The 110898-nt window shown below is 64.0% G+C and carries 111 protein-coding genes and 1 tRNA gene (1 of these 112 only partly in view); 66 read left to right on the top strand and 46 right to left on the bottom strand.

Annotated elements, in window-relative coordinates; all coding sequences use genetic code 11:
* The 9 genes from P9230_RS19985 to P9230_RS19945 all read left to right on the top strand — a co-directional run.
* Positions 1 to 404, top strand: the 3' portion of a protein-coding gene (locus tag P9230_RS19985) for a hypothetical protein (protein WP_208721118.1). It extends 406 nt beyond the left edge of the window; 404 of the gene's 810 nt are visible here — the last part of the coding sequence; its start codon lies off the left edge, out of view; it ends in the stop codon at positions 402 to 404.
* On the top strand, positions 404 to 949 hold the full coding sequence (locus P9230_RS19980; protein WP_278120599.1) for a phage baseplate assembly protein V: 546 nt from the start codon (positions 404 to 406) through the stop codon (positions 947 to 949). The genes P9230_RS19985 and P9230_RS19980 overlap by 1 nt, the downstream gene beginning before the upstream one ends.
* 9 nt (positions 950 to 958) lie before the next feature.
* On the top strand, positions 959 to 1138 hold the full coding sequence (locus P9230_RS19975) for a hypothetical protein (RefSeq protein WP_278120598.1): 180 nt from the start codon (positions 959 to 961) through the stop codon (positions 1136 to 1138).
* Positions 1135 to 1530 carry a GPW/gp25 family protein gene (locus P9230_RS19970; protein WP_278120597.1) on the top strand — a complete coding sequence of 132 codons (396 nt, stop codon included), beginning with the start codon at positions 1135 to 1137 and terminating at the stop codon, positions 1528 to 1530. Before P9230_RS19975 ends, P9230_RS19970 begins: the two co-directional genes overlap by 4 nt.
* 104 nt (positions 1531 to 1634) lie before the next feature.
* On the top strand, positions 1635 to 2498 hold the full coding sequence (locus P9230_RS19965) for a baseplate J/gp47 family protein (RefSeq protein ID WP_278120596.1): 864 nt from the start codon (positions 1635 to 1637) through the stop codon (positions 2496 to 2498).
* The gene (locus P9230_RS19960; RefSeq protein WP_278120595.1) at positions 2495 to 3622 is read left to right on the top strand and encodes a phage tail protein; all 1128 of its coding nucleotides are present in this window, start codon (positions 2495 to 2497) and stop codon (positions 3620 to 3622) included. The genes P9230_RS19965 and P9230_RS19960 overlap by 4 nt, the downstream gene beginning before the upstream one ends.
* A 6-nt stretch (positions 3623 to 3628) precedes the next feature.
* Positions 3629 to 6871, top strand: coding sequence for a DUF4815 domain-containing protein (locus tag P9230_RS19955; RefSeq protein WP_278120594.1), 3243 nt, complete (start codon positions 3629 to 3631; stop codon positions 6869 to 6871).
* Between the two features lie 19 nt (positions 6872 to 6890).
* On the top strand, positions 6891 to 8024 hold the full coding sequence (locus P9230_RS19950; protein ID WP_278120593.1) for a hypothetical protein: 1134 nt from the start codon (positions 6891 to 6893) through the stop codon (positions 8022 to 8024).
* On the top strand, positions 8024 to 8560 hold the full coding sequence (locus tag P9230_RS19945; protein ID WP_127217222.1) for a DUF4376 domain-containing protein: 537 nt from the start codon (positions 8024 to 8026) through the stop codon (positions 8558 to 8560). Before P9230_RS19950 ends, P9230_RS19945 begins: the two co-directional genes overlap by 1 nt.
* Position 8561: 1 nt before the next feature.
* On the opposite strand, the gene P9230_RS19940 is transcribed toward P9230_RS19945, so the two are convergent.
* A complete protein-coding gene (locus P9230_RS19940) occupies positions 8562 to 8780 on the bottom strand; it encodes a hypothetical protein (protein ID WP_067327977.1) in 219 nt (72 codons plus the stop codon).
* Positions 8781 to 8888: 108 nt separating this feature from the next.
* Between P9230_RS19940 and P9230_RS19935 the strand changes: the two genes are divergently transcribed.
* The 4 genes from P9230_RS19935 to P9230_RS19920 all read left to right on the top strand — a co-directional run bounded on the left by P9230_RS19935 (position 8889) and on the right by P9230_RS19920 (position 13348).
* The gene (locus P9230_RS19935) at positions 8889 to 10421 is read left to right on the top strand and encodes a phage tail protein (protein ID WP_278120592.1); all 1533 of its coding nucleotides are present in this window, start codon (positions 8889 to 8891) and stop codon (positions 10419 to 10421) included.
* 61 nt (positions 10422 to 10482) lie between these two features.
* Positions 10483 to 11016 (top strand): phage major tail tube protein, encoded by a 534-nt coding sequence (locus P9230_RS19930; RefSeq protein ID WP_095781599.1) that lies wholly within the window; start codon positions 10483 to 10485, stop codon positions 11014 to 11016.
* Between the two features lie 29 nt (positions 11017 to 11045).
* Positions 11046 to 11396: a phage tail assembly protein gene (locus P9230_RS19925; protein WP_278120591.1), complete on the top strand. Its 351-nt coding sequence runs from the start codon at positions 11046 to 11048 to the stop codon at positions 11394 to 11396.
* The gene (locus P9230_RS19920; protein WP_278120590.1) at positions 11396 to 13348 is read left to right on the top strand and encodes a phage tail tape measure protein; all 1953 of its coding nucleotides are present in this window, start codon (positions 11396 to 11398) and stop codon (positions 13346 to 13348) included. The genes P9230_RS19925 and P9230_RS19920 overlap by 1 nt, the downstream gene beginning before the upstream one ends.
* Before the next feature lie 8 nt (positions 13349 to 13356).
* Here the strand turns inward: P9230_RS19920 and P9230_RS19915 are convergent, their stop codons facing one another.
* Complete coding sequence (locus P9230_RS19915; RefSeq protein WP_278120589.1) at positions 13357 to 13599, bottom strand: hypothetical protein; 243 nt, start codon at positions 13597 to 13599, stop codon at positions 13357 to 13359.
* A 224-nt stretch (positions 13600 to 13823) separates the two neighbouring features.
* On the opposite strand from P9230_RS19915, the gene P9230_RS19910 reads away from it, so the two are divergent.
* The 4 genes from P9230_RS19910 (at position 13824) to P9230_RS19895 (ending at position 16073) form a co-directional block, all read left to right on the top strand.
* Complete coding sequence (locus P9230_RS19910; protein WP_278120588.1) at positions 13824 to 14243, top strand: phage tail protein; 420 nt, start codon at positions 13824 to 13826, stop codon at positions 14241 to 14243.
* A gap of 81 nt (positions 14244 to 14324) precedes the next feature.
* Positions 14325 to 14714 (top strand): response regulator, encoded by a 390-nt coding sequence (locus tag P9230_RS19905; protein ID WP_278120587.1) that lies wholly within the window; start codon positions 14325 to 14327, stop codon positions 14712 to 14714.
* Between the two features lie 29 nt (positions 14715 to 14743).
* Positions 14744 to 14974 (top strand): tail protein X, encoded by a 231-nt coding sequence (locus P9230_RS19900; protein WP_278055122.1) that lies wholly within the window; start codon positions 14744 to 14746, stop codon positions 14972 to 14974.
* 82 nt (positions 14975 to 15056) lie between these two features.
* Entirely contained in the window at positions 15057 to 16073 is a 1017-nt protein-coding gene (locus P9230_RS19895) for a contractile injection system protein, VgrG/Pvc8 family (RefSeq protein ID WP_278120586.1), read from the top strand.
* Here the strand turns inward: P9230_RS19895 and P9230_RS19890 are convergent.
* Positions 16070 to 16315, bottom strand: coding sequence for a hypothetical protein (locus P9230_RS19890; RefSeq protein WP_278112184.1), 246 nt, complete (start codon positions 16313 to 16315; stop codon positions 16070 to 16072). The genes P9230_RS19895 and P9230_RS19890 overlap by 4 nt on opposite strands.
* Before the next feature lie 72 nt (positions 16316 to 16387).
* On the opposite strand from P9230_RS19890, the gene P9230_RS19885 reads away from it, so the two are divergent.
* The 7 genes from P9230_RS19885 to P9230_RS19855 all read left to right on the top strand — a co-directional run bounded on the left by P9230_RS19885 (position 16388) and on the right by P9230_RS19855 (position 20352).
* Positions 16388 to 17239, top strand: a complete 852-nt coding sequence (locus P9230_RS19885; RefSeq protein ID WP_278120585.1) for a glycoside hydrolase family 108 protein — start codon at positions 16388 to 16390, stop codon at positions 17237 to 17239.
* 284 nt (positions 17240 to 17523) lie between these two features.
* Positions 17524 to 17793: a hypothetical protein gene (locus P9230_RS19880; RefSeq protein WP_278120584.1), complete on the top strand. Its 270-nt coding sequence runs from the start codon at positions 17524 to 17526 to the stop codon at positions 17791 to 17793.
* Between the two features lie 25 nt (positions 17794 to 17818).
* The gene (locus P9230_RS19875) at positions 17819 to 18229 is read left to right on the top strand and encodes a hypothetical protein (protein ID WP_278086587.1); all 411 of its coding nucleotides are present in this window, start codon (positions 17819 to 17821) and stop codon (positions 18227 to 18229) included.
* 175 nt (positions 18230 to 18404) lie between these two features.
* Complete coding sequence (locus P9230_RS19870) at positions 18405 to 18608, top strand: hypothetical protein (protein ID WP_278056265.1); 204 nt, start codon at positions 18405 to 18407, stop codon at positions 18606 to 18608.
* Positions 18609 to 18862: 254 nt separating this feature from the next.
* On the top strand, positions 18863 to 19321 hold the full coding sequence (locus P9230_RS19865) for a hypothetical protein (RefSeq protein WP_278120583.1): 459 nt from the start codon (positions 18863 to 18865) through the stop codon (positions 19319 to 19321).
* The gene (locus tag P9230_RS19860; RefSeq protein ID WP_278120582.1) at positions 19318 to 19920 is read left to right on the top strand and encodes a hypothetical protein; all 603 of its coding nucleotides are present in this window, start codon (positions 19318 to 19320) and stop codon (positions 19918 to 19920) included. Before P9230_RS19865 ends, P9230_RS19860 begins: the two co-directional genes overlap by 4 nt.
* A 51-nt stretch (positions 19921 to 19971) precedes the next feature.
* Positions 19972 to 20352: a cytochrome c family protein gene (locus tag P9230_RS19855; RefSeq protein ID WP_278120581.1), complete on the top strand. Its 381-nt coding sequence runs from the start codon at positions 19972 to 19974 to the stop codon at positions 20350 to 20352.
* Between the two features lie 906 nt (positions 20353 to 21258).
* Here P9230_RS19855 and P9230_RS19850 read toward each other — a convergent pair.
* Together P9230_RS19850 and P9230_RS19845 are read right to left on the bottom strand one after the other, a co-directional pair.
* Entirely contained in the window at positions 21259 to 21612 is a 354-nt protein-coding gene (locus P9230_RS19850) for a helix-turn-helix transcriptional regulator (protein WP_278120580.1), read from the bottom strand.
* 233 nt (positions 21613 to 21845) lie between these two features.
* Positions 21846 to 23048: a pilus assembly protein TadG-related protein gene (locus P9230_RS19845; RefSeq protein WP_278120799.1), complete on the bottom strand. Its 1203-nt coding sequence runs from the start codon at positions 23046 to 23048 to the stop codon at positions 21846 to 21848.
* Positions 23049 to 23442: 394 nt separating this feature from the next.
* Between P9230_RS19845 and P9230_RS19840 the strand changes: the two genes are divergently transcribed.
* On the top strand, positions 23443 to 23664 hold the full coding sequence (locus tag P9230_RS19840; protein WP_278120579.1) for a hypothetical protein: 222 nt from the start codon (positions 23443 to 23445) through the stop codon (positions 23662 to 23664).
* 450 nt (positions 23665 to 24114) lie between these two features.
* Here the strand turns inward: P9230_RS19840 and P9230_RS19835 are convergent, their stop codons facing one another.
* The 3 genes from P9230_RS19835 to P9230_RS19825 form a co-directional block, all read right to left on the bottom strand.
* Positions 24115 to 24480, bottom strand: a complete 366-nt coding sequence (locus P9230_RS19835; RefSeq protein WP_278120578.1) for a hypothetical protein — start codon at positions 24478 to 24480, stop codon at positions 24115 to 24117.
* A gap of 402 nt (positions 24481 to 24882) precedes the next feature.
* Complete coding sequence (locus tag P9230_RS19830) at positions 24883 to 25107, bottom strand: hypothetical protein (protein ID WP_278120577.1); 225 nt, start codon at positions 25105 to 25107, stop codon at positions 24883 to 24885.
* 90 nt (positions 25108 to 25197) lie between these two features.
* Entirely contained in the window at positions 25198 to 27732 is a 2535-nt protein-coding gene (locus P9230_RS19825) for an RTX toxin (protein WP_278120576.1), read from the bottom strand.
* 760 nt (positions 27733 to 28492) lie between these two features.
* Here P9230_RS19825 and P9230_RS19820 point away from each other — a divergent pair.
* The gene (locus P9230_RS19820; RefSeq protein WP_278120575.1) at positions 28493 to 28831 is read left to right on the top strand and encodes a hypothetical protein; all 339 of its coding nucleotides are present in this window, start codon (positions 28493 to 28495) and stop codon (positions 28829 to 28831) included.
* A gap of 49 nt (positions 28832 to 28880) precedes the next feature.
* Here P9230_RS19820 and P9230_RS19815 read toward each other — a convergent pair whose 3' ends face one another.
* The 3 genes from P9230_RS19815 to P9230_RS19805 are packed head-to-tail and all read right to left on the bottom strand — an operon-like array spanning position 28881 to position 30257.
* Positions 28881 to 29381 (bottom strand): Hsp20/alpha crystallin family protein, encoded by a 501-nt coding sequence (locus P9230_RS19815; RefSeq protein WP_278120574.1) that lies wholly within the window; start codon positions 29379 to 29381, stop codon positions 28881 to 28883.
* Between the two features lie 27 nt (positions 29382 to 29408).
* Positions 29409 to 29813 (bottom strand): Hsp20/alpha crystallin family protein, encoded by a 405-nt coding sequence (locus tag P9230_RS19810; protein ID WP_278120573.1) that lies wholly within the window; start codon positions 29811 to 29813, stop codon positions 29409 to 29411.
* A gap of 12 nt (positions 29814 to 29825) precedes the next feature.
* Complete coding sequence (locus P9230_RS19805) at positions 29826 to 30257, bottom strand: Hsp20/alpha crystallin family protein (protein WP_278120572.1); 432 nt, start codon at positions 30255 to 30257, stop codon at positions 29826 to 29828.
* 556 nt (positions 30258 to 30813) lie between these two features.
* On the opposite strand from P9230_RS19805, the gene P9230_RS19800 reads away from it, so the two are divergent.
* Together P9230_RS19800 and P9230_RS19795 are read left to right on the top strand one after the other, a co-directional pair.
* Positions 30814 to 31134: a hypothetical protein gene (locus tag P9230_RS19800; protein ID WP_278056283.1), complete on the top strand. Its 321-nt coding sequence runs from the start codon at positions 30814 to 30816 to the stop codon at positions 31132 to 31134.
* Complete coding sequence (locus P9230_RS19795) at positions 31131 to 31316, top strand: hypothetical protein (RefSeq protein ID WP_127335513.1); 186 nt, start codon at positions 31131 to 31133, stop codon at positions 31314 to 31316. Before P9230_RS19800 ends, P9230_RS19795 begins: the two co-directional genes overlap by 4 nt.
* A gap of 99 nt (positions 31317 to 31415) precedes the next feature.
* On the opposite strand, the gene P9230_RS19790 is transcribed toward P9230_RS19795, so the two are convergent.
* Positions 31416 to 31492: transfer RNA gene (locus tag P9230_RS19790), tRNA-Pro, on the bottom strand.
* A gap of 200 nt (positions 31493 to 31692) precedes the next feature.
* Here P9230_RS19790 and P9230_RS19785 point away from each other — a divergent pair.
* On the top strand, positions 31693 to 33213 hold the full coding sequence (locus P9230_RS19785) for a phosphomannomutase/phosphoglucomutase (protein WP_127324443.1): 1521 nt from the start codon (positions 31693 to 31695) through the stop codon (positions 33211 to 33213).
* 10 nt (positions 33214 to 33223) lie between these two features.
* Positions 33224 to 35461: an AGE family epimerase/isomerase gene (locus tag P9230_RS19780; protein WP_278120571.1), complete on the top strand. Its 2238-nt coding sequence runs from the start codon at positions 33224 to 33226 to the stop codon at positions 35459 to 35461.
* An 89-nt stretch (positions 35462 to 35550) separates the two neighbouring features.
* Here the strand turns inward: P9230_RS19780 and betB are convergent, their stop codons facing one another.
* From betB to betI, 5 genes are read right to left on the bottom strand one after another with little or no spacing between them, the layout of a single operon-like run.
* On the bottom strand, positions 35551 to 37014 hold the full coding sequence (gene betB / locus P9230_RS19775) for a betaine-aldehyde dehydrogenase (protein WP_278120570.1): 1464 nt from the start codon (positions 37012 to 37014) through the stop codon (positions 35551 to 35553).
* 54 nt (positions 37015 to 37068) lie between these two features.
* Positions 37069 to 38721, bottom strand: coding sequence for a choline dehydrogenase (betA, locus tag P9230_RS19770; RefSeq protein WP_278056288.1), 1653 nt, complete (start codon positions 38719 to 38721; stop codon positions 37069 to 37071).
* The gene (locus P9230_RS19765) at positions 38714 to 39718 is read right to left on the bottom strand and encodes a threonine/serine dehydratase (protein ID WP_278120567.1); all 1005 of its coding nucleotides are present in this window, start codon (positions 39716 to 39718) and stop codon (positions 38714 to 38716) included. The genes betA and P9230_RS19765 overlap by 8 nt, the downstream gene beginning before the upstream one ends.
* Entirely contained in the window at positions 39715 to 41244 is a 1530-nt protein-coding gene (gene betC, locus P9230_RS19760) for a choline-sulfatase (protein ID WP_127240181.1), read from the bottom strand. Before betC ends, P9230_RS19765 begins: the two co-directional genes overlap by 4 nt.
* Positions 41241 to 41831 (bottom strand): transcriptional regulator BetI, encoded by a 591-nt coding sequence (gene betI / locus P9230_RS19755; protein WP_067320854.1) that lies wholly within the window; start codon positions 41829 to 41831, stop codon positions 41241 to 41243. Before betI ends, betC begins: the two co-directional genes overlap by 4 nt.
* Positions 41832 to 42019: 188 nt before the next feature.
* On the opposite strand from betI, the gene P9230_RS19750 reads away from it, so the two are divergent.
* Together P9230_RS19750 and P9230_RS19745 are read left to right on the top strand one after the other, a co-directional pair.
* The gene (locus P9230_RS19750) at positions 42020 to 43186 is read left to right on the top strand and encodes an acetyl-CoA acetyltransferase (RefSeq protein WP_278120566.1); all 1167 of its coding nucleotides are present in this window, start codon (positions 42020 to 42022) and stop codon (positions 43184 to 43186) included.
* A gap of 49 nt (positions 43187 to 43235) precedes the next feature.
* The gene (locus P9230_RS19745) at positions 43236 to 44240 is read left to right on the top strand and encodes an asparaginase (RefSeq protein WP_127240180.1); all 1005 of its coding nucleotides are present in this window, start codon (positions 43236 to 43238) and stop codon (positions 44238 to 44240) included.
* On the opposite strand, the gene P9230_RS19740 is transcribed toward P9230_RS19745, so the two are convergent.
* Positions 44237 to 45613 (bottom strand): TIGR03808 family TAT-translocated repetitive protein, encoded by a 1377-nt coding sequence (locus P9230_RS19740; protein ID WP_067321235.1) that lies wholly within the window; start codon positions 45611 to 45613, stop codon positions 44237 to 44239. The two genes, P9230_RS19745 and P9230_RS19740, sit on opposite strands and share 4 nt — an antisense overlap.
* Positions 45614 to 45719: 106 nt before the next feature.
* On the opposite strand from P9230_RS19740, the gene greA reads away from it, so the two are divergent.
* Positions 45720 to 46202, top strand: a complete 483-nt coding sequence (gene greA, locus P9230_RS19735; protein WP_066997710.1) for a transcription elongation factor GreA — start codon at positions 45720 to 45722, stop codon at positions 46200 to 46202.
* Here the strand turns inward: greA and P9230_RS19730 are convergent.
* From P9230_RS19730 to P9230_RS19715, 4 genes are all read right to left on the bottom strand, one after another.
* Positions 46199 to 46585: a type II toxin-antitoxin system death-on-curing family toxin gene (locus tag P9230_RS19730; protein ID WP_278120563.1), complete on the bottom strand. Its 387-nt coding sequence runs from the start codon at positions 46583 to 46585 to the stop codon at positions 46199 to 46201. The genes greA and P9230_RS19730 overlap by 4 nt on opposite strands.
* On the bottom strand, positions 46582 to 46812 hold the full coding sequence (locus P9230_RS19725) for an AbrB/MazE/SpoVT family DNA-binding domain-containing protein (protein WP_278120561.1): 231 nt from the start codon (positions 46810 to 46812) through the stop codon (positions 46582 to 46584). Before P9230_RS19725 ends, P9230_RS19730 begins: the two co-directional genes overlap by 4 nt.
* Before the next feature lie 206 nt (positions 46813 to 47018).
* Entirely contained in the window at positions 47019 to 49142 is a 2124-nt protein-coding gene (gene scpA / locus P9230_RS19720) for a methylmalonyl-CoA mutase (RefSeq protein WP_278120559.1), read from the bottom strand.
* On the bottom strand, positions 49139 to 50581 hold the full coding sequence (locus P9230_RS19715; protein ID WP_278086608.1) for a methylmalonyl-CoA mutase family protein: 1443 nt from the start codon (positions 50579 to 50581) through the stop codon (positions 49139 to 49141). The genes scpA and P9230_RS19715 overlap by 4 nt, the downstream gene beginning before the upstream one ends.
* A 268-nt stretch (positions 50582 to 50849) precedes the next feature.
* Between P9230_RS19715 and P9230_RS19710 the strand changes: the two genes are divergently transcribed.
* Positions 50850 to 52373, top strand: coding sequence for a helicase HerA-like C-terminal domain-containing protein (locus P9230_RS19710; RefSeq protein WP_095800180.1), 1524 nt, complete (start codon positions 50850 to 50852; stop codon positions 52371 to 52373).
* 21 nt (positions 52374 to 52394) lie between these two features.
* On the opposite strand, the gene P9230_RS19705 is transcribed toward P9230_RS19710, so the two are convergent.
* Complete coding sequence (locus P9230_RS19705; protein ID WP_127241929.1) at positions 52395 to 53045, bottom strand: LysE family translocator; 651 nt, start codon at positions 53043 to 53045, stop codon at positions 52395 to 52397.
* 34 nt (positions 53046 to 53079) lie between these two features.
* On the bottom strand, positions 53080 to 53703 hold the full coding sequence (locus tag P9230_RS19700; RefSeq protein ID WP_127241930.1) for an FMN-binding negative transcriptional regulator: 624 nt from the start codon (positions 53701 to 53703) through the stop codon (positions 53080 to 53082).
* Positions 53704 to 53780: 77 nt separating this feature from the next.
* Here P9230_RS19700 and P9230_RS19695 point away from each other — a divergent pair, with 77 nt between their 5' ends.
* A complete protein-coding gene (locus P9230_RS19695; protein ID WP_278120556.1) occupies positions 53781 to 55208 on the top strand; it encodes a PLP-dependent aminotransferase family protein in 1428 nt (475 codons plus the stop codon).
* A gap of 11 nt (positions 55209 to 55219) precedes the next feature.
* Here the strand turns inward: P9230_RS19695 and P9230_RS19690 are convergent, their stop codons facing one another.
* The gene (locus P9230_RS19690) at positions 55220 to 56035 is read right to left on the bottom strand and encodes a L,D-transpeptidase (RefSeq protein ID WP_278120555.1); all 816 of its coding nucleotides are present in this window, start codon (positions 56033 to 56035) and stop codon (positions 55220 to 55222) included.
* A gap of 171 nt (positions 56036 to 56206) precedes the next feature.
* A complete protein-coding gene (locus P9230_RS19685; protein ID WP_067320889.1) occupies positions 56207 to 56869 on the bottom strand; it encodes a haloacid dehalogenase type II in 663 nt (220 codons plus the stop codon).
* Between the two features lie 251 nt (positions 56870 to 57120).
* Between P9230_RS19685 and P9230_RS19680 the strand changes: the two genes are divergently transcribed.
* The 5 genes from P9230_RS19680 to P9230_RS19660 all read left to right on the top strand — a co-directional run bounded on the left by P9230_RS19680 (position 57121) and on the right by P9230_RS19660 (position 62986).
* Positions 57121 to 57999 carry a branched-chain amino acid aminotransferase gene (locus P9230_RS19680; protein WP_127246277.1) on the top strand — a complete coding sequence of 293 codons (879 nt, stop codon included), beginning with the start codon at positions 57121 to 57123 and terminating at the stop codon, positions 57997 to 57999.
* A 106-nt stretch (positions 58000 to 58105) separates the two neighbouring features.
* On the top strand, positions 58106 to 58708 hold the full coding sequence (locus tag P9230_RS19675; protein ID WP_066997682.1) for a superoxide dismutase: 603 nt from the start codon (positions 58106 to 58108) through the stop codon (positions 58706 to 58708).
* A 160-nt stretch (positions 58709 to 58868) separates the two neighbouring features.
* The gene (locus tag P9230_RS19670) at positions 58869 to 59306 is read left to right on the top strand and encodes a cytochrome c (protein ID WP_067320896.1); all 438 of its coding nucleotides are present in this window, start codon (positions 58869 to 58871) and stop codon (positions 59304 to 59306) included.
* Positions 59307 to 59315: 9 nt separating this feature from the next.
* A complete protein-coding gene (locus tag P9230_RS19665; RefSeq protein ID WP_067320899.1) occupies positions 59316 to 60260 on the top strand; it encodes a cytochrome c in 945 nt (314 codons plus the stop codon).
* Positions 60261 to 60391: 131 nt separating this feature from the next.
* Complete coding sequence (locus tag P9230_RS19660; RefSeq protein WP_278120554.1) at positions 60392 to 62986, top strand: AMP-binding protein; 2595 nt, start codon at positions 60392 to 60394, stop codon at positions 62984 to 62986.
* 25 nt (positions 62987 to 63011) lie between these two features.
* On the opposite strand, the gene P9230_RS19655 is transcribed toward P9230_RS19660, so the two are convergent.
* Both P9230_RS19655 and P9230_RS19650 read right to left on the bottom strand, forming a co-directional pair.
* Positions 63012 to 63401, bottom strand: a complete 390-nt coding sequence (locus P9230_RS19655) for an SET domain-containing protein-lysine N-methyltransferase (protein WP_066998147.1) — start codon at positions 63399 to 63401, stop codon at positions 63012 to 63014.
* Between the two features lie 100 nt (positions 63402 to 63501).
* A complete protein-coding gene (locus P9230_RS19650) occupies positions 63502 to 65601 on the bottom strand; it encodes a S9 family peptidase (protein ID WP_278120552.1) in 2100 nt (699 codons plus the stop codon).
* A gap of 120 nt (positions 65602 to 65721) precedes the next feature.
* Here P9230_RS19650 and P9230_RS19645 point away from each other — a divergent pair, with 120 nt between their 5' ends.
* Entirely contained in the window at positions 65722 to 66090 is a 369-nt protein-coding gene (locus P9230_RS19645) for a hypothetical protein (RefSeq protein ID WP_095800171.1), read from the top strand.
* A gap of 411 nt (positions 66091 to 66501) precedes the next feature.
* A complete protein-coding gene (locus P9230_RS19640; protein WP_067320912.1) occupies positions 66502 to 66930 on the top strand; it encodes a MucR family transcriptional regulator in 429 nt (142 codons plus the stop codon).
* Between the two features lie 131 nt (positions 66931 to 67061).
* On the opposite strand, the gene P9230_RS19635 is transcribed toward P9230_RS19640, so the two are convergent.
* Both P9230_RS19635 and P9230_RS19630 read right to left on the bottom strand, forming a co-directional pair.
* Positions 67062 to 67490, bottom strand: coding sequence for a SufE family protein (locus P9230_RS19635; RefSeq protein ID WP_066997661.1), 429 nt, complete (start codon positions 67488 to 67490; stop codon positions 67062 to 67064).
* Positions 67491 to 67601: 111 nt separating this feature from the next.
* A complete protein-coding gene (locus tag P9230_RS19630) occupies positions 67602 to 67994 on the bottom strand; it encodes a DUF5330 domain-containing protein (protein ID WP_067320915.1) in 393 nt (130 codons plus the stop codon).
* Between the two features lie 532 nt (positions 67995 to 68526).
* On the opposite strand from P9230_RS19630, the gene P9230_RS19625 reads away from it, so the two are divergent.
* Both P9230_RS19625 and P9230_RS19620 read left to right on the top strand, forming a co-directional pair.
* Positions 68527 to 70269: a PAS domain-containing sensor histidine kinase gene (locus P9230_RS19625; RefSeq protein WP_278120549.1), complete on the top strand. Its 1743-nt coding sequence runs from the start codon at positions 68527 to 68529 to the stop codon at positions 70267 to 70269.
* A complete protein-coding gene (locus tag P9230_RS19620; RefSeq protein WP_278055052.1) occupies positions 70244 to 71026 on the top strand; it encodes a peptidoglycan-binding protein in 783 nt (260 codons plus the stop codon). The genes P9230_RS19625 and P9230_RS19620 overlap by 26 nt, the downstream gene beginning before the upstream one ends.
* A 25-nt stretch (positions 71027 to 71051) precedes the next feature.
* Here P9230_RS19620 and P9230_RS19615 read toward each other — a convergent pair whose 3' ends face one another.
* Entirely contained in the window at positions 71052 to 71342 is a 291-nt protein-coding gene (locus tag P9230_RS19615) for a type II toxin-antitoxin system RelE/ParE family toxin (RefSeq protein ID WP_095800167.1), read from the bottom strand.
* Complete coding sequence (locus P9230_RS19610) at positions 71335 to 71610, bottom strand: type II toxin-antitoxin system ParD family antitoxin (RefSeq protein ID WP_095800166.1); 276 nt, start codon at positions 71608 to 71610, stop codon at positions 71335 to 71337. Before P9230_RS19610 ends, P9230_RS19615 begins: the two co-directional genes overlap by 8 nt.
* A 136-nt stretch (positions 71611 to 71746) precedes the next feature.
* Between P9230_RS19610 and P9230_RS19605 the strand changes: the two genes are divergently transcribed.
* Positions 71747 to 72094, top strand: a complete 348-nt coding sequence (locus P9230_RS19605) for a DUF1491 family protein (RefSeq protein ID WP_067320924.1) — start codon at positions 71747 to 71749, stop codon at positions 72092 to 72094.
* A 63-nt stretch (positions 72095 to 72157) separates the two neighbouring features.
* On the opposite strand, the gene P9230_RS19600 is transcribed toward P9230_RS19605, so the two are convergent.
* Positions 72158 to 73153 (bottom strand): DUF2336 domain-containing protein, encoded by a 996-nt coding sequence (locus P9230_RS19600; RefSeq protein WP_095823724.1) that lies wholly within the window; start codon positions 73151 to 73153, stop codon positions 72158 to 72160.
* A 187-nt stretch (positions 73154 to 73340) separates the two neighbouring features.
* On the opposite strand from P9230_RS19600, the gene P9230_RS19595 reads away from it, so the two are divergent.
* Positions 73341 to 73529 (top strand): hypothetical protein, encoded by a 189-nt coding sequence (locus tag P9230_RS19595; protein WP_127241678.1) that lies wholly within the window; start codon positions 73341 to 73343, stop codon positions 73527 to 73529.
* A 9-nt stretch (positions 73530 to 73538) separates the two neighbouring features.
* Here P9230_RS19595 and P9230_RS19590 read toward each other — a convergent pair whose 3' ends face one another.
* Positions 73539 to 74087, bottom strand: coding sequence for a DUF1254 domain-containing protein (locus P9230_RS19590; protein WP_127241679.1), 549 nt, complete (start codon positions 74085 to 74087; stop codon positions 73539 to 73541).
* The gene (locus tag P9230_RS19585; RefSeq protein ID WP_278120547.1) at positions 74080 to 74664 is read right to left on the bottom strand and encodes a DUF1214 domain-containing protein; all 585 of its coding nucleotides are present in this window, start codon (positions 74662 to 74664) and stop codon (positions 74080 to 74082) included. Before P9230_RS19585 ends, P9230_RS19590 begins: the two co-directional genes overlap by 8 nt.
* 271 nt (positions 74665 to 74935) lie before the next feature.
* Here P9230_RS19585 and P9230_RS19580 point away from each other — a divergent pair, with 271 nt between their 5' ends.
* A complete protein-coding gene (locus P9230_RS19580) occupies positions 74936 to 76129 on the top strand; it encodes a DUF930 domain-containing protein (RefSeq protein ID WP_278120545.1) in 1194 nt (397 codons plus the stop codon).
* A 57-nt stretch (positions 76130 to 76186) separates the two neighbouring features.
* Here P9230_RS19580 and P9230_RS19575 read toward each other — a convergent pair whose 3' ends face one another.
* The gene (locus tag P9230_RS19575; RefSeq protein ID WP_095827184.1) at positions 76187 to 78343 is read right to left on the bottom strand and encodes a penicillin-binding protein 1A; all 2157 of its coding nucleotides are present in this window, start codon (positions 78341 to 78343) and stop codon (positions 76187 to 76189) included.
* Positions 78344 to 78511: 168 nt separating this feature from the next.
* A complete protein-coding gene (locus P9230_RS19570) occupies positions 78512 to 79150 on the bottom strand; it encodes a TetR/AcrR family transcriptional regulator (RefSeq protein ID WP_067320941.1) in 639 nt (212 codons plus the stop codon).
* 113 nt (positions 79151 to 79263) lie between these two features.
* Between P9230_RS19570 and P9230_RS19565 the strand changes: the two genes are divergently transcribed.
* Together P9230_RS19565 and P9230_RS19560 are read left to right on the top strand one after the other, a co-directional pair.
* On the top strand, positions 79264 to 81675 hold the full coding sequence (locus P9230_RS19565; RefSeq protein WP_278120543.1) for an FAD-dependent oxidoreductase: 2412 nt from the start codon (positions 79264 to 79266) through the stop codon (positions 81673 to 81675).
* Between the two features lie 12 nt (positions 81676 to 81687).
* Positions 81688 to 83241 carry a trimethylamine methyltransferase family protein gene (locus P9230_RS19560; RefSeq protein ID WP_278120541.1) on the top strand — a complete coding sequence of 518 codons (1554 nt, stop codon included), beginning with the start codon at positions 81688 to 81690 and terminating at the stop codon, positions 83239 to 83241.
* 2 nt (positions 83242 to 83243) lie between these two features.
* Here P9230_RS19560 and P9230_RS19555 read toward each other — a convergent pair whose 3' ends face one another.
* On the bottom strand, positions 83244 to 83876 hold the full coding sequence (locus tag P9230_RS19555) for an NAD(P)H-binding protein (protein WP_278120539.1): 633 nt from the start codon (positions 83874 to 83876) through the stop codon (positions 83244 to 83246).
* 33 nt (positions 83877 to 83909) lie between these two features.
* On the bottom strand, positions 83910 to 84068 hold the full coding sequence (locus P9230_RS19550; protein WP_278120537.1) for a hypothetical protein: 159 nt from the start codon (positions 84066 to 84068) through the stop codon (positions 83910 to 83912).
* 22 nt (positions 84069 to 84090) lie between these two features.
* Between P9230_RS19550 and P9230_RS19545 the strand changes: the two genes are divergently transcribed.
* Both P9230_RS19545 and P9230_RS19540 read left to right on the top strand, forming a co-directional pair.
* Positions 84091 to 84240 (top strand): hypothetical protein, encoded by a 150-nt coding sequence (locus tag P9230_RS19545; RefSeq protein WP_176477603.1) that lies wholly within the window; start codon positions 84091 to 84093, stop codon positions 84238 to 84240.
* Between the two features lie 94 nt (positions 84241 to 84334).
* A complete protein-coding gene (locus P9230_RS19540) occupies positions 84335 to 84742 on the top strand; it encodes a DUF3168 domain-containing protein (protein ID WP_095800157.1) in 408 nt (135 codons plus the stop codon).
* Positions 84743 to 84857: 115 nt separating this feature from the next.
* Here P9230_RS19540 and P9230_RS19535 read toward each other — a convergent pair whose 3' ends face one another.
* Positions 84858 to 85244, bottom strand: a complete 387-nt coding sequence (locus P9230_RS19535; RefSeq protein WP_278120535.1) for an ester cyclase — start codon at positions 85242 to 85244, stop codon at positions 84858 to 84860.
* Positions 85245 to 85476: 232 nt separating this feature from the next.
* On the opposite strand from P9230_RS19535, the gene P9230_RS19530 reads away from it, so the two are divergent.
* The 13 genes from P9230_RS19530 to P9230_RS19470 all read left to right on the top strand — a co-directional run bounded on the left by P9230_RS19530 (position 85477) and on the right by P9230_RS19470 (position 99930).
* Positions 85477 to 85776, top strand: coding sequence for a hypothetical protein (locus P9230_RS19530; RefSeq protein WP_095800155.1), 300 nt, complete (start codon positions 85477 to 85479; stop codon positions 85774 to 85776).
* Between the two features lie 81 nt (positions 85777 to 85857).
* Positions 85858 to 86523 carry a response regulator transcription factor gene (locus tag P9230_RS19525; protein WP_067320964.1) on the top strand — a complete coding sequence of 222 codons (666 nt, stop codon included), beginning with the start codon at positions 85858 to 85860 and terminating at the stop codon, positions 86521 to 86523.
* Positions 86524 to 86545: 22 nt separating this feature from the next.
* Positions 86546 to 87934: an ATP-binding protein gene (locus P9230_RS19520; protein ID WP_278120533.1), complete on the top strand. Its 1389-nt coding sequence runs from the start codon at positions 86546 to 86548 to the stop codon at positions 87932 to 87934.
* Positions 87934 to 88101 (top strand): hypothetical protein, encoded by a 168-nt coding sequence (locus tag P9230_RS19515; RefSeq protein WP_176477602.1) that lies wholly within the window; start codon positions 87934 to 87936, stop codon positions 88099 to 88101. Before P9230_RS19520 ends, P9230_RS19515 begins: the two co-directional genes overlap by 1 nt.
* Positions 88098 to 88535, top strand: a complete 438-nt coding sequence (locus P9230_RS19510) for a hypothetical protein (protein WP_095800154.1) — start codon at positions 88098 to 88100, stop codon at positions 88533 to 88535. The genes P9230_RS19515 and P9230_RS19510 overlap by 4 nt, the downstream gene beginning before the upstream one ends.
* A 116-nt stretch (positions 88536 to 88651) precedes the next feature.
* Complete coding sequence (gene ccmI / locus P9230_RS19505) at positions 88652 to 89788, top strand: c-type cytochrome biogenesis protein CcmI (protein ID WP_278120530.1); 1137 nt, start codon at positions 88652 to 88654, stop codon at positions 89786 to 89788.
* Between the two features lie 3 nt (positions 89789 to 89791).
* The gene (gene ccmE, locus P9230_RS19500; RefSeq protein WP_095823712.1) at positions 89792 to 90235 is read left to right on the top strand and encodes a cytochrome c maturation protein CcmE; all 444 of its coding nucleotides are present in this window, start codon (positions 89792 to 89794) and stop codon (positions 90233 to 90235) included.
* Complete coding sequence (locus P9230_RS19495; protein ID WP_278120527.1) at positions 90235 to 92226, top strand: heme lyase CcmF/NrfE family subunit; 1992 nt, start codon at positions 90235 to 90237, stop codon at positions 92224 to 92226. The genes ccmE and P9230_RS19495 overlap by 1 nt, the downstream gene beginning before the upstream one ends.
* A complete protein-coding gene (locus P9230_RS19490; RefSeq protein WP_278120525.1) occupies positions 92223 to 92684 on the top strand; it encodes a cytochrome c-type biogenesis protein in 462 nt (153 codons plus the stop codon). Before P9230_RS19495 ends, P9230_RS19490 begins: the two co-directional genes overlap by 4 nt.
* A 120-nt stretch (positions 92685 to 92804) precedes the next feature.
* Positions 92805 to 94349, top strand: a complete 1545-nt coding sequence (locus P9230_RS19485) for a Do family serine endopeptidase (protein WP_095823709.1) — start codon at positions 92805 to 92807, stop codon at positions 94347 to 94349.
* 356 nt (positions 94350 to 94705) lie between these two features.
* On the top strand, positions 94706 to 95380 hold the full coding sequence (locus P9230_RS19480; protein WP_066997584.1) for a response regulator transcription factor: 675 nt from the start codon (positions 94706 to 94708) through the stop codon (positions 95378 to 95380).
* A gap of 96 nt (positions 95381 to 95476) precedes the next feature.
* Positions 95477 to 96952 (top strand): HAMP domain-containing sensor histidine kinase, encoded by a 1476-nt coding sequence (locus tag P9230_RS19475; RefSeq protein WP_067320986.1) that lies wholly within the window; start codon positions 95477 to 95479, stop codon positions 96950 to 96952.
* On the top strand, positions 96952 to 99930 hold the full coding sequence (locus P9230_RS19470) for a bifunctional [glutamine synthetase] adenylyltransferase/[glutamine synthetase]-adenylyl-L-tyrosine phosphorylase (protein ID WP_278120522.1): 2979 nt from the start codon (positions 96952 to 96954) through the stop codon (positions 99928 to 99930). The genes P9230_RS19475 and P9230_RS19470 overlap by 1 nt, the downstream gene beginning before the upstream one ends.
* Positions 99931 to 99978: 48 nt before the next feature.
* Here the strand turns inward: P9230_RS19470 and P9230_RS19465 are convergent, their stop codons facing one another.
* Entirely contained in the window at positions 99979 to 102300 is a 2322-nt protein-coding gene (locus P9230_RS19465; RefSeq protein ID WP_278120520.1) for a PAS domain-containing sensor histidine kinase, read from the bottom strand.
* Between the two features lie 177 nt (positions 102301 to 102477).
* Entirely contained in the window at positions 102478 to 105123 is a 2646-nt protein-coding gene (gene pepN, locus P9230_RS19460) for an aminopeptidase N (protein ID WP_278120518.1), read from the bottom strand.
* A gap of 152 nt (positions 105124 to 105275) precedes the next feature.
* On the opposite strand from pepN, the gene P9230_RS19455 reads away from it, so the two are divergent.
* Positions 105276 to 106223 carry a DMT family transporter gene (locus tag P9230_RS19455; RefSeq protein WP_127215813.1) on the top strand — a complete coding sequence of 316 codons (948 nt, stop codon included), beginning with the start codon at positions 105276 to 105278 and terminating at the stop codon, positions 106221 to 106223.
* A 2-nt stretch (positions 106224 to 106225) separates the two neighbouring features.
* Here the strand turns inward: P9230_RS19455 and P9230_RS19450 are convergent, their stop codons facing one another.
* The 3 genes from P9230_RS19450 to P9230_RS19440 form a co-directional block, all read right to left on the bottom strand.
* A complete protein-coding gene (locus P9230_RS19450) occupies positions 106226 to 107038 on the bottom strand; it encodes a helix-turn-helix transcriptional regulator (RefSeq protein ID WP_095800144.1) in 813 nt (270 codons plus the stop codon).
* A gap of 91 nt (positions 107039 to 107129) precedes the next feature.
* Positions 107130 to 108053: a uracil-DNA glycosylase gene (locus P9230_RS19445; protein WP_095823702.1), complete on the bottom strand. Its 924-nt coding sequence runs from the start codon at positions 108051 to 108053 to the stop codon at positions 107130 to 107132.
* A 68-nt stretch (positions 108054 to 108121) separates the two neighbouring features.
* The gene (locus tag P9230_RS19440; protein ID WP_067321008.1) at positions 108122 to 108760 is read right to left on the bottom strand and encodes a hypothetical protein; all 639 of its coding nucleotides are present in this window, start codon (positions 108758 to 108760) and stop codon (positions 108122 to 108124) included.
* Between the two features lie 251 nt (positions 108761 to 109011).
* On the opposite strand from P9230_RS19440, the gene P9230_RS19435 reads away from it, so the two are divergent.
* The gene (locus tag P9230_RS19435; protein WP_278120515.1) at positions 109012 to 110691 is read left to right on the top strand and encodes an electron transfer flavoprotein-ubiquinone oxidoreductase; all 1680 of its coding nucleotides are present in this window, start codon (positions 109012 to 109014) and stop codon (positions 110689 to 110691) included.
* On the opposite strand, the gene P9230_RS19430 is transcribed toward P9230_RS19435, so the two are convergent.
* Positions 110676 to 110898: hypothetical protein (locus P9230_RS19430; protein WP_278120514.1), on the bottom strand; the 223-nt coding region annotated here is incomplete at its 5' end. The two genes, P9230_RS19435 and P9230_RS19430, sit on opposite strands and share 16 nt — an antisense overlap.

The following is a 110898-nucleotide window of genomic DNA, read 5'->3' as shown; positions in this document are numbered from 1 at the left end:
TCGGGCCGGTGAAGGCCGCTCGCGGCGTCGATCCGGAAGGCGGCCGCAAGCACGCCATCCGCATGGTCGAGATTGAGATCGAGCCGGTCTGCGATCCCGCTCCGGGCGCCGAGCTGCCTCCCGTCATTGACGCGGCACTGACCAAACTGGCGACGGTCCCGGACTACCAGTCTGCGGTCGTCATCATGCGCGGCGAGTTCGCCAAGGGCTTCGACCTGATGAGCTGGCAGAAGATCCAGTCGACCCTGATGACCACGGCCGCGGTGCCGGCCATGCTGGGCGTCGCACCGCCCGATGCCGGCGAAGTCGTCGGGTTCGACCAGGTCGGCACCGTCATCAACGGCGAGCAGACCGAACTGACGGACGATATCCTGCCCGATCCCGATCTCGGCGGGTCCGCCTGATGCATGACACGGAACTGGTGAAGGTCATCCTCGGCCTGCAGGCCGATATCGCCACGCTAAAGCGCATGGTCGCCGGCAACCTGCGGTTCGGCACGGTGAAGAAGGTCGATCACGACGCCAAGCGCGTGCAGCTCTTGCTGTCGGACGCCAATGGCCGCGAATTCCTGTCGCCGCTGCGGCCGTGGGGCGAGATCGCCGGCAACGAAAAATCCTGGCGGCCGCCGACGCAAGGCCAGCAGATGATGCTGGTCGCGCCGCATGGCGACATGCGCCAGGGCATCGCATTGCCGATGACCTTTTCGGACCAGAACCCGGCGCCGTCTTCCGATTCGAGAACGCGGATCCTGTCGAAGTTCGGCGGGGCGACGGTACTGTTCGATGCCGGCGGCGAGCGGGCCGAGCTGTCGGCTTCCCGCGTCGATCTCGGCGGGGCCGGGGGGAAGAGGATCGCCCGCGTTGGCGATCGCGTCCATGTCATGTCGGGATCTTCGACCGGCCTTTGGCCGATCGTCGAGGGCTCCTCGAAAGTATTCGCCGCCGACTAGGAGGCCTCCATGAAACTCGTTGTCACCAAGCGCGCGCCGCACCTTGGCGTGGCCGGCACCGCCGTCGAAATGACGCCGTCGCAGGCGGCTTATGAGCGGCTGCGCGGCCATGTCGTCGAGCCGGCGCAGCCGAAGGCTGATGGATCGGCCGACGCTCCGGCGAAGGGCGGACGCGGGAAGCGCAAGTGACGCAATTCGGCATGGACCGCTCGACCGGGCTGCGGCAGAGCGGCTGGGACAACGTCATCCAGGCGATCGAGATCCTGCTGACGACACGCTATTTCGAGCGCGTCTTGCGTGAATGTGTCGGCAGTCCGGTCCCGGCGCTGCTCGGCGAGCTCGCCAACGTCCAGACCGTCATCCGCTTCCAGTGGTCGGTCGCGGCCGTGATCCTGCTTTTCGAGCCGCGCCTCACGCCGACGCGCATCTCGCCGCTGACACTCGACCGCGCCGGCGCTTCCGCCTGGGTCATCGAAGGCATTTACCGGCCGCGCGCCCATCTCGGCGACTTCACGCCGGCCGGCACCGTCTCGCTGCGCCTCGGTCAGGCCGGCGGCCAACTGATCGTAACTTCTTCATAGCCTCACGCCGCGCACGGCTTCGCCGCCTGCGGCTCCGGTGGGGCGCGGCATCAGCCGCGACGGCCAGTCGGCCTTGCGGGCTTCGCCCGGAAACAGGAACCGCCATGCTCGATCTGTCCACGCTCGAGGGCCTGCCGGCGCCGCAGGCGATCTCCGTCACGTCGGAGGCCGACGCGCTCGCCGCGATCAAGGCGGTCTTCGTCGACCTGGCCACCGCCTATGGGCTAGACGTCACCGGCATCATCGATCTCGAGGGAGAGCCCGGCAACATCCAGCTGCAGGTCGGCGCCTTTCGCGAGGTGCTCTACAGGGCTGCGATCAACGACGCGGTCAAAGCCAACCTGCTGGCCTTCGCGGCCGGCGCCGATCTCGATCACCTGGCTGCGTTCTATGACGTCATCCGCCTGACCGGCGAAACTGATGCCAGGCTGCGCGCCCGCACTGTGGTCGCCATTTCCGGCCGCTCCACGGCCGGCTCCGAGGACTGGTACAAAAGCGCCGCACTCCGGGCCAGCATCCGCGTCAAGGATGTCGCCGTCTATCGCGTCGGCACCGGGCCAGACATTCGCATTGCCGTGCTTGCGACCGACAATTTCGGCGAGCCTGACGCCGCTTTGCTCGCCGCCGTCGATGCAGAGGTGCAAAAGAGCAGTGTCCGGGTGATTTCCGACCGCATCACGGTCTTGTCCGCCACCAGCGCCACGGTCAACGTCGCCGCCGATATCTGGCTGTTGCCGACGACGCCGATGACCGTGTTCGACAGCCTCGAGGCGCTGTTGCGCCAGGCGCTCGCCGACGAGGGCGGGCTCGGCTTCAACCTGACGCGCTCGTGGCTGGTCTCGAAACTCCAGGTGCCTGGCGTCCAAAAAGTGTCCCTGGCCGCCCCGGTCGTCGACACGATCATTGATGACGGCGCCGCGGTGAAGCTAGGCACTGTCACCCTAACCTACAGAGGCCGCGACCGGTGACCGATCGGCAGAACCTGCTGCCGCAGAACGCGACGGCCTTCGAGCGCGCGCTGTCGGAATCGCTCGACCGCCTGCCGGAGCTCGAGCCGGGCTTCGAGGAACTGCGGGGTTTCAAGCTCGCGCCGGTGCAGCCGTCGATCCTGCCATGGCTCGTCGTGGAATACGGGCTCGGCCCGATTACGCAATATCTTCCCGATCTCGCCTCGGTTATCGAATACGGCCTGCGTTGGCAGCGGGTGAAGGGCACTCCGCAAGGTGTGGCCGAGAGCCTGACATGGGTCGGCTACGCCTTCTCGACCTTCTATGAGGCGCCGATCAGGCGCACGCGCTGGCACCTCTATGAGCTCGAGCTCGACCGTTTTCGCGACAACGAGGACGATCTCGGCACGATCGAGGCCGTGGTGCGCCTGTCGGACCCGGTCCGCTCCGAGTTCTACCGCGCCCGGAACGGCTACAATGTGCGCGAGCACGACTGGGCCTACACCAGGTGGGGCGACGGCATCTGGGGCGACAACTCCGGCGTGTTTCTCCACGCCGGCGGCGTCAAATGGTCCTTCGGCCGCACCTTCGATGCCGGCCAGCACGATCTGACGGAAGCCGAGCTGGCCGCGCTTGGCGCCTGGATCGAGCCGGTCGAGGGCGGGTCGATCGGCTGGGGACCGTTCCCCTGGAACACGCCCGGCCTGCAATGGGTCTCGGACGCCGCTCTGTCCCGGGCGCAGATCATCGCCACCGCGCTGCTCGCCAAGTCGTGCTGGATCGGCGTCTATCGTGAGGACGGCTCGCCGATCGGTTTCCGCAGGGCGCGAGTCTATAGGCCGGTCAGCGCCTCCTTCGGCGGCTACTACCATGCCGCCGGGCAAAGCTGGGTCGTGGCAAGTGGCGCCGGTCCGAACCTTTATGTCGAAGCCATGATGGATTTCGGCGAAGGCGAGGGCGAGACCATCCAATCCTGGAGTGTCACGCTCGGCGGCGCGCCCGTCGGCGCACACCCCGCCGGTATCCGGTGGCTGCCCGGCGCCGCAATCGCGGGTGGCGCCATGGTCGGCGGCTTCGATATCGCGCCGGCGCTTCTCGGCAAAACCTCGCGCGAACGCTTTCGTGCGCTCTTGAAAATCAGCTGAGGCAAAATGGCTTACGAGCACGAGTCGAACCTGACCGGCGCCTATGACCGCGCACCGCAGTTTCCGCTGTGGGACAGCGTGCTCAACCGTGAAGGCAAGATTGGTCAGGCGGCCGAGATGGTCGAGGCCCAGACCATCCTTCAGCGGAAGATCCGTTCGATCGGCAATCTGGTCGCGCGCGACGGCGACCGCGTCGAAGGCGCCGACATCATCATCGACGTTGAGGCGCAAGCCGTCACGCTGATCGCCGGCAAGCTCTATGTGGCGGGCCGCGTTCTCGACGCGCCGGCGGCGGTGCTGACAGACGTGCCGATGACAGGTGCCGTGCACATCGGGGTGCGCCTGCTCAAAACCTATGTGACCGAACTGGAGGAGCCCGCTCTGCTGGGCCTGATGCCTGGCTCGCTCTCCGAGGGAGAAGCCGGCGCCGCCCGCGTCGTGTACGCGCTCGCCTGGGGCTTCTCCGGTGACGGCGGCGTGGGCGACCTCTACTCGGTCTACCTGCTCAAGGATGGCGTCGCGATAGACCAGACGCCGCCGCCGAACCTGACGGGCATCAACGCGCAGCTCGCGATCTACGACTTCGACGCCAACGGCAACTACATCGTCTCGGGCTGCTCGGTCTCCGCGCTTGGCAAGGATGGAACGGACCAGGTCTTCTCGATCGCCGAGGGCGTCGCCAACATCAAGGGCCAGAAGCGGACCCGCTATGCGGCGCTGCGCCACCGCGAGACGGAAACCTTCGATCTGTTCCGCATCCCGACCGAGGTGCATACATTCGGCGCGAACCCGACGATCGTCACCCTCAATCACGGGCCGATCGCCACGATCCGCGAAGTCCTGGTCGAGAAGGAAGTCACCGAGACAGTCGTGCGCGGCGGCACGCCGAACGGCTCCGACGCTCTGGTCAACACGGGCGTGACGTCGATCCTCGAGGTGAAGCAGGGCGCCACGACCTATGCGACGCCGGCCGATTACACGAAGGCCGGCGACCTGGTGTCCTGGGCGGCCGGCGGCGCCGAGCCCGCGACCGGGTCGAGCTACACCGTCAAATACCGCTATCTAGGCATCGTCTCGGCAACGGATATCACCGCAACCACCATCACCGTCGCCGGCGGCGTCAATGGCGGGCAAATCCAGGTCGACTATGACTTCAAGCTGCCGCGCGTCGACGTGCTCGGCTTGGATAGCGACGGCAATTCAGTCTACCTGAAGGGCGTTTCGAGCCGCACCAACGCGCTGCCGCCGACGGTGCCCGCCGACGTGCTGCCGCTCGCTTTGGTCGAGAACATCTGGACTGGCACGCCGAACGTCACCAACATCGGTGTGCGCGCCTATACCATGGCCAAGATCGACCGGATGTATAACAGCCTGGTCGACGCGCTTGATCTGATCGCCCTCGAGCGCCTGCAACGCGACATCGACAGCCGCGAGCCGATCTCGAAGAACGGCGTCTTCGTCGATCCCTTCACCTCCGATCGCTACCGCGACGAGGGTGAGGCGCAGACCGCGGCCGTGTTCGGCGGCCTGCTGCGCCTAGCGATCGATCCCACTTTCCATGCGATCAACCTGGCCGGCGTCACGCTGCTGAACTGGACAGAAGAGGTTGCGGTCGAGCAGGCTTTGGCCACGCGCTGCACCAAGATCAACCCATACCAGAACTTCACGCCGCTGCCGGCGTCAATGACGATCAACCCGCCGGTCGACTACTGGACCGAGAGCGCCACCGAATGGGCCTCCGACAGCGCGGCGGCCTTGTCGTCGCCCGTGGTCATCACCACGTCGAGGTCGACCACCGGCCGCACCACGACGACGACCACGACGACGCAGAAGGAGACGATCGAGAGCTCGACGCGCGAGGAGCGGCTTTCCTGTCTCAGGCAGATATCGCTGCAGTTCACTATTCATGGCTTCGGTGCCGGCGAGAACCTGACCAAGCTCGAATTCGACGGCATCGACGTCAATCCTGGCGGCCTTTCCGCCGACGGCGCCGGCCAGATCGTCAACAGCTTCACCGTCCCGGCCAATGTGCCGGCCGGCGCGAAGGGCCTCGTCGCCGATGGCGCCGGCGGCTCGAAGGCTGCCGCCATCTTCGTCGGGCAGGGCACGATCGACATCGAGACGCTGCGTCGCGTCGTCACCACGACCGTGCAGCAGACCTCGGTGACAGCGCCGCGCGAGACCGGAGGTGTCGGCGGCGGTGGCGGCGGCAATGGCGGCAGCCGGTCCGACCCGCTGGCGCAGACCTTCACGCTGACCGAGGGGCGGCACATTGCCGGCGTCAACCTGAAGGTCTGCCTGGTCGGCGATCCCGACAATCCGATCGTGCTCGAGCTGGTCGAGGTCGCCAACGGCATTCCGACCGTCAACGTCATCGCCCAGGCGTTCTACGACATGAACGCAGCGGTGATCGGCCAGTGGACCGAGATCCGCTTCCCCTATCCGATCTGGCTCGCGGGCGGCATCGAATACGCCTTCGTCGTCAAGACCAATGACGGCGACCATTCGATCAAGACGGCCAAGCTCGGCGACTTCGATGCCGACCTGCAGCAGCCGGTCGCCGCGCAGCCCTATTCGGTCGGCGTGATGCTGTCGTCGTCGAACGCCGTCACCTGGACGCCGCACCAGGACGAGGACATCTGCTTCCAGCTGGTCGCGGCCAAGTTCGCGCCGACGACCAAGACCGTGAATGTCGGCACCTTCGCCGCCGCCAACATGAGCGACCTCCTTATTCGAGCCGAGGTCGAGCTGCCGACCGCCGCGGCCGCGATGCATTTCGAGGTCGAGCTCGACGACGGTTCGGTCACCCTGCTCAGCCCGGACCAGGCCTGGGAACTGCAAGCCTTCTACACCGGCAATGTCGAGGTCCGCGCCGTGCTCACCGGCTCGGCCAAGGTCTCGCCGGTGGTGTTCCCGGTGATCCTGGCGATCGAGGGTGAGCTGCAGACGACGGGCACCTATGTCACCCGCGCCTTCGACATGGGGACCGGCGTCGACATCCTGTCCTACCTGAAGACCAAGATCCCGACCGGCGCGACGATCGCGCTGCATGCTGACGCCGCCAACGATGTCTGGACACCGGTTCCGCAGGTGACGCAGACGCCGCTGCAGGACGCCGGCTGGGTCGAGCGCAAATACAGCGTCATTGGCTTCAACGCCAATCCCGTTGGGCGCATCCGCATCACGCTCACCGGCACCCCGGCGGCGCGGCCGATGGCCTACGACTTCCGGGCGATCTCGACCCCGTAACCCTCGCTTAGGACCGCCAATGCCCGTTGAAAACAGCACGCCGAACCGCGGCTATCAGCTTCCGGACGGCAGCAACAATCTCGAAGACGACGTTCTGCGGCTGAGCGCGGCGCTCTCAGCGATCGACCTTGATGTCGCGGGTATCCTGGTCTCAGTCGCGAACCGGGCGCTCCTGGTGCATCAACACACGATCTCAGACACGACCGGGCTGCAGGCCGCTCTCGACAGCAAGCAGGACGCATTCGAAAAGGGCAACGCGAACGGCTATGCCGCTCTCGACGCTACCGGCAAGGTTCCGGCAGCTCAACTGCCGGCGGCGCTCTTTGGTGCCATGTCCTACCAAGGCACTTGGAACGCCAATACGAACTCCCCGACGATTCCGGCGGCGTCAAGCGCCAACAAGGGCCAGTACTATAAAGTGGACACGCCCGGCGCGACAAACGTCAGCGGCATCACCGACTGGAAGGTCGGGGACTGGATCGTTTCGACCGGCACCTCTTGGGACAAGATCGACAATACCGACCAGGTTTCGAGCGTAGCCGGTAAGAGCGGAGCAGTGACGCTTCAGGTCGCCGACATCATCGACATGAGCGCTAGCGGCCGTTCCCTGGTGCAGGCGGCAAGCAATGCGGCAATGAAGGCGCTGCTCGCGGTGACCGCTGCAGACATCACCGATGCGTCCGCCAACGCTCGCTCGTTGATTACCGCGGCCGACTACTCGGCGATGCGGACGCTCCTCGGCTTGGTAATTGGCACGCACGTTCAAGCCTATTCGGCCGTGCTTGCCGGAACTACCGCGAGCTTCACGACGGCGCTGTTGGCCAAGCTGAACGGCCTACCCGGCACCGTCGACTATGGCGCTGGCAACGCAGGTTTAGCTTACGGCGCCGTTGGAACCTATGTCTTTGGCTACAGTCTAAACGGCACCGGCATCGTGGACGGATCCACATACGCCGGGTCTGCGATACAGCCCTCCGGCGTTAGCGAGAACAGTACCACAGACGCCACGGACGATACGGTGTTCGGGTCCGGCTCAATGACTGGCGTTAAGGGCGGCGCCGCTCTTTCAGGGACGTGGAGGGCTATGGGGCGCGTGAACAATAGTGCCGGGTCCAACCGTCGCCGGCAAACGCTCTTCTTGAGGATCTCGTAATGGACTATCGCAACCCCGTTTATAACCAGTTCGGCGCAATTGATCTCGAGATTGAGCATCCTGCATTTGGCTGGATACCATTCACGGCGTCTCCTGATGATCCGGAGGAACTGGGCCGGGCTATGTTCGCCGAAGCAGCTGGGACGGCAACGGCCTACTCGCGGACTGTTCCAACGCTAGAGGAAACCCGTGCCGCCAAGCTGAGCGCCCTTTCGGATCAGCGGTGGAAGGTCGAGATTGGTGGGATTCTCGTGAACGGGGCGCCAGTTCGCACTGATGCAAACAGTCAAGCTAAGATCACGGGCGCCGTAGCCCTTTTCAAGAACGACCCCGAGCTTCAGGCGATCGATTGGGAGGCGCAGCCGGGCATATGGGTCACGCTCGATGCTGTAACGATGACCGCAATCGCCATCGCAGTCGGGAGGCATGTGCAAGCGTGTTTCAGTCGGGCGAGGGCATTGTCTGCGGAAATTGGCGCCGCGTCTGATTTCGCGGCGCTCGAGGCAGTCGACATCGAAACCGGATGGCCTCGCTAACCTACCAGAGACGCCAGAGCAGTAGACAAAGGACTGCGAAACAAAGCCATAGCGACAGGCGGATTTCGAATAGCGCTTGCGCGATAGCGTTCGGCGCGACCTCTTTGAAGTCGTCCTGCTCAAAGCGTTCCTGCGCTTCGATGATTAGGCGTTCCGCTTTTTTTGGCCTGTCTCCAGTCACTGCCGGCTCTCTTCTGAGGCTGTTGAGCGCCAGTTCCATAGCTTGACAGTCCGGTGGTGTCCAGTTCGACCAATATTACTTGTCTCTAAAGTACATCGCTCAACCCGATCAGCCGGGTTGTCTTTCAGCCCCACAGGAGAGACTGTCATGACCGACCCCGTCTTCGGGATCACAATCCGTCGCGACGCCAACGAGGCGGCCGTGCCGTCGAATGCGCTGATGAGCGTCGTCGGCATCTGCATGCCTTTCGGCAAGGCCGCGACGGCGACGCAAGCCGCCTTCGACGCGGCGTTCCCGGCCGGTGTCGCCGTCCGTCTGAACTCCAATGACACGGCCAAGCTGGCGCTCTGCGATCCCGATTCCCTGTTCGTCGACGCCGTCGAGGGCATCAATGCACAGCTCGGCCCCTACCAGATCGCCGCGCAGCTCGTCGTCAACCGCGTCGCGCAAGGCGAGGACATCGGCGAGACGATGGCCAATATCATCGGCTCGTCGGTCGCCGGCACCGGCATCAATGCCTTCGTCAATGCCGGCGCCGATCTCGGCGTCTATCCGCGCCTCATCCTGGTGCCGGGATACACGACGCAGCAGTTCGGCGCGCTGATCGGCCTGACGCTGACGACACAAGGGTCCAACATGACCGTCGCTCCGGCCGTCGAGTTCACCGGCGGCGGCGCCGATCCGAACAAGGTGCTGCCGACCGCGCATGCCGTCATGGGCACCGGTCCCGACGCGCAGAAGGTGGCTTCGCTCGTCATCGACACGCCCGGAGCGTACCTGTCCGCGCCGCTCAACGTCTCCTTCAGCGGCGGCGGCGTCGACGCCGGCAAGGTGCTGCCGACCGCGACGGCAGAAGTCGAGGAACTCGCCAACGCCGTCTGCGCGGCGCTGCCCGAGGTGCTGAACAAGATCCTCGCCGTTGCGATCGTCGATGGGCCGAACGGCCTTGCCGCCTTCACACAGTGGCGCGAGACCCTTTCGTCCGACCGGCTGATCCCGGTGACGCCCGGCATCAAGCGCCTCGACGCCTCCGGCGACGTCGTCACCCGCCCCGCCGCGCCTCGTGTCGCCGGCGTCGCCGTGCGCCGCGACTATGAGAATGACGGCCGGCCGTTCCGCTCCTGGGCCAACCAGGCGCTCTATGGCGTTGTGGGGCCGGAGCAGAACTATCGCTTCTCGCTCACCGACGGCTCGACCGAGGGGCAGGAAATCCTGGCCGCCCAAGGCGGGATCATCGTGCGCGGCGACAGCGGCGACGATTTCGCCATCGCCGATGGCGGCTTCGTCTATATCGGCACCGACAACCTGACGGACCAGACGATCTGGCAGCAATATCACAAGGTGCGCGGCCGCGACTTCATCGAGCTCACCTGCCTGCGTACGCTGCGCCAGTTCCTGGGCAAGTTCAACCTGACCACGCAGACCATCCAATCCGTCGTCAACACCGTGCACGACATCCTCGCCAAGGCCGAGGCGAACGGCGACATCCTCGGCTTCAAGTGCCGCTTCGATCCGGAATTAAACAACGCGCAGGATCTGCGCTCCGGCCATATTCATATCGACGCCCAATTCGAGGAAGCGCCGGTGTTCCGCCGCCTGACCATGACCAGCCGTCCCTATGCACCTGCGCTCCAGGCGACGATCGACGAGCTCATTGCTCGCCAGAACCTGATCTCCTGATCACGTCGGCGCGTCGGCGCCGGCCCACACCTCAACTCCTGCCTGAAAGGGAACGCCAGCCATGGCCGAGAAACTGCTGCTGCTCGAACAGGTCAACCTCTTCGTCGGCGACCAGGACCCGGAAGATTCGAACCACATCAAGCTCCAGTCGCTTGGCCTGCCGACGCTGGAGCAGGTGACCGTTGCCCATCTCGGCGGCGGCGCGCCCGGCGAGGTCGAGTTCGGCATGAACGCCATCAAGGCGCTGCAGCCGACCTTCAAGCTCGCCGGCTTCGCCAAGTCGAGCTATCGCGCCATGGGCGTCGGCACCAACCAGCCGCTGAACTTCACCGGCTACGGCGTCTTGAAGAACAAGCAGACCGGCGACGCCTTCCAGGCGAAGACGGTCATCCGCGGCATCGTCAGCCGCATCGCGCCCGACGCCTTCGACCGCGCCTCGGCTTTCGGCCATGATCACCAGATCGGCGAGGTGACCCACTACGAACTGTCGGTCGACAACGAGGAATGGTTCTACTGGGACTATTTCACCACCCGGCGCCGGCAGTTCGGCGTAGATGAGCTGGCCAAGGCCCGTGTGCTGCTCGGGATCGAGTGATGGTCGACAGAAACGCGATCGAGGACTTCATGACTGGCGCCGACGAAGCGGCGCCCGCACCGGCCTCGGCGGTGCCGGAGGTGGACGTTGAGGCGAAGGTTGAATTCGACGACGCCGTTTGCCGCTTCCTGCCATTGCGGCATCCGATCACCGTCGATGGAGAACGTGTCTCCCGCATCCGGATGCGGCCGCCTCTGCTGGAAGACGTCGACGACTGGTCCAATGCCGAGATCAGCAACCGCGAATTGATGGCGCGGCTCTGCGAGCGGCCGTCCGGCGTGTTGAAAAAGCTCGTCTGGAGTGACGCCGAGGCTTTGATGGAGATTTTCCACCAAATGGTCCCGGAATTCGTCCTCGCAGCGCCGAAGGATGATGCCTGATGGCCAGGATGTCGGCGGAGCTGATCGTCAGCCTGCTCGATCGCGTGTCGGGCCCGGCTGCCAAGGCTCGCACCAGCCTGACGGCGCTGCAGCGGGCCGAGCGCGATGTTTACCTGGCGCGCAACAACACGCGCCTGACGCGCACGCAGGTGGCGGAGGAGCGCCTCCTGGCGGCGCAGGATGCCGAGCGCCAGAGCCGCATAGCGAGCCTGGCGCGGTTCGGTAGCGCCGCAGGCATCGCCACTGCAGCTGCAGGTTACGTCGCCATCCGCACGGCACGCGACTACGCGCAGCTCGAGCGCACGATCGGCCGCATCATCATCAACGCCGACAAGCCGGCGACCGCGATCAAGCCCACGATCGCGGTGCTGCAGGAGCTAGCGGACAAGTCGAAGCTTCCGTTCGACAATGTCGTGCAGGGGCTTGAGACGCTGATCGCTTCCGGCCGGTCCCTCGAGGAGGGGCTCGCTTTCCTGCCGTCAGTCGCCCGCACTGCCCAAGCCTCCGGCGCCGAGATGTCCGACATCGCGCTGACGGCCGACGCGCTGGCCAACTCGCTCGGCATCACCGCCGATAGGATTCAGAAGGCCTTCGACATCCTCGCCTTCGAGGGCAAGGCCGGCAAATTCGAGTTGAAGGACATGGCGGCGGAACTGCCGGCCATCGCGCCCGCCTTCGCCGCGCTCGGCTACAAGGGCACCGAAGGTCTCAAGCGCCTGGCGGCCATGCTGGAGATCGTGCGCAACCAGACCGGATCCTCGGCCGAGGCCGCGACCAATTTCTCGAATATCTTGCAGAAGGCCTATGGCAACGAGGTGGCCCAGAACTTCAAGAAGTATCATATCGACATCCGCAAGGAACTCGACCGCACCAGAAAGGAGGGCGGCGACGTCATCCAGACGCTGGTCGAGCAGACGCAGAAGGCGCTCAAGGGCGACCTCTCGAAGCTGCCCCTGATCTTCACCGACATCCAGATGCAGCAGGGCATGCGCGCTTTGCTGACGCAGATGCCGGAACTGGAGAAGCACCTCGACGCGCTCGGCAGCTCGGCCGGCACCGTGGCAAAGGATTTTGCCCAGATCACCGGCGATGCCGAAGGCAACTGGCAGCAGCTGATCAACAACATTCAGGAAACGGGGAGGGCGCTTGGCGACCTCTCCGGCAGGGCACTCAACCCGGTCCTCGAAAAGGTCAACAGCCGTCTGTCCGACATGATGGCCGTCGACAAGGGCTATGAGACGCTGCGGGCAAGCGGCCGCGATCCGCTGGCCTATATGGGCGAGTTCAAGGATCGCTACAACAAGCAGCATCCCGAGCTTGGGTTCTTCGATCGCTTCACCGGCGCGTCGGCCGAGAAGGCGTTCCGCGATGCGCTGGCGCAGCTCGGCCGCGGCGAGATCAAGAGTGTCTTCGATGCGCTGCAGACGAAGATCCTCGAAGATCGCCAGACGCGCGAGCCGAACACCGGCATGCCGGCCTCGAGCACGCCAATCCCCACGCCACGTCCGAGGAACTGGGCAGAGATGACCCCTGCCGAGCGGCAGTACCAGGCGTACGCCGAAGGGCGTCATGCGGCTGCCAGGGGTGGCCAGGCCTATGTGCCGCCGGCACCAGGTCTCCCGGGCATCGGCCCGAACGTCGCCGGCTTCAATGCTGACGAATTCGAGCGTCGGCTGCAATCCGGCGGCGCCGACGCCGGCAGCAAGATCGCCGAGGGCGGCACGCAGGCGGGCCAAAACGCCGCGCAGACCTTCACCTCCGGTGTCGCTGGGGCCAGCCAATCCTTCGGCTCCAGCGCCGCCGCGGCCTTCATCGCCGGCGTCAGCGGTTTCCTGAAATCCGCGACCGCCGACCTGACGCGGCCGATCGGCTCGCTTGGCGGCAGGACGACCGGCCAGCAAGTGCAGTCCGACACACGCGGGCAGGCGATCGATTTTGGAGGGCCGAGGTAGGTCGTGCCTCACGAGCCGTACCGCCGTTTCGCGGCTGGCGCCTGGTCGTCGTCATAAGACTTCCACCAAGTGCCGCGCAGGATGCTGGCGATACCCCGCTCCTCTTTAGGGCGACGCATCCGGTGGGGATCGAGCAAAGCCTCTGTTTCGATCAGCAACCGGCGAGAGCGTTCGATACAGTCTCTCGATCTGGCGACTAGGATGCTGTCCTGATCAGAATACAGCGCGCGACGGGATTTCTTGGGAGACATAGCGAGGCTCCGGTCTTATGCAGACGGGAACACTAGATCGCTGTCTCTCAGCCGCCGATGTCCGTTGGATCGTTACCGGCGATAGTGGTCAACATACAGGAACCCAATTCGGTTCCCTAATCATTGTGGGTCCGGGTCTGTAAAATACATAATCGCCGCCGCGACGCCCGGTCGGGCTTGCGGGCTTCGCCCAAAACCTGAGACCATCTTTGGGGATCGTGCTTATGCTCATGAAGATCGGCCTGGTCGAGTGCGATCTTGCCTTCAACATCGATACGCATGGGCGTGAGACGACGCACGACTATGCGGAAAAGCCAGTCGTCGGCGCCATGCCGCCGCTAGAGGATGTCGGCGTCGGTGCCGAGACGCTCACCGTCTCCGGCCGACTGATCCCGTCGAAGCTTGGCGGGTTGGGCACGCTGAACATCCTGCGCAACGCCCAGCTCGCCGGCACGCCGCAACTGGTGACGCGCGGCGACGGCAGCGTGTTCGGCTTCTACGTCGTGCAGTCGGTCAATGACGAGCATAGCTTCCTCGATCGCGACGGCGTCGGCCAGGTCGTCGACATCACCGTCAAGATGCAGAAATCGGCGGCGCCGGCGGCGAGCGATTTCTTCGCCTCGCTGTTCTCGCTGCTCGCCTAAAAGGGCGTGGAAAAACGATTACCTCTTTTGGAACCGAACCGCTGTCGAGAGCGTAGTAGACTAAATGAGGGAAGGGACCTTATGGGCGGCGGCACGATTCTGGTCGTTGAGGACGAACCTCTCATCCTCTTGGAAATCGAAACCGCATTGGAGGAAGCGGGGTTCACCGTGCTTAGCAGCAGGAATGCTGAAGAAGCTCTCAGCGCCTTCGATGCCAAGCCCGAAGAGTTCAAGGCGCTCATCACCGATATTCGGCTGGGACCGGGCAAATCGGGGTGGGATTTGGCGCGACTCGTTCGCGAAGCCAGTCCAACCATGCCAGTAATTTATGTGAGCGGTGACAGCGCCATTCACTGGCCTGCAGAAGGCGTTCCCAACAGCATTATGATTGCTAAGCCATTTTTCATGCCGCAGGTCATAACCGCTCTGGCTACGTTGCTTAATGAGCAGCCGCCGGTAGCCAAGAACTAGAGCAACTACCAATCTTGGCAGATATCGTCATGACAGAGACCGTCACCGTCAAGACGGAGGGCACCACTCTGTCGACGTTGCTGGCACGCCACTATCGCATGGTCTTCGCCGGCATGGTGGCGAAGACCTTCGCTCTAAACCAGGATCTCGCCCGGTCCGGTCCATATCTCCCCGTGGGTCGAACCGTGACCGTGATGACACCGGCGGAAATGGCAGCCGAAGGCGCGGCTTCCAGGCCAGTGATCGATCTCTTCGAATGACAGCGGCAAAAAGCCCGCAAGCCGACCGGGCGTCGCGGCCTATGCCGCGCCCCGCCGGAGTGCCTGCGGCGCGTGAGGCAAAATGAGACAAGGTCATTTCCGCGTCGTCGTCGGCGGGCAGGACGTCACCTCGCGTTTTGTCCCGCGGCTGATCTCGCTGTCCATCACCAAGAGCGGCACCGAGGCGACGCAGTCGGCGACGTTCACGCTCGACGATAAAGATGCGACGGTGCGGTTTCCCAAGACGGGCACGCCGGTACGAATAGAGCTCGGCTGGGAAGGCGGCGCGATGCGCCGCTTTGAGGGCGAGGTCGATACCTGCGACTGGTCTCTTGATCGCGGCTCCGGCAGCGTGCTGACGATCACTGCGCGCTCGGCCAGCCTCAAAGGCAAGGTCAAGCAGCCGACCGACCGCCATTGGGAAAGGACAACGCTCGGACGGGTGCTCCAGGATGCTGCCGGCGACGCCGGTCTGTCGATCAAGGTGCATTCCTCGCTTGCCGGCCGGCAGCTGGAATATGAAGCGCAGGACAACGAAAGCTTTTTCGCCTTCGCCGACCGGCTTGCGCGCGAGCACGGCGCGACGTTTGCCATCAAGGGATCGCAGGCTGGCTTCGTGCCGCGTAACCAGGGCGTCTCGGCGACAGGCCAGCCGCTGCCGACTATCGTCATCACCCGCGGTATGGTGATATCGGCGAGCGGGTTGACGCCGGTCACCGACCGGCCGCGCTTCAAGAAAAAGAAGGGCCGCTGGTACGACATCAAGCGCGCCAAGCAGGTCATCGAAGAGGTCGAGACCGGAGACGATGTCGAGCCGGAGGACGTGCTGCGCTTCATGGAGCCGGATGAGAGTTCGGCCAAGACCCGCGCCGATTCCGACCGCGTCGATGGTGCGCGCAGCAAGGGTTCCGGCTCGGTGACGATCGAGGGCGAGCCGACCGCCGAGCCGGAAGGCACTGCCATCATCCAGCTGCGCGCCGGCGTCGACGGCAGCTACACGATCGCCTCGATCACCGACACGCTCGACCGCGGCAGCGGCTACACCACGCAGATCTCGCTAGGCAACCCGCAGGGCTCGGCCGGGACGGACAGCCGCTAGGTCGAGAGCAGCTTGACCATCGTCAGCCGCCGATGCGCCAGTCGGCGTGCCGAGTCTTGAAATGCTTCGCGCTCGGCTTCGAGCAGGAAATCGAGCGTCATCATATCGAGCAGGAATTCGTCGACGGCCTCTGCCAGCACCTGCGACTTGGCCTTGAGATCAGCGAGCAGCGCGCGCGCTTCTCCCGCGGCGTTGGCGCCGCCGGCGTCGATCAGCGTTTCGAGCTTCCTGAAACATTCCATCCCGCAATCCCCCTGCCGCCGAGCCCCTCAATCGCCGACGGGCAGGAAAGTTCCCAACCCTCAGGAAAAGTCATGACCGGATCTCGCGAGCAGGAATCGCTCGCCCGCGTGCTCGCGCACGAGGGCGGCTACAGCAACCACCCGGCCGATCCGGGCGGCGCCACGATGAAGGGTGTGACCCAGCGTGTCTACGACGCCTATCGCAAGAGCAAGGGGCTGGCGCTTCGGTCGGTGAAGCGCATCACTGGCCAGGAACTCTTCGAGATCTACGATCGTCAATACTGGGACGCGGTGAAGGGCGATCTATTGCCGGCCGGGGTCGACTATGTCGTGTTCGACGGCGCGGTGAACTCCGGCCCGAAGCAGTCGATCATCTGGCTGCAACGCGCGCTCGGGCCGCTCTACAAGGGCCGGCTCGACGGCGTGATGGGGGTGGGCACCATCGCGGCCGTCCAGGCCTGCAACAACCACGATGCCCTGATCGGCCGGATCTGCGATCAGCGCATGATCTTCCTGCAGCACCTGAACACATGGCCGGAGTTCGGTCGCGGCTGGTCATCTCGCGTCGCGGAGGTCCGCTCGATCGGCCAGTCCTGGGCAACCGGGCTCACGCCGCAGGCGGCGAACTTCGTCGGCGGCGGTCAGGCGAAAGGATTTGTCGAGGATGCCAAGTCTGCCCCATCGACCGCGCCGGCCGATGCGGCAGCCGGCGCCGGTGCTGGCGGGCTTGGCCTTTCCGGCTACCTCTACGATCTGCAGAACCAGCTTTCGCCGTTCTCCTATACCAGCGAATGGATCAGCAAGGTCGTCGTCGTCCTGGCAATCGCAAGCACGCTGCTCGCGATCGGCGGTCTCGCCTGGCGCTGGTATGCGAACCGCAAGGCGAAGCGTATCGCCGCGGCTCTCGGGGCGGAGGCGACGTAGTGGAAAACCTCGCTTCCGTGTTTGCCGTGATTCTCGCTCGCGCCTTGCGCTCGGTTGGAGCCGCAAGCCTGGCTGTTATCGCCGGCTTCCTGATCTGGTGGCTGATATGAGCGTCCTCATCAGCCTGCTTGTCGGCCGGCTTGGCATCTCGCGGCTGGCAGCCGGCGCTATCGCCTGGGCCGCCATTGCGGCGCTCGTCTCGGGCGCTGCTTTCACAGTTTACGGAGTCATCAAGCACCGCGGCGCCGAAGAGGTCCGCGCCAAGATCGAAAAGGAAAACCAGGATGCGATTGCAAAGGGTATTGATGCTCGCATGTCTCTTGACGACTGCATCGACGCTGGCGGCGTGTACGACTTCCGGCGTCAGCGGTGCGCCGGCGCTGCGCTCGGCCATCGGCAACAGCCTCGCGGGCGCTCAGGGCAAGACACCGGCCGATCAGAACAAGATCGACAAGACGATCGCGCCGGGCTGCGCGCTCGGCCTCTACACGCCGATTGAATGCGACCGCCACACCAAGGCGAGCGCTGATCGGCGAGCCGAAATAGCATCCTAGCAGTACGTCCTTGAACGGCGGGGCAATGGACGAGGACATCGGTATGCGGAACGCTTCTCAACAGATTGCGAAAAACGTCTTGTTGCTGGCGATCGCCAGGCTCTCGACGGCATTGGCTCTGCCGACGATCGGCCTGCTGTTCTGGCTCTATTCCCAGTGGCAGGACACGCGCCTGATGACGATGCAAGGCCAGATCGCGGAAGCGGAACAATCAGCTTCCGACGCGACGTCAAAGGTTACGAAGGTTTCCGAGCGGCTCTATGTCGTAGAGACGAAACAGACGCAGGATGCGGCGTCCAGCGACAAGTTCCAGAGCGCTACCCTCACGCGGCTCGACAGGGTGCAGGACTCGATTGTCGGCCTGTCCAACGCCGTTGCTGCGCTGACTGCAACGCTTCAGGGCCTGGTCGATGAGCGGAAGGCAAAGCCCCCTTGAGATCCGCTGCGGTATTGCGTCAATTCTGATCGGACCTAGGGATGTATCGCGCTTCGCCGGATGGGACCTTGGCATCGAACTGAAGCGTGAACAGGCTGCTAACGCACACGTATCACTACCCACACACGGCGGACTTTATTATTCTGAGCGGGGGTGTCCGGACGGAGGCAAAGTCATGCCTATGGGGCGGTTGACAAAGGGCGTATTCAATCCCGACGAAATAGAAGTCCTGAGCCGAGTTTTTGCGGCCACCTCTGCAGCCAACGAGACAGAGGAGCAGAAGGAGCACCGAGCCTCGCGCATTATCGCAAACTACATGGCGGGCATCACCGACGAGCGCGAGCTGATTGAGCTCTCCCGCAAGCCGCTGGGCAGATAGCAGGCCGCCACGAGCCAGCGGCCGACGCATACTGCTGGGGGGCGGGGGTTACATGAAAGCGTCGGCCGCCAGCTGGCGGGGCGCGTCATATGACGCAGGGGTAGACTAGGGGCTTTGGCCGCCCCTTCAATCACGATGCCCTGATGTGGTGAATAAGAGGTTACTATCCACAGCCGAGCGGCCGGTCCGAGCGGCTGCACAGGTCAATGCAAGCGTCCAGAAGCATCACGAATCGGCTCTGACGGCGACGGTCATTGTTCCGGCTATTGCCTACACTGATCGTCTGCATTGCTCGAAGAGCGGCCGGAAGGAATCGTTTCCAGTACGCATTTCAGCAATCGCTAACGGAACGCTTCCGGCTGTGCGATATTGAATCAAATTTCCAGTGTTGCGTTGGGGTTCGTATGCGTAAGCCTGCCGGCGGCGCCCGGCTATCCTTCATTAGGCCCCTGGACCCGATCCAGGTTGAAACACCGCCGGTCAGCGATGATTGGCTGCACGAGATCAAATACGACGGCTACCGAACCCAGCTGATCCTCGACTGGGCCGGCGCCCGTGCATTCTCTCGGAATGGGCACGATTGGTCGAAGCGGTATTGGCCGATAGTCGCCGCGGCGGAAAAGCTTCCTGCTGAATCTTTCATTCTCGATGGGGAGATGATCGCGCCGGGCCGGACGGAAGGCCGAACTTCCAGCGGATGCACTCCCGCATGACATGGAACGCGGAGCAGCTAGCATTCGTAGCCTTCGACATCTTGTACATCGATGGCGAGGATCTGCGCTCGTTGCCGGTTATCGAGCGGAAGGCGAAGCTCTGGAATCTGGTCAAGCCGGCCAGGGACATCATCCAATACAGCGACCATGTTGAGGGCGGTGGCGCCGCATTCTTCGAAGCCGTTGAGCGGATGGGCCTGGAAGGCATGGTCTCGAAACGACGCGAAAGTCCCTATCGAAGCGGGAAGGTCGATTCCTGGGTGAAGACGAAGTGCTGGGATGTCGGCGACTTCGAACTTCTAGGCATCAAGCGAGAGCCAGGGAAGCCCGCTGCCGCGATCATGGCGCGCGGTGGCCGATATGCCGGCACCGCGTTCATAACGCTGCCCAGCGGCCTCAGGGAACGGCTGTGGAAGCGTGTCGAAGCGGCCAAGGCGTCGAAGCCAGCGCAGCGGGTGCCGAGCGCCTTCGCCGATGATGTGGAGTGGGTTAAGCCCGGCATCACGGGGAGGGTTAAGTTCCTTCGCGGGGAGCATACGCTACGCCATGCGACGCTGCAGGATTTTGGGGACGGAACCAAAGACAGCCGGCCAGCTTGACTAAGGCGCGGATCGTCCGGCGTAGATGACGATCGATCAGGGAGGAATGCCATGCGCGCAATCGCACTTTTCATCGCCGCGTCGGCTACGATCTTCATTGCAAGCCCTTCGCGGGCGCAGGATGCCGCCGCAGGCGAGAAGGTCTTCACCAAGTGCAAGGTCTGCCACATTGCAGACCAGGACCAGAACAAGGTCGGCCCGTCTCTGCACGGCGTCATCGGGCGCACCGCGGGCACGCATCCCGGTTTCACCTATTCCATGGCCATGACCGAGGCCGGAAAATCCGGCATCAAATGGGATGAACCCACGCTGACGAAGTATCTTCAAGACCCCAGGGGGATGGTCAAAGGGACAAAGATGGCGTTTCCCGGCCTCAAGAACGATCAGGACGTAGCCAACGTCATCGCTTACCTGAAACAGTTTTCCAAGTAAGGCCCGTCGGCTTCACGCTCATGAGCTGCGGCGGGCTTTCGTCACACACTCCGATTCGCACGCACTCCATACAATTTACCGCCGCGCGGCGTCGTCTCGCTCGCGAACGGCGCGTCGTCCCGATAAGACGATGCCCGTCACCCCAGGCAACGGGATGGCGGGCATCTATTCACTCTGCACTGCCGACGATGAAGGGACATTGCTCGCCGGCTCTATCAAATGATCGAGCGCGGCGAAGGTTTCAGTGCAGGGACCAAAGCGTTAGCTCCTCCGACTTCGGTCGCATCGGCGCAAGGGAACATTCCACAAATCGGCAGGTTGGGGCTCGCGGCGCGACGCTTGCGAGGCCCGCGCCGCTGGGTTGCGCAGACCCCGGAGCCCGCTCGTCCCCCCTCAAGGCGGGCGGGCTTTTGCCGTTGAAATTTCGGCTGCCGACCTCTTCAACACGTTTAGGCGGAACGCCTATATCCTAGCAGGAGCCATATTGCGTTGAGACGCTGAGAATGCCCGACGACAGGACCCTCATCGAGTTGATGCGACAGTCAACGATGGCCATTTGGCGGTCCCGCAAATTGCTGGAAAGATCCGCAAACCACAAGGCTGTCACAAAGCCCAGCGAGGAAACCAGCGCGAGGCGTGACGAGGGCAAGAGGCCCGCCGCGAAACAGCTTGGTTCGAAGGGCGCGAATTCGGTTTGACATCGCCGAGCAAGGGCACGGGCTGGACGCTTGAGGAGTTGATCAACGCCGGCATGTCCGTGACGGGCGGCTGCCTAGATTGCCACCGTCAACAAAAGCTCGACCTGGCAGCTCTCCGCGATCGCTTCGGCGCCGATGCTCCTGCTATGGAATGGGATCTTCGGCCGAGGATGAAAATGCGCCGTGTGCGGCGGCAAGCGTATCACGCTCACCTATTCGCCCGATACCAGCCCGAAAGGCCTTCACCGCAAAGGAGTGTGAGGTTGCTAGAGCGTGCGTTTCGTCTGCCGCCGCCGCCACATTCGATTGTCCGTCTGGCGATCATCGTTCGGACCCATGGAGCGAGGTAGAAATGGCCCTTCAGCGCTAAAGACAACTCCCGCATCCTCCAGGGCCTGGCGGATCGCGGCAACACGGGATTCGGGTTCCTCGACCCGTTCTCAAAATCGAGGATCGTTGGTTCGCTAATATGCGCTCTGGCAGCGAGCCGCACTCGCGACCAGCTCAACAGAGCTCGTGCGGCTTTTGATTGTTCCCCCGACAGTAGGGCTCGTCTGGGCATAGGCGTTGAGCATTCAACGTCCCTAAAATATGCCGTCGGCTTCGTAAGGGGTCCTCAAATGTTCGTGAGCCCGGAACTCAGTTCGCGGGCGGGGCGGGTCACCCTAGGTGTGGATCAGATTGGGTGGGCCTTCAATGTCGATGCGCGATGTGGTGAACGAGCGGCTGATATGTAGGGCTTTAAGTGCGTTCGATGAAATGGCGGCGGCTCTGCGTTGATTTGCGATTTCCTGATTATTCGACAATAGCAACCGACTGGGCTGAGGGGATGTCCTTCATGCCGAGGCTTGAGCAGTTCTGGTTGATGGTCGTGTTGCCCGACCACTGGATGGTATCGGCAACGACCTGGGTGCAGCCGCCAGTCCCGGCGAAGTTGCCTAGATAATTGACCTGCTGCTTGGGGAAGTAGAGGGCGCCGGTCAACAGCGAACTCGCAGCGCCGTTGAAAGTGCTGGATGCGCTGGTGCCGGTCCTGTCGCCGTAAAACAGCACCCCCGAATAGGTGCCCGAGTTCGGTGCGCTCAGCGTGACGGTGGCGTTGCCGTTCATGGTGACGGTATTGCTGCCGGACATGAAGATCGTCACTCCGCTACCCGAGACGACCGCGCCGGCGTTGACCTTCATACTGCCCTGGACGACGTAGACGCCGGGCTGGAGCGTGACATTGCCCTTGAGATCCATCCCGCTGCAGTATGTTCCCGGCTGCAGTGTTTGCGCCGTTTTGTTGCCATTGCCGTTGGCAATCGTCTTGCACGGGCTGCTGGCCGCGGGCGCCGGCAGGCCGGAGAAGGGATCGGAGGCGGGCTGAGCCTGAGTGATCGGGGCCTTGCAAACAGTGGTGACCGGGTTGTTCAAGACCATGCCGCCGACAGAGATCAGGCAATCCGCCTGTAAACTCCCCGAGCCCTGTAGCTTGAGGGCATCCGCAGCGTTCGAATCCGACATCACCGAACAGCCGGTCAATTTGACGCTGGTGTTGCCGGAAAATAGCGCCGCCTTTGAGGCCGACGGATTGAGTGCCAGCACGCAAGCCTTCGAGGCATCTGTGATGAGGGCCACAGCTCTTGCCTGTTCTGCAACCTGATCCTGGACGAATATCGAAGTGAATATCCGGTCGAGCTTCTGATTGAGGACCACCTCGACCGCCTTCTTGCCTGCATTTGGACCTGAGGTCGGAGGCGCGTGGACAACGATGGTGCCTGTTCCCAGCCCATTTGAGATGGCCGATTGAGTGGCGGCCGCCGTGATCGTCGCCGTGTCGGATCCAGCGATCTTTTCCAGCGCGCCGGCATAGGCGGCGGCATCGGCCGCTGCCTGGAGCTTCAAGTCTTCGTAGTACCAATAGGACGTCTCGACGCCGAGACCGGCAGCGCCGACGATAATGGGCAGGCTAAGCGCAAAAATAGTGGCGACGTTCGCCCCGGCGTCCCGGCCGATTTCGCGCACTGAGTCCCAAATGTCTTTGTTTGTTGCCACGAAGCATTAGTAGGCGCGCATATATGAACGAAACGTGAATATGCGGTTGGGCAGATGCCCGGCCCCCGCCCCAGTCGGGTGCCTATCAATCAGGAACCTTAGCAGAGCAATACCGTTGGAGGTCGCGGCACATGGTAAGACTGGAACAATTACTTTGGCGTGCCGCCGTTGGGGTGAACCCGACAGCCCGCCCGAACTTAGCTCGGGCGGGCTTTGAGGGCCGAACCAATCGCTACCTCATTTTGAATAGCTCTAATTTTCAAAAGGCGTAAAATCGAAGCGTCGTCCGTACAAATTGGGGCAGTGGACGTTTGGAAGCGATTTTCATGCTTTCGCCCCGACGAGGGAGGTAGCTATGCTCGCGCATCGGCACGGTGTGGCGAATTCGGACGAACTGGTTGCCTTGACCAAAGCTCTCAACGATTACTGCGAAAAGCACGAGATACGCGAAGGTAGCGAGCGCGACACATTCGCCAAACACATCATGACCCTATTTATGAACGGGATCATCGAGCCCGCCGAGATGGCCAATGGATTGGACAACTGGCTAGCGGAAACGTTGAAGAGAAGGCTTTGAGCCTGGCCCGTGCGGCTGCCCAAGGCTGGTTGGAGCCAACAACAGAGACGTAGGACGGCCTTTCATCAGCTACGCCTAAAGTCCCGATGCCAGACCGCCCTAAAGGTGGCGCATAGTAAGGACTTGCCCCCTTGCTAACTTGGGGCAAAAGCCCGGCCTGAAGCGCCCAACGCCCCCCGCCTCGCCGCAGGCCGGGCACCCAGCGGTGTAACCTAACGCTGACCAGCTATTGAAGAGCTTGATAACGTAGGCTGAAGCGAGCCTGGTGCCCTCGCTGGACAAGATCCTCCGGGGCGAAGTTCGCGCAGGGCTCTAGTGCAAGAAAAGCGCCGGCGGCCGATCTGGCACGTTGGAACGGATCCAGCCACAGTTGCCGGCGCGAAGAGCATTGCCAAGCTAAGGCGAGGCGGCGCAGCAGGTCCGTTCCTCGCCAGCACGGGTTGGGATCGCCTACTTCGAGCCCCCGTGGGGCCCGCCGCCATAGCCGTTCCCGTTGCCGGATTTAAAAAGCTTTCCGTTGTCGGATGCAAAAAGCTTTCCGTTGTCCTTGCCGGACTTGAAAAGCTTTGGCTTGTAACCCGAGCCGGAGCGGCCGAGGTGAAGGTGGTTCTTGTCACCCCATCCATTACCCGGGCGTGTTCCTCCCGATTTGGCAATCGCCCTTGAGTTCAAGCTTGTACCGAGCAGCATTGTGATGGCCGGAGGCGTGACCGCAGCAAAGCGTCCAGCCTGCTTGAGGAAATCGCGGCGCGCCTGGGCCTCTGAAACAAGCTTTTCGGAACCGTTTTCCGTAGGCCTTGTGCTCTCATTTGCCATATCAGCACTCCTTCCTAGAGAATACCCTAGTCGCCGGATGCAGAGAAAGCAGATCCTCAAAAGGCGTACATGTCGGCGCCGATGTGCGGAGCTCAGGGGCGACCTTGAGACCCAAATTGATACCCGTCACCCCCACCGTGGGATGGCAGCTAGCTCCCGCCGACGACAAGGTGAGGAAGTTCCTCAGCGGTTCTATCAAATTCGGAGATTTGGCTGCTGCGCGGCAGCGTTGGCGCGGACGTCACTTCCGCCGCGGAATGACGGCTAAGCTATTCGCCTGCAAGAGCTGCCGGGAGCTCTGAGCACGAGATTTACGAGGCGAATCTGGCCGCGATCGCCGCCATCGAAGTGGTCATAATCGGATTGATTCCGGCAACGATCGAGCAATCAGGAATGGCCGGTTTACTTTTTGAGACGCATATCAAGCCCGAGCCTAGCGCATTCGCTGTAGGCGAAGGCCTCTGCATCTGCCCGAGAACCGAACTCCTTCATGCTTACTACGCCGTCCTCGATGACACGCACATAATGTCTATTTGCAATTTCCTCAATCTCAACCGACCACTTCCACGGTTGTTTGTTCATCACCTCCCGGTTCATGCCAGTCGCTATCACCAAATCTTTGAACATGTTTGCCAGCAATTCTTCAAACTAGGTGCGCCTTACGAATTCTGCCACCAGAGCAGCCACCGAGCAACAAGCTTGGCGGCACTCGCCGGTTCAGGCGAGCAGCCAACCGTTCAAATGGAATTCATAGATCTTGCCGTCGTTTTCGGTCGGATTCGCGTCGTTGTCCACGCCGCGGTCGACGACATAGAGGCTCATTTGGTGGCTCGGATCGTCGCTGCTCGGCGCCAGCGCCAGTCCCGCCAGCTTTTTCGGGTTGGCAGCGGAGATGTCGAGCGTGCCCAGCAGGTCCCCGGTTGGCGTCACCATCGCCACCGAGGTGCGTGACACGATGACATAAAGCAGGTCGTGGACCGGATCATACGCTATGCCCCCGTCGGAAGCGGTGCCGAGCGATTGTGTAGAAAAACTCGTCACGACATCATCGCCCCCCGTGCTTGGGACGCCGTCGAATCTGCCGTTCTGGCCCGGAGCGATGGTGTAAATGCTGTTGGTTGAGCCATCCTCGAGATAGAGCACGCCGCGGTTGGGGTCGTAGGCAATACTCTCGGGGTCCGTACTGCCGAACGGGACGGTCCTGAACGAGGTCACGATATCGTCGGAGGTGTTGTAAAGCCCATCCTTGCCCGGGTTCAACTCATAGACGGTCTTCGTGCCGGTATCGTCCGAGAAGAAGAGATGGTGGTTCGCCGGATTATAGGTGACCCCGGCCGGCTCATCGGAGAAATTGATGGTGGTGAGCGTGCCCGTCAGGGTGCCGTTCAGATTCATCTGGAAGAGATTCTTGCCGGTGAAAATGGACATCTCCTCCACCTCACTGTCGGCCACCAGCAGCGTGCCGAGGTGGGAGATATAGACGATATCGGTTGGATCGGGGCTCGGCGGCGACCACTGCGAAGTCAGAATGGTGTGCGCCAAGGTCACGGATGTCGGCAACTGGGTGGCCGTGACGGCGACGGTGAAGGCATGAGTGTCGCTGCTGCCGTCGGACGACGTTGCTGTGACGTGGAGATTGATCGTCGGTTCGGACTGGGCATTGAGCGTGCCGGAGCCTGATCGCGTGATGACGCCGGTGCTGGAATTGATGGCAAAGCGCGAGTCGTCGATCGTGTAGGTGATCGTCGAGCCGGCATCGGGATCCTTGGCCGAAGCGGTGATGCCGACGGCAGTGCCGGCGGCGGCATTTTGGACGATCTGGTTGGCCGCGGAGTTGGCATCCGGCGGCGTGTTGAACGCAACCGGCTCCGGGCTGTCGAGGACGGCGAGGGTGAAGCTTTTGTTGGCGGTGCTGCCGTCGGAGGAGGTTGCCGTCACCGTCAGGTTGATCGACGACTGGGTCTCGAAGTCGAGCGTGCCCGTGCCCGAGCGCGTGACGACGCCGGTATTGGAATTGATGGCAAAGCGTGCATCGTTGATGCTGTAGGTGACGGTCGCGCCGGCATCGGGATCGGTGGCCGAAGCTGTGATCCCGGTGGGTGCTCCCGCCGCGGCGAGCTCGGCGATCTGGTTGGCGCCGGGGTTGGAGTCGGGCGGAGTGTTGAAGGCCACCGGACTTCCGGATCCCGGCAAGACATATTCGATGTGCAGCAGCGGCGCGCTGGCGGGATTGTATTCGTAGGAATCGGCGGTGCGCGTGCCGGTGCCGGTGATCAGGAAGGCCATGTCGTTGAGCGCCGCCCAGCCCGAGCGGCTGACGATCTCCTGGACGATAGCCGTGAGGTCTGGCGTGCGCTCGGCCTGGACGTGCTCGCCCACCGTGGTCCACGGGGCCGGCGTCCAAGTCGCCGACGCGTCGGTCGTTGCCCGTGACGATACATTGAAGCTGGTGCTGGTGAAGGCGCTTGCGTCGTCGGTGTCCTGGCCCTTGATCAGCAGCGAGGCCGCGCCGGTCTTCACCTCGTTGGCCTGGAACTGGATGTAGGCGCTGGTGATGATCGCGCCTTGCGGGATATCGATACCGGTGAAGCGGAGACCGACCGTCTGGCGGGTAGAGCCGTCAAAGCCCAGTTCCAGATCACTGACGTTGCTCGAAATCGAGCCGGAACCTTTCTCTTCGACGTCGTCGCCTGCGGCCGCCACCCTCGTTTCGAATACCGGGTCGGCGCCGAGGGCATTGGTGACGGTAAACGCGTCCGCCGTCGCCGCGGTGCCGGTGTTGGCTCCCGGACCAGCACCGGTGGCGGCCTGGGTGGTGAATGGGAGGCCCACAGGGTGCCAGAAGCCCGAGGCAAAGCCTGTTACGCTGTCACGAAAGGTGCCGTCGAGATGATTGCCAATTCTGGCTGCAGCTTCGGCAAGGCCGTTCAGGCAGGCATTGATCCCCTCTGTCGAGGTGCAGGCCGCAATGAGAGTCTCGATCCTGGTCGCGGCTTGATCCGCTCCATCGCTGTAAACGCTTTTATCGATTCCAGCAGCAAGGCTGCCGCAGCCGGGAGTCGCTTGTTCCGTCGCCGAAGCTATCGGCGTGTTGTCGTGGTACTGCTCATGCGCGTTTCGATCGCCAGTTCCGGCCGATGGGACGGGCCCCTCGTCGATCGTCAGAAGGCCCTTGAAGGAAGACCAGGAGCCGAACCGAGTCATGTCGGTTCCAAGGCCCCCGCCAATGCCCGGATTCCAAAGTTCGGACATATCAAGTCTCCTTCACCGCAATGATAAGGCACCCCGCCTCAGCCTGGGTCGCTGCAGCCTCGACCCGGTCGGGTTCAACCGCGCGTGTCGCCATTCACGATGACCCGAACAGAATGGTGCGGAAGAATCGTGCCGACAGCGAGCGAAGAATGAGAAATCCTCCAAATACAAAGGCGGGGCCGCGTCGTCACGGGGCCGCCTCGCGCGTAGCCCTGGACCAAAACGGCGTAGGTGGAAAGCTGACAAAACCATGAGCCCGAACCTGCTTCGTCCTGCCGGCCAATTGCCCGGTTCATTCGAAGCTGCCGCACCGACACTGGCGGTCTCGAGCGCGCCTTGGCGCGCCTTGGAGTGATATAAACATTGGCACGACTTCGGCTACAACGCTGCATGTCTCGAGTATTAATTCAGGCAGTTCTGTCCCATCACAATGGCTATTTGGCCAGACAAATGGCTTAAAAGTCAGGAACTATAGCCTAGATAACCAACTGGTTGTTTAGTGCAGGAGTTTCGCAGTTAGGGCGTTCGTCTTACAGAGCTACCCCCGGCACTTTGATACGACCACGCGCACTTAGCGTGAGCAGTTCGTCGCAGTGTCGCCAAAGTTTGCGGTCTTGGCGAAATAGCTGCAACGCACCGAGACCACGTCAGCCTTCATTCGCGCGCCAACTGGAAGCTCGCGTGTCAGCCGACGCTGCGACCACGGAGTTCTTCAGGGGTGCTCGGCCCCAGGCAATCTGGGGCGCCTCTTCTCCCGCAAATGGCTGCACTGCCGGAACGCAGCCGCGAAAGCCTTGGCAGCAAGATCGCACCTATGCCTGGATGGTCCGTTGCTGCGAATTACGATTTCCGCCTGCCTGATCGTCAGGCCGTGCTTTTCAGCAAACTCGTCCAGATCATATTTCGCCGCCGGGGCGACATTTTTGATTCCTTGCATATGTCCCTCCGCAAAGAACTCGCAAGAGGCAAAGCAACCGCGATTGCAAAGTTTCATCAGGCTGAGCGCGTGGAGCTTGTTCAGGACCGATCCGGACGGATTTCGTGCTCCGACCGCGCCATCTTCGGAGCCCGGCGGTCGTTCAGCTTGGCGCAGTATTGAAGATGCGGCGGGGGCGTCCGCCGCATCGACCTTTTCCCCTTCGCGGGCTTCAGTCGGTTTTCACCTCGATCTTCTTCACCCGCGAAAGTGCTTCTTGGGTCTTTGGAAGCGTCACCGTCAGGACGCCATTCTTGAATTCGGCGCTCGCCTTGTCCGTGTCCACGACGGAGGGCAGCGGGATCGAGCGATAAAACGAACCATATGAGCGCTCCGACAGGTGGTAGCCCTTCTGGCTCTCCTCACGCTCGCTCTTCTTCTCGCCCTTGATGGTGAGGGTGTTGTCCGTCAGCGAGACATCGACGTCCTGCCGGTCAATGCCGGGAAGCTCGACCGAAACCTCCAGCGTGCTGTCGGTTTCGGCGATGTCGGTTCGTGGGCCCCCGACTTCCCGGCGGCCGAGCGCGCCGAAGGGTTGATCGAACCGTCTCCAGAAATCCTCGAAGATGCGGTTCACGTCGCGCTGCAGGGAAAATACGGGGTTGTCCTCCTCCCGCTTCGCAATTTCGCCGCCCTTATTGTTGCTCCATGGAATCAGGTCTCTGATTTGCATCGTCAACCTCCTTTTACCCTCCAACGGCTAAGCCATCTTGAGTTGGATTTTGCGGGCCTTGGCCGGCGCCGCCTTGGGCAGCACCAGACGCAGGACGCCGTTCTTCTGCGACGCCTCGATGCCGTCGCGGTCGATGTCCTCGGATAGCGTGAAGACGCGCTCATAATCGCCGGCGCTGTATTCGGCATAGACCTGACGATAATTTTCATGCTGTTGATCGGCCGCGTAGCCGCGGATCGCCAGTGTCCGTTTCTCAAGCGTGATATCCACTCCATCCGGGGCGACGCCGGGCATATCGACGAGAAGGACGACATTGTCCTGCGTCTCATAGATATCGGCGCGCGGCGCGAATACGGACCGCGAGCGGGTCCGTTCACCGCCGTCAGGCTGGCTGATGACCTGGCGATCGGTGGTCTTTAGTTCCTGGGCCATGTTTCCCTCCTCTCATCCCTTGATCTGGATCTTCTTCGGCCGATCGGCTTCGGGTCGACGCAGCTCGACCTCGAGCAGCCCATTGGCAAAACGTGCCTCGACCTGTTCCGGATCGACGCGGAACGGCAATTGCACCGTCCGCGCGAAGCTTCCATAGGGGCGCTCGCGACGGTGCCAGACGGATTTCTCGTCCTCCGCCCCCGCTTGGCATTCGCCCTTCAATGTGAGTGTGTTCTCGCGCACCGTAAGATCGACCTCGTCGGGCGCGATCCCAGGCAGTTCGGCTGTCAGCGCTACGCTATCCTCTCCGACCCAAAGATTGACCGGGGGAAACTCCTGGGCCGCACTGGTCAGGCCGGCCAGGCGCTGATTCACTTCCTGTTGCATGCGCCGCATTTCCAGAAACGGATCGAATCCGACGCGGCCCAAATCCGATAGCAGCATGGGTATCCTCCTTCGATTGACACCAGACGTTGCAACGCACGAAGCGCGCGTGCACCGGAGCGAACTGGATCGAAGGCAATCGGGGCGCGATCAGGCATGACCGAGACGGCCGAGAGCGCCAACTCGCAATCGCGAGGAGGGGGGTTCGGGCAAACACCGGAACACATCCTCTATGCGAGCGACATGAACCGAACTCGATCCATGATAGGACCGTCGTTCCCGTGCCAGGACCCGATAGCGGCATCCGGCAAAAATCAGTTAGGTGAGGCAAAATTGCGTTTCAAGAGGTGATGAGACGCTCGGCGAAGAGCGCGGCGAGAGCCCGCGCGCAGATTTCCGGGCGACCCGAAGAGCAATCCTCCATCACGAACGAATCATCCCGCAGCAAGCCCACTCGGGCGCTGCAAACGATCGAGCGGGTTGGCGCCTCGCCGTCACAAGGCCGGCTCGCTACAACTCCTTCGCATGGCCTGCTGCTCTGTGTGATCTATGGGACAGACCTAAAAGATTCCACGGCGGTCTTGACGATCAAGGAAAATGTTCCTCTTTTGTTCTCATGCCCGAGACCTATGGCCCGAAGCGGCGCGACTATCCGTTGTCGACCCTGAACGACACCATGCGCCTAGTTCGGGTGCGGTGCCGCTATTGCAAGCAGCAGCACAATTATCATCCGTCGGATCTGATCCAAATCTTCGGTGATGTCGACGTCGACTCGCTCGCCTACCGCATGAGATGCGAGAACGGCGGCGATCACGGCATGCTCGATGTCGAGGCCTTCGTCCCGACCGGCCGCGAAGGCGTCGGCTTGCGCATCCGGCGCCTGGTGGCGATTAAGATCAACCGGGTGCCGATTTGGAAGGAGGAAGGTCCGAAATGACGAACGACCAATTCGAACGCGCGCTTGAGGCTCTGCTCGCGGCCGACCCCGGGCCAGTGTCGATCAAGGCCGGCGTAGCCGCGCTGCGCGCGATCGGGAGCGAGGAGCCGGATGGCGAGCTGCAGTCGCTGGTCGGAACGTTCGCGGCCGAGCGCCGCAGGGCGATACGCTTTGACCTCTGAAGCCAGCAGGGCGACGACCGTCATCGGCCTGACCCTGAGTTTCAGGTGGGTTATCAGGTGGGAGGCAAAATCGGGAGGAAGCTAACGCATTGTTTTCTCTGGTCGGAGTGGCAGGATTTGAACCTGCGACCCCATCGTCCCGAACGATGTGCGCTACCAGACTGCGCTACACTCCGTGACCAGACGGCGGGCTTATAGCCGCCACTTTCCGATCCTGCAAGCGTCAATGGCTGCACTTGTGTCGCATTTCTCGGCTTTCACCAATCTTGCCCGGATGGCATGCGATTTAGCCGTCGGATAAAGCCCGGCTTAAAGGCTTTCGTGATAAGCCGCGCCCTCTATAAATCGGCATTCCGGCTCTCTGGAGTTTCGACCATTGACCTTCACGATTGTTGGCGAAGCCCGGCCCAACAGCTTCGAATTCGAGACCTCGGCGCTGATCAAGGCGTCGGGCTTTCGCGAGTACGACGCGCGCTGGTGGGTCGGCCATCCCGGCTCGACCAAGGCGCCGGAGCTCAATTTGATCGGCGTCCAGGCGCTCGGTATGGGTCTGGGCACGCTGATCCGGCGCCTGGGCGTTGGGCCGGATATCGTCACCGGCCATGATTTCCGCTCCTATTCGCTGTCGATCAAGCTGGCGCTAGTCTCCGGCCTGATGGCGGCGGGCGCCCGGGTGAAGGATATCGGCCTGGCTTTGTCCCCCATGGCCTATTTCGCGCAGTTCGCGCTCGATACACCCTCGGTCGCCATGGTCACCGCCTCGCATAACGAGAATGGCTGGACCGGCGTCAAGATGGGGGCGGCGCGGCCGCTCACCTTCGGTCCGGAAGAGATGGGCGCGTTGAAGAAGATCGTGCTCGAAGCCGACTTCGACCTCCGCGGCGACGGTGCCTACGAGTTCATCTCCGGTTTCCGGGAGCTCTATGTCGATGATCTTACCAAGGGCAAACACATCTCGAGAAAGCTCAAGGTCGTTTGCGCCTGCGGCAACGGCACGGCTGGCGCCTTCGCGCCGGAAGCGCTGGCGCGTGTCGGCTGCGAGGTGATCCCGCTCGACGTCGAGCTCGACCATGCGTTCCCGCGCTACAATCCCAATCCCGAGGACATGCAGATGCTGCGTGCCATCAGCGAGAAGGTGCTGGAGACGGGCGCAGATGTCGGACTGGGCTTCGATGGCGACGGCGACCGCTGCGGCGTCGTCGACAACGAGGGGAACGAGATCTTCGCCGACAAGGTCGGGCTTATGCTCGCGCGCGATATTTCATCGTTCCATCCGGGCTCGGCCTTCGTCGTCGACGTCAAGTCGACGGGGCTTTTTGCCACCGATCATGTGCTCAGGGCGAACGGCGCCACAACTGACTATTGGAAGACCGGCCATTCCTATATCAAGCGCCGCGTTGCCGGGCTGGGTGCCGTCGCCGGCTTCGAGAAATCCGGGCATTTCTTCTTCAACCCGCCTATCGGCCGCGGCTATGACGACGGGCTGATCACCGCGATCGTCGTCTGCCAGATGCTCGACCGCAATCCGCGGAGCTCGATGGCCGATCTCTGCCGCGCGTTGCCGCTGACCTACGGTACGCCGACCATGTCATCGCAATGCCCCGACGAGGTGAAGTACGGCGTGGTCGACCGCGTCGTGGCGGATTTTCAGACGATGCACCGCGAAGGTGCTGACTTTGCCGGCCAGAAGATCGTAACGCTCATCACCGTCAACGGTGTGCGCGTCGTTGCGGAGGACGGCACCTGGGGCCTTGTGCGCGCCTCCTCGAACAAGCCCGAGCTTGTCGTGGTGGTGGAGAGCCCGGTATCGTCCGAGCGGCGCCGGCAGATGTTCGAAGCCGTCGACGCCGTGCTGCGCCGCAGTCCCGAAGTCGGCGCCTACAACCAGACCTTCTGACAGGGCAGCCATGAGCCAGCGCATCGTCAGTTTCGTCATGAGCGGCGGCGTCGGCTCGCGGTTATGGCCCCTGTCGCGCGAGGACAATCCCAAGCAATTCCACGACCTTTCCGGCGACGGTTCGATGCTGGCCAAGACCTTGCGCCGGCTGGCCGCGCGGCCTGAAGGGCAGACGCCGATCTTTCTCATCGCATCGGAGCGCCATGCCGACCGCGTCCATGCCGATCTTGCCGGCATTGATCTCGCCGGCGGCGGCCCATTGTTCGAGCCCACGGGGCGCAACACCGCCGCTGCCGTGGCGCTTGCCAGCCTGCGCACCCTCTCCGAATTTGGCGATGAGCTTGTTCTCGTGGTGCCCTCCGACCACGAAATCTCCACCGCGCGGCAGTTCTGGCGGAGCGTTGAAGCGGGTGCTGCGGCGGCGAGAACCGGTCGCTTGGTGGTGTTCGGGATTAAGCCGACGCAGCCCGAAATCGGCTATGGCTATATCGAGGTCGCGGCCGATCGCGACGGCGTGTTCGACGTCTCGCGCTTCGTCGAGAAGCCCGACCTCGCCACCGCGCGGGCTTATCTCGACGCCGGCAGCTTCTATTGGAATACCGGCATTTTCCTGTTTCGCGCCGGCGCCATGCGAGATGCCTTCGCCGCCTTCGAGCCCAGGATCTGGCAGGCGACGGAAGCCGCTTATCACGCGGCGACCAACGATCTTTCCGGGCTCTACATGCCGCTGGAACTTTACTCGGCGATCCCGTCGACCTCGATCGACTACGCTATCATGGAGCGGGCCAAGGACATCGCCATGGTGGCGGCCGGATTCCGCTGGAACGATCTCGGTTCGTGGCAGTCGCTGCTCGATGTCGGCCCGTCCGACAGCCACGGTAACGTCATTCTCGGCGATGTCGTCGCCATCGATTGCGAGAACTCCTACATCCGCGGCGACGGCCGGCTGCTGTCGGCCATCGGCATGAAGGACGTGGCCATCGTCTCGACGGCAGACGCCACCTTCGTGGCGCCGGTCAGCCACAGCCAGCACGTCAAGAAGATCGTCGAGCAGCTGGAGAAATCCGGCCGGCTGGAGACGAGGTTCACGCCGGCGCATGACCGCGTCATCGAGAGCGGCGCCTGGCGGCGCCGCGTTCGGCACTGGCTGTTCGAGGAGACGCTGCCGCTGTGGTCGAGGTCAGGCGTCGATGAGCGCCATGGCGGCTTCCATGAGGCGCTGGGCTTCGACACCGCGCCGTTGATGAAGCCGAAACGCATGCGCACGCAGGCGCGCCAGATCTATGCCTTCGCCGTCGCCAAGGAGCGCGGCTGGGACGGCCCGGCGGATCGGCTGATCGCTCATGGCCTTGACTTCATGGCAGGCCGGGGCCGCACCGACAAAGGCGGCTGGGTGCGCACGCTCAATATCGACGGCTCGGTCGCCGATCCGGTCGAGGATGCCTACGACCATTCCTGCGTGCTGTTGGCGCTGGCGCACGCGCATATGTCGGGTCATCCCGATGCGTTGCGGCTCGCCGAGGAAACCTTTGCTTTCCTCGATGCTCATCTCGAGGACAGCCGCATGACAGGTTTCCTCGAAACCTCCGACGGCGAGGGCGAGCGTCGCTCCAACCCGCACATGCATCTGCTCGAAGCCTTTCTCGCTTGGCACAGAGCCACTGGCGAGCGCGCCTACCTGCGCCGCGCGGCGCGCGTCATAGATCTCTTCCGCAGTCATTTCTTCGATGCCGAAAGCTGGACGCTGGGCGAGTATTTCGACGACGGCTGGAAGCCCGTGGCGGGCGAGAAAGGAACATGGACCGAACCCGGCCACCATTTCGAATGGGCCTCGCTGCTCGTCGATTTCGCCGCCCGCAGCGGCCAGGCCGAACTCACCGGCTTCGCCCGCAAGCTCTATGCCTCGGCTGTCGCCAACGGCCTCAACCGCGCCACCGGCCTTGCCTATGGCGCCGTCTCGCGCCAGGGCCTGCCGCTCGACACGGTCTCGCGCAGCTGGCCCCAGGCCGAGGCGATCAAGGCTGCGATCGCGCTCGACGGCTCGGGTGGGCCGGACCTCAAGCCGGAGATCGAGGCGCGCGTCGGCCACCTGTTCCGCTGGCACATCGACCCGGCGCCGCTCGGCCTCTGGATTGACCGCATCGACGAGCGCGGCCGGTCATTGGCGAGCGACGTGCCGGCCAGCATCTTCTACCATCTGGTTTGCGCGCTGACGCAGTATCTGGACGGAACGGCGGAGAAGGGGTGAGGGGGCAACTGGCGGCAACGCAGAAGCTGCCAATCTCTACCCTTGCGGAGGAGATTGCTGTCACTGCGGGCTTTTGGCCAATCGCCAAGTCAATACGGGCTCGCCACATCCCCCGTCTCGACATAGACCGCCTTCAGCTGCGAATAGTGCGCCAGCGCCGCCAGCGAGTTCTCGCGGCCGATGCCGGACTGCTTGACGCCGCCGAAGGGCATTTCCACCGGCGTCAGATTGTAGGCGTTGATCCAGCAGGTGCCTGCCTGCAGCTCGGCGATGACCCGATGGGCGCGGGGCAGGTCGCGGGTGAAGACGCCCGCAGCGAGGCCGAATTCGGTATTGTTGGCGCGTTCGATCACCTCGTCCTCGTTATCGAATTTCAGCACGCTCATCACCGGTCCGAAGATTTCCTCGCGCGCGATGCGCATGCCATCGGCCACGCCGGTGAACACGGTGGGTTCGATGAAGAAGCCACCTTCGAAGCCCTGCAGCGACGGCACGTTGCCGCCGCAGGCAAGCGTCGCACCCTCCTCTTTGCCGGCGGCGATGTAGGAAACAACCTTTTCCTGCTGCGCCTTGTTGACCAGCGGCCCCATTTGCGTTTCCGGATCGAGCGGATCGCCGATGCGGATTTTTTTGGTACGCTCGGTCAGCCGCTCGACGAAGCGGTCATGCAGGCCCTTCTGCACGAAGACGCGCGTGCCGTTGGAGCAGATCTGGCCGGTCGAATAGAAATTGCCGAGCATGGCGCCGCCGATGGCGTTTTCGAGATCGGCATCGTCGAAGACGATCAGCGGCGACTTGCCGCCGAGCTCCATCGTGGCGTGCTTCATTTTCGAACCGGCAAGCGACAGCACCTTGCGGCCGGTCGGCACCGAGCCGGTCACCGAGACCTTGGCCACGACATCATGGCCGACGAGGCCGGCGCCGACATCGCCATAGCCCTGCACGACGTTGAACAGCCCGTCGGGCAGGCCCGCCTCGCTGTAGATTTCGGCCAGCGCCAGTGCCGAGAGCGGCGTGTTCTCCGACGGCTTGAACACCATGGCGTTGCCCATGGCTAAAGCCGGCGCCGACTTCCAGCCGGCGATCTGGATCGGATAGTTCCAGGCGCCGATGCCGACGCACACACCAAGCGGATCGCGCCTTGTGTAAGCAAACGGTCCGCCGAGATCGATCATCTCGCCGTTGAAGGCCGCCACTGCGCCGGCGAAATATTCGAGGCAATCGGCGGCCGAAGGCGCGTCCGCCACCAGCGTCTCCTGGATCGCCTTGCCGGTGTCCAGGGTCTCGATGCGCGCTAGGTCGGCATTGCGGGCGCGCAGGATGTCAGCGGCGCGGCGCAGGACGCGGCCGCGCTCGACCGGCTTCATCCGTGCCCAGGCCGGCTGCGCCGCGCGCGCGGCCTCGATCGCCAACTCCAGCACGTTCGGCGTCGCCGAATGCAGCGAGGCGATGGTCTCGCCCGTCGCCGGATAGATTACCGGCAGTGGCGCGCCGCCTTCGTCCTCGATGTAGCGGCCGTTGACGTAGTGCGATGCCGTTGGCTGGGCGCGCATGGTCTTCTCCGTTCGTAATCGCCGGGGCGGGGAGGGCGCCCGCCGGATCATGCGCTATCTGTCTGCCACCTGCCAGCGCGGATTGATCCAGGGTTCCTGGTTGGATGGCGCGAGCGGCGTGCGGCCAAGGATGTGGTCGGACGCCTTCTCGCCGGTCATGATCGACGGCGCGTTCAGGTTGCCGTTGGTCACCCGCGGGAAGATCGAGGAATCGGCAACGCGCAGCCCCTCGACGCCGATCACCCGGCATTCCGGATCGACGACGCTGGTCAGGTCGTCGGCGCGGCCCATCCTGCAGGTGCCGCAAGGGTGATAGGCGCTCTCGGCGTGATCGCGGATGAAGGCGTCGAGCTCGTCGTCGGTCCGCACATGGGCGCCCGGCGAAATCTCCTTGCCGCGGAAGCCGTCGAAGGCCTTCTGGCCAAAAATCTCGCGCGTCAGCCGGATGCAGTGGCGGAACTCACTCCAGTCGTCGGGATGCGACATGTAGTTGAAGCGGATCACCGGTTTCGCTTTCGGATCGGGCGAGCGCAGGCTCACCGAGCCGCGCGACTTCGACCGCATCGGCCCGACATGCGCCTGGAAGCCATGCGACTTCGCCGCCGCCTTGCCGTCATAGCGCACCGCCGCTGGGATGAAGTGATACTGGATATCGGGGTAGTCGACACCGGCCTGCGAACGCACGAAGGCCGCCGCCTCGAAATGGTTGGTGGCGCCGAGGCCGGTCTTGAAGAACAGCCACTGCGCGCCGATCATTGCCTTGGAGAACGGGTTGAGCACCGAATTCAGCGTGATCGGTCTGGTCGCTTCCTGCTGGATATAAAGCTCCAGATGGTCCTGCAGATTGCGGCCGACACCCTGCCGGTCGGCAATGACCTCTATGCCGTTTTCCTGCAGATGTGCGCCCGGACCGATGCCGGACAGCATAAGGATCTTCGGCGAATTGATCGACGACGCCGCCACAATCACCTCACGTCGCGCCTTAACGACCTGAATCTGTTTGTGAGCTTCGATCTCGACGCCGACGGCACGTTGATTCTCGATCACCACGCGCCGCGCGAAACCTTTGAGCAGGCTAACATTTTTTCGTTTGAGCGCCGGCTTCAGATAGGCATTGGCCGCGGACCAGCGGCGGCCGCGCCAGATGGTCTGCTCCATCGGCCCGAAGCCTTCCTGCTTCGATCCGTTATAGTCGTCGGTGAGCTCGAAGCCGGCCTGCCGGCCCGCCTCGAGGAAGGCGCCGTAAAGCGGGTTCTTGCGCGTGCCGCGCTGCACATGCAGCGGGCCGCCCTGACCGCGCCAGCCGTCCTCGCCGCCGTCGGAATCCTCCATGCGCTTGAAATAGGGAAGCACGTCGGCGAAGCCCCATCCGGCAGCACCCTGTTCGGACCAATGGTCGAAGTCGCGCGCATGGCCGCGAACATAGACCATGCCGTTGATGGAGGACGAACCGCCGATCACCTTGCCGCGCGGGGTGGCGAGCACGCGGCCGCCGAGATGCGGCTCCGGCTCGCTGGCGAAGCCCCAGTCGTAAAGGCTCATATTGAGCGGGATCGACAGCGCCGACGGCATCTGGATCAGCGGCCCCATATCGGTGCCGCCGAACTCGATGACGATCACCGAATGCTTGCCGTCTTCCGACAGCCGGTAGGCCATGGCCGAGCCGGCGGAGCCCGATCCGATGATGACGAAATCCGCTTCAAGCATTGTTCATATGTGCCATAAAGTCGGCGAGCGAGACATTGCCGCCGGTAGCCACCACAAGGACGGTTTTGCCCGCTACATCCACCTTGCCGCCGAGCAGCGCGGCAAGCGAGGCCGCGCCCGAAGGCTCCAGCACCAGCTTCAGCCGCTCGAAGGCGATCTTCATTGCATCCCGCACCGCGGCATCTTCGACGGTGACGCCGCGAACGCCGGCAGCACTCACCGCCGCGAAGGGCGCCTCGCCTGGCTTGCGCGCCATCAGCCCGTCGCAGATCGATCTCGGTCCGATCGGCATCGTCTCGATCGCGCCATGCGCCAGCGACGAGCCCATGCCGTTGAAGCCGTCCGGCTCGACGGCGATGATCTCGGTTTTCGGCGACAGATAATGGAAGGCGAGCGAAACGCCGCCGATCAGGCCGCCGCCGCCAACCGAGCAGAACACCAAATCGGCGTGGGCCTTCTTCGCCGCCAACTGGTCGAGCGCTTCCAGCCCGGCCCCTGCCTGGCCGGCGACGATCTCGGGATCGTCGAAGGGATGCAGCAAGGTGAGCTGCTCGGTCTCGGCGATCTCGCGCGCCTTGGCGGCGGCGACTTCCTCGCGGGCACGCTCGCCATGATCGGTCAGCACCACGCGCGCGCCATAGCCGGCGGTCGCGTCGCGCTTGGCGGCAGGCGCGTCGATCGGCATGACGATGGTGACGGGAATGCCGAGCGCCTGGCCGGCAGCCGCAAGCCCTTGCGCGAAATTGCCGGAGGAATAGGCGACCACGCCCTTCCTCGCTTCGTCCGGTGACAGCCGCTTAAGGCGCCAATAGGCGCCGCGCACCTTGAAGGACCCCGCCCATTGCAGCGATTCCGGCTTGACGAACACCCGCGCGGCGCCGGCTTCCCTCGCAAGTGCGGGCGACTCCAACAGCGGCGTGACTTGCGTCGCCGTCGAGGTCACCGCATAGGCCTGCTTCAGGCGGTCGAGGGTGGGAGCCAGAACGTCTGCCATCATTCGCCTCGCGGATATCGTTTGCTCTCTTCGAGGTTGTCGAGATTCATGTGATTGCGCATGTAGCGCTCCGAGGCTTTCTGCAGCGGCTGGAAATCCCAGGGGTAATAGGCGCCGTTGCGCAGCGCCGGGTAGACGACCCAGCGGCGTGCCTGGCTTTCGCGCACCGCGGCATCGAACGCGGCCATGTCCCAGCGCGCCCGGACCTTTTCCATGAACGCCGCCACCAGGGCAGCGTTCGCCGGCTCGTCAGCGAGGTTGTTCCGTTCGAGCGGGTCGGCCTCCAGGTCGAACAGCTGCGGCGCGTCGAGCTCGCAATGGACGAATTTGTATTTGCCGTCGCGGATCGCGGCCAGCGGCGCATAGGAGCCTTCGGCGGCATATTCCATGAGAACGGGTGCGGTGCGCGGCTTGCCGCCGAGCAGCGGCAGCAGCGACTGGCCGTCGGTCCACGGCGCGATTGCAGCGATATCAATGCCGGCGAGGTCACAGAGCGTCGGCGTGACGTCGAGATTGGAGACGGGCGCCTCGATGAGGCCGGCTGGCACGCCGTTGCCGGCGATCATCAGCGGCACGCGCGCCGAGCCCTCGAAGAAGCTCATTTTGAACCACAGGCCGCGCTCGCCCAGCATGTCGCCGTGATCCGAGCAGAACAGGATGATGGTGTCGTCAAGCATGCGAGTGCGCTTGAGGACGTCCAGAAGCTCGCCGAGCTTATCGTCGACATAGGAAATGTTGGCGAAATAGCCGCGCCGGGAACGGCGCACCTGCTCGAGCGTGATTTCGAAGGACTGATAGTCGCTTGCCCGGTAAAGGCGCTGCGAATGCGTGTCCTGTTCGTCATGCGGGATGAACGGCGTCTCGGGATCGAGCGTCTGGCAGTTCTCGTAAAGATCCCAGTACTGCCTGCGCGCGACATAGGGATCGTGCGGGTGCGATAGCGAAACGGTAAGGCACCAGGGCCGATGTCCCGCATCGTCCTGCTCGCGCGAAAGCTGGTACAGCTTTTGCTCGGCCAGAAACACCACCTCGTCGTCATACTCCATCTGGTTGGTGGTCTCGGCAACGCCGGCGCCGGTGACCGAGCCGAGATTGTGATACCACCAGTCGATGCGCTCGCCGGGCTTGCGGTAATCCGGCGTCCAGCCGAAATCGGCCGGATAGATATCGGTGGTCAGCCGCTCCTCGAAGCCGTGCAACTGGTCCGGTCCGACGAAATGCATCTTGCCGGACAGGCAGGTGTAATAGCCGGCGGAGCGCAGATGATGCGCGAAGGTCGGGATCGAGGAGGAGAATTCGGCGGCGTTGTCATAGACCCCGGTGCGCGACGGCAGCTGGCCGCTCATGAACGAGGCCCGGCCGGGCGCGCAAAGCGGCGAGGCGGTGTAGTTGTTGGCGAAACGCGCCGAGCGGGCGGCGAGCGCCTTGAGATGCGGCACGTGCAGGAAATCCGCCGGGCCGTCGGGGAAGAGCGTGCCGTTGAGCTGATCGACCATGACGATCAGGAAATTGGGTCGTTCGGTGGTCAAGGCAGGCTCCGTCCGCTGAGCTTGGTTTCGAGATAATCTTCGACGAGCGCGATCGCTGTCTGCGCATCGGGCACGCCGTCCTTCAGCGCGCGCCGAATGTAGAGTCCGTCGATCAGCGCCGCCGTCGCTTCCGCAGCGCGGTCCGCTTCGGCCCTCGGCAGAATGCCGGTCAGCCCGCTCATCAGGTTGGAATTGAGCCGCCGCGCATAGATACGAAGCAGCCGCCGCAACTCGGTCGATTTCTGCGCCTCGACATAGAAGGCGAGCCAGGCCGCGATGATCTCCGGCTGGAACTGCTCGTCGGAGAAACTGACCGCAACGACGGCCGAGACGCGCTGGCGCGGTGTCGCGGCGACGCGAAGCGCTCGTCTTGTATCGATGTTGAGCTCGGCAAGGATGTGCCGCATCGTGGCGAAGAGCAGCTCGTCCTTGGCGCCGAAATAGTGATGGGCGAGCGCCGACGACACGCCGGCGCGGCCGGCGATCTCCGACATGGTGACGTCCAGCGAACCGCGCTCGCCGATTGCCGAGATCGTCGCGTCGATCAGCGCCTTGCGGCGCAGCGGTTCCATTCCGATTTTCGGCATGCGAGGGGTCCGGTTCGAAGCGAGATTATTTTTTATTGACGCATCAATCAATAAAAAATCGGCATCGGATCAATCGATCGTATCGCTCTGGCCCCATCCCTTCGGCTGGAAAACGGTTCACTATTGAACAATATTGAATGTCATGCCGCGACCGGACGTGCTAGGCTGCGCGGCAGATGGAGGCTGTCATGACCGCATGCATCGTCGGCTGGGCGCATTCGCGTTTCGGCAAGCTCGAAGGCGAGACGCTGGAGGGCTTGATCACCAAGGTCGCCGTGGACGCGCTCGATCATGCCGGCATCGGCCCTGACGATGTCGACGAGATCGTGCTCGGCCATTTCAACGCCGGCTTCTCACCGCAGGATTTCACCGCGAGCCTGGTGCTGCAGGCCGACGACCGGCTGCGCTTCAAGCCGGCGACGCGCGTGGAGAATGCCTGCGCCACCGGTTCGGCTGCCGTGAGACAAGGCGTCCGCGCCATCGATTCCAACGCCGCCCGCGTCGTGTTGGTGGTCGGCGCCGAGCAGATGACCACCACACCTGGGCCCGAGATCGGCAAGAACCTGCTGAAAGCCTCCTACCTGCCCGAGGATGGCGAAACGCCGGCCGGCTTTGCCGGCGTCTTCGGCAAGATCGCGCAGGCCTATTTTCAGCGCTATGGCGACCAGTCGGATGCGCTCGCCATGATTGCCGCCAAGAACCACAAAAACGGCGTCGACAATCCCTATGCCCAAATGCGCAAGGATTTCGGCTACGAGTTCTGCCGTGAGGAAAGTGAGAAGAACCCCTTCGTCGCTGGTCCGCTGAAGCGCACCGACTGCTCGCTGGTCTCGGATGGCGCCGCCGCGCTCGTGCTCACCGACACCGCGACGGCGCTGAAGATGCGCCGCGCCGTGACCTTCCGCGCCAATGAGCACGTCCAGGATTTCCTGCCGATGTCGAAGCGCGACATCCTTTCCTTCGAGGGCTGCGAGCGGGCTTGGGGCCAGGCGCTGAAGAAGGCCGGCGTCACGCTCGACGACCTCTCCTTCGTCGAGACGCATGACTGCTTCACCATCGCCGAGCTTATCGAATACGAGGCGATGGGCCTGGCGGAGCCCGGCGAGGGCGCGAAGCTCGCCCTGGAGGGCGTCACGGCCAAGGACGGCCGGCTGCCGGTCAACCCGTCCGGCGGGCTGAAGGCCAAGGGCCATCCGATCGGAGCCACCGGCGTCTCCATGCATGTGCTCACCGCCATGCAGCTGACCGGCGAGGCCGGCGGCATTCAGGTGCCTGGGGCAAAACTCGGCGGCATCTTCAACATGGGCGGTGCTGCGGTGGCCAACTACGTTTCCATCCTCGATCGGATCAGGTAGAAGCGGCCCGCATTGAAGCGGCGCCCGGCGCGCGCGTGCGGGAGGCAGCATGGCAAATCCGGTTCTGGTCGAAGTCACGCGCGGCGCGGTGGTCGAAAGCGCTCATCGCGGCGCGGTTTCTGTCTTCGACGCCGACGGCAAGCCTGTCTGGGAGATCGGCGATACGGCGCGACCGGTGTTTCCACGCTCGGCGGTGAAGGCGATCCAGGCGCTGCCGCTGCTCGAATCCGGTGCTGCCGACGCCTACGGCTTCGGCGATCGCGAATTGGCGCTGGCCTGCGCCTCGCATTCAGGCGAGCCGGCGCATGTCGAACTGGCGCAAGCAATGCTCGCCAAGGCCGGTCTCGATAAGACGGCGCTCGAATGCGGCGCGCACTGGCCGTCGAGCCACGTTGCGACGATCGCGCTGGCCCGCGCCGGCAGCGCGCCCAACCCGCTCCACAACAATTGCTCCGGCAAGCATGCCGGTTTCCTCTGTACCTGCGTGCATTCCGGCATTGCCCATGGCGGCTACGTCAAGGCCGGCCATGCGCTGCAGGAGATGGTGCGCGACGCGATGCAATCGGTGACCGGCGCCGGGCATGATGTCGACCATTGCGGCACCGACGGCTGCTCGATCCCGACCTATGCCGTGCCGCTGAAGAGCTTTGCGCTGGGCTTTGCGCGTATGGCGACGGGCAGGGGCTTTGCGCCCGAACGCGCCAAGGCGGCGAAGCGCCTGCTCTCGGCCTGCATGGCCGAACCGTTCCTGGTGGCCGGCACCGGTAAGGCGGACCTCGCGCTGATGCGGGCCGCGCCCGGCCGCATCTTCGTCAAGACCGGCGCCGAGGGCGTCTATTGCGCGGCCTTGCCCGAGCTCGGTCTCGGCATCGCCTTGAAATGCGATGACGGCGCCAGCCGCGCCTCCGAGGTGATGATCGCCGCCGTGCTGGCCAAGCTGCTGCGCAGCGACGAAGCGCTCGCGGCAAAGCTTGCCGAACTCGCCAATCCGCCGGTCGAAAGCCGTATCGGCGCCAAGGTGGGCTTGCTGCGGCCGACGGCGGCGCTGGCCTAACTGACCTTGTTCCGCTCGACGGTCAGATGCGCGTAGCCGGTAAAGGTTGATCTTGCCAGATCGCCCGTCACCGGATTGGCCCAGCGCTGGCCGATGATGGCGCCGTTCTGCGCGGCGTCGATGATATTGTCCGAAATGACCGCGCTGCCGGAACCCTCGACGACGCTGACGACGATGCCCGTGCCGGACTTGCGGATGATGTTGCCCGTTGCAACCACATTGCGCAGATAAGGACCCCAGCCGAGCTGCATGCCGTAGAGGGGCGCGTTCTCCACGACATTGCCGCAGACGGAGGTTTCGGCCTCGGCGCTGATGCCGACGCCGAAGCCCGGCGGGTCGGCGGTGTAGGGGCCGACCGTCGAGAGGTTGCGCACGATATTGTTCGAGCACACGGCCATGCGGCCGCCTTCGTTGAAGTTTACGATCGAGATGCCGTTGGCGGCACCGTCGACCAGATTGTTGCTGAGGATCGCACCCTCGAAGGAGAATTCCGAATAAATCCCCGTCTCGCCCGAGCGCGAGCAGGTGTTGCCGGTGATCTGCAGATTGCTGGAGCTGTTGGCGCGGATCGCCGAGAAGGCGCAGTCCGACACGACGTTGGCGGAGATAATGACATTGCCGGCGCGGAAGGCGTTGATACCGTTGCCGTTCTGGCCGGTGCCGCCGCTCCTCGCGCCGATGCGCTGAACGCGGTTGCCGCTGACGATGGTGCCGTCCTCCGCCTGCTGCCAGCGATGCACCAGAATGCCGCCATTGGCGCAATCTGAGACGGTATTGCCCGAGATCTCCAGCCCGCCGGCCTCGACCGAATAGATGCCGGCGTCTGCCGCACCCGAAACATCGCAGCGCCCGATGCGGCCTGAAACATGTTCCAGCGCCAGCCCGTTCTTGCCGCTGCCTGTGACCTGGCAATTGTCGATGGCGAGATGCGCGACGCGGCGCAGATCGAGCAGCCCTTGCGTATAGTCGGCCAGCCAGCGGTTGCTGCCGTCCAGCACCAGCCCGCTGAGCTCGACATGCTCGGCCTGTTCGGCCATCATCAGGTGGCCGTTACCGCCATAGACGATGCGGGTCGCGCCCGGGACGCCCGAAAGGCGCACGCGGGCAGGCAGCTTCAGGTTGGAGACAAGATAGGTGCCGGGCGGAAGAAACACCGGCGCATCGCGGTCGCTGGCGTCGCCGAGCATCTTGGCGAAGGCCTTGCTCTGGTCGTCCAGCGCGCCCGGCTGCACGCCGATTTCGATGGCGTTGATCGAGCCGCGCATCGTGGCCTTCTCGATGCCGGGCAGCATCTTCGCCGATGCCTTGCCGGCAAGGAGGCCGGCAGCGGCGAGGCCGGTGGTGTGGGCAAGCAGCGTTCGTCTGTTCAACATCGGCACAGGTCCTGGCGTTTCGACCGCTCCATCGCAGGAATCGTGCCAAGGCAGGCTCGCAGGCAAACCGCTTGTGCAGTTGCCTCACCAAGCTTAAGTTCATGTTATGAGTAGAGCTTTCACCCGCGAGGAAGACAGTGAAAACGCCATTGCCGGGGTCGGCGAACGGCCGATCAGTCCGCACCGCAATCTGGTAACGGAGCGGGGACTCGCGATGATCGAAGAGAATCTCTCCGAATTGCGAGATCAGATGGCCAAGGCCGAAAGACGCGGCGATCGCGAGCGCCTCGCAATAGTGTCGCGCGACCTGCGCTACTGGACCGCGCGGCGCGAGAGCGCGGAGCTTTCGGTGCCGGAGTCCGGCAGCAATGTGGTCCGCTTCGGCATGGGCGTCACGTTGGAAAACGGCGACGGCAAGAAGGTCCACTGGCGCATCGTCGGCGAGGACGAGGCCAACCCGTCGAAAGGCAGCATCTCCCATGTCTCGCCGATGGCGATGGCCCTGTTCGGCAAGAAGGTCGGCGAGGTCGTTGCCGTCAACGGCAAGGAGTGGGAGATCGTCAAGCTGTCGGACAAGGCCGAGAACTAGGCCTTGAGCTTGACTGTATGGTCGCGGAAAAACGCCGCGGCTCCGGTCTCATCGATTTCGCCGGCGGCGACCATCATCACCAACTGGATAACATCCTGCTGTTCGGCTTCTACGCTTAACCCGTTGAAATAGAGAACCAAATCGGCCGCGGCAAAAGCCGTGCGCTTGTTCCCGTCAACGAAGGGGTGGTTCTTCGCAATGCCGAAGAGATAGGCCGCCGCGAGTTCACAAAGATCGGGCTCGCCGTACGCTTCCTTCTGTTGGGGGCGGGCGAGGGCAGATTCCAGCATGCCCTGGTCGCGTATACCGGAGGCTCCGCCGTGGAGGCGCAACTGCTCAGCGTGCATCGCCTCCACGAATTCTCGCGAATGATGCTCGATCATTTAGCGAGCGCGCGGTAGGCAACCTCGTATTTCTTCATCCGTTCGCGCGCGATCTTCATCTTACGCTCGAATTCTTCGGCAGAGGCTTCAAGACGGCGCAAGCGCAGCTCCTGGCCCTGCTGAACGACAATGACGTTGTCGCCCGCCTTCAGGTTTAGCCGGTCGAGAAGCTCTTTCGGCAAAATCAGACCTTCGGAGTTGCCAATCTTTCGAATGGTGATGTTCATGGTAGGTCGTCCTGTTGCAACGGCCATTATAACTGGAGGGCCTGTTGTTGCAACGGAAATTATAACAACCGATTGGGAACTACTGACATGGTCGCCATCAAGAAGCGGTTGAGGACGGGATCCTCTTCCTCTCTCGATTGGCGCATTAGCTGTGCCGATAAGCCTTAAGCAACGAGTTGCGTTTGACCAGTCCCGACACAGGGTATTCACTCGACCGACAGCAGCCTGTCCATCAGCCTGTCCGCCGCTTGCGGGATGACGGTCCCCGGCGGGAAGATTTCGGCCGCCCCAGCCTTCAGCACCGCGTCGTAATCCTGTGGCGGGATGACGCCGCCGGCGACGATCAGCATGTCGCCATGGCCGAGCTTCCTCAGCGCCTCCTTGAGCTCGGGGATCAGCGTCAGATGTCCGGCCGCGAGCGAGGACGCGCCGATGATGTCGACATCATGCTGCACCGCTAGCTTTGCGATCTCCTCGGGCGTCTGGAACATCGGTCCGACGGTGACGTCGAAGCCGAGATCGGCAAAGGCGCTGGCGATCACCTTCTGGCCGCGATCATGGCCGTCCTGGCCCATCTTGGCGACCAGGATGCGCGGCTTTGCACCGGACTTCTTCTCGAAGGCTTCGAGCTTGTCCTTGAGCCGATCGACCGCCGGATTGTCGCCGAGCGCGTCGCGATAGACGCCGGAGATGGTGTGCACGGTGGCTGCATGGCGCCCGAACACTTTCTCCAGCGCCAGCGAGATCTCGCCGACGGTCGCATTGGCCCGCGCCGCGCGGATCGCGAATTCGAGCAGGTTCTCGCCGCTTTCAGCCGCGCGGGTGAGGGCGGTTAGCGCATCCTCCAGGGCCGCGACGTCGCGCGTGCCTTTGAGCCGCTGCAGCTTCGCCAATTGCCGGGCCTTGACCTCGGCATTATCGATCTTCAGCACATCGACCTCGATATCGGCTTCCGGGCGATGCGCATTGACGCCGACCAGCACCTGCTCGCCGGAATCGATGCGTGCCTGGGTGCGCGCCGCCGCTTCCTCGATGCGCAGCTTCGGAATGCCTTTCTCGATCGCCGCCGCCATGCCGCCGAGGTTTTCGACCTCCTCGATATGAGCGAGCGCGCGGGCCGCCAGATCATGCGTCAGCCGCTCGACATAGGCCGAGCCGCCCCACGGGTCGATCATGCGCGTGGTGCCGGATTCCTGTTGCAGGATGAGCTGCGTGTTGCGGGCAACGCGGGCCGAATGGTCGGTCGGCAGCGCCATCGCCTCGTCGAAGGAATTGGTGTGCAGCGACTGCGTATGTCCCTGCGTTGCCGCCATCGCCTCGATCATCGTGCGCGTGATGTTGTTGTAGGGATCCTGCGCCGTCAGCGACCAGCCCGATGTCTGGCAATGGGTGCGCAGCGACAGCGAGCGCTCGTCCTTCGGCGCAAAATTCTTCTTCATCAGGCTCGACCAGAGCAGCCGCGCGGCCCTGAGCTTGGCGACCTCCATGAAGAAGTTCATGCCGATCGCCCAGAAGAAGGAAAGGCGCGGCGCGAACCGGTCGATGTCGAGACCCGCGGCGACGCCGGCGCGCGCATATTCGATACCGTCGGCGATCGTGTAGGCGAGTTCGAGGTCGGCCGTCGCGCCCGCCTCCTGCATATGATAGCCGGAGATCGAGATTGAATTGAATTTCGGCATGTGCCGCGAGGTATAGGCGAAGATGTCCGACACGATCCGCATCGAAGGCTTCGGCGGATAGATGTAGGTGTTGCGGACCATGAACTCCTTCAGAATATCGTTCTGAATGGTCCCGGCGAGGTCCTTCTGCGCGACACCCTGTTCCTCCGCCGCCACGATATAGAGCGCCATGATCGGCAGCACGGCGCCGTTCATGGTCATCGACACCGTCATCTCGTTGAGCGGAATGCCGTCGAACAGCTGGCGCATGTCGAGGATGGAATCGATCGCCACGCCCGCCATGCCGACATCGCCGGCGACGCGCGGATGGTCGCTGTCATAGCCGCGATGGGTCGCGAGGTCGAAGGCGACCGACAGGCCCTTCTGGCCGGCCGCGAGGTTGCGCCGGTAGAAAGCGTTGGATTCCTCCGCCGTCGAGAAGCCGGCATATTGCCGGATCGTCCAGGGCTGCTGGACATACATGGTCGGGTAGGGGCCGCGCACGAAGGGCGGCAGGCCCGGATAGGTGTCGAGATTGGCCAGGCCCTTGAGGTCGCCCTGCGTGTAGAGGTGTTTCACGGCGATGCCTTCCGGCGTCATCCGCTGGCCCTTGAGCTCGACCGGCCCGCGGCGCGGCGCCGACCAGCCGATCTGGCTGAAATCCGGGATCATGAGCCGGCTCCGATCGACTGATCGATGCGAACTGGAAACAGCGGCTCACAGGTCGCCACGCCCTCTGTCAGCGCGGGCCGGCGTTCGGCTTTCAATGTCTCGACGCGGCGCTCGCTGCCGGTGCGGAACAAGGTGGTGCCGATGATGCCGCGTTCACCGGCCCGATAGGCGACATTGCGCTTCGCGGCGGCCGTCTGCACACGGTTCTGGATATAGCCCTGCTGCAGGCTGTTGAGCACGCCGCCCTCGGCCTCGATGCGCTGAAATTCTTCCCAGGCCGCCGCGCAAAGACCGTCGGTCAGCGCCTCGACCGCTCCGGAGCCGCTGGCCGGATCGGCCACGTGATGGAGATGGCTCTCATGCGCCAGGATCAGCTGCGCGTTGCGGGCGACGCGGCGCGCAAAACCGGCCGGCAGTCCATGCGCGATGGTATGCGGCAGGATCGAGACGGAATCAGCGCCGCCGGTCGCGGCGGCAAAAGCGGCAATCGCGGTGCGCAGAATGTTGGTTTCCGGATCCGCCATCGCCATCATGCGATAGGAGGTCTCGGCGTGGACGTTCGCCGTCGAGGCCGGGATCGAGCAGGCTTCCTGGATCCGCGCCCAGAGCTTGCGCAACGCCCGCACCTTGGCCATCGACAGGAACTGGTCCTGGTCGACGCTGAGGGCAAAGCCGATATAGGGCGCGGCATAGACCAGCGGCTGACGCGCCTTCTCGAACATCCTGAGATAGGACACGGCGGAAGCCATCATCGTGCCGAGCTCCTGCGCCTCGGTGGCGCCGGCATTGTGGAAGACGCGGCCGTCCGCTTCGAGCAGCACGCCGGGCACGCCCATCGAGAAGAAATGCGCCAGCGATTGCGGCATTGACTCCTGCAGCGCCTCGATCGAGGTGCGCAGCCGTCCGGTGCCGGCGAAGATCGCCGCCGGGTCGATGCCGAAGGAAAGGTTGAGCTTCGCCGGATCGGAGCGGCGCCGGGTCAGGAAGGCGAGCAGCCAATCCGCCACGGCGCGGCTCCACGGATGCGCATCGATGCGCACCTGGACCCGGTTGAGCGGCACGCCGTCGAGCACCGTTTCCAGCGCCTCCGCGGTTCTCGGCAGCCCGTAGCCGAACGCATTCGGCGCACCCTCGAAAACCAGCGACAGGCCGGTCGCGCCCTCAGCGATGTCCTGCAGCGCCTGGGCGCTGGCGCGGGCGATATCGGGATCGTCGATGCGCTGGCTGACGATCCATGGCGACTTCGGATTGGTGCGCACCAGCGGCTCGGCTGTCGTCGAACGCTCGCTGAGCGGCTCGATGCGGATGCCGTCATCGGTGTGCGAAACAAGCTTCTGTTCGAAAGCGCCGCCGGCAAGCACTTTTTCCGCCAGCGCCAGCCAGCGCTTGGTTTCCGGGTTGGGAAGGTCGACATCCCTAGTCAAGGCGCCGGCGCCCATCGCACTCCTCGTCTCTCGGCCGCATCAGCCACCAGTCTATGGTCCCCCGCCGCATATCACAATGCGACATCCGTCGCGGTTGTTCCGGCAGCCGCTAACCGATTGCCAAACATGCGCAAAATCCGCAAGCTAAGTAAGGTGGTTTCGCTGCCAGGGTCAAATTCGAATAGCGCCAAATTTGATGGTGGGCATTGTCGCCCGCCGATCGCGTTATTATCCTCCATGAGACCGGGCGTTTTTGGCGGAAGAGATTGCGGAGACCGGACATATGGCTGACCACACCAGCATCTTCATCGGCGCCAGCCGCAAGCCTGATGATTCCTACCAGCGCGCCGAGGAACTCCTGCTGCGCTACGGCAACCGCCACGGCCTGATTACCGGCGCCACAGGCACCGGCAAGACGGTCAGCCTGCAGGTCTTGGCCGAGGGCTTTTCAAATGCCGGCGTCCCGGTCTTCTGCGCCGACATCAAGGGCGACCTTTCCGGCATCGCCATGATGGGCGAGGCCAAGGATTTCCTTGTCAAGCGTGCAGAGCAGGTGAAGCTCGATCCCTATCAGTTTCAGGAATACCCGGTCATCTTCTGGGATCTGTTCGGCGAGCAGGGTCACCCGATCCGTGCCACCATCTCGGAAATGGGGCCGCTGCTTTTGTCGCGGCTGATGAACCTCACCGAAGCGCAGGAAGGTGTCATGAACATCGCCTTCCGCATCGCTGACGAAGAGGGCCTGCTGCTGCTTGATCTCAAAGATCTTCAGGCGCTGCTCGCCAACATCGCCGAGCGAGCCGACGAGCTCAGCGCACGCTACGGCAATGTCACCAAGCCTTCCGTCGGCGCCATCCAGCGCACGCTTCTGGTGCTTGAGCAGCAGGGCGCCGCGAACTTCTTCGGCGAGCCGGCGCTGCGCATCGCCGATTTGATGCGCACCACCCGCGACGGCCGCGGCGCGATCAGTGTTCTGGCCGCCGACAAGCTGATGATGAATCCCAGGCTCTACGCCACTTTCCTGCTCTGGCTGATGTCGGAGCTGTTTGAGGAACTGCCCGAGGTCGGCGATCTCGAGCGGCCGAAGCTGGTCTTCTTCTTCGACGAGGCGCATCTTTTGTTCGAGGACGCGCCGAAGGTGCTGGTTGATCGCGTCGAGCAGGTGGTGCGGCTGATCCGCTCCAAGGGTGTCGGCGTCTATTTCGTCACCCAGAACCCGCTCGACATTCCGGAAAAGGTTTTGGCCCAGCTCGGCAACCGCGTGCAGCACGCGTTGCGCGCCTATACGCCGCGCGAGCAGCAGGCGGTGCGGACGGCGGCCGATACCTTCCGGCCCAACCCGGATTTCGACTGCGCCACCGCGATTACCCAGCTCGCCACCGGCGAGGCGCTGGTCTCGATGCTGGAGGATAAGGGCGTGCCGGCCATGGTACAGCGCACATTGATTCGCCCGCCGTCGTCGCGGCTCGGGCCGATCACACCCGACGAGCGCCGCAAGGTCCTTGCCGAGAGCCCGGTCGCCGGGCAGTACGATCAAGCGGTCGATCGCGACTCGGCCTTCGAGATACTGCAGAAGAAGACCAGGGAGGCGCAGGAAGCCGAAGCGCAGGCGCAGCAGGCGGGCACCGGCGGCTCGCGCTGGACAATTCCGGGCTTCGACGATGTGTTGGGAGGGTCGGGCCGCCGGTCCTCCAACCGTCAGACAGTGGCCGAAGCCGCGATCAAGTCGGTGGTGCGTTCGGTGGGCTCTTCCGTCGGCCGCGCGATAGTGCGCGGGATACTAGGCAGCCTGGCGCGCGGGCGGTAGCGCCCAACTGAGGCGCGGCAATCAGAGGGCAGGGCGCTTGGCTACGGCAAGGCCGATGCCCAGCGCGATCATCGCGCCGCCGGACGCCTCCCGGAGCCGACGTATCATGCCGGACCGGCCTGCCGCGCCTTCCCTGATGCGGCCGGCCGCGAATGCCACCACGACATCGGCCAGCGTGTTGAGCGTCACCGACACGAAGCCGAGCACCATGAACTGCAAGGCGACGTGGCCGGCGCCGAGATCCAGGAATTGCGGAATGAAGGCCAGGAAGAAGGCGGCCGTCTTCGGATTCAACGCCTCGACCAGCACCCCTTCGCGAAACGCGCGGCCAACGCCGACCGCAGGCGTCGGCGCGCCACCTTCCAGTTTTGTCTTTGCCTCGCGGCGGGCGGACTGGAAGGTGCGCAAGCCGAGCCAGACGAGGTAGACGGCGCCGATCAACTTCAGCGCCGTAAAGAGTTCGGCGCTCGCGAGCACGAGGGCTGAAACGCCCAGGCTTCCGGCAAGCACATGAACCATGCCGCCCAGGCCCGTCCCGAAACTGGAGGCGACGCCTTCAGCGCGGCCTCCGGCCAGGGTGCGCGCGGCGACATAGAAGATGCCCGGTCCGGGCGTGATGGCAAGCAGCAGCGCCGCGGCGAAGTACAAGGCGAATAGTGTCAGGTCCGGCATGATCGGCTCACTGGCAATTGGACTGGGTCGGATGTCAAGACGGGATCAGTTGGGCGACGTCGCGATCCGAAGGCCGGTCGCTCGCTGCTAGACCAGTGGCGACACCGGCGCGATCGGCCGCGTTGCGGTTCTGGCTCATCTTGCGCTTGCCTTGGAGCCGCGTGATCGGCATGCGCAAGCCGACAATGCCTTTGAGTTGTGCCTGGATGAAATCCGGCGGCGCATCCGATACGGACCAAGGCGAGGGGCGTCCGCCTTCGTGGAGATTGGTCAGGCGCGTGACGATCTCGAGCAGCCTGTCGGCGTCCTCGAAGAATTCGATCGGCCCATAGGCATGAACGGCCAGGTAGTTCCAAGTCGGCACTACCTTTCCGGTCTCCTGCTTGGTCTGATACCAGGCCGGCGTCACATAGGCGTCGGGCCCCATGAAGATCGCCAGGCCATCGCCCAGAACCGGTGCGCGCCACTGCGGATTTGCCTTCGCGACATGGCCGTAGATTGTTCCATGCTCGCCCTCGCTCTCGTTGAGCAAGAGCGGCAATGGCGTCGCCTGCGGTCCTTCCGCCGTGGCGGTGACCAGCGTCGCCAGCCGTGCTGCGCGGATCGTCGCCATGAGGCTCTCCCTGTTGTCATCGCGGAAGGCGGGCGGAATGTACATGGCGGAAACTCCTTGCATTGCATTTAAGGATGCAGGAAAGCTGGCTTGCTTGGAACATCCAGTTTTGCAGGTTTTCGATGGTCCAGTTGGAGCAGGAAGGCGTGGCGCGCCGGATCATCGCGGCGATCAAGGCGCAAATCCACAGCGGCGTTTACCGGCCCGGCGATCGGCTGCCGTCGTCGCGGGCCTTTGCCGCCGAATGGGGCGCGTCGCGAACCACGGTGACGGCGGCCTACAACCAGCTCGACGCCGAAGGCTATCTGATCATTCGGCAGGGCGCGCGTGCCATTGTGGCTCCGGGACTGGAGAGGCCGTCAGGGGCGGCTTCCATCGCGGCTGCCTCGCCACGCAACCTATCGACGTTCGCGCGCAGGCTGCTGGCTTTGCCTCCGCCGGCGGAACAGCAGCCGGCCAAGGTTGCGGATTTCCGCTATGGCGACCTGTCCGGAGCGGACTTCCCGGTCCTGGCTTGGCGACGGGCCTCGAACAAAGCCATTCTGCGGCGCGGCGCACGGTTGCGCTATGGCGACCCACAGGGCTCGCTTGCTCTTCGCAGCGCCCTTCAAACCTATCTCTGGCGCGCACGCGGCATCAACTGCGCGCCGGACCAGATCGCCATCGTCAACGGCTCCCAGCAAGGGCTCGACCTCTGCGCGCGGCTGCTGCTCGACTCCGGCGACCCGTTCGTGATCGAGAATCCGGGCTATCTGCTGGCCCGCCATGCCTTCACGGCCGCGGGCGGCGTCGCCGTGCCAGTTGCAGTCGACGCTGACGGGCTGAGGACGGATGCGCTGCCGCCGGCCCGTCTGGCTTACGTCACGCCATCGCACCAGTTTCCGCTCGGCGGCGTGCTTTCGGCGGCGCGGCGGCATTCCCTCCTGGCCTGGGCCACGGCATCAGGCGCCTATGTCGTCGAAGACGATTACGACGGCGAATACCGCCACGACATAGCCCCCATCCCGCCTCTGCAGACGCTCGATCCAGGCTCCGTCATTTATGTCGGTACGCTGTCCAAAACGCTCTCGCCCACCTTGCGGCTCGGTTATCTGGTCGTCCCCGCCGGCCTGCGTCGGGCCTTCAGCGAGGCAAAGCGCCTGACCGACCGGCATGCTCCGATGCTGGAGCAGGACGTGTTGGCCGACCTGCTGACGAGCGGCGCTTACGAGCGCCACGTCCGCAGCATCCGCAGGAAAAATGCCGAGCGCCGAAAAGTCCTGCTGCGGGCGCTCGCCGATCATATCGGGCCAAAGGTGACTGTTGCTGGGGCCGACACGGGCCTGCACGTCGTGGCCTGGTTGAACGGCATCGATTCTGGATGCGAGCCGGCGATCATCGCCGACGCACGTGCTGCGGGGATCGGCCTCTATCCGGTATCGCCGCTCTATGATCCGGCCGAGCCGCGGCCCGAAACGGCGGGCTTCATCATGGGATATGCTGGTCTCGACGCGGAGGCGTTGCGCCGCGGCGTTGCGGTGCTGGCGGACATCCTCGCCAAGCACCGCTGACGAACGCCGGATCAAAAGATCTCGTCACTCTCCTGCGGCACCGGCCCCAGCAGGACAGAGTCGTCCGGCACGCCGTTGTCGATCGGAATGGCCCGGCGCTCGGGCATATCGGCCATCGGCTGGCCAACATCTGCTGTGACCACGACCGGCGTCTTGTTGGGCACGCGGTCATAGAGGTCGATGATGTCCTGATTGATCAGGCGCACGCAGCCCGACGAGACCGACTTGCCGATCGACCACCACTCCGGCGACCCGTGCAGACGATAGAGCGTATCCTGGTTGCCTTTGAAGAGGTAGAGCGCACGCGCCCCGAGCGGGTTCTTGAGCCCGCCGGGCATACCGCCGTTCTTGGCGCTGTATTCCGTCAGTTCCGGCTGGCGCGCGACCATCTCGTCCGGCGGCGTCCATTTCGGCCACTTCTGCTTCCATTGCACCACCGCATCGCCCGACCATTCGAAGCCGGCGCGGCCGAGACCGACGCCGTAGCGGATCGCCTGGCCACCCTCACGCACCAGATAGAGGAAGTGGTTGGTGCTATCGACGACGATGGTGCCCGGGCGCTGTCCGGTCGGATCGGGAACGATCTGGCGCAAATATCTGTGATCGATCTTGTTTACCGGGATGGCCGGCAGGTCGAAGCCGTTGTCGGACATCGGCCCATATATGGTGGCGTAGTCGCCGAGCGGCGGCTCCACAGAGGCCGGCGCCGGCTGCACGGCTGCCGGGCGAGGACCGGTGGTGGAGCAGGCGGAAATCGCCGAAGCAGCGCCAAGGGCCGTGAGATTGAGGAAGCCACGGCGGCTGATGCGGAAGGAAGCGTCTGACATGGTTGCCTTTTCTAGGTCTTGAATTCGCAAGAATGCATGAATCCGCTGGCCGGCGCCGACAGCTGCAATAACAGTCGGCGGTGATAGGCGGTTCCAATTCTGGCCTCAGGGTGGACAAACAAAGGCGAAGCTGTGACCGCGACACATCTGTTGCGCGGCAGCAACAGCACCTCAAACCCCTGCCAGAAGGCCTTCGAGCGAGGGCAGGATCAGCCCCGGCGGAAAATCCCGGTATTCGTCTGGCTGATTGGCGCGATTGATCCAGACGGTGCGGAAGCCGAACCTGGCGGCGCCCGCGACGTCCCAGCGGTTGGAGGACTGGAACGACACCGCCCCCGGATAGAGCCGCCAGCCAGTGACCACCATGTCGTAGACCGAAGGATCGGTCTTGAAGCGCTTGATCTCGTCGACCGAGAAGACGTCGTCCAGGATCTGGTCGAGGGCGGCCGATTTCACCGCCGCCCGCAGCATTTCCGGCGAGCCGTTGGACAGGATTGCGAGCTTCGCTCCCGCTGCTTTCAGCGCCTTCAATACCGCCGGCACCTCCGGATAGCAGTCGAGCCGCCAATAGGCTTCCAGCAGCCTTGCCCTGAGCGCCGGATCGGCCGACGGCACCTTGCGCAGCGCGAAGTCCAGCGCCTGCTCGGTCAGTTGCCAGAAATCGGCATAGGCGCCCATCAGCGTCCGCACCCAGGAATATTCGAGCTGCTTGGCGCGCCAGATTTCGGAGAGAAGCTGGCCGTCCGGCCCGATCTCGCCCGCATGGCGGCGCACGGCGGCGTGCACGTCGAACAACGTGCCATAGGCGTCGAAGACATAGGCTGCATGGTGCATAGGAAGAGTTTTGCGGCGCCCGGCCCTGCCGCGCAAGCGCTGATTGCGGTTAATGCATGTCGCCCAAAAGTGGGCAGCGGTTTTCGGAAAGGATCGCATAACACAAGAACCCAACACACATGGCCCATCCCTTTCCGTGCGCCGTGCTTTAAGTGCCTCTGGCCTCAAGGATTTTTTCCGATGTCGGTTGACGCCGGCCGTCAAAGCGTCGTCCTATGGCGGCCGGAACTCATCCATACGGACGGCAAACGATGACACTGGCGGCGGCGGCGCAGTCCGCGACATGGACCTATGTGGACGGCGACTGGTACGAGGGCAATGTTGCCATTCTGGGACCGCGCAGCCACGCCATGTGGCTGGGCACCAGCGTGTTCGACGGCGCCCGCTGGTTCGAAGGCGTGGCGCCCGATCTCGATCGTCACGCCGGCCGCGTCAACGCCTCGGCGATCGCGCTCGGCCTGAAGCCTTCCATGACGACGGAGCAGATCGTCGGGCTGACCTGGGACGGCCTGAAGAAATTCGACGGCAAGACCGCCGTCTATATCAGGCCGATGTACTGGGCCGAGCATGGCGGCTATATGGGCGTGCCGGCCGACCCGTCCTCGACCCGCTTCTGTCTCTGCCTTTACGAGTCACCGATGATTCCGCCTTCGGGCTTTTCGATCGGCGTCTCGCCGTTCCGGCGGCCGACCATCGAGACCATGCCGACCAACGCCAAGGCCGGCTGCCTCTATCCCAACAATGGCCGCGCCATCCTCGAGGCCAAGATGCGCGGCTTCGACAACGCGCTGGTGCTCGATATGCTGGGCAATGTCGCCGAGACCGGCACCTCCAACATCTTCCTGGTTAAGGACGGCCATGTGATGACGCCCGCCGCGAACGGCACCTTCCTCTCCGGCATCACCCGCTCGCGCACGATCAACCTGCTCGGCGACTATGGTTTCAGGACCACCGAGAAGACGCTGTCGATCCGCGATTTCCTCGAGGCGGACGAGATCTTCTCGACCGGCAACCATTCGAAGGTGGTGCCGATCACGCGCATCGAGAACCGTAGCATTCAGCCTGGACCGGTCGCCAAGAAGGCGCGGGAGCTCTATTGGGATTGGGCGCATTCGACTTCCGCCGCCTGAGCGGATAAAAAGGCGTTCGGCGCTTCGTTCCGGAGTTGTCCCAACCCATTCCAGACCTATCTTAGTCCGGTAGTTTCACCGGACTTTTCCTGAGGGAGTACCATCCATGGCTTTTGAGTTGCCCGCTTTGCCCTACGACTACGAGGCCTTGCAGCCTTACATGTCGAAGGAGACGCTGGAGTATCACCACGACAAGCACCACAAAGCCTATGTCGACAACGGCAACAAGCTGGCCGCCGAGGCCGGAATGGGCGACCTGTCGGTCGAAGAGGTCGTGAAACAGTCCTTCGGCAAGAATGCCGGGCTCTTCAACAATGCCGCCCAGCACTACAACCATATCCATTTCTGGAAATGGATGAAGAAGGGCGGCGGCGGCAACAAGCTGCCGGGCGCGCTGCAGAAGGCCGTCGATGCCGATCTCGGCGGCTACGACAAGTTCAAGGCGGACTTCGTCGCCGCCGGCACCACCCAGTTCGGCTCCGGCTGGGCATGGCTTTCGGTCAAGGACGGCAAGCTCGCGATCTCGAAGACCCCCAATGGCGAGAACCCGCTGGTTCATGGCGCTTCGCCGATCCTCGGCGTCGACGTGTGGGAACACTCCTATTACATCGACTACCGCAACGCGCGGCCGAAATATCTCGAAGCCTTCGTCGACAGCCTGATCAACTGGGATTATGTCCTGGAACTCTACGAGAAGGCGAAAGCTTGATCGACCCTTCCGAAAAGCCCCGGCATGACCGGGGCTTTTCTTTTGCCGGCGCAGGAGGGCAATTCCAGTCAAGAAAATCGTTGCGGCGCGGAGGGAATAATTCCACTGCATCGCCCGTTAACGTCTAGTCGCGAACTCTCTTCACCATGGAGCCAATTGAATGAGAAAGCTTGTCATCGCCATCTCTTTGCTCGCTTTTGCCGGCTCGGCCGCTTATGCCGACCCGATCAAGGATCGCCAGGCCCTGATGAAGGAACGCGGCAAGCTCGCCGGCCAGTTGTCCAAGGTCGTCAAAGGCGAGGAGGCTTTCGACGCCGCCGCTGTGCTGACGGCGCTAAAGGCGCTGGAGGCGAACGCCGAAAAATTCGATGCCGAGAAACTTTTCCCGGCCGGCAGCGACAAGGGCGACACCACGGCGGCGCCGAAGATCTGGGAAGACATGCCAGGCTTCAAGGCGGCCGGGGACAAGTTCCTGGCCGACGTCAAGGCGGCAGTGGCTTCGCCGCCGGCCGATGTCGATGCGCTCAAGGCGCAGCTCAACACCATCGGCGGCGACTGCGGCACCTGTCATGAGACCTACAGGATCAAGAAGGGCTGATCGCCTGATATGGCGTGGCTGAAGAAGCTCGTCGGCGCTGTCATCGTGCTGGGCGGCGCCGGCGCGGTCGCCGGCTGGGCGTTGTCAGCGCCCGTCAGGCTTGATGCCGCGACGGTCGCGCAGCTTGGCCCCGGTGATGCTGCGAAAGGCAAGCGCATCTTCTTTGCTGGCGGCTGCACATCCTGCCACGCCAAACCGGGATCCAAGGGTGATGCCCGCCTGGAGCTTGCCGGCGGGCTGGAGCTGAAGACGCCGTTCGGCACCTTCGTACCGCCCAACATCTCGCAGGATCAAAAGGACGGCATCGGCGCCTGGAGCGAGGAGGACTTCGCCAATGCGATGCTGAAAGGCGTTTCGCCCTCCGGCGAGCATTTTTATCCGGCCTTCCCTTATGCCTCTTATGCTCGCATGAAGCCGGCCGATATCGCCGACCTCTATGCTTTTATGAAGACGCTGCCGGCGGTCGCCGGCAAGGCGCCCGGCCACAAACTCTCCTTCCCCTTCAACATCCGTCGCGGCATTGGTCTTTGGAAGCGGCTCTATGTCAGCCCTGAACCGGTCATTGCCTTGCCCGGGGGCGCGCCCGACAAGGTGCTGGCCGGCCGCTATCTGGTCGAGGGCCCCGGGCATTGCGGCGAATGCCACACGCCGCGCGACTTTGCCGGCGGCGTCAAGAAGGCCGAATGGCTGGCGGGAGCCGTGGCCGCCGAGGGCTCGGGCGTGGTGCCCAATATCACCCCGCAGGGCGGCACGAAGGACTGGTCGGAGGCCGACATCGCCAACTATCTCGAAACCGGCTTCACGCCGGATTTCGATTCCGTCGGCGGTGCCATGGTCGACGTGCAGCGCAACATAGCTCAGTTGACGGCCGATGACCGCGCCGCGATCGCGGCCTATCTGAAGGCCGTCCCGCCGCATCCCAACAGCTATCCGGCGCGCAAGCCGGCGAGCTGACCGATGCATATCGGCTGCGCGACACCATCGATGCGATCTGCCTGTGATGTCTCAAGTCCATATTAGTTGACTTTAATAGTCATGTATCATACGCGCTTCGGCCAGTTTCCAGGCGGACCGAAGCCTTGCCCATGCACTCTCTCGACCTTGTGTCTGAATTCGCCCGTGGCGAGCAGCGCGCAGCACTTCTCTTCGCCGACGGGCGCAGCCTGTCTTATGCGGAGCTTGACGACCTTGCGCAGCACTTCGCCACACGTCTGGGGGATGAGGTAAAGCAGCTCGTCGCTATCTCAGCGGAACCCTCCGAGCATGCGGTCGTCGCCTATCTTGGAGCCCTGCGGGCGGGTCATGCGGTGGCCATGCTGCCGGCTTGCGACAAAAGGGTCTGGGACGATTTCCTGGCGGCCTTCCAGCCGGATTTCACCTATCGCCGAGCCGATGGCCGCTGGCGTCTCGTGAAGGAAGCCTGGCCCGCGAGGGACATTGAGCCGCTGCATCCCGATCTCGCGCTGCTGCTGATGACGTCCGGCAGCTCGGGCGCCGCCAAGGCGGTCAGGCTCTCCTATGCCAATCTCGAAGCCAATGCGCGCGCGATAACGACCTATCTCGAACTCTCGTCCGCCGACAGGGCCGCTCTCATGCTGCCGCTGCATTATTCCTACGGACTGTCGGTTCTCAATTCGCATCTGATTGCCGGCGGCAGCATCCTCTTCCCCGGTGTTTCGGCCATGGACGGCGATTTCCTGCAGATAATCGCCGACGGTGGCTGCACCAATCTGTCCGGCGTCCCGTATTCCTACGAACTCCTGGAACGGATGCGTTTCCGCGACAATAAGCTCAGGGGTTTGCGCATGATGACGGTGGCGGGTGGACAGCTCAGCCCCGACGTCATCCGCCTGTACAGGGATCATTTGCGCGCCGCGGGTGGGCGTTTCTTCGTCATGTATGGTCAAACCGAGGCGACAGCGCGTATCGCCTTCGTGCCGCCGGAGAGCCTGTCCGACCGGGAGGAGCGGATCGGCGTCGCCATCCCAGGCGGCAGCCTCGGCCTTGTCGACGACAAGGGGGAGCCGGTCAACCGCTCGGGCATCCCGGGAGAACTTGTCTATCGCGGCCCGAACGTCATGATGGGTTACGCCGAGCAGCGTTGTGATCTGGCGCGCGGGGCTGAGGTCGAGATCCTGAACACCGGCGATATTGCCGTCCAGGACGAGCAAGGTTTCTTCCGCATCGTCGGGCGCAAGAGCCGCTTTGCCAAGATTGCCGGCCTCAGGATCGGCTTCGATATCATGGAGCGGGCCCTGGAGCGGGCGGGCATTGCGTCCGCGGTGCTCGGCGACGATCGAGGCCTAGAAGCCTATGTGACCGGCGCCGGCTCGGCAGGCCGGGCACAGCGTATCCTGGCCGAAGTCAGCCGCTTGCCCGCCAATCTGGTTCGAGTTTCGACGCGTGTCGACCTTCCCAGGCTAGCCTCGGGCAAGATCGACTATGGCTGCCTGCAACGCGAGATGTTGCTGGGACGGGCGGAAATCCGCGAACGTGGCGGCGTGCCCGGAGCCTATGCCCGCGTGTTCTATCCGCTTCCGGTCGGCCGCGCTGACAGCTTTGTGTCGCTCGGCGGAGATTCTCTTCGCTTTTTGCAATTGGCTCTGGAACTCGAACGGCTCGGCTTGGAACTGCCGGACGGCTGGGAACGACTAAGCGTTGGAGACCTGACAAATCTTTATTCGGCGAAACGGTCTTTCATGCGGGACCAGGCAAACGAGACGCCTGTCGATATCGTGCTGAGGGCCTTCGCCATCCTGCTGGTGGTCGTGCATCACGAGACGCTGTGGCCTATCCCGGGCGGCTCCGGCATCATGATGCTGCTTGTCGGCTACAGCCTTGCGCGTTTTCAGTCGGTCCATTTGCTTGCCGGTCGGATCCGGCACGCGCTGAAACCTGCGATCAGCGTCCTGATCCCTTATTTTCTCATAGTCGCCGCTTACTCCCTCGCCTGGCAGGCGATCCCTTGGGCCTCGATGACCCTCACCGGCAATTTCGGCTATGCCGAACCGGAACGTCACGAGATGATCCCGTATCTCTACTGGTTCATCGAGGCCTATGCGCAGACGCTGTTGGTCTTCGCCCTCGCCTTTGCCGTTCCGGTTCTACGCAAGCTCGCCCAGGCTCGACCCTTTGCCTTCTCGATCGGACTATTGGCGTTTGCCGCCGCTGCGCGCTTTGCAGTCCCATTGTTCGTGGACTTAGGCAGCCGCCAGATCTTCGCGATCTACTGGGTCTTCCACCTTGCGGTCTTCGGCTGGTGCGCCGGTTTGGCCGACACTCCCGCCAGAAAACTCCTCGTGACCGCATTTGCCACTGCCGTATTGGGGTATCTAGCCTTTTGGGAGTCGGTCTGGCTGGGGACGACGGTCAAGTATTTGACGATCTTCGCGGCGCTCTCGGCTCTTCTTTACCTGCCGCGTGTTCGCCTGCCTGCTGGGGTGGGGCGGGCGGTTACGCAGATCGCCGTCGCGGCTTTCCCGATCTACTTGGTCCATCGCTTCGTCCCGGAGCTTTTGATGGCACCTGTCGCAGGCTGGCTCCCGGCTCCAGGCTTCCAACTGCTTGCGATCGCCGGCGGCGTCGCTTTAGGCGTCATCGCCGGCAAAGCCTTGGCCGCCATCCGACACCTGCGCGGCAGATTGGCCATGGAGCGCTTGCCGGAATTGCTCTCGGCGTGAGACGCTTCGACCGCGGTCGCTCCGATTACGCGTGGCGGTCGCCCAAAAAATCGAAGCCGTTTTCGAAGAAGTGGTTGTAGTCGCAGGTCAGTTCCTCGCCGGGCGCGATGTCGCGCAGCGCGTAGGTTTCCTCCGGCGAGGAGACGTCGCAGTTGGGCTCGTCGGCATGGTTCATGTAGCGCGCATCGTCCGCCTCGAAGACGATATAGTTCCGGTCGCGCCTGTCCGGATAGGAGTACCGATCGAGGTAGGACTTCACCGGACCGCTTTCGTTCTCATAAGTGTCGACCGAAATGCGCCGGTCGAATCTTGGATCGAGCTTCCAGATCAACGTGCCCTTTGGAATGCGGTGTTTGGCGAAGACACCGATGCCCTGGATGGGCGATTTGTCGAGATAGACGTCGACGAGCAGCATGACGAACCCTGCAAATGACGGATGGCGCGGCCCGAACCGGCCGCGACCAAAAACGAGGCGCATTGCGTAGCGCGAGGTGCTCGCGATTGCGAGGGAAAAATCAGGCCTTGCCGGTCACTTTCAACGCAAAGGCGTAGATATACGCGATCTCCTCCAGGCGCGAGAACCGGCCCGAGGCGCCGGCATGGCCGGACTCCATGTTGATCTTGAACAGCACCGGATTGTCGCCCGCCTTGCGGTCGCGCAGCCGCGCCACCCATTTGGCCGGCTCCCAATAGGTGACGCGTGGGTCGGTCAGACCTGCCAGCGCCAGGATCGGCGGATAGTCGAGCGCCGCGACATTGTCGTAGGGCGAATAGGCCGCGATCGTCGTGTAGTCCTCGGCCGAGGCGATCGGATTGCCCCATTCGGGCCATTCCGGCGGCGTCAGCGGCAGGCTGGCGTCGAGCATTGTGGTGAGCACGTCGACGAACGGCACCTCGGCGACGATGCCGCCGAAGCTTTCGGGTGCCATGTTGGCGATCGCCCCCATCAGCATGCCGCCGGCCGAGCCGCCCTGCGCGACGATGCGATCGCGCGACGTGTAGCGCTCGGCCACGAGATGGCGCGCTGAGGCGATGAAATCGGTGAAGGTGTTCATCTTGTGCCGACGCTTGCCGTCGTCATACCAGCCGTAGCCCTTGTCCTTGCCGCCGCGCACATGGGCAATGGCGTAGACGAAGCCGCGGTCGACCAGCGACAGGCAATTGGTGTTGAATGCGGCGGGAACCGTGATGCCATAGGAGCCGTAGCCGTAGAGCAGGCAGGGCGCCGAGCCATCAAGGGGCGTATCGCGATGGTGGATCAGCGAGATCGGCACCAGCTCGCCGTCGGCAGCCGGCGCCATCAGCCGGCGCGTGACATAATGCTCCGGATCGTGGCCCGATGGCACCTCCTGCGTCTTCAAGAGAACGCGCTCGCGGCTGCGCATGTTGTAGTCGAACACCTGTGCCGGTGTCGTCATCGACGAATAGGTGAAGCGCATGACTTCGGTGTCGTATTCGTAGGAGCCGGAAAGGCCGAGCGAGAAGGCCTCCTCGTCGAAGGAAATGAGGTGCTCCTCGCCGTTTGCCCGATCGCGCACCACGATGCGCGGCAGGCCCTCCTTGCGTTCCAGCCTGACCATGTGGTGCCTGAAGCCGAGCACCGACAGGATCAGCCGGCCGGGCTCGTGCGGCACCAGTTCCTTCCAGTTGGCCTGCACCGGATCTTCGACCGGCGCGGTCATGATCTTGAAGTCCTTGGCGCCGTCGGCATTGGTGAGGATGAAAAAGACGTCACCACCTTCCTCCAGGTCATATTGCAGGCCGGTCTCGCGCGCCGCCACCAGCTTCGGCTCGGCGAACGGCTCGTCGGCGCGCAGAAGCCGGTATTCGGAGGTTTCATGATCGTTGATGCCGATCATGATCCAGTCGTTGGAACGCGTGCCGCTGACGTCCATGAAGAAGCCGGCATCCGTCTCTTCGTAAATCAGCCGATCGTTCTCCGGATTGTCGCCAAGCGCGTGGAAGAACACTTTTGACGGGCGGTGGCTGTCGTCGAGGCGGGTGTAGAAAAAGCCGTCGTCTCCGGCATTCCACACGCCGCCGCCACCTGTATCCGGAATCTGATCGGTGAGTTCCTTTCCGCTGGCGATGTCCCGCACGCGCAGCGCGAAGAACTCCGAGCCCTTGTCGTCGAAAGCCCAGAGCAGCTTGCGATGGTCACCCGAATGGTCGAATCCGCCAAGACGGAAATAGGGCTTGCCTTCGGCTTCCGCATCGCCGTCGAGCAGGATCTCCTCAATGCCGCCATCCCGCGGCGTGCGGAAGTAGCGCGGTTGCTCGCCGCCGAGCTTGAACGACGAGCCATAGGCGTAGGGACCGTCCTTCATCGGCACGGTGGAGTCGTCCTCCTTGATGCGCCCCTTCATCTCGGCGAACAATTTGCGGCGCAGCTCGGCCGTGTCGGCCATCAGCGTTGCCTGGTAGGCATTCTCGGCCTCGAGATGAGCGCGGATCGCGCCGTCGAGCAGTGCAGGGTCCCTGAACATCGCCTGCCAGTTGGCGGCCCGCATCCAGGCGTAGTCGTCGGTGCGGGTGATGCCGTGATGAACGTCGAAGATGGGGCGTTTCTCGGGCCGCGGCGGGATGGCGGTCGGGAAGACGGAGGTTCTGGTCATTGCGTCTCGCTGTGGAATTGCCTGAAATTTGCTTGAATGGCGAATGAACGCGTCGCTCAGCAGCGGTTCAAAGGGCGGGGTTCAAGGTGGTCTACACAAGGTAAGTCGAAAGGGGAAAAGATGAAATCCTATGTTCGAGCCGCCGTGGCTTTCGCTGTCGCTTCGGCGGTCCTGGCCTTTTCCGGCCAGTCTCATGCAACCGTGTTCGCGGCCTGGCAAGTGGCTGGCGTGCCGTTCGGCGACACGCTCAACGCGCGCAAGTATCCGTCAAACACATCGCAAAGACAGGCGGCCTATCCGAATGGCACTGTCTTGCAGATGACCGGCCGTTGCACGGGCGGGATAGATCTGCTCGACATTGTCGGCCAACCGCACTGGAAGCAGCGGCAGGCGATCCGCTACCGCTGGTGCGAGGTCTGGCACGATCCGGCGCAGAACGGTCATTTTGTTACCGGCTGGGTCTACGGCAAGTACATCAAACCCCACTGAGAGGTTCGTCGAGGCGACTTGGCTGTTCGACGTGAGGATGAATGTCCGCGCCATGATCCATAGGATTCTTCGCTCACCGGGCGGCCAAACATTAGTTTAGCCAAGCATAAAGAACCTGTTTTGACGCGACCAGAGGTGTAAAAGCGTGCTTGGCGCCACGTCAGGCTGCACTGGTCCGGCCAGAAAAATCTCGCTAAGTTACACGGCACACGAATTTTTGAAGCTGAATCGGCAATATTTGATGAATATCGCCGAATATAATTCAATGGGTGAATTGACTTACTTGCAGCACAGGGTCATTAAGATGACGCGACGCGAATCGCAGGGTTTGCCTGCATGAATTTCGCGCGATGCCCGATCCAGAAAAAGGGCGCAGTCTAGAAAACAAACTCTCGTTGGGGCCTGAGCACAATGGATATCGTCGAAACACCTTCAAGGAATGGGGACGCGCTAATCGAGCTGACTGCCGATGTCGTCGCGGCCTATGTCAGCAACAACCCGGTGCCGGTCGGCGAACTGCCGAACCTGATTGCCGACGTCCATGCCGCGCTCGGCCGCGTCGGCGGCACGACGGAGCAGCCTTCGGCCGAGAAGCAGAAGCCGGCCGTCAACCCGAAGCGCTCCGTGCATGACGACTACATCGTCTGTCTCGAAGACGGCAAGAAGTTCAAGTCGCTGAAGCGCCACCTTATGACACATTACAATCTCACCCCGGAAGAATACCGCGAGAAGTGGGGCCTGGACGCCAACTATCCGATGGTTGCTCCCAACTACGCAGCCGCCCGTTCGCAGTTGGCCAAGAAGATGGGCCTCGGCCGCAAGCCCAAGGGTCGCCGGTAGCAGCTTCCGCAAGTCGGCAAAAGCGACGGCGCCCGCGAGGCGCCGTTTTGCTTTTGAGGTATTTCAGGGATGTCTTGCTGCGAACGGGTGAACCCGCCGCAGTGCGGCTTGTTGCCGGGCTTGGGGCAGAGTCAGGCGGTTTGCTTCAAGGCGGCTTCGGCGTCGCGCTTGATGCGCTTGACCATCGAGCGAAGGCCGTTGGCGCGCTGCGGCGACAGATGCTCGTCGAGGCCGAGCTCTTTCAGCGTCACTTCCGCATCGGTGTTCTGGATTTCACTGGCCGGCCGGCCCGAGAACAGCGCCAGCATGATGGCGACAAGGCCGCGCACGATGTGGGCGTCGGAATCGCCGCGAAAGCTGACCACCGGATCGACGCCTTCTCCCTGCTCGGTGGTCAGCCACACCTGGCTGACGCAGCCCGGCACCTTGTTGGCCGGTGTGCGTTCCGCCTCGGGAAACGGAGGCAGCGCCTCGCCGAGCTCGATGACATAGCGGTAGCGGTCCTCCCACTCGTCGAGCAGGGAGAAATCGTCGCGGATCGTTTCGATCGAGGTCGTCATTGCCCGCATATAGTGACCCGGCGCCGCCACGTCACGGAAAAAGAAAGACGCCGCGGGCGTCGAGAGGTCGGGCGGGCCCGCGGCGTTAGAGCATTTCCAGAAAAAGCAATCTCAGTTCTTCGCCGTCAGCATCGCCGGAATGTTGACCTTGGCGGGCAGCACGATGTCCTCGGCGACGCTGCCGGTGGTCTCGCCAGACGTCTGCGCTACCTTCGCAGCGGGCGCGGCCGTCTTTTCCGACTGCTGGTCATCAAGCATGGCGGCGGCGATCTTGGCTGTCTCCTTGGCGCGCACGGTGATGGTGTGCATGGCCGATTTGCCGGTCTCGCAAACATCCGGCTTGCGCTCGCAGATGCCGGCAATGTCGCCGACCGCCTCGCGCGCCGCAAACAACGCCTGGATCGGCCCGACCGCCTCGCGGCCATCCTCGTCGGGGCCGACGCTGAGCGGCAGCGCCAAGAGCACCAGCGAAAACCAGAAAGCCATCCTGATCAGAAAGCCCATCTCGATGCCTCGTCGTGATCGGATCATGCATCCATCGGCATGATCTCTTTTTATGGACATGACAATGGCACGAAGGCGCGAAGCGTGGCTTGCGCCGAAGCCGCGAATTTTCTTCAAATTTTAGATAAATTCGAAAGGATTGATTTTCGCAACCGATTTAACTCAAATCTCATCGACTGTAATTAACTTCAGAACAACCATCTATGTGGCTGTTTCAAAAGAAAAATTTTGGAAGGGGCGAGCATCGGCACTGGGTTTTCGGGAGGCCAGGCGAGCCGGGCTGTGGCTAACGCTCCATTTACCATGGCGGCAGATCGACGGGCTTTGGGGTGCCGGCGTCCCGATATTTGCCGCGGGCAGGGCGCTCGCCTTCTCTGCCTTATCCATTCCTTAAACGCTGGATGCGACTTTCGATCCAATCAAGAGTCACCTGCAGAAGCAGGGCAATTCACGACCGGGTCCGAGTGCGTTGAGTTCGATTACGGCCAGATACGTTCCTCTGCCTGGCGCGGTTGCCGCCGGCTGCGAACGCATGGTTCATCCGATCGTCACGGACGAGGCTGAGCGCCAGCGTCAGCGCCGCTTCATCGGCGTCATGCTCGCTGCTCCCTTCCTCGCCGCGGGTGCGGCGGTGACGCTGGTCACCTCAAGCCTGGGTGCCGCCGTTACAGTGGCTGCGATCTTCGGCGCTTTCGGTCTGTGCTGGTTCGCAGCGCTTCTGATTGCCGCCACCGGCCGCATGACGCTCGCCGGCCGTGCCTCGGTGGCGACGGGTGGCCTCGCGCTTGCCGGCGCAATTGCCGCGGCGGGTGGTCTGGCGTCGCCGGTCGCGCTGCTTGCAGTGGCTTTGCCGGTCGAGTCCTGGTGGATCGCCAGGTCGCGCCGCGCAGCAATTTCGGGCGCGCTGGCGGCATTCGGCGCCATCCTGCTGCAGCCTTTCGCAAACCAGTTCCTGCCGCTCGGCGAGGCTGCGATCGCCGGTTGGCACTGGCTGCTGCCGCTTGCCTGGGCGCTTACGCTCCTGCCGCGCGCGGCGGCCTTCGCCAATCCCGCCGATGCGCGTCAGGCGGAGCCTGCGGTGGACCGTCTCGAAGAGACGATCGATGCCGTCGTGCTGCGCGTCGGCCGCCAGGGCGAGGTGCTCGACGCTTCGGCCAAGGCGCGTTCCATTCTGAAGCTTGCGCCGGAGCTCCTGCTCGGTACCGGCTTGTTCGAGCGCGTCCATCTTTCCGATCGCGTCGCCCATCTCACCGCGCTCGCGGACATGCGCGAGGGCGCGCCGATGCGCCGGCTCGACCTGCGCATCCGCTTGCCGCGCGACGGTGGTGGCTCGGCCGACAATTTCCGCCCGTTCCGCCTTGAATTGCTGCGCGGCGCGCGGGAGCAGGACACCTTCACCTTCGTCCTTCGTGAGAACGACGAGGTCGCTGCGCTCCGCGAAGAGCTTGCCACGGCGAGGGAGGCTGCGGCTGCCGCCGAAGTGGCCAAGGGGCGTTTCCTGGCGGTGGTCAGCCACGAGTTGCGCACGCCGCTCAATGCCATCATCGGCTTCTCCGACATGCTGCTGCACGAGATGTTCGGCGCCTTCCGCGATCCGCGCCAGAAGGAATATGTCGCCCTGGTCAGGGAGTCCGGCCAGCATCTTTTGTCCGTCGTCACCTCAATCCTCGATGTCTCGCGCATAGAGGCAGGCGCCTACGCCACCGAGCTCGAGCCGTTCCGCTTCGCCGATGCCGCCGACATGTGTCGCTCGATGATGCGGCCGCTGGCGGAGGCCAAAAGCATCGCGCTCGGCGCGCAGATCGCGCCTGACGCCGGCGAGATCAATGCCGATCGCCGCGCCGTGCAGCAGATCCTGATCAATCTCGTTTCGAACGCCTTAAAGTTCACGCCTGACGGCGGCAGCGTGGTGATCGGCGCCAAGCGGGTCGGCTCGCGGCTGCATTTCTGGGTGAGCGACACCGGCATCGGCATCGCCGAAGAGGATATGGCCAATCTCGGCAAGCCGTTCATGCAGATCCAGAACGACCATACGCGCCGCTTCGAGGGAACCGGGCTCGGCCTGTCGCTGGTCAAGGGGCTGGTGGCGCTGCATGAGGGCACGATGTCGATCGAGAGCGCCCCGGGCGAAGGCACGACGGTGACGATCAGCCTGCCGGTGAACGGACCGAAGCGGCGCTCGGGCGCGCCGGCCGACGTGCTGCCCGTGCCGATTGCAAAGCCGAAGGGGGATGCAAATGGGGACAGCAATGGCTCGCTCCGCAAGACGGCCTAAAGTGGTCGAACCCGAGCGCGGCTTGCTTGCCGAGAGCGCTGCGGCGGTCGGCCAGATGATCTCGCGCAATCCGGTTCTGGTCGGCGGCTCGACCGCCTTCCTGGTGACGCTCTTCTACGTTTCGGCCAACGCGCTCTGGTACCAGCCTTTTCCGCACACGGGCGCCTTCTTCGCCACCAGGAGCATCGAGAATTTCCCGCATGCCGTCTCGGATGAGCCGGAGACCACCATCAACATCGTGCGGCAGGCGCAGCCCGCTCCCAAGCCCGATCCGGTCGTCCAGCAGGTGCAAGGCATATTGAAGGACCTCAATTTCTACGACGGCACCGTCGACGGCCTCACGGGCCCAGCCACGCGCAAGGCTATCCAGGCCTATCAGCTCAAGGTCGGGCTGCCCGCCTCCGGCGATGTCGACGGCGCGCTGCTCGATCAGCTTGGCGCCAGGCAAACGACTGCGGCCATTCCGCGTCCGGCCCCGAGACCGGCCGACAGGGCTGCGGCCCAGGCCGCCGGACCGGCGGCCATTCCGGTCTCCTCTCCGGCCAACGGCGCAGCGCAGGCCCCCGACGCCCGCATCGTCAAGATCCAGGCTGGCCTGAAGGCCTTCGGCAATGACGATATGCAGCTCGACGGCGTCGTAGGCGCCCGGACCAAGTCTGCGATCAAGGAGTTCCAGGCGCTGTTCGGCCTGCCCGAAACCGGTGAGCCGGACGAAGTGGTCTATGCCAAGATGCGCGAGATCGGCCTGACAAACTGAGGGAGCGGCGGCATCGGGCGTCGGTTCATTCGAGCCAATGTTCGGGGTTTCGCATCCCGTGGACTATTGCCACAACTAGAATGCCGTAGCTCGTCGGTTCGTAAATAACGATATATCGGCCTTCCACCAGAACACGGGCTGTGTCGCTCAACTCGGGCCGAGCGACACCTATACTGGCATGGCTGCAAGCGAGTTCCAGCTTGTCGAAAATGCGTCCTACGAGCCTGTCAGCAGCTCTTTCGCTGTCAGCCGCGATATGTTCCCAAATCTCGCTTAGATCCCGTTGCGCGCGAGGAGTAAGTCGATAATTAGCCACGTCCGGCGCGCTCGGCCTTCAGAGCACGCAGAAAGGCGGCGCGGTCAACCTCTTGGCCCTTACCGCTCGCCATGCCTTCTTCATAAGCTTGCTTTAGCTGTGCCAGTTCCAGGGCGCGAAGTTCCTCGCGGTGTTCCCACAGCCTGAGGGCTTCCCTGACGATTTCGCTATTCGAAGCATAGCTGCCGCTGTCCACCGCGTCCTGCAGACGCGCGGCCTGCTTCGGTGTGAGGGATATGGTGAGAGTACGCATGGCTTGAGTTTTCATGGTTATCGTTTTTAACGCCTCTAATAAATTTCAACAAGATTTGTTAGAAGCGGATGTTCCGTTCTTGACATCCTGGCCGCTCGCGAACACGCGGGAATCTCGCTAAAAAGGTCGGCATGCCATCCGGAACCCTGCCATGCGCGTGACTACCGATCTGTGGGTATCGGCCCTTCTGCGCCGTGTCTTCACCGCCGGCGGTTTTGCTGCCGTGGTCAAGCGCGGCGCGACCGAGGCCGGCGCCGTCTTCGTGTTGTCGCGCGACCGGCTCGGCGAAGTGGCTCTGTACGGACCGGCGCCGCAAACGAGCTACGATTCGGCCAAGCCCGACGAGCGCTTCTTCACCTTGCTCGATTCTGGCGACGATAGCTCGGCATTCGATGCAAGGCTGGAAAAGGAAAAGAGATTCGATCCCGACATCTGGGTGGTCGAGATCGAGGCCGGCTCCGTTCCGGTCGAGGAGCTTGTTTCCGTGAAGGCGGAATAGAGGCGGCGGCCCAGCGTCGCGTCCAGCCACGGAAAACCGCTGAGCACCTTCCCTGGAATTGGTTCAGGACGCTTTGCGGCCGGCGGCCTTGTCATCGCTGTTCGATGCGTGGCGCCCTGTCTCGATGGCATTGCCGCGGATCGCCCGAGACAGCGTTTCGGCTTTCCAGGCCCGCACCTTGTCGAGCGCTGCCTCGCGATGCAGCAGCCGATAGCGGTCGAGGAACAGACGGATTGCCTGGGGATGCGGAAACTCGCCGGGATGGACCGCGACCGCGATCAGGAAGGCCCTGTCTTCGCTTAGGTCGAGCGCCTTGAGCGCCGCAAGCAGCGCTGCGTAGCCCGATTGCTCTGTGATCGAGCGGGCTGTGGCAAAATCGATGTCGAGCGCATCGGCAAGCGCTGTCTGGAAGAAAGCAAGGTTGCCCGTCAGCGCCGTCTCGCGCAGCTTCAGATAAGTCGGCTGTCCGAGGAACAGGTTGACAGCGGCACTTTCGCCGGCGGGCCGCATCATCGAGCGCAGGCGTCGCCGCGCGTTTTCCTCAGGCACGCCGGGATCCGGGCGGTTGTCTTCTGTTGCGGAAGCGGCCGGTTTCACCGGCGCGATCTTCGTGACCGTCTCCGGCGGCCGCGTGTTGACCAGCGTCGGCTTCTCCAGCGCGCGGATCAGGTGGGCGATGGTTGCGTTGAGTTCCTTGCGGCGAGCGATTGCGCGCGCGTGCGGCAGGCCATGGCGGCCGATCAGCGCGATGAGGTCGATGTCGCTCAGCGCGTTCGAGCGGGTAAGCAGCGGCGCCGCGATCTCGACCGGCTCCTCGGCCAGCCGCCGCACCAACGCGGCCGGCGCATATTCGCATTCGGAAAGGGCGGCGGCGACATAGCGGCGCGATTCGACCGACACTTCGTCGAACAGCGGCAGCGTCAGATCCTCGAGTTGGGCGATTTCGCGCCGCGACGGGCGCGTCAGCGAGCAGAAGGCCGACACGGCGGCGCGGAACAGCCTTTCGGCTTTTCCCGCTTCGGTCCGGATAGCGATGTGCCTGAAATCCGAAGAAGACACGGAGGATACGCCCGATACTCGACACAGACCCGGCCCCGCGCCTCCGGCCGGGCCGGTTTCGCGTCTCCAGGGAACAAACATCAAATTAGCCGCGATCCGTTAGCGCTCCGTTAACCCTCTGCCCGCCTTAATCGACTTTGGAGGCGTTGCGTTGTGCTCCGGTCAAACCGAGAGGAATACGCGAACCATGGGCATGGTCTTGTCTTTCGTGCCGCGAGCGGCATCCGTCAATCGAGTAACCCACGACACCGACACGGCAGCGGCTGTCATCATCTTCCCCGGCGTCCGCTATGAGCCACAGCCGCAGGTCGGCGCGGCGCGTCCGGACGGCCCGGACAAGCCTGGGTCGCCACGGCCACTGGTGCCGCATCACTGAGCTGACTCTTCAGTATTCCTGCAGCTCGCAGGCACTCTGTTCGAGAAAGCGCGACACGATCGGCTTCCAGCTATCGTCCGGCACGAAGGCGCGGACGACAAAGATTCCCTCTTCGATCGGCGCCTCGACAAAGATCGCGCCCTGCAAGTCCTCGGGAAGATCGCGCCGCACGTCGATCATCTGCGCCGGTGTCAGCACCACGGCATCGAGCTTTTCGCTGTTCGCATTGTGGTCGTTGAAGGAATAGATGTTATGGCCGCTGCGGTCATAGACCGAGGCCGACCAGAACGGCACGTCGCCCGGCGCCCGGATCCGTACCAGCCCGTCGGCGAGATTGAAGCGGCAGGCGGCCGCGTAGAACATGGGGTCGACCGACTTCACCACAGGCGCACCGCCGGCCTCCGCGTCGAGGCGCGTCATCTTATAGAGGTCGGAGGCCATTGCCAGCCGCGACCAGGCATCGCGCTCGGAAAATTCCGGCACCAGAAACAGCACCGCGATATGCACGATGCCGGCGCCGAGCAGGCCGAGGACCAGGGCGTGCAGCAGGCTACGCATGGCAGCCCGCCTTCAAAATGCGCGGCAGCGCCACGTCGGAAAGCCCAGTGCTGCTCGCGATCGGCGTGTCGTAGAAGGTCAGCACGAAATACATCTTGCCGAAGCCAGCCGTCAGGAGCCAGTTGCCCGGGGCAGGGCGGTCGCCGACGGAGATGACGACCGAATTGTCGGGCCGGCGCAGCACTTCGTAGGATTGCAGGGCCGCCTGTCTCGCCTTGCCGGTGTCGATGACGCCAAGCGACTGGTCGGCGGCATAAAGCGTCCAGAACCGGGCCGTCGGGTAGCCGCCTTCGATCGAATAGGCGCATTCCCGCTTCAGCGGCTGGCCGGCTGCGTCGCGCTCGGCGACGAAGGACAACCCCTCCGCCCGGCCGAGCGCCAGCACGCCCTCACGCGCCACGCGCGCCTTGGAGTAGGGGTCGGAGCCTTCCGTGCCGATTTCAGGAAAAGCTGTCCATTGGCCGATGCGGATCGCGCCGACGCCGTCCTGCGCGTTGAGCGCGTACCAGACGCTGCCGCCGCCAAGGCCGATGGCCATGGCAAGCGAAAGCAGCGTGAGGGAGACGGTCTTGAGCATGGAAGGCCGGAACTGAGGAGGTTGCCCGGGATATCGCGGCGCGGGGCCTCGTGGCAAGCCGGCTTGCCTTGGGCATGGCGATATTCAGGTGGTTGCGGCCTGCAGTAGTATGACGTTCCATGTCGGCGACCGGCCTGTCACGGACAAGTCCGCACCGCGCCCCTTCTGATTCTCGGCGGCGCTGTACGTAGCCATCCAATCACTGACTTGTCAGGCGCCGATCCGATGCCTGTGCTTGAAGCCGCCGCCATTTCGTTCCACATCGGTCGGGATGAAGGGCGAGACAGGAGAGCGGCGTCGGAATTTGGCGTGGGCTTTGCCCGCATCGCTGATGCTGCATGCGCTGATCGCAGCGTTTCTGGTCTATACCTTGCCCAAGCCCGCCCAACAGCCGGATGAGGAACAGCCGGTCAATGTCGCGCTTGTGCCTCCGCCCGAGCAACCTAAGCCGAAGCCTCCGCCCGCACCGCAGCCGAACGAACTCAAGGCCGAGAAGCCCCCGGAACCGAAAGCCGAAAAACCGCCCGAGGAAAAAGTCGAAAAGCCTCCAGTGCCGGAAAAGCAGCCGCCGAAGCCACCGCCGATCGCAGTGCTAAAGCCCGTTTTCCAGTATGGCAACAAGGACACCGGCCCCAGGAAATCCCTGGATGGAGCCGGCAACCGGGACAACACGCCGTCGCCGGCCAAGGATAGTGATACCAAGCCGCCCGCCGTGGCGAAGCCTGCACAGAAGCAATCTGCCGCGCCGGCAGATGCCGATCAGCCGGCGGATCAAAGCACGGCTGACGAGAAGCCGGTAATCGCCGCGACGGACGCCGAGCCCACGCAAAGTGAGGAGAAGGCAGCCCAGGACACGGATAGACGGCAGGCTGCCGAGCAAGAGGCAGGAGCGCCAACCGCCGAAAAGCAAACAGCCGCGGCGCCGACGCCGATGGATGCCAAGGGCGGCGATAGGGTCGATCTTCCGGCCGTGACCGAAAAGCAAAAGCCCAAGCAAGCAAATGCGCTGAAGTTCAGGCCCGCGAAGGTCTCGAAGTCCCGAAGCAAGAGCGCCGGGACGCCAGGTTCCACCAACGCCGCCGTTGCTGCGTCGCCGATCTATTCCGGCCTTCCGGGTGTTCGAAAGCTCTATTCGCAGGGCGCTACCGGCGATGCGCTGGCCACAAGCTCTATGAGCGAGGTGCCTCGCGACCAGCGGGTTGCCAACCTTTGCGGCAGCGTTTTGAACGAGGAATTGCAGGGCGCCTCCTATTCTCCCAAATGGCTGCCATCCATTCCGCTGAAGGTGGGCAATGTTCTTAACCCTCCGGTGGCCGCCTTCAGCACGGCAACCACATGGTACCGCCTAAGCTTCCGGTGCGAGGTCGACGCCGATGCGACAAGGGTCTTGTCGTTCAACTTCCGTGTCGGGGCTGAGATCCCACCCGGCGAATGGGCCGGGCTGAGATTGCCTAGTCTCCGCTAAGTATTTCACTCGAAAGTGGGACCGGTTTCGGGGCAAGCGCATGCGTCGAACGAAGGTTCAAAGCGCGGACAGCGTCTCCGGCAGGGTAGGTGCGTTGAGAACCGGCGCCGCCTGGAAGGCTTTGGTCATTGCCCTCAGCGTCTGCGTGGTGCGGCTGGAAAGCACTGGCGGGCGCTCGGCCTCTGCCTGCGCCGCGGCATCAGCGGCCTCCTTCTTCGCCTCTTCCTCGGCCTTGGCCGCGACCTCCGGGTCGACCCAGGGATGATCGAGGCCAGGGATCGGCTTCAGATCGATGTTCTGGTGTGCATAGGCCATCAGCCGCTGCCAGACCATCGCCGGCAGCGACCCGCCGGTCATGTTGTTGGTCGGCGTGAAATCGTCATTGCCGAGCCAGACGGCGGCCGTGTAGTTGCCGGTGAAACCGACGAACCAGGCGTCTCGGTAGGACTGCGTGGTGCCGGTCTTGCCCGCGACGACGATGTTGGGAAGCTGCGCGCGCCGCGCCGTGCCGATCGCCGGCACCGCGGCCAGCATGGTGTTCATGTATTTCAGAGCTTTTTCCGACAGCACACGGTGCGGCGGCGGCGCGTCCTTGGCCCAGTCATAGACGACGTCGCCGGTGCGGGTAACGAGCTGCGTGATGCCGTGCCGGGAACCGACGAAGCCGTTCTGCGCGAAGACGCTGTAGCCTGTCGCCTGGTCCATCACCGTCATGAGGGACGTGCCGAGCACCATGGTCTTGTGCGATTCCAGCGGCGATTCGACACCCATGGATTCGGCCATCGCCTTGATCGGCCCGATACCGAGATAGTCCTTGGCGAGCCGCACCGGCACGGTGTTGATCGACTTGGCGATAGCCGTGAGCAGCGTGACGTTGCCGGCCGAGCCGCCATTGTAATTGTGTGGCGACCAACTGCCCCAACTGACGGCGCCGCCGGAAACCACCGAGTCCGGCGTGAAGCCGTGCTCCATCGCGGTGGCATAGACATAAGGCTTGAACGACGACCCGGTCTGCCGCAGCGCCTTGGTGGCGCGGTTGAACTGGCTGGCGCCATAGTCGCGGCCGCCGACAATGGCGCGCACCGCGCCGTTGGTCTCGATCACCACCACCGCGCCCTCGGTAACGTTGTATTCCTTGCCGAACTGGCGGAGATGGAATTCGACCGACTCTTCGGCCGCTTTCTGGATATTGGCGTCGAAGGTCGTATGGGCGACCAGCGAGTGTTGGCCGGGCTTGGCGATCTTCTTGACCTCGTCGAAGGCCCAGTCGAGGAAATAGTCGGGGCTCTTCTGCTCGCCGCGGTCGACGACATCTGCCGGATGCAGCCGCGCCTGCAGCACCTGGCCTTCGGTCATGAACCCGGCGTCGACAAGGTTGGAGAGCACCACATTGGCGCGCGCACGGGCGGCCGGCAGGTTGATGTGCGGGGCGTATTTGGTGGGCGCCTTGAACAGGCCGGCCAGCATTGCCGCCTCGGCGAGGTTCAGGTCCTTGACGCTCTTGCCGAAATAGAAATCCGCCGCCGCCTCGATGCCGAACGTGCCGCCGCCCATATAGGCGCGGTCGAGATAGAGCTGAAGGATCTCCTTCTTGGAGAGATTGGCCTCCAGCCAGAGCGACAGGAAAGCTTCCTTGATCTTGCGCTCCAAGGTGCGCTCGTTGGACAGGAACAGGTTCTTGGCCAGCTGCTGGGTGATGCTGGAGCCGCCCTGGACCACCGAATTGGCGCGCACATTCTCGAAGATCGCGCGCGACAGGCCGAGAACGTCGATGCCGTAGTGATCGAAGAAGCGGCGGTCCTCGGTCGCCAGCACCGCCTTGATGACGATATCCGGCATCTCGTCGACCGGCACGGAATCGCGCTGGATGATGCCGCGCTGGCCGATCTCGTTGCCGTAGCGGTCGAGGAAGGTGACGGCGAAATCGCCCTGGTTGCGCCAATCGCCGGCGGTGATCTCAAACGCCGGCATGGCCAGCGCCAACAGCACCACGAAGCCGCCGGCTCCCATGGTGAACCCTTCACTCAGCACCTCGATGATGGCGCGCCGCCAGCCATGCAGGCGGAAGCGGCGGGAAAAGATGGTTGCGGCCTCCCAGAATTCGCGCGCTTTGAAGCTGATCTCGTAGAGCGAGGAATCGAGCCACGCATCGACGGCAAGAGCCGCCGAGGCGATCCGGCCTCTTCTCTTGCGTGGTTTCGAAGGAGTTGGCATTCCAGACTTCCGCCCCAATGCGCTTTCGCCCGAAAACAGCATGCGGGCAGTTTCAGGTGGCACCCTGCCAAACTATTCGACCATTTTATCACTGCTCACAAGGGCAGCGAAGCCACAGCACAAGCTTTGTTGAATGGAGGTCAATCGGCCGTGAACGGCGGGTAGTCATCAGCGCGCCGCGATGAAGCGCATGAAATGCGCCACATCCGCTTCGGTCGGCTCCTGGCCGGTGAAGGAGCGCAGATAGGCGGCGAGATGGCTGACGCGGGCCTCGACCGGTTCCTTGAGGTCGAGCACGTAATAGCCGATCTGCATGTAGTAGAGCACACGCGCTCGGATGAAGGCGTCCTCGTCGTCGTACCCGTGCCGGCGGTACATGTCGCGGATGGCGCTGAGGCGCTCGTCGTCGGCCTGGTCGATCATCTGCCGCACGTCTGCCGAGCGCCTCGCCCATTCGCGCACGGCGAAATCGAGCCTCGGGTCGAAGAGGCGCTCGTCGGCCCAGCATTCGAATACGTTCATCACGCCCATGATGATGGTTTCGGCGGGGCGCCGGGCGCGCTCGACGATCGCAGTGGTGTTGGTGTCGTGCCAATGCTTGAGCAACTGGTCGAGCAGATCCTGCCGGCTTTCGAAATACCAGTAGAAGCTTGAGCGCGACACGCCGAGCTTCTGGCCGAGGGTGAGCACGCGCACGCTCTCGATACCGTCTGAAACCAGCGTCTCAAGCGCCAGATTGATCCAGTCCGAGCGCGTGACCTTGATGTTGCCGAGAACCGGTTCGGCCTGCGGGGCGGTCATGATCATGGCCGCACAATAGGCATGGCGGGAAGCGGCGCGCAAGCGATCTGTACACTTGTGTCTAGACACTCCTGTACAGGACGTGTATCGTAAGGCTCTCCAACGAGAGGGAGAGGCTCGTGAAATCGCATTACCGGGCAGTCGTCATCGGGGGAGGCGTGGTCGGCGCCTCGGTGCTCTATCACCTGACGCGCTTCGGCTGGAGCGACGTGGCGCTTATCGAGCGCGCCGAGTTGACGGCCGGATCGACCTGGCACGCGGCGGCCGGCTTCCATGCGCTGAACGCCGATCCCAATGTCGCGGCGCTGCAGGACTACACGATCAAGCTCTACCGCGAGATCGAGGCCGAGTCCGGCCAGGATGCCGGGTTGCACATGACCGGTGGCGTCAACATGGCAAGCGATCCGCAGCGCTGGGAATGGCTGAAATCGGCCTGGGCGGTGTTCCAGTCGGTGGGCATCGAGACGGCCCGCCTGGTGACGCCCGAGGAGATCAAGGAGATCTGCCCGATCGTCGATGTCAGCGATGTGCTGGGTGGCCTTTACGATTCCAACGAAGGCCATCTCGACCCTTACGGCACGACGCACGCCTATGCGGGCGCCGCAAAGAAGCGCGGCGCCGATGTGATCCTGCGCAACCGCGTAATCGAGCTCAGGCAGCGCGCGGACGGCGGCTGGGATGTGGTTACAGAGAAGAGCGCGATTGTCGCCGAGCATGTCGTCAACGCCGGCGGCCTGTGGGCCAAGCAGGTCGGCCTCATGGCAGGCGTCGACCTGCCGGTGACGCCGATGGAGCACCATTATTTCGTCACCGAGGACATTCCGGAGGTCACTGCCCTGGACAACGAGCTCGGCCTTGCCGTCGATCTCGACGGCTTCTCCTATCTTCGGCAGGAGCGCAAAGGCGTGCTGCTCGGTGTCTACGAGCAGAACCCAAAACATTGGAACATGGACGGTGCGCCCTGGGACTACGGCATCGAGCTGATCCCCGAGGACATCGACCGCATCAGCCCGGAGCTTTCGAAGGCGTATCAGCGCTTCCCCTGCCTGGCCAAGGCGGGCATCCGCAAATGGGTCAATGGCGCCTTCACCTTCACCCCCGACGGCAATCCGCTGGTTGGCCCGGTGCGTGGCTTGAAGAACTACTGGGTCGCCTGCGGCGTCATGGCCGGCTTCAGCCAGGGTGGCGGCGTCGGCAAGTCGCTGGCCGAATGGATGATCTACGGCGAGCCGCAGGCCGACATCTTCGGCATGGACATCGCCCGCTACGGCGCCTTCGCCGCCAACCGCGAGTATCTCAGGCAAACCACGCGCCAGTTCTACGCCCGTCGCTTCGTCATGACCTTCCCCAACGAGCGGCTGCCGGCGGGCCGGCCGCTGAAGCGGCCCGGCGCCTATGACGGCATGAGCGCGGCCGGCGCCGAGTGGATGGCCTCATGGGGGCTGGAAATCCCGGCCTATTTCGCGCCAATGGGTTTTCGCGAGGAGACGACGCTGAAGCGCTCCAACGCCTTCGACATCGTTGGCGATGAGGTGCTGCAGGTGCGCCGCGCCGCCGGCCTCGTCGACACCACGGCCTTCTCGCGCTACGCCGTGTCCGGTCCCGGCGCCGAGGCCTGGCTCGACCGGCTGCTTGCCTGCAAACTGCCGAAGCCTCGGCGCGCGAAGCTTGCCCCGATGCTCGGCCATGACGGCAGGCTGAAGGGCGACCTTACCGTGCTCAACTGGGGCGGCGGCGACTACTGGATCATGGGCTCCTATTACCTGCGCGAATTCCACATGCGCTGGTTCGAGGCGCACATGGCGGACGGCGTCTCGGTTAACGACATCTCGGACGCGATGTCCGGCTTCCTGGTGACCGGGCCGAATGCAAGGAAGGTCGTCGAACGCACCACGCACCAGGACGTCTCCGCCAAAACCCTGCCGTTCATGGCCTGCGCCGAGTTCGACATCGGCATGGTTCGCGCCCGGGTCGCCCGGCTGTCGATCGCCGGCGAGCTCGGCTTCGAAATCAATTGCCCGGCCACCCTGCACGGGACGCTGCGCGAGACGCTGCTCGCCGCCGGCGAAGATCTTGGTCTCGCCGAGATCGGCTACTACGCGCTCAACGCGCTGCGGCTGGAGAAGAGTTTCGGCATCTGGTCGCGCGAGTTTACCCAAGGCTACACGCCCGGCCAGACCGGCCTTGACCGGTTCGTCGCCTTCGACAAGGGCGATTTTGTCGGCCGCGAAGCAGCTCTCAAGGAGCACAAGGCGGGCGTCGCCCGGCGGATCGTGACCCTGGAAGTCGATGCCGTCGACGCCGACGCCAGCGGTTTCGAGCCTGTCTGGCACAAGGGCCGGCGCGTCGGCTTCGTCACTTCCGGCGGCTACGGCTACACGGTTGGCAAGAGCGTCGCCCTGGCGTTGCTCGATGACGATTTCGCCGGGGAGGGGACGCAACTTTCCGTCCACATTGTCGGCGTCGAACGGCCGGCGCGCGTCATCGCGGCCTCGCCCTACGACCCCAAGGGCGAGGCAATGCGGCAATAGGGAGGATTGGGCATGATTGATGAGGCCGCACGCGATCAGAGGCGCGAACGCCGGCGCGGACGCACCGGCGAGGCCGGTAGCGAGTCCAGCCGCCGCCCGAACTATCGTTCGCTGAAGAACCCCTTCCTGCCGCAGCCGGTCTTTTCCGACGATCAGGTCGCCGCAATCCACGACACGGCGCTGCGCGTGCTGGAAGAACTCGGCATCAAGGTGCTGCTGCCGGAGGCGCGCGCCATTCTTGCCAAGGCCGGCGCCCTGGTCGACGAGGACAGCCAGATGGTGCGGATCGGCCGCGACATGGTCGAGGCAGCCTTGGCGTCCGCGCCGCGCTCGATCCCCGCCTATGGCGGCGCCCGCTCCCGTGACCTTATCCTCGAGCTTGGGTCCATGACATTCCTCGCCGGCTCCGGCGCGCCCAACGTCACCGATCTCGAGCGCGGAAGGCGGCCGGGCACGCTCGCCGCCTTCGTGGAATTCATGAAGCTCCTGCAGCATTTCGACGTGCTGCATATGCTCGGCCCTTGCATCGAGCCGCAGGACGTCGACACGCGCTTTCGCCACTTTGCCACCGGCCGCGCGCAGCTCACCTTGTCCGACAAGTTTCCCTTCGTCTTCGCGCGCGGCACGCCGCAGGTCGAGGACAGTTTTGAGATGGTCCGGCTGGCGCGCGGCCTCTCGGAGGACGAATTTCGCAACGGCGCCTTCTGCTACACCGTCATCAACACCAATTCGCCGCGCCAGCTCGATATCCCGATGGCGCAAGGCATCATCGACTTCGCCAGGTTCGGCCAGGTGTCGATCATCACGCCCTTCTGCCTGGCGGGCGCCATGGCGCCGATCACGGTCGCCGGCGCGCTGACCCTGCAGCATGCGGAGGCGCTGGCGGGGCTGACGCTCGCCCAGATCGTGCGCCCCGGCGCTCCGGTGGTCTATGGCTCGTTTTCCTCCAATGTCGACATGAAGTCGGGCGCGCCGGCCTTCGGCACGCCGGAGCACATCAAGGCGACCTTGGGCGCCGGCCAGCTCGCGCGCTTCACCGGCTTGCCTTGGCGTTCTGGCGGCGGCAGCGCCGCCAATGTCTCCGACGCGCAGGCGGCGCATGAGACGCAGTTCGCGCTATGGGGCTCGGTGCTTGCCGGCGCCACCGTCTGCATCCATGCGGCAGGCTGGCTGGAGGGCGGCTTGAGCGTCTCGTTCGAAAAGCTGATTACCGACATCGAGGCGCTGCAGACGGTCGCCGAGCTTTGCGCCACGACACCGGGTGATGCCGACGCCATTGGTTTCGACGCCATTGCCGAGGTGCAGCCCGGCGGCCATTTCTTCTCGGCCGCCCACACCATGGTCCGCTACCGCACCGCCTTTTACGAACCGCTGGTGGCCGACTGGTCGAATTTCGGCAACTGGACGCAATCCGGCGGCAAGACCGCGACGGAGCGCGCCACCGGCATCTGGAAGCGGATTCTTTCCGATTTCCAGCCGCCGGCATCCGCTGCCGCCACCGCCGGCGTGCTCGACGAGTTCATCGCACGTCGCACCGAAGAGGGCGGCGCGGCGCCGGTGTCGTGAGGTCAAGGCAGCAGGGCAACCGCTGTACGCGAATAGGTCTTGTCGCTGACCTGGGAAAGCATGAAGGCCGCCACGTCGGCGCGCGCCAGCGTCGGCAACAAAGATGTCGCTCGGATGCCGTCGCCGTGGCGGAACCGGCCGGTAGCTGGACCCTTGCCGAGCTTTGGTGGTCGCACGATCGTCCAGTCGAGGCCGGACTGCGCGATGAGCCTTTCTTTCGCTTCGTGATCCGCCGCTTCATGGCGCAGCACGAGCGGCACGACGATGCCGCCGAGCAGCGGCCCCAATTGCCGCCGGCTGTCGCGGATGCCGAGGAAGGACTGATAAATGAGCCGGGTTGGCCCGCTCCGTTGCATCGCCTCGACGATGAAGCCGATACCGGCAATCACCGCCGCGTCGTGCTTCAGTGGCACGCCGACACCGAGGCAGCTCAACACCGCGTCGTGACCGGCAATCGCGCCCTCCACCGCCTTGCAGTCGGCGACGTCTCCGACGATCACACTCAGACGGTCGTGGCTGATGGCGAGCTTGCGCGGCGTGCGGACGAAGGCGGTGACCAGATGGCCTTCCGCCAGCGCCGCCGAGACGAGGGCGCGGCCGGTCGCGCCCGAGGCGCCAAAGATCAGAAGTTTCATTTCCGGCCTCCCTGGCCAGTCTGCCCCGCTTCGTCAGCCAGGCTTGCGCCCCGCGACGAAAGCGACCGGCGCTCCAGCCGGGCCGGGCAGCAGCCTTGTGTAGACGTAGTCGCATTGCTCCACCAGACCCTGCGCGGCGCCTTCCTCAAAAACCGTGCCGCCCCACACCGTGACACCCGTGATTCCCTGCATGCCCGCCGAACCGGAACCGCGCATGGTGCGGCTCGCCCCCGAAACTCTCGGCAGCCGCCCGGTTTTGCTTGTCTATCGCCGCGAGATCGGTGATGAGGCGCCTGTGCGCCGTCATCCGTTCGTAACTGTGGTGATCAGGGATCAGGCAACGGTGATCAGCGGCAAGGCTTGATGGCATTGCCTCAAGCCGCCGTCCGACGATCTGGCGAAACGGGTGCAAGGCGGCTACGCTGCGAGGAGGACAAGGCAGGCGAGAGGAACCACATATGACGGCGCCTGGCGATTTGATGCAGGCCTTGTTCCTGCGATTGAAGACCGATGCGTCGCTGTCGGCGCTGCTGGGCGGCGCCGGCCTGCTCGAGCGCGCCGACGCCAAAGCCGCATTTCCGCACGTCACCTATGGCCGCACCAGCGCCTTCGACCTGGACACCGGCGCCGACGACAACGACGACCAACTCATCACGCTCCACATCTGGTCGAAGGCGCAGGGCGAGGCCGAGACGCGGCTCATCATGGACAGCATCAAGGCGCGCCTCGACGGCGCGGCCCTCTCGATCGGCCCGCGTGGCCAGACGCGGCTGTCGCTGGAATTCGCCGAGGCGCGCTATGACGACGACCTCGCGGTGCACCACGGGCTGCTGCGCTTCCGCGCGCTGACGCAAGAAAGTGTCTGAGAGACCAGCTTTTCCTTCAGCAATTCCAGGAAAGGTGCGCAGCGGTTTTCCGTCCGGAAGTACGAAAAAACAAGGAGTTAGAGCAATTCCGCGTTTCCTGAAACGATGAACGTCTCTAGAGCTGGGCCTGGATGGCGGCCTTGTCGATGACGGACCAGACCTCGCGTATTCGCCCGTCCTGGATTTCATAAAAGACGTTCTCGGCGAAGGTGACTCGCCTGCCGTTCACCGCTAGGCCGAACAGCATGCCCTTGGGCCTGCAGTCGAAATGCAGGCGGGCCGCCACGCGTGGTGGCTCTGAAACCAGAAGCTCGATGTTGAAACGCAGATCGGGAATGGCCTGAAAATCGTCTTCCAGCATGCGGCGATAGCCCGAAAGCCCCACCGTCTGGCCATTATACTGCACCTCCTCGCCGATGAACCGGCCGAGATTGTCCCAATCCTGTTCGTTGAGGCAGGCAATGTAGTCCTTGTAGAGACTGGCAAGGTCGTCATGGCTCATGGCATTCTCCCCGTCCTCAACTGCTTCACGGCGCAAATTAGAGCATATGCAAGCCGCGAAAACCGTAGCCGCGCCCGTGATTTTCCGGCTATCAATCCATGGCTGGTCCTGATGGGCCCAGGCAGTTGGACTCGCATTTGTTCGTCTCGCGGGCAGGGGGTATGGCGGGCATGGATTTTCGGCCGTTCACCGTTCATTTCATGTTCAGCACAAATGCGTTAGTACCGTGATCATGAAAACGTTCCGCTCCCTTACTCGCGCCGCGACGCTGGCGCTTGCCGCAGCCGGGATTTTTGCGTCGCAGGCGACGGCGATGCCGCTCGTCGAGCCATCGGTCGATCAGCCGCTCGTCCTTGCTGCCAACGACTGCTATGCAATCGGCCAACAGATCGCCGCGCAGAACGGCGGCACGCTCGCCAAGGCCTCGCAGGCGACGCGCGGCGGACAGCAGGTCTGCGTGATCGTGGTACTGGTCCCGGGCAAGGAGGGCCAGCGGCCGCGCCGTACCGAGATCGTGGTGCCGCTGGACTGACGCCCAATTCCCTTTAACAGGCTTGAGTTTCCTGGCCGGCGGAATCGGCCTATACCTCCACCCTTCAACAGGCTCCGAACCATGCGCGTGCTCGTCGTCGAGGATGACAAGGATCTCAACCGGCAGCTTACGGATGCGCTGGTCGATGCCGGCTATGTCGTCGACCGCGCCTATGACGGCGAAGAGGGGCATTTCCTCGGTGACACCGAGCCTTACGACGCCGTCGTCCTCGACATCGGCCTGCCGCAGATGGACGGCATCAGCGTCGTCGAGCGCTGGCGCCGCGGCGGGCGCAAGATGCCTGTGCTGATCCTGACCGCGCGCGACCGCTGGAGCGACAAGGTTGCCGGTATCGACGCGGGCGCCGACGACTACGTCACCAAGCCTTTTCACATCGAGGAGGTGCTGGCCAGAGTGAGGGCGCTGATCCGCCGCGCCGCCGGCCATGCCTCATCCGAGCTCACCTGCGGGCCGCTGAGGCTCGACACCAAGGCCTCCAAGGCCGACGTCAACGGCGTGCCGCTGAAGCTCACTTCCCACGAGTTTCGGCTGCTTGCCTATCTGATGCATCATATGGGCGAGGTGGTATCGCGCACCGAATTGGTCGAACATCTCTACGACCAGGACTTCGACCGCGACTCCAACACCATCGAGGTGTTCGTCGGACGGCTTCGCAAGAAGATGGGCATCGACATGATCGAAACCGTGCGAGGCATGGGCTATCGCATGCGAGAGCCGGAGGCGTGACGCGGAACCGCTGAAGCCGACGATGAGAACGTGGCTTTCAAAGCTGCGGCTCTGGCCGCGCTCGCTGACCTTCCGCGTCATCGCCTTTTCCACGATTTGGGCGATCCTGACGCTCGTCGTCATCTTCACCCTCATCACCACGCTCTACCGCCAGGCCAGCGAGCGCGGCTTCGACAGCCTGCTTTCGGCGCATCTGTTCAACCTGATCGGCTCCGTCGGCATTTCCGACAATGGCGCGCTCATCGGCTCGCCCGACCTTGGCGATCTGCGCTTCTCGGAGCCGAATTCCGGCTGGTACTGGTCGGTCGAGCCGGCCTCCGAAGACGTTCACGGCGAACTCCATTCCTCCTCGATGACCTCCTCGATCCTGTCGCCGAGCGTCGCCGAGGTGCCGTTCAACGCGAACTTCCAGCGCAGCTATTCGACCGAGGGCATCAAGGGCGAGGAGTTGGAGGTTTTCGAGAGCGAGTTCGTGCTCGATGCCAAGAACCGCGCCGCGCGCTTCCGCGTCATGGGCAATCACAGCGAGCTCGAGCAGGAGATCGCGAGCTTCCAGCGCCGGCTGCTCACCTATCTGTCGCTGTTCGGCGTCGGCATGATCGCCATCAACGCCATCGCCATCCTTTTCGGCTTGCAGCCTTTGCGCCGCGTGCGCAATGCTTTGGCGATGGTGCGCGAGGGCACGGCGCAGCGGCTTGACGGCCGCTTCCCGGCCGAGATCGAGCCTCTGGCCAGCGAGACCAATGCGCTGATCGAGAACAACAGGCGCATCGTCGAGCGCTCGCGCACCCAGGTCGGCAATCTCGCCCATTCCCTGAAGACGCCGCTTGCCGTGCTGATCAACGAGGGCCGCGCGCTCGGCGGCGCCAAGGGAGAGCTCATCGCCGAGCAGGCTGCCTCTATGCAAAAGCAGGTCGACCATTATCTGCAGCGCGCCCGCGTCGCCGCCCAGCGCGACAGCGTCGTCTTCCGCACGCCGGTGGCGCCGCTGGTCGAGCGCATGGTGCGCGTGCTGCGCAAGCTCAACCCGCAGACACAGCTTTCGCTGTCGCCGCCGGCCGCCGGGATCGTCTTTGCCGGCGAGCGCGAGGATCTTGAAGAATTGCTCGGCAATCTCCTCGACAATGCCATGAAATGGGCGAAAAGCGCCGTTGCCGTCTCGGTCGCCGCCGTTGCCGGAAGCCCCAACCTTTTTGAAATCGTCATAGAGGACGACGGCCCCGGCATTCCCGAGGACAGCGCGCGGGAAGTGTTGAAACGCGGCAAGAGACTCGACGAGACGAAGCCGGGAACGGGGCTTGGATTGGCCATTGTCGCCGACCTCGTCAACGAGTATGGAGGCGCCCTGGCGCTGGAACGGTCCAGCATGGGCGGCTTGAGGGCAGTGGTAAGATTGCGGAGCCTTCAATAATGTTTTTATCGATTTCCGTGCGGCCGCTCGCGGCCAAATTTCCGACAAATATCAATACTATGGGCTCGCTATCCTTCCCGCTGGCGCGGTTCCCGATCCGTCTCGCTCCAGAAGTGCTTTTCGCCCAAGAAGCCCATCCCGCTCAAGAGAACTGGTTGCTGGCATGAAGATTCGCGTTGCGCTCGTTTCCGCCCTGATGGCCGTGTCGGGCTGCACCACGCTGGGCAGGACCGGCCCGACCTCTCCGGTCACGCCCGTCGCCACGCCGCGGGCCGCCGGTAAGGTGGGAACCGGCATCGTCGCGGCCATGAATGGCGGGCTCATCGGCGGCTCGATCGGTTCGGGTCTGAGCGATGCCGAAAAGCGCAAAGGCCTCGAGGCCGAGTACAAGGCGCTGGAATACAACGCCAGCGGCCAGAAGGTGACGTGGAAGGGCGACAGCTCGACCCATTATGGCGAGGTCGTTGCCGCCCAGCCCTACCGGGTCGGCTCGCAGGACTGCCGCCAATACACCCACACCGTTTACACGAGCGGTTCGGGCGTCACGGCGCGCGGCACCGCATGCCGCAATGCCGACGGCAGCTGGACGCCGCTGACCTGAATTAGCAACGATCGGCGCAATTTGACATTGATCAAGGACGGCCGGCGCGTCTGCCGCCAAAGCGTCGCAGGGCGTCCGTGTTGGCAGGGCAGGGCTCTGCCTTTATTGGAATAGCCATGCTGTTCTGGGTCATAGCTGCAATCCTTACGCTGGGCGCCAGCCTGGCGGTGCTTTTGCCGCTGGCCGGCGGCACGAAAGCCGCATCGACCGCCGGCGATCACGATCTCGAAGTCTATCGCGACCAGCTTTCGGAACTCGACCGCGACATGGCGCGCGGTCTCATCCAGCCGGGTGAGGCGGAGGAAGCGCGCGCCGAGATCGGCCGCCGCATTCTGCGTCTCGGCTCGCACAGCCAGCCAAGCGCGCGAGCGCCGCGCCCTTCGCGCGCCGCAAGGCTGGTCGCCACCGCCGCCGTGCTGGCGGTGCCGCTGGTCAGCTGGGGGCTCTACGGCTTACTCGGCTCGCCGGATCTGCCCTCGCAGCCGCTGGCCGAGCGGCTGGCCAAGAACCCTGCCGAGTCCTCGGTCGACGAGTTGGTTGCCCGCGCCGAGGCGCATCTCGCCGCCAACCCTTCGGACGGCAAGGGCTGGGACGTGCTGGCGCCAGTTTATCTGCGCCTGCAGCGCTACGCCGACGCGGTGACCGCCTATCGCAACGCCATCCGCCTCGACGGCGACAGCGCCGTGCGTCAGGCCGGCCTTGGCGAGGCGATCGCCAACGCTGCCGGCGGGATCGTCACGGCCGAGGCTCAGGGCGCCTTCGACGCGGCCTTGAAGCTCGATCCCGCCAACGCCAAGGCCAATTTCTATCTGGCGATGGGCCTGGCCCAGGAAGGCAGGAAGGCGGAAGCCGCCGCCGCTTGGCAAAAGATGCTCGGTCAGCTTGCGCCCGATTCGCCCTGGCGCAGCGCCGTCCAGCAGGCGCTCGCCGAAAGGGCCGAGCCGCCGGCGGCGGCAGGCAAGCCGGCGACCGGCCCGGATGCCGGGCAGGTCGAGGCGGCGCGGCAGATGGCGCCGCAGGACCGGCAGGCAATGATCGAGACCATGGTCGCCAGCCTCGACGACCGGCTGAAACAAAATCCGCGCGACGAGGAAGGGTGGATGCGGCTCATTCGTTCCTATGTCTTGCTCGGCAAGGCCGACCGGGCGCGCGACGCGCTCGGCCGCGCGGTTGCCGTCTTCGGCGCCGACAGCGAGCAGGCCAAGAAATTCACCGCCTTTGCCGCCTCCCTCGGCGTGACGGCGACGGAGTAGGCCATGACGCGCAAGCAGAAGCGATTGTCGGTGATCCTCGCAGGGTTGGCCTTCCTCGGCGCTGCTGCCGGTCTTACCTTCTACGCGCTCGGCCAGAAGGCTTCGTATTTCTACATGCCCGCCGACCTCGCCGCCGCAACCGTCCAGCCCGGACAGCGCATTCGCCTTGGCGGGCTCGTCGAAAAAGGCACCATCGTTCGCGGTCAGGGCGCGACCGTCGCCTTTTCGGTCACCGACATGCAGAAATCGGTCAAGGTCACTTATACCGGCATCCTGCCCGACCTCTTCCGCGAGGAGCAGGGGGTCATCACCGAGGGCGCTTTCGGCCCGGACGGCGTCTTCGTCGCCGATAGCGTTTTAGCCAAGCACGACGAGCGCTATATGCCCAAGGAGGTCGCCGACGGCTTGAAAGCCAAGGGCGTCTGGCAGGAGAGCAAGAGCCAATAATGGTTGAGACCGGACATTTCGCGCTCGTCCTCGCCTTCGCGCTGTCGCTGGTGCAGATGCTGGTGCCATTGGTCGGCGCCCGCGCCGGCAACCAGCGGCTGATGGCGGTCGGCGGCCCGGTCGCGGTCACCGGCTTTGCGCTGACCGCGCTGTCCTTCACCGCTCTTGCCACCGCCTATGCCGGCTCCGATTTCTCGGTGGCGAGCGTCTGGGAAAACTCCCATTCGCTGCAGCCGATGATCTACAAGATCACCGGCACTTGGGGAAACCACGAAGGCTCGATGCTGCTCTGGGTGCTGATCCTGACCTTCTTCGGCGCGCTCGTCGCTGTCTTCGGCGCCAACTTGCCGGCGACGCTCAAAGCCAATGTTCTGGCCGTGCAGGGCATGATCGGCGCCGCCTTCTTCCTGTTTATCCTGGCGACGTCCAATCCCTTCATCCGGCTGAACCCGGCGCCGATCGAGGGCCGCGATCTCAACCCGATCCTGCAGGACCTCGGCCTCGCCATCCATCCGCCGCTGCTCTATCTCGGCTATGTCGGTTTCTCGATCTGCTTCTCCTTCTCGGTCGCAGCCCTGATCGAAGGCCGCATCGACGCCTCTTGGGCGCGCTGGGTGCGGCCCTGGACGCTGGTCGCCTGGATGTTTTTGACCGGCGGCATCGCCATGGGCTCCTATTGGGCCTATTACGAGCTTGGCTGGGGCGGCTTCTGGTTCTGGGACCCGGTCGAGAACGCTTCCTTCATGCCCTGGCTCGCCGGCACGGCGCTCCTCCATTCGGCAATCGTCATGGAAAAGCGCTCGGCGCTGAAGATCTGGACGCTGCTGCTTGCCATCCTCACCTTCTCGCTGTCGCTGCTCGGCACCTTTCTTGTCCGCTCTGGCGTGCTGACTTCCGTGCATGCCTTCGCCACCGATCCGGCGCGCGGCGTCTTTATCCTCTGCATCCTGACGCTGTTCATCGGCGGCTCGCTGGCGCTGTTTGCGCTGCGCGCTTCCACCCTGACCGCAGGTGGCCTGTTCCAGCCGATCTCGCGCGAAGGCGCGCTCGTGCTCAACAATCTGTTCCTGACCACGGCGACCGCGACGGTGCTCGTCGGCACGCTCTACCCGCTGGCGCTTGAGGCCATCACCGGCGGCAAGATCTCGGTCGGCGCGCCCTTCTTCGACCTGACCTTCGGCCCGCTGATGCTGCCGCTGCTCGCCATCGTGCCGTTTGGTCCGCTGCTTGCCTGGAAGCGCGGCGACGTCCTTGCCGCCTCGCAGCGCCTGATGGCGGCCTTCGGGCTGGCGATCGCCGCGATGCTGGTCACCGGCCTGTTCATCGATGGCGCCTCGGTCTTCGCTGCGCTTGGCGTCGGCCTCGCCGTCTGGCTTGTCGCCGGCGCGCTGACCGACCTTGCCGTCAAGTCGGGCATCGGCTCGGTGGCGCCGGCCGACGTGCTGAGACGCTTTGCCGGCCTGCCGCGCTCGGTCTTCGGCACCGCGCTTGCCCATCTCGGCCTCGGGCTCACCTTGCTCGGCATCGTCGGCACGCTTTCGTTCGGCACGGAGAAGATTCTCACCATGCGCGTCGGCGAGACGGTGGAACTTTCCGGCCACACGCTGCGCTTCGAAGGACTGTTTCCTCAGAAAGGCCCAAACTTCACCGAGGAGCGCGGCCGCTTCCTGCTGATTGGCGCCGATGGCAATGCCGATGGCGAGATCACCTCTGCAAAACGCTTCTATCCGGTGCGGCAGACGGTAACGACCGAGTCCGGCATCAGGACGCTGGGTGTGAGCCAGCTCTATCTGTCGCTCGGCGATGAGGGCAAGGACGGCTCGGTCGTCGTGCGCCTGTGGTGGAAGCCGTTGGTGACGCTGATCTGGGGCGGCGGACTGGTGATGATGGCGGGCGCCGCCATGTCGCTGCTCGACCGCCGCCTGCGCGTTGGCGCCCCCGCGAGGCGCCGCAAGCCGGCTGCCGCTGCCTTACCCGCGAGCCCGACATGAAAGCGAAGTCTTCGCTCGCCTCGCTGATCCTCCTGCTGGCGTTGGTCTTCGCCGGCGCGGCACAGGCGGTGAAGCCCGATGAGGTGCTGCCCGATCCGGCGCTGGAGGCTCGCGCACGCGCGCTGTCCGAAGGCTTGCGCTGCATGGTTTGCCAGAACCAGTCGATCGACGAATCCGACGCCGACCTGGCCCGCGACCTGCGCATCCTCGTGCGCCAGCGCCTCGTCGCCGGCGATACCGACCAGCAGGTGATGGATTACATCGTGTCGCGCTACGGCGAGTTCGTTCTCTTGAAGCCACGCTTCAGCCTGCGCAACGCGCTTTTGTGGGGCACCCCGGCGCTTTTGCTTCTGGCCGGCGGCATCTTCATCGTGCTCAGCACCCGTTCACGCCGCGCGCCGGGCAGCACGCTCAGCGCCGAGGAACAGGCGGCGCTGGACAAGCTGCTGCGCGATTAAAGCGCCAACATTACAAAATTTTCATATATCGGAAATGGCGCCGTAATGTGCGCCTCACTAAGTCTCTTTTCCGAGGATGCTCTCCTGAGCGCATCCACTTCGAAAGAGGAAACGAGACCCATGAATATTGCCCCCGATTCATATTCAAGCACCCGCAAGCGCCTGATGGCGGCTGTCGCGTCCCTGGCCGTCATTGGTGCGGTCGGCGCAGGCGCGCTTGCCACCGGCACTGCGCCCGTGCTGGCCGATGCTGTGCGTGTCGAGGCTCCGCAGGTTCCGAGCTTCGCCGACGTCGTCGAGCGCGTCTCGCCGGCGGTGGTCAGCGTCAAGGTGAAGGCCAAGATCCAGCCGACGGCCGATGACGGCTCCGACGATCAGAACGGCTTCGACAACCTGCCCGACAATCCGCAGCTGCGCCGCTTCTTCAAGGAGTTCCGCGGCTTCGGCGATCAGGGCGGCCAGTTCGGCATGCCCCGCTTCAATCACCGCAACCACGGCAATGGCGAGCCGCGCCCCGTGGCTCAAGGTTCGGGCTTTTTCATTTCCGAGGACGGCTACCTCGTCACCAACAATCACGTGGTTTCGGAAGGCTCCGACTTCACCGTCGTCACCAATGACGGCAAGGAGCTCGACGCCAAGCTGATCGGCACCGATCCGCGCACCGACCTCGCCGTGCTGAAGGTCGATGGCGGCGGCAAGTTCACCTATGTCGACTTCGCCGACGACTCCAAGATCCGCATCGGCGACTGGGTCGTGGCGGTCGGTAACCCGTTCGGCCTCGGCGGCACCGTCACCGCAGGCATCGTTTCGGCCCGCGGCCGCGACATCGGCGCCGGCCCCTATGACGACTTCATCCAGATCGACGCCTCGGTCAACCGCGGCAATTCGGGCGGTCCGACCTTCAACCTCAACGGCCAGGTGATCGGCATCAACACCGCCATCTTCTCGCCGTCGGGTGGCAGCGTCGGCATCGCCTTCGACATCCCGGCCTCGACCGCCAAGCAAGTGGTCGAAGACCTGATGAAGAACGGCTCAGTCCAGCGCGGCTGGCTCGGCGTCGAGATCCAGCCGGTCACCTCCGACATTGCCGAGTCGCTCGGCCTGAAGTCGGACAAAGGCGCGCTGGTTTCGAGCGCGCAGGACGCTGGTCCCGGCAAGAAGGCAGGCATCGTCGCCGGCGATGTCATCACCCAGGTCGACGGCAAGGACGTCGCCTCGCCGAAGGAACTCGCCCGCATGATCGGCGCTTATGCGCCGGGCAAGTCGGTTGATGTCACTGTCTGGCGCAACGGCAAGAACGAGACGGTCAAGGTGGACCTCGGCACGCTGCCTTCGAGCGACAAGCAGGCCTCGAACGAAGACGGCAACAAGCAGGCGGCTCCCGCCAAGGCCGATACGCTTGCCGATCTCGGCCTCACCGTCACCAAGTCGGAAAACGGCAAGGGCCTGGTGGTCACCGATGTCGATCCGGACAGCGATGCGGCCGACCGCGGCATTCAGCCCGGCGACGTCATCACCTCGATCAATTCGAACGAGGTGAACACTACCGACGACGTTTCCAAGGCCATGACCGATGCCTCCAAGTCGGGCCGCAAGGCCGTGCTGATGCAGATCACCCGCGACGATAGCAACCGCTTCGTCGCGCTGCCGGTCGGCAAGGGCTGATCTGATAGAGCGGTTCAAGCGCTCCTCGAGAACGCAGAACCGCTCTAACTCTCTGTTTGACGCAATTCCGGACGGAAACCCGCTTCACGCCTTTCCTGGAATTGCTCAGCGACTTTTCCTTGCGGCGGTTTCAACACCCCCGAGCCGCCGCCGGGAAAACATGGGGCCGAGCACGTCAGTCAGTCACCGTGTTTCGCTCCTGCGGCAGCGGGTTTCCCATCACCCGCTGCCGCTTGCCAAGCACGGTGCCCGCAAGTGGGTACCGGTCTGGGATCACGACATGCGGCTGGCGAACGCAAAGGCGCTGAGTCATGGCTGCCCCTCAACCCTCCAGTGAAATCGCGTATAACGGCTCCATGAAGATTCTCGTCATGGAAGACGACCGCGAGGCTGCGGACTACCTGCAGAAAGCCTTCGCCGAGGCGGGCCACACCGCCCATGTCGCCGGCGACGGCGAGACCGGCTTCGCGCTTGCCGACGCCGGCGACTATGACGTGATGGTGGTCGACCGCATGATGCCGCGCCGCGACGGGCTGTCGGTGATCGCAGCGCTCCGCTCGCGCGGCAACACCACGCCGGTGCTGATCCTGTCGGCGCTGGGCGAGGTCGACGACCGCGTCACGGGGCTGCGTGCCGGCGGCGACGATTATCTCACCAAACCCTACGCATTTTCCGAATTGCTTGCCCGCGTCGAGGTGTTGAACCGTCGCGCCGGCGCCCGGGAAACCGAGACCGTCTACCGCGTCGGCGATCTCGAGCTCGACCGTCTGTCGCATTCGGTCAAGCGCGCCGGCCGCGAGATCACGCTGCAGCCGCGCGAGTTCCGCCTGCTGGAATATCTGATGCGCCACGCCGGCCAGGTGGTGACGCGCACCATGCTGCTGGAAAATGTCTGGGACTATCATTTCGATCCGCAGACCAACGTCATCGACGTTCATGTCTCGCGCCTGCGCGGCAAGATCGAAAAGGGTTTCGACAAACCGATCCTGCACACCATCCGCGGCGCGGGCTACATGCTGAAAGGCGGCTAGAGCATGATCCCAAACCGAAAGTCAGGGAACGTTTCGGAAAAGATGCTGCAACAAGGGGTTACCGTGCAGCCAATCGTCATCCTGATCTAGGCGCACATGGCTCTTTCCCTGCCGGCCATCATGAAGACGACGGCGGCCCGGCTCTCGGCGCTTTACCTTCTGCTTTTCGCTCTCTGCGCCGTGCTGCTCGTCTTTTACATGACGTCGCTCTCGGCGCGCATGCTGACGGCGCAGACCCAGGACACGATCAATGACGAGATCCTCGGCTTGGCTCGCGCATACAAAAATGGCGGCCTGCCGTTGCTGGTGCGCGTGGTTGAAGCCCGCTCGCGCCAGCCTGGCGCCAACCTCTATCTGATCGCCGACGCCAACGGCCAGATCCTGACCGGCAATGTGCAGAGCCTGGAGCCGGGAATCATCGAAACCGAGGGCTGGACGACGGAGCCCTTTTCGTACCATCGCTTCGGTGAGGGCGAACTCGACCGGTTGCGTGGTGGTGGCACCGATCAGAGCGCGCCGTCCCCGGGCGACAGCAGCGCTCGGTCGGAAGGCGAAGAAGGCCACAACGCTATCGCGCTGGTGCTGCGACTGCCCAATCAGATGATCTTGCTGGTCGGCCGCGATCTTGGCGAGCCCGAGCGCTTCCGCGCCGTCATCCGCCGCGCGCTGATGCTGGCGCTGGGCATGATGGGGCTCGGCGGCCTCTTGATCTGGTTCTTCGTCGGGCGCGCCGCGCTGAAACGCATCGACAGCGTCTCCGACGCAAGTCGCCGCATCATGGGCGGCGACCTTAGCGGACGGCTGCCGGTGACCGGCGCCGGTGACGAATTCGACCGCCTGTCCGAAAACCTCAACACGATGCTTGCCCGTATCGCCATGCTGAACGAGGGGCTGAAGCAGGTCTCCGACAACATCGCTCACGATCTGAAGACGCCACTGACCAGGCTGCGCAACCGCGCCGAAGCCACCCTTGCCGGCAAGCGCAAGACGACGGACTACCGTCAGGCGCTGGAGGGAACGATCGCCGAGTCCGACCAGCTCATCAAGACCTTCAACGCCATCCTGATGATCTCGCGGCTGGAGGCCGGCTATTCCTCCGAGACAACCGGCCCGGTCGACCTCGCCGCTACGGTGAGCGATGTCGTCGAGCTCTACGAGCCGGTGGCGGAAGAGGCGGGCGTCGTGCTGGAAACCGCGGTGCCGGAAGCGGTTACTATCAACGGCAATCGCGAACTGATCGGCCAGGCGCTGTCGAACATCGTCGACAACGCCATCAAATACTCGACCGGCGCCGCCGAGAGCCCGAAAGTGCGCGTCACGCTGGAGCGCATCGGCGGCGAGGTCAAGCTCGCCGTTTCCGACAATGGCCTTGGCATCCCCGACGATGCCGACCGCGCCAGGGTCACCGAGCGTTTCGTGCGGCTGGAGAAGAGCCGTTCGCAGCCGGGCTCGGGTCTGGGCCTTAGCCTCGCCAAGGCGATCATGACTTTCCACAACGGCAGGCTTGATCTTCTGCCCGCCAATCCCGGATTGTCCGTAGTCATGAGTTTCCCGGCCCGGGAGACGCATTGATGGCGGCCAGGATGGCAAAAAAGAAGATCGATACGGAATGGCAACTCCGACCGACGCTGGCGCTTCGCCCGCTCGGCGGCGACCATGCCCGGAGGGAATTGTCCGAGATCGCCGACGCGGCCGAGCAAGACGGCCTTCCGCGTCTGGCCGCGTTCCTCGCCGGCCAGGGAGCACTGCAGGAATTGCTCGCCGCCATCTTCGACCTGTCGCCGTTCCTGCGTGATACGGCCCGCCGCCGGCCGGCCATTCTCGACAAGCTGTTCGGCCAGACGATCGAAGCGCGTCTCAACGAGATCGGCGAGGCGGTCGATCGCGCGGCGCGGGCCGATAATGTTTCGGAATCGAGCCTGATGATGGAACTCAGGCAGTTCAAGGTCGAAGCGCATTTCCTGATCGCGCTGGCCGATCTGTCCGGCGAAGCCGAAACCGCGCTGACGGTGCGCCGTCTGAGCGACCTGGCGGATGCTTGCACACGCGCCGCGGTCGATTTCCTGCTGCTCGACGCGCACGGGCAAGGAAAGCTCAAGCTGCCCCATCCGGAAGACCCGGCGCGCGGTTCGGGCTGGATTGTGCTCGGCATGGGCAAGCTCGGCGCGCATGAGCTGAATTTTTCCTCCGACATAGACCTCGTCGTCTTCTTCGATCCGGAGGCGCCGGCGATGGTCGATCCGCTCGATGCGACGGAGCTGTTCTCGCGCCTCACCCGCCGTCTCGTGCGCATCCTGCAGGACCGCACCGAGCATGGCTATGTCTTCCGCACCGATCTGAGGTTGCGCCCCGATCCCGGCTCGACCCCGCTGGCGATCCCGGTCGAGGCGGCGCTTCGTTATTATGAGGCCCGCGGCCAGAACTGGGAGCGCGCCGCCATGATCAAGGCGCGGCCGGTGGCCGGAGACCTTGCCTCGGGCTCGGCCTTCCTCAAGGAATTGCAGCCCTACGTCTGGCGGAAATACATGGACTACGCCGCTATCGCTGACGTCCATTCGATCAAGCGCCAGATCCATGCCCACAAGGGCCACGGCGAGATCGCGGTGAAAGGCCATAACGTCAAGCTCGGCCGCGGAGGCATCCGCGAGATCGAGTTCTTCGTCCAGACGCAGCAGCTGATTGCCGGCGGCCGCTTCCCGGAACTGCGCGGCCGCGAAACGGTGCCGATGCTGGACGCGCTCGCCGCGCGCGGCTGGATCACCGCCGATGCGCGCGATGCGCTCACCCGGCAATACTGGTTCCTGCGCCGTGTCGAGCATGCCGTCCAGATGGTGGCCGACGAACAGGCGCATGTCCTGCCGGAAGAGGACGAGGAACTGGAGCGTATCGCGCTGATGCTCGGCTTCACCGGCGAGGCGGAATTCGCGGAAGCTTTCCGCGCCTCGCTGCAGCAGGTCGAGCGCCATTATGCGGCGCTGTTCGAAACGGCACCCGAACTGTCGGCCGGCGTCGGCAATCTGGTCTTCACCGGTGATGTCGACGATCCCGACACGCTGCAGACCTTGCATCGCCTAGGCTTTCAGCGGCCGAGCGACATCTGCCGCGTCATTCGCGGCTGGCATTTCGGCCGCTACCGCGTCACCCAGTCGGCGGAGGCGCGCGAGCGGCTGACGGAACTGACGCCGGCGCTGCTGAAAGCCTTCGGCCAGACGCGCCGCGCCGACGAGGCGCTGATCCGCTTCGACGAGTTCCTCGCCGGCCTGCCGGCAGGCATCCAGCTCTTCTCGCTTTTGCAGTCCAATCCGGCACTGCTCAAGCTGATGGCGACGATCATGGGCGCCGCTCCGCGGCTCGCCGCCATCATCACGCGCCGCCCGCATGTGTTCGACGGTCTGCTCGATCCGGCGTTGCTCGCGGAACTGCCCGACCGTGCCTATCTGTCGGCGCGGCTTGCGGCTTTCATCGACGGAGACCGCGCCTATGAGGATGTCCTTGACCGGCTGCGCATCTTCGCCTCCGAGCAGAAATTCCTGATCGGCGTGCGGCTGCTTGCGGGCTCCATCGATCCCGGGCGCGCCGGTCGCGCCTTCTCCGACCTGGCCGACCTCACGATCGAAGCGGCGCTCAACGCAGTCATCGCCGAGTTCGCGTTGCGCCATGGCAGGATTGCCGGGGGCAGGGTCGCGCTCCTCGGCATGGGCAAGCTGGGCAGCCGCGAGCTCACTGCCGGCTCGGATGTCGATCTGATCCTGCTTTATGACCACGATGCGGATGCGGAAGACTCCGATGGCGAGAAGCCGCTGGCGCCCTCACACTACTACACCCGCATGACGCAGCGGCTGATCGCCGCCGTCTCGGCGCCGACGGCCGAAGGCGTCCTGTATGAGCTCGACCTTCGCTTGCGCCCCTCCGGCAACAAGGGGCCCGTCGCCACCCATGTCGACGCCTATAAGAAATATCAGCGGCAGGATGCCTGGACCTGGGAGCATATGGCGCTGGCACGAGCACGCGCCATCGGCGGTGACGCAGCGCTTTGCGCCGAGGTCGAGGACGAGGTCGCGGCGGTTCTCGCCCAGCCGCGCGACGGCGCCAAGGTGAAGGCGGATGCCTCCGAGATGCGGGCGCTGATCGACACGGAAAAGCCGCCGCGCGATCTCTGGGACATCAAGCTGATCCCCGGCGGCCTGATCGACCTTGAATTCATCGCCCAGGTCGCGGTCATCACCGGCGCGGTCGAGGCTGGTAGGCGGGCAACCGCGACGGCGGAAGTGCTGGCGCGGCTGGCCCCCGGTTACGCGGCGCCTGATGTTCGGCAGGAGCTTTGCGAGGCCTGGAGGCTCTATCTCGCGCTGACCCAGATGATCAGGCTCTGCCTTACCGGCGAGTTCCAGCGCGACGATGTTCCGCCGGGGCTTTCTGATCTGCTTCTGGCGGCCACCGACCTGCCGGATTTCGGTGTGCTCGAAGCGCATCTCAAGGAGACGTCGCGAAAGGTTCGGAAGGATTTCGAGCTTCTGCTTCGCGCGGGAGCGTCGATCTCGCGCGGTTAATCCACGCGTCATTCCCTGGCGCCGGCGTTTCGAATTTCAGCGCGCCAACTAAGCCGCCACCTTGACCATGGGCGGCGCCTTCTTCAGCGGGATGCGGACCGACACGATCGTGCCGACGCCTTCGGTGGAGCGAATCTTCAGCGCGCCCCCCTGCAGTTCGGCGAGCGAACGCGAGATGGCGAGGCCCAGGCCGGAACCGGTGTGGTTCTTGGAGAACTGGTTTTGCACCTGCTCGAACGGCCGCCCGAGCTTGCTCAGCGCCTGCTTCGGGATACCGCAGCCATTGTCCTCGATGGTGAGCACCAGCGCGCCTGAGGCGCTGCGCGCCCTGACCGTGATCTTGCCGCCCTGTCCGGTGAACTTCACCGCGTTGGAGAGCAGATTGATTGCGATCTGCTTGATCGCGCGGCGGTCGGCGTAGAGCCGCATCGCATCGGCGATGCGCGTCTCTACCGTGATCGACTTCTCCGCCGCCTGCAGCGAGATGACGCGAACCGTTTCCCTGATCAGCGGGCAGAGGTCGATTTCCTCGCGGTCAAGCGAGAACTGGCCGGCCTCGATCTTCGACATGTCGAGAATGTCGTTGATGACGCCGAGCAGGTATTTGCCGCTGCCGTTGATGTCGCTGGCATATTCCTCGTAGCGCTCGGAACCAAGCGGTCCGAACAGGCCTTGCTGCATCAGCTCGGAGAAGCCGATGATGGCGTTGAGCGGCGTGCGCAGTTCATGCGACATATTGGCGAGGAATTCGGACTTCGCCCGGTTGGCGGCCTCGGCGCGCTCGGTTTCCTTCATGTATTTGCGATTGAGCTCGACAAGCTCCTTGGCGCGTTCCTCCTCGGCGCGGCGGGCGAGGCTAAGATCGTGGATCGTCGCCATCAGGCGGCGCTCGCTGTCGACCAGCTTTTCCTGATGCAGCTTGATCTGGGTGATGTCGGAGCCGACCGAGACGATGCCGCCGTCTCTGGTCCTGAGCTCGTTGACCTGCAGCCAGCGTCCGTCGGCAAGCTGGCGCTCCAGCGTGACACCGCCATGCGGCCCGTTGGCGTTGGCCAGCCTGCGCTCCGAGGCGAAGGCGAGCATGCGCTCCTCCAGCATGTCGCGGGTCGCGCCCGGCATCACGTCACGGTCCGAGAGCCCGTTGTCCTGCTGGAATTTGGAGTTGCACATGATCAGCCGTTCGGCGGCATCCCATAGCACGAAGGATTCGTTGATGTTCTCGATCGCCGTGCGCAGCCGCATGTCCGCCGCTTCCGAGCGCAGCGCGAGATGCCGCTGCTCGGTGACGTCGACGGCGATGCCGATCAGCTGGATCTCGGGCGCTTCCGGGTCGATCACCTGGGCGCGGGCGCGCATCCACACCCACTGCCCGTCGGCGTGGCGCATGCGAAACACCTGGTCGATATGGTCGATCTCGCGCTCGACGATGCGATTGGCGAGCTCGAAGAGGTCGCCGTCGTCGGGATGGATGATCTCGTCGACCTCGCCGAAGGACAGCATCGTATCGCAGGGCTCGTAGCCCAGCATGTCGTACATCGAGCGCGACCAGTACATCTTGCCGCGCACCATGTCCCAGTCCCACAACCCGCAGCGGCCGCGCACCAGTGCCATGTCGATGCGCTGATGCGCTTCGAGATAGATGCGGTCGGCCGCCTGGGCGCGCGCCGCCTGGCCGAAATAGGCGTAAAGGATGACGATCAGCACGCCGGCCGTCAGCACGAACAACGTGACGTTGAGCGACACCGTCTTGCGCCAGCTGTCGAACACCGCCTCCTTGGGCACCAGCACCGCCGCGGCGTTCTTGCGGTCGCCGGTGAGGCTGACGGCGGCGAACCAGTCCTTGCCGCCGATGCTGACATCCATAACGCCGGCGCGGTCGCCGAACATGAACAGCGGCTGGCCGCCGAGCACGAGGCTGTCCAGCGAGCGTCCCTGCCAGCCGGTCGACAATGGCGATACCGCGACGATCTTGAAAGCGCCGTCGGTGATGGCCAGCACGTGGCTGCGACCCATGGCGCCCTGGCGGCTGGTCTTCTCCAGAAGGTCCGTCGCATTCACGCCGGCTGCGTTCGGGTCGGCCGTAATCGCCTGTGCCATCTGGCCGGCGGCTAACGCCAGCACCGACTTGGCGTCGCGTTCGACCTCCTCGCGGTCGTTCACCAGCGACAGGAAGCGCAGTGCGGCGATGACGATCAGGAAGATGATGATCAGTGCGGGGATGGAGCGGCGCAGCAGCGGTTCCGCCGCCAGCAGCCGCTGGTAAGCGGGTTCGGCGATCAGACGCGCATTGCCGGCAGGCCCGCCGCTCCTTGCCTCGCGACGCGCAAAAGCTCTCCCTCCGGGCGCGCCCCACGCGTCCGTCTTGGCCATAAATGGCACTCCCCGATTTGCCGCATACTTGACGATCCGGCTACGCCGCACGTCCGAATCGTCAATAAGGAATCAAAGGTGATTCGCCTTGTCCAGAGGCGCGGCCAAAAAAGATTAAAAGTTGATTGAAATTCGTCGAAACTGCTGATCTCCCCCACGAGGGGGGAGATTTGCTAATCACACCAGCGTCCGCTCCACGATGTCGCGCAAGTCGGCCGACAGGTTGTCGGCGTTCGCGATCTGCAGCAGTGCCTGCCTTGCCTTGTTCTGCCGGACCGGTTCCAGCGAGCGCCAGGACCTGAGCGCCGTCGCCAGCCGTGCTGCCACTTGCGGGTTGCGCTTCTCGACCTCCAGCACGGTCTCGGCGAAGAAGCGGTAGCCTTGGCCGCCGGAAAGATGGAAGCCGGTCTGGTTGGCGCTGGAGAAGGTGCCGATCAGCGAGCGCACCCGGTTCGGATTTGCGATCGAGAAGGCAGGGTGCTGCATCAGCGCGCGCACGTTTTCGACGGTCAGCGGTCCCGGCACTCCGGCCTGGATCTGGAACCATTTGTCGAGCACCAGCGCATCGCCGCGGTATCTCATCTCGAAGGCCGACAGTGCCTCCTCCGCTTGCGCGGAGCCGGCATGACGGTGCGCCAGCACGGTCAGCGCCGCGGCGCGGTCGGTCATGTTGGTGGCGGCGTTGAAATGCCGCGCGGCAAGCGCCGCGCCATCGGGCAGGAGCGACAGGTAATCGAGCAGGATGTTGCGCAGCGCGCGGCGCCCAGCGCTTGCCGAGTCGGGCGCGAACGGACCGTTGTCGGCCAGGCTGGCGTAAAGGGCCGAGAAGATCTCGCGATTCGCCATGGCAATCGTCCGCGCCAGCGCCTCGCGGGCGACGAAAATGGCGTCGGGATCGATGCCCTGGCCGATGTCGCGCGCAATATCGGCCTCGCCGGGCAGCGACAGAGCCAGCGCCCGGTAGGCCGGCTCCAGCGTCTCGTCGCGGGCAATGCTTCCGGCAAGCTCGGCGAGCTTTGCGTCGAAGGCCGACTCTTTGCCGCCCAGCAGCTGGCGGAACGCCGCTATGAGCGCGTCGGTGAGCAGCGTGTTGAAGGCCTGCCAGCGCGAGAAAGGATCGCTGTCATGGCTGGCCAGGAAGAACTGGTCGTCGGCCTTCTGCTGCACCGAGAGCGTGATCGGCGCCGAGAAGCCGCGGTTGAGCGACACCGAAGGCCGCTCCGAAACCCCCGAGAAGCGCACCGTGTGCCGCCGCTTTCGGACATGGATGATGCCGTCCTCGACGGTGGCGCCATCGACGGCTGTCCAGGCGACAGGCTTGCCGCCGGCGCCGACCAGGCCGAAGGCGAGGGGAATATGCATCAGTCGCTTGCGGCTTTCCGACGGCGTCGGCGGCACCGACTGTTCGATCTCCAGCGTGAATGCCTTGGCCGCCGCATTGTAGGAGGAACTCACCGTCAGGTTCGGTGTGCCGGCCTGATGGTACCAGAGCGCGAACTGCCCGAGGTCTCGGCCCGAGACGTCCTCGAACACTTTGAGGAAGTCCTCGATCGTCGCCGCTTCGCCGTCATGCCGCTCGAAATAGAGGTCCATACCGGCTCGGAAGGTTTCCGCTCCGAGGATGGTGCGGATCATGCGCACCACTTCCGAGCCCTTCTCGTAGACTGTTGCCGTGTAGAAGTTGTTGATCTCGCGGTAGCGGCGCGGCCTGACCGGATGCGCCAATGGTCCCTGGTCCTCGGGGAACTGATGCGCGCGCAGCGTGCGCACCTCGGCGATGCGCTTTACCGCGCGCGAGCGCTGGTCGGCCGAGAATTCGTGGTCGCGGTAAACCGTCAGCCCTTCCTTCAGGCAGAGCTGGAACCAGTCGCGGCAAGTGATTCTGTTGCCTGTCCAATTGTGGAAATATTCATGCGCGATGATCGCCTCGATATTGGCGAAATCGGCATCGGTCGCCGTCTCCTCGTCGGCCAGCACATATTTGTCGTTGAAGATGTTGAGGCCCTTGTTCTCCATGGCGCCCATGTTGAAGTCTGACACGGCGACGATGTTGAAGACGTCGAGGTCGTATTCGCGGCCGAAGACCTCCTCGTCCCATTTCATCGAGCGCTTCAGCGCATCCATCGCGTAGCCGGCGAGCCGCTCCTTGCCGGGCTCGACATAGATGCCGAGCTCGACCTTGCGGCCGGATAGGGTGGTGAAGCTTCCCGCGACCTTGCCGAGCGCGCCAGCCACCAGCGCAAAGAGATAGGAAGGCTTCGGGAAGGGGTCGTGCCAGACGGCATAGTGCCGGCCATCCGCGAGCGCCCTGCTTTCTACGGGGTTGCCGTTGGACAGCAGCAGCGGCGCCTCGTTGTGCGGCGCCTCGATGCGCACGGTGTAGACCGAGAGGACGTCTGGACGATCGAGGAAATAGGTAATGCGGCGAAACCCCTCCGCCTCGCATTGGGTGCAATAGACATTGTTGGAGCGATAAAGGCCCATCAGCGCCTCGTTGCTGGACGGCGCGATCTCGGTCTCGAGACGAAGCTCGAAGCGCCGTGCCGCCGGCGGCGTCGGAATGATCAGCTGGTCGGGCGTAGCCTGATAGTCGGCTTCCGGGAGTACCTGCCCGTCGATGGCAACGCTGAGCAGCTTCAGCCCGTCGCCGTCGAGTGCCAGCTGCGTAGAAGCGGCGACCCCCTGGCGTCGCTCGACGGTGAGCACGGCAGTGACGCGGGTGGCATCCGGAGACAGACGGAAATCGAGGCTGGTCCGCGGAATGAGATAGTCGCTGGGGCGGTAGTCTTCGAGCTTGAAGACATGGCCGGTATCTGTGCGCATTCCGTCGTTTTTCCTATCAATTCGGGTGGGCAGTAGGCTTTGCTGGTGAGGGAATTCTAAAGTCCGCGCTCTTTACACCAAACGGTCACTCGACAAAACTGCGCCAAGGTCTATTTCTGGGCTTCGTTTTCCGACCATCGTCACGAGGCAAGATGACCGTCGATCATGCCGTCGGCCACAATATGCTGCGCGGCATTGCGCTGAAGATTGTCTCCGTGGCGGTCTTTGTCGGCATGCAGACCTGTATCAAGGCGGCCGGCGCCGTGCCCGCCGGACAGATCGTCTTCTTCCGCTCCTTCTTTGCCATCTTGCCGATCATCGCCTTTCTGGCCTTCAAGGGCCAGCTCGCCACCGCATTCACCACGAAACGGCCGTTCAACCACATCGCGCGCGGCGTCGTCGGCGTCGGCGCTATGGGGCTCGGCTTCTTCGCGCTGACCAGGTTGCCACTTCCCGAAGCGATCACGCTGAATTATGCCCAGCCGCTGCTGGTCGTGGTGTTCTCTTCGATCTTCCTGGGCGAGACGATCCGCGTCTATCGCTGGAGCGCGGTCGCCTTCGGCCTCGTCGGCGTGTTGATCGTTTCCTGGCCGGAACTGACGCTGTTGCATTCCGACGAGGCGCTCGACGACCAGGAGGTGCTTGGCGTCATGGCGGCGCTGATCGCCGCGGCGATCTCGGCCGTCGCCATGCTTCTGGTACGCAATCTCGTGCAGACCGAGAAGACGGCGACCATCGTGCTGTGGTTTTCCTCGACGGCGAGCGTGCTGGCGCTGCTCACCCTGCCTTTCGGCTGGCAGATGCTGACGCCGATGCAAGCCGCGCTGCTTGTCATGGCCGGCTTCTGCGGCGGGCTCGGTCAGATCCTGATGACGGCCGCCTACCGCCACGCCGAGGCTTCGGTCGTGGCGCCTTTCGAATATAGCTCGATGATTCTCGGCGTCGTCATCGGCTATCTTGTGTTCGGCGATGTGACGTCGCTCAACACGCTGATCGGCGGCGTGATTGTGGTTGCCGCCGGCATCTTCATCATCTGGCGCGAAAGGCAACTTGGCCTCGAGCGCACGCGAACCCGAAGGGCGACGCCGCCGCAGGGGTAAGCCTACGAAGCGGCCGTCCGCTCCTTCGCCAGCCGCACCAGCACGGTCCGCGTCTGGTCGTCGGCGGGGAAGAAGGATTCGATCGCCAGCTCCGACAGCGTCACGTCGAGCGGCGTACCGAAGACGGTGATCGTGCTGATGAAGGACAGCACCTGATCGCCATGCGCGAGCCTGAGCGGATGGACGATGCCGCTTGGCTCGACCGGCGCCGGCCGGCTGCTCCTCAGCCCGGACGGATAGCCGCGCAATTCCTTCTCCAACTCGATCAGCATGGAGTCGCCGGTGGCGTCGTTCTGGTGCTTGAGGCGCTCGAGCAGATGCGCGCGCCATTCCGCGAGGTTGACGATGCGCGGCGCGACGCCACCGGGATGCAGGCTGAGCCTCAGCACATTGACCGGCGGCTTGAGCAGCCACGGCTCCGAGACGTCGGCCAGGAACGGGCCGATCGCCGCGTTGGCGCAAACGAGGTTCCAGTGCCGGTCGACCGCCAGCGCCGGGAAGGGCTCGTGGCCCTTGAGCACCGTCTCGACCGCAGCCATCGCCGGCGCCAGCGTCGTATCGGTCAGCGGCCTTTCGCTGAAGCTCGGCGCGAAGCCGGCCGCGAGCAAAAGCTGGTTGCGCTGGCGTAGAGGAATGGCAAGCTGCTCGGCCAGATGCAGCACCATCTCGCGCGAAGGCTGGGCGCGGCCGCTTTCGACGAAGGAGAGATGCCGCTGCGAGATATCGGCTTCCATGGCGAGGTCGAGCTGGCTCATGCGCCGGCGCGTGCGCCACTCACGAATGAGGCTGCCGGCGGAGACGTCGGGTGTTGTCATGGGGGATGAGTAGGCCGGCGAGGGGAGTAATTCAATTACCTTAGAGGTTATCGCTCCCCTTCTCCCTTGTTGTGGGAGAAGGGGAGGTGCTTCACCCCAACGCCCTCAGTTTCGCCTTCACCTCGAGAAAATCCCGCCACGCCAGCTTCTTGTGTGCAGGCGTGCGAAGCAGATACGCCGGATGCAGCGTCGGCATCGCTGGAATGGCAATGCCCGACTGGGTGGTGTGGACGCGCCAATTGCCGCGCAGGCGCAGGATGCCCTCGGTCGTGTTGAGCAGCGTCTTGGCGGAAGGGCCGCCGAGATTGACCAGCACCTTCGGATTGACCAGCTCGATCTGCCTTTCGATGAACGGGCGGCAGATCTCGGTCTCGTGCGGCGTCGGCGTTCGGTTGCCCGGCGGGCGCCACGGGATGACGTTGGCAATATAGGCCGATGTCCGGTCGAGGCCGATCGCTGCCAGCATGCTGTCGAGCAGCCGTCCGGAGCGGCCGACGAAGGGCAGCCCTTCGAGGTCCTCGTCGCGGCCCGGCGCCTCGCCGACGAGCATCAGGTCGGCATTCGGGTTGCCGTCGGCGAAGACCAGGTTCTTGGCGGTGAATTTGAGATTGCAGCCGTCGAACGCCGCCATCTGCTGGCGCAGTTCGTCAAGCGTCGAGGCGCTCGCCGCCAGCTGCCGCGCGAGCTTGATCTGCCCCTCGTCGGGGACCGTGGCGGTGGTGAGCGTCGGGCGCCGCGGCGCATCGGGCACTTGGCTTGCGTCAAGTCCCGTCGATGCCGCCGGCCGTTCCGCCGCCCGGCCTGCCTCCAATCCGGGCTCCGATGCCGGCCGCTCCAGGGGCATGCTTTCACGCGCGGTTGCGGCCTGCGCCGGCGCGCGCTCGGCTTGCTTCGGCTTGGCCTCGGCGAAGCGGTTGACAGGTGTGTCTTCCAGCGCCTCGTCAACGCCGGCGCTGGCATAGAAGGCCAGCAGCTCTGCGATATCGATCGGGTTGTTGGGGGAGGCGGCAGTCATGGCGCCACCATCGTCCGCGCGGCAAAGATTTGCAACCGCCGGGAATTCGCCATTCAGCGCAATGTCTGTCAGCCCGTCGGTATGCGCGGATCCTGCACCAGGAAGAATGTCCAGCGCGGCGTGTAGTCGGTGATCAGGAACTCGAACGTCGCCGTCTTCAGCGGGTCGACCTTGCCGTTCTTGAACAAGAGCCGGTCATAGGGTTCGAACTGGCGGTCGAAATCGGCGAAGTTGCTCGAGACGATGTTGTCGGGATTCTTGTTGCGCTGGTCGAAGGAGAGACCGTCGCCGAACACGCTCGGCTGGTCGAGGATTTCCTGCAGCTCGAACTGGAACTCGACCCAGGGCAGGGAGCTATTGTTGAGCACGTCGATGCGCATGTACATAACCCCATTGGCCACGTTGCCGGCCCTGCCGAAGGCTTCGATCGGCCGGATCGCGCGGATGGTCAGCGTCACTGGCGTCGCCGAATTCAGCTCCTCGGTGATGACCAGCGGGTCATCCTTGGTGCCAATTCCGGAAGCGCCGGTGATGCGGAAGCCGCCGAGCTCGTCGGAAAAGGAGTAGGCGCCGGCCGCCCAGACTTTTTGCGGATCGGCCTGGGCGGCGCCGAGCGAAAAGAGGAGCGGAAGAACCGCGCGGCAGAGCACGCCGAGCGTGAAGAGTAAGCGCTTCAATGAAAAGCCGATTGGCTCGGGAGTGCGCATGGGGCCAAGTATTGCCGATAAGCAAGCCGTCGAACAATTAAAAACGTGCCGGACAGGCCTGGCCTTCCAGATGCATGGCCCTGGCCTATGCTTCGCCGTCGCCTGTCCGATGGCCGTTTCGTATGGAACACCGCGACTTTTTGTCGAAATCGGCTTTGTCACGTCAGCGCCGGTTTCGCGTCGCGAATTGATGCGCTATGCAGCGCGTGAGCCAGCAAAATGCGAGAATAGGGCAAGCCAGCGAGGGGCAGATGAGCGAAATCGAACGCGAGAGCATGGAATTCGACGTGGTCATCGTCGGCGCCGGTCCGGCCGGCCTTGCCGCGGCGATCCGTCTGAAGCAGCTCAACCCCGACCTTTCCGTCGTCGTGCTGGAAAAAGGCGGCGAGGTCGGCGCCCATATCCTGTCCGGCGCCGTCGTCGACCCGATCGGCATCGACCGCCTTTTGCCGGGCTGGCGCGAGGAGGAAGGGCACCCTTTCAAGACGCCTGTCACCGACGATCATTTTCTGGTGCTCGGCCCCGCCGGGTCCTTCCGCCTGCCCAACTTCCTGATGCCGCCGCTGATGAACAATCACGGCAACTACATCGTCTCGCTCGGCAATGTCTGCCGCTGGCTGGCGACCAAGGCCGTGGCGCTCGGCGTCGAGATTTATCCGGGCTTTGCCGCGGCGAGCCTTGTCTACAACGAAGCCGGCGCCGTGACCGGCGTGATCACTGGCGACATGGGCGTCGAGAAGGACGGCACGCATGGCCCGGCCTACGCCCCCGGCATGGCGCTGATGGGCAAATACGTGCTGATCGGCGAGGGCGCGCGCGGCTCTTTGGCCAAGCAACTGATCGACAAATACCAGCTTGCCGACGGCCGCGAGCCCGCCAAATTCGGCATCGGTCTCAAGGAACTCTGGCAGGTCAAGCCTGAGAACCACAAGCCGGGGCTGGTGCAGCACTCCTTCGGCTGGCCGCTCGACATGAAAACCGGCGGCGGCTCCTTCCTCTACCATCTCGAAGACAACCAGGTGGCGGTCGGCTTCGTCGTCCATCTAAACTATAAGAACCCCTGGCTCTCGCCCTTCGAGGAATTCCAGCGCTTCAAGACTCATCCGGCGATCAGAGGCACCTTCGAGGGCGCCAAGCGGATCGGCTATGGCGCTCGCGCCATCACCGAGGGGGGCTGGCAATCGGTGCCGAAGCTTTCATTCCCGGGCGGCGTGCTGATGGGCTGCGCGGCCGGCTTCGTCAACGTGCCCCGCATCAAGGGCTCGCACAATGCGGTGCTGTCGGGCATGCTGGCGGCCGAGCATGTCGCGGACGCCATTGCCGCCGGCCGGGCCAATGACGAGCTCGCCTCCTATGAAGACGCCTGGCGCGGCAGCGACATCGGCAGGGACCTGAAGAAGGTGCGCAACGTCAAGCCGCTGTGGTCGCGCTTCGGCACCATCGTCGGTGTCGGCATCGGTGGTCTCGACATGTGGCTGAACACGCTGTTCGGCTTCTCGCCCTTCGGCACGCTGAAGCACGGCAAGGCCGACTATGCGACGCTCGAGCCCGCCTCCAAGCACCAGAAAATCGCTTATCCGAAGGCGGATGGCGTCTTGACCTTCGACCGGCTCTCCTCGGTGTTTTTGTCCAACACCAACCATGAGGAAAATGAGCCCGTGCACCTCATCGTCGGCGACATGGCGCTGCAGCAGCGTTCCGAGCACGACGTGTTCGCCGGGCCATCGACCCGCTACTGCCCGGCCGGCGTCTATGAGTGGGTGGACAAGGACGGCAATGCCGCTGCCGACCCGTCCGCCAAGGACGTGCGCTTCGTCATCAACGCGCAGAACTGCGTCCACTGCAAGACTTGCGACATCAAGGACCCGAACCGGAACATCAATTGGGTGCCCCCGCAAGGCGGAGAGGGGCCGGTCTACCAAGGCATGTGAGCCCCACGTCTGGCCGCGCCGGGGGGGGGGGCCCCCCCCCGCGGGGGGGGGGGGGGGGGGGGGGGGGGGGGGCGCCCCCCGCGAGAGGGGGGGGGGGGGGGGGGGGGGGGGGGGGGGGGGGGGGGGGGCCGGGGGGGGGGGGGGGGGGGGGGGGGGGGCGGGGGGGGGGGGGGGGGGGGGGGGGGGGGGGGGGGGGGGGGGGGGGGG

It is taken from the genome of Mesorhizobium sp. WSM4887 (assembly GCF_029625865.1).
In the GTDB taxonomy this organism is placed as follows: Bacteria; Pseudomonadota; Alphaproteobacteria; order Rhizobiales; family Rhizobiaceae; genus Mesorhizobium.
The sequence above is the reverse complement of the archived record's forward strand: the minus strand, read 5'-3'. Positions and strand labels throughout refer to the sequence as shown.

Excerpts from the sequence above, each read along its gene's own strand:
- P9230_RS19520 (WP_278120533.1), top strand. The coding sequence starts at position 86,546 with ATGAGAACGTGGCTTTCAAAGCTGCGGCTCTGGCCGCGCTCGCTGACC.
- ccmE (WP_095823712.1), top strand. The coding sequence starts at position 89,792 with ATGACGCGCAAGCAGAAGCGATTGTCGGTGATCCTCGCAGGGTTGGCC.
- P9230_RS19900 (WP_278055122.1), top strand. The coding sequence starts at position 14,744 with ATGACAGAGACCGTCACCGTCAAGACGGAGGGCACCACTCTGTCGACG.
- P9230_RS19475 (WP_067320986.1), top strand. The coding sequence starts at position 95,477 with ATGGCTCTTTCCCTGCCGGCCATCATGAAGACGACGGCGGCCCGGCTC.
- P9230_RS19925 (WP_278120591.1), top strand. The coding sequence starts at position 11,046 with ATGACTGGCGCCGACGAAGCGGCGCCCGCACCGGCCTCGGCGGTGCCG.
- P9230_RS19495 (WP_278120527.1), top strand. The coding sequence starts at position 90,235 with ATGGTTGAGACCGGACATTTCGCGCTCGTCCTCGCCTTCGCGCTGTCG.
- P9230_RS19550 (WP_278120537.1), bottom strand. The coding sequence starts at position 84,068 with ATGCAGGGAATCACGGGTGTCACGGTGTGGGGCGGCACGGTTTTTGAG.
- P9230_RS19605 (WP_067320924.1), top strand. The coding sequence starts at position 71,747 with ATGCGCGTGACTACCGATCTGTGGGTATCGGCCCTTCTGCGCCGTGTC.
- P9230_RS19700 (WP_127241930.1), bottom strand. The coding sequence starts at position 53,703 with ATGTACATTCCGCCCGCCTTCCGCGATGACAACAGGGAGAGCCTCATG.
- P9230_RS19665 (WP_067320899.1), top strand. The coding sequence starts at position 59,316 with ATGGCGTGGCTGAAGAAGCTCGTCGGCGCTGTCATCGTGCTGGGCGGC.
- P9230_RS19800 (WP_278056283.1), top strand. The coding sequence starts at position 30,814 with ATGCCCGAGACCTATGGCCCGAAGCGGCGCGACTATCCGTTGTCGACC.
- betI (WP_067320854.1), bottom strand. The coding sequence starts at position 41,831 with ATGCCGAAAATCGGAATGGAACCGCTGCGCCGCAAGGCGCTGATCGAC.
- P9230_RS19935 (WP_278120592.1), top strand. The coding sequence starts at position 8,889 with ATGACCGACCCCGTCTTCGGGATCACAATCCGTCGCGACGCCAACGAG.
- P9230_RS19815 (WP_278120574.1), bottom strand. The coding sequence starts at position 29,381 with ATGCAAATCAGAGACCTGATTCCATGGAGCAACAATAAGGGCGGCGAA.
- P9230_RS19560 (WP_278120541.1), top strand. The coding sequence starts at position 81,688 with ATGATTGATGAGGCCGCACGCGATCAGAGGCGCGAACGCCGGCGCGGA.
- P9230_RS19510 (WP_095800154.1), top strand. The coding sequence starts at position 88,098 with ATGAAGATTCGCGTTGCGCTCGTTTCCGCCCTGATGGCCGTGTCGGGC.
- betA (WP_278056288.1), bottom strand. The coding sequence starts at position 38,721 with ATGCTTGAAGCGGATTTCGTCATCATCGGATCGGGCTCCGCCGGCTCG.
- P9230_RS19540 (WP_095800157.1), top strand. The coding sequence starts at position 84,335 with ATGACGGCGCCTGGCGATTTGATGCAGGCCTTGTTCCTGCGATTGAAG.
- P9230_RS19685 (WP_067320889.1), bottom strand. The coding sequence starts at position 56,869 with ATGCACCATGCAGCCTATGTCTTCGACGCCTATGGCACGTTGTTCGAC.
- P9230_RS19745 (WP_127240180.1), top strand. The coding sequence starts at position 43,236 with ATGGCAAATCCGGTTCTGGTCGAAGTCACGCGCGGCGCGGTGGTCGAA.
- P9230_RS19620 (WP_278055052.1), top strand. The coding sequence starts at position 70,244 with ATGGCTCGCTCCGCAAGACGGCCTAAAGTGGTCGAACCCGAGCGCGGC.
- greA (WP_066997710.1), top strand. The coding sequence starts at position 45,720 with ATGAGTAGAGCTTTCACCCGCGAGGAAGACAGTGAAAACGCCATTGCC.
- P9230_RS19635 (WP_066997661.1), bottom strand. The coding sequence starts at position 67,490 with ATGACGACCTCGATCGAAACGATCCGCGACGATTTCTCCCTGCTCGAC.
- ccmI (WP_278120530.1), top strand. The coding sequence starts at position 88,652 with ATGCTGTTCTGGGTCATAGCTGCAATCCTTACGCTGGGCGCCAGCCTG.
- P9230_RS19545 (WP_176477603.1), top strand. The coding sequence starts at position 84,091 with ATGGTGCGGCTCGCCCCCGAAACTCTCGGCAGCCGCCCGGTTTTGCTT.
- pepN (WP_278120518.1), bottom strand. The coding sequence starts at position 105,123 with ATGCGCACAGATACCGGCCATGTCTTCAAGCTCGAAGACTACCGCCCC.
- P9230_RS19630 (WP_067320915.1), bottom strand. The coding sequence starts at position 67,994 with ATGGGCTTTCTGATCAGGATGGCTTTCTGGTTTTCGCTGGTGCTCTTG.
- P9230_RS19905 (WP_278120587.1), top strand. The coding sequence starts at position 14,325 with ATGGGCGGCGGCACGATTCTGGTCGTTGAGGACGAACCTCTCATCCTC.
- P9230_RS19730 (WP_278120563.1), bottom strand. The coding sequence starts at position 46,585 with ATGATCGAGCATCATTCGCGAGAATTCGTGGAGGCGATGCACGCTGAG.
- P9230_RS19590 (WP_127241679.1), bottom strand. The coding sequence starts at position 74,087 with ATGCGTAGCCTGCTGCACGCCCTGGTCCTCGGCCTGCTCGGCGCCGGC.
- P9230_RS19895 (WP_278120586.1), top strand. The coding sequence starts at position 15,057 with ATGAGACAAGGTCATTTCCGCGTCGTCGTCGGCGGGCAGGACGTCACC.
- P9230_RS19870 (WP_278056265.1), top strand. The coding sequence starts at position 18,405 with ATGCCTATGGGGCGGTTGACAAAGGGCGTATTCAATCCCGACGAAATA.
- P9230_RS19710 (WP_095800180.1), top strand. The coding sequence starts at position 50,850 with ATGGCTGACCACACCAGCATCTTCATCGGCGCCAGCCGCAAGCCTGAT.
- P9230_RS19930 (WP_095781599.1), top strand. The coding sequence starts at position 10,483 with ATGGCCGAGAAACTGCTGCTGCTCGAACAGGTCAACCTCTTCGTCGGC.
- P9230_RS19625 (WP_278120549.1), top strand. The coding sequence starts at position 68,527 with ATGGTTCATCCGATCGTCACGGACGAGGCTGAGCGCCAGCGTCAGCGC.
- P9230_RS19980 (WP_278120599.1), top strand. The coding sequence starts at position 404 with ATGCATGACACGGAACTGGTGAAGGTCATCCTCGGCCTGCAGGCCGAT.
- P9230_RS19880 (WP_278120584.1), top strand. The coding sequence starts at position 17,524 with ATGCGATTGCAAAGGGTATTGATGCTCGCATGTCTCTTGACGACTGCA.
- P9230_RS19595 (WP_127241678.1), top strand. The coding sequence starts at position 73,341 with ATGGGCATGGTCTTGTCTTTCGTGCCGCGAGCGGCATCCGTCAATCGA.
- P9230_RS19535 (WP_278120535.1), bottom strand. The coding sequence starts at position 85,244 with ATGAGCCATGACGACCTTGCCAGTCTCTACAAGGACTACATTGCCTGC.
- P9230_RS19580 (WP_278120545.1), top strand. The coding sequence starts at position 74,936 with ATGAAGGGCGAGACAGGAGAGCGGCGTCGGAATTTGGCGTGGGCTTTG.
- P9230_RS19575 (WP_095827184.1), bottom strand. The coding sequence starts at position 78,343 with ATGCCAACTCCTTCGAAACCACGCAAGAGAAGAGGCCGGATCGCCTCG.
- P9230_RS19915 (WP_278120589.1), bottom strand. The coding sequence starts at position 13,599 with ATGTCTCCCAAGAAATCCCGTCGCGCGCTGTATTCTGATCAGGACAGC.
- P9230_RS19820 (WP_278120575.1), top strand. The coding sequence starts at position 28,493 with ATGGCTGCACTGCCGGAACGCAGCCGCGAAAGCCTTGGCAGCAAGATC.
- P9230_RS19975 (WP_278120598.1), top strand. The coding sequence starts at position 959 with ATGAAACTCGTTGTCACCAAGCGCGCGCCGCACCTTGGCGTGGCCGGC.
- P9230_RS19885 (WP_278120585.1), top strand. The coding sequence starts at position 16,388 with ATGACCGGATCTCGCGAGCAGGAATCGCTCGCCCGCGTGCTCGCGCAC.
- P9230_RS19805 (WP_278120572.1), bottom strand. The coding sequence starts at position 30,257 with ATGCTGCTATCGGATTTGGGCCGCGTCGGATTCGATCCGTTTCTGGAA.
- P9230_RS19765 (WP_278120567.1), bottom strand. The coding sequence starts at position 39,718 with ATGATGGCAGACGTTCTGGCTCCCACCCTCGACCGCCTGAAGCAGGCC.
- P9230_RS19715 (WP_278086608.1), bottom strand. The coding sequence starts at position 50,581 with ATGGGCGCCGGCGCCTTGACTAGGGATGTCGACCTTCCCAACCCGGAA.
- P9230_RS19655 (WP_066998147.1), bottom strand. The coding sequence starts at position 63,401 with ATGCTGCTCGTCGACGTCTATCTCGACAAATCGCCCATCCAGGGCATC.
- P9230_RS19680 (WP_127246277.1), top strand. The coding sequence starts at position 57,121 with ATGACACTGGCGGCGGCGGCGCAGTCCGCGACATGGACCTATGTGGAC.
- P9230_RS19740 (WP_067321235.1), bottom strand. The coding sequence starts at position 45,613 with ATGTTGAACAGACGAACGCTGCTTGCCCACACCACCGGCCTCGCCGCT.
- P9230_RS19875 (WP_278086587.1), top strand. The coding sequence starts at position 17,819 with ATGGACGAGGACATCGGTATGCGGAACGCTTCTCAACAGATTGCGAAA.
- P9230_RS19570 (WP_067320941.1), bottom strand. The coding sequence starts at position 79,150 with ATGATCATGACCGCCCCGCAGGCCGAACCGGTTCTCGGCAACATCAAG.
- P9230_RS19965 (WP_278120596.1), top strand. The coding sequence starts at position 1,635 with ATGCTCGATCTGTCCACGCTCGAGGGCCTGCCGGCGCCGCAGGCGATC.
- P9230_RS19490 (WP_278120525.1), top strand. The coding sequence starts at position 92,223 with ATGAAAGCGAAGTCTTCGCTCGCCTCGCTGATCCTCCTGCTGGCGTTG.
- P9230_RS19515 (WP_176477602.1), top strand. The coding sequence starts at position 87,934 with ATGTTTTTATCGATTTCCGTGCGGCCGCTCGCGGCCAAATTTCCGACA.
- P9230_RS19945 (WP_127217222.1), top strand. The coding sequence starts at position 8,024 with ATGGACTATCGCAACCCCGTTTATAACCAGTTCGGCGCAATTGATCTC.
- P9230_RS19695 (WP_278120556.1), top strand. The coding sequence starts at position 53,781 with ATGGTCCAGTTGGAGCAGGAAGGCGTGGCGCGCCGGATCATCGCGGCG.
- P9230_RS19705 (WP_127241929.1), bottom strand. The coding sequence starts at position 53,045 with ATGCCGGACCTGACACTATTCGCCTTGTACTTCGCCGCGGCGCTGCTG.
- P9230_RS19780 (WP_278120571.1), top strand. The coding sequence starts at position 33,224 with ATGAGCCAGCGCATCGTCAGTTTCGTCATGAGCGGCGGCGTCGGCTCG.
- P9230_RS19810 (WP_278120573.1), bottom strand. The coding sequence starts at position 29,813 with ATGGCCCAGGAACTAAAGACCACCGATCGCCAGGTCATCAGCCAGCCT.
- P9230_RS19725 (WP_278120561.1), bottom strand. The coding sequence starts at position 46,812 with ATGAACATCACCATTCGAAAGATTGGCAACTCCGAAGGTCTGATTTTG.
- P9230_RS19465 (WP_278120520.1), bottom strand. The coding sequence starts at position 102,300 with ATGGCCAAGACGGACGCGTGGGGCGCGCCCGGAGGGAGAGCTTTTGCG.
- P9230_RS19750 (WP_278120566.1), top strand. The coding sequence starts at position 42,020 with ATGACCGCATGCATCGTCGGCTGGGCGCATTCGCGTTTCGGCAAGCTC.
- P9230_RS19890 (WP_278112184.1), bottom strand. The coding sequence starts at position 16,315 with ATGGAATGTTTCAGGAAGCTCGAAACGCTGATCGACGCCGGCGGCGCC.
- P9230_RS19610 (WP_095800166.1), bottom strand. The coding sequence starts at position 71,610 with ATGAAAACTCAAGCCATGCGTACTCTCACCATATCCCTCACACCGAAG.
- P9230_RS19445 (WP_095823702.1), bottom strand. The coding sequence starts at position 108,053 with ATGACTGCCGCCTCCCCCAACAACCCGATCGATATCGCAGAGCTGCTG.
- betB (WP_278120570.1), bottom strand. The coding sequence starts at position 37,014 with ATGCGCGCCCAGCCAACGGCATCGCACTACGTCAACGGCCGCTACATC.
- P9230_RS19825 (WP_278120576.1), bottom strand. The coding sequence starts at position 27,732 with ATGTCCGAACTTTGGAATCCGGGCATTGGCGGGGGCCTTGGAACCGAC.
- P9230_RS19670 (WP_067320896.1), top strand. The coding sequence starts at position 58,869 with ATGAGAAAGCTTGTCATCGCCATCTCTTTGCTCGCTTTTGCCGGCTCG.
- P9230_RS19955 (WP_278120594.1), top strand. The coding sequence starts at position 3,629 with ATGGCTTACGAGCACGAGTCGAACCTGACCGGCGCCTATGACCGCGCA.
- P9230_RS19470 (WP_278120522.1), top strand. The coding sequence starts at position 96,952 with ATGGCGGCCAGGATGGCAAAAAAGAAGATCGATACGGAATGGCAACTC.
- P9230_RS19860 (WP_278120582.1), top strand. The coding sequence starts at position 19,318 with ATGACATGGAACGCGGAGCAGCTAGCATTCGTAGCCTTCGACATCTTG.
- P9230_RS19525 (WP_067320964.1), top strand. The coding sequence starts at position 85,858 with ATGCGCGTGCTCGTCGTCGAGGATGACAAGGATCTCAACCGGCAGCTT.
- P9230_RS19435 (WP_278120515.1), top strand. The coding sequence starts at position 109,012 with ATGAGCGAAATCGAACGCGAGAGCATGGAATTCGACGTGGTCATCGTC.
- P9230_RS19920 (WP_278120590.1), top strand. The coding sequence starts at position 11,396 with ATGGCCAGGATGTCGGCGGAGCTGATCGTCAGCCTGCTCGATCGCGTG.
- P9230_RS19840 (WP_278120579.1), top strand. The coding sequence starts at position 23,443 with ATGCTCGCGCATCGGCACGGTGTGGCGAATTCGGACGAACTGGTTGCC.
- P9230_RS19455 (WP_127215813.1), top strand. The coding sequence starts at position 105,276 with ATGACCGTCGATCATGCCGTCGGCCACAATATGCTGCGCGGCATTGCG.
- P9230_RS19690 (WP_278120555.1), bottom strand. The coding sequence starts at position 56,035 with ATGTCAGACGCTTCCTTCCGCATCAGCCGCCGTGGCTTCCTCAATCTC.
- P9230_RS19485 (WP_095823709.1), top strand. The coding sequence starts at position 92,805 with ATGAATATTGCCCCCGATTCATATTCAAGCACCCGCAAGCGCCTGATG.
- P9230_RS19830 (WP_278120577.1), bottom strand. The coding sequence starts at position 25,107 with ATGTTCAAAGATTTGGTGATAGCGACTGGCATGAACCGGGAGGTGATG.
- P9230_RS19675 (WP_066997682.1), top strand. The coding sequence starts at position 58,106 with ATGGCTTTTGAGTTGCCCGCTTTGCCCTACGACTACGAGGCCTTGCAG.
- P9230_RS19835 (WP_278120578.1), bottom strand. The coding sequence starts at position 24,480 with ATGGCAAATGAGAGCACAAGGCCTACGGAAAACGGTTCCGAAAAGCTT.
- P9230_RS19940 (WP_067327977.1), bottom strand. The coding sequence starts at position 8,780 with ATGGAACTGGCGCTCAACAGCCTCAGAAGAGAGCCGGCAGTGACTGGA.
- P9230_RS19585 (WP_278120547.1), bottom strand. The coding sequence starts at position 74,664 with ATGCTCAAGACCGTCTCCCTCACGCTGCTTTCGCTTGCCATGGCCATC.
- P9230_RS19850 (WP_278120580.1), bottom strand. The coding sequence starts at position 21,612 with ATGCCCAGACGAGCCCTACTGTCGGGGGAACAATCAAAAGCCGCACGA.
- P9230_RS19530 (WP_095800155.1), top strand. The coding sequence starts at position 85,477 with ATGAAAACGTTCCGCTCCCTTACTCGCGCCGCGACGCTGGCGCTTGCC.
- P9230_RS19450 (WP_095800144.1), bottom strand. The coding sequence starts at position 107,038 with ATGACAACACCCGACGTCTCCGCCGGCAGCCTCATTCGTGAGTGGCGC.
- P9230_RS19645 (WP_095800171.1), top strand. The coding sequence starts at position 65,722 with ATGAAATCCTATGTTCGAGCCGCCGTGGCTTTCGCTGTCGCTTCGGCG.
- P9230_RS19650 (WP_278120552.1), bottom strand. The coding sequence starts at position 65,601 with ATGACCAGAACCTCCGTCTTCCCGACCGCCATCCCGCCGCGGCCCGAG.
- P9230_RS19660 (WP_278120554.1), top strand. The coding sequence starts at position 60,392 with ATGCACTCTCTCGACCTTGTGTCTGAATTCGCCCGTGGCGAGCAGCGC.
- P9230_RS19795 (WP_127335513.1), top strand. The coding sequence starts at position 31,131 with ATGACGAACGACCAATTCGAACGCGCGCTTGAGGCTCTGCTCGCGGCC.
- P9230_RS19555 (WP_278120539.1), bottom strand. The coding sequence starts at position 83,876 with ATGAAACTTCTGATCTTTGGCGCCTCGGGCGCGACCGGCCGCGCCCTC.
- P9230_RS19950 (WP_278120593.1), top strand. The coding sequence starts at position 6,891 with ATGCCCGTTGAAAACAGCACGCCGAACCGCGGCTATCAGCTTCCGGAC.
- scpA (WP_278120559.1), bottom strand. The coding sequence starts at position 49,142 with ATGATCCCGGATTTCAGCCAGATCGGCTGGTCGGCGCCGCGCCGCGGG.
- P9230_RS19910 (WP_278120588.1), top strand. The coding sequence starts at position 13,824 with ATGCTCATGAAGATCGGCCTGGTCGAGTGCGATCTTGCCTTCAACATC.
- P9230_RS19855 (WP_278120581.1), top strand. The coding sequence starts at position 19,972 with ATGCGCGCAATCGCACTTTTCATCGCCGCGTCGGCTACGATCTTCATT.
- P9230_RS19480 (WP_066997584.1), top strand. The coding sequence starts at position 94,706 with ATGAAGATTCTCGTCATGGAAGACGACCGCGAGGCTGCGGACTACCTG.
- P9230_RS19440 (WP_067321008.1), bottom strand. The coding sequence starts at position 108,760 with ATGCGCACTCCCGAGCCAATCGGCTTTTCATTGAAGCGCTTACTCTTC.
- P9230_RS19640 (WP_067320912.1), top strand. The coding sequence starts at position 66,502 with ATGGATATCGTCGAAACACCTTCAAGGAATGGGGACGCGCTAATCGAG.